Genomic DNA, 115,343 nt, shown 5'->3' with positions numbered 1-115,343 from the left:
GTTGCGGCGGTGGCCTGGCGAATGCACCCAGATATCAAACAGCTTCTGCTGGTCGAAGCGGCCTTCGGCGATGTTTTCGGCGGCAGCGCCGGCAATGCCATTGTCTTTGACGCGCGAGGCAAAGTCCTTGCCCCAGCCGGTGGTGTGGTTCATTCGGCCGCCGCGCGCCATATAGCCGGCCTGCTGGAGCGCCGCCTGCTCGAGCGGCGCATCGGGGACAAGCGGCCCGAGACCCGCCGAAGCGCGGATGCCGGCCAGCGTGCCGGCGGCGGAAGCAGAGACACCGGCGCTTTCGCCGGTAGGCAGCACGGCGGTTGCGCATCCGGTGAGCCCGGCAAGGGCGCCAAGGCCGGCAGCTTTGAGCAGCACGCGCCTGCTTAGGCTTGGTTGGGCCTCATAATTTTCGATTTTCGTAACGGTCATGCCCGCCTGACATAACCGCGATCATGGCTTTTGCCGGGCAGGGCGGTGAAAATGCGTGATGATGGTTTCGACGTGATGGCACTGTGTCAGATTGATTTCACTGCTCAATCGAAACAGGCTTGCTCGGATGGCGGCATTCGCCCAGGCGGCTGTTCGGGCTCGATACGCCCAGGGGCTCGATACCCAGTCAGGCATTCACGGACCGAGAGTTTCTTTTGCCCCATCTTTGCGGCTTGACGAGCGCTGGCGAGGTATCCTCGGTTGCAAATTTTCTCTGGGGGATATCGCTTGCAGTGACGACCGGAGCGATTCGTACGCCTGAGCACCAAGCAGCCTCCGGTATTGGTCTTCGAGACGCTGATTGAAATCGTGGACGGTCCGGATCACCGCAAGCGCCGCGTTAGTTGCAACGATTAATTTGGCCCGTCGGTCGTTCGGATCATGCGAGCGCCGAACATAACCGAGGCGCTCCAGTTCATCGATCAACTCACCCATCGATGCTTTGCCAATGCCCGCACGCTCTGCGAGGACGCTGGGTCGGGTTCCCTCCGCGTCGATGTTGGCGAATACAGCGCCGTGTTTGGGCTTGATTGCCGAATGGCCGCTCTCCCGGAGAACCTGGACCAAAGCGCTCGCCGACGATTGATAAGCATAGAGAAGCAGAGACTGCGTGTATGGCTGATTATCCATCTTTCCAAACTTATATGGTGCCCATATAGTATGGCAACCGAACTATATGACAGGAGATCAGCATGGCTACCGGTAACATCCGAACTGAAGGGGTGGAAAGTGTCGCGCACAGGCTGATCGAAGCTTGGAATCGTCACGATGCTCGCGCCTTTGCCGCCGTATTCGCGGCAGATGCCGAGTTTACAAACGTCTTCGGTATGCAGGCGACTGGACGTGACAAGATCGAGCAGTTCCATGCCCCAATTTTTGAGAAGATGTTCAAGCACAGCCATCTATCCGCCGAAAGCGTGCGGAACAAGCTTGTTCGCCCTGATGTTGCCACGCTCGACCTGCGGTGGTCCATGACTGGCGCGCTCGATCCGATGGGAAACGAATGGCCGCGTCGGCGCGGATTAATCAGCGTAGTGGCGACGCGGGATCATGATGAATGGTTGATTGCAACGATGCACAATATGGAACTTGGGGACGATCAAATGGCAAAGTCTCAGGAGAAACTTCAAGAGGATAAGTAGGCTCTTCATTCATGTCAGAATCGAAAGCGACAGCCATCCAGCATAGTCAAGCCGATCTGATCGGGCAATGAGATCGAACGGCGGGTCAGGTGATCGGGATTGGCGAGCTATGCTACAGGAGTTGGTGCTGGATGGCCCGTGCCTTGTCCGGTTTGGCCGACCACAATGGCGCGCCTCATAGCCGGTCGCCTTGGTCTTGCGGGATCTAATGTATGAACGGCTTGGAGCGCTGGGCTCTCGCCGGCAGTTCTTGGCGGCGCGGTGATCGCCGGTCGGCTATTCCGCCGCCACGAGTTTGGTTTCCGGCGTCGATGTAGCCCGGCTGGCCCGATCGTCCTCGGTATCTTCCCACCAATCGCCCAGGGCGTCGATGAGCGGCACAAGCTTGAGACCGGGCTCCGTCAGGTCGTAATCCACGTGTAGCGGATAGCCGGCATGCGCTGTTCGCCGCACAATCCCGGCTTCCTCCAGCTTGCGTAGTTCGAGCGCCAGGATGCGGTGCGACACTGTCGGATTGTCACGCCTCAGGTCGCTGAAGCGCTTGGTACCGTCCTTGAGGTAGTAGAGCAGCAAGGTGGGCCAGCGACCGCTGAGCACACGCATGGTCTCCTCGATCGGGCAGCGTGAGACGACATCTTTCATGGCGGGGACCTGGTTACAGAATAGTGCGTAATTTACATGGGGCGACCAGCGTTTAGGGTCAAGTTTCGCTGCGCAGCGTGATCCCTAAATCATGGAAGAGACAAAGAAATGGAACCTATTCTCCTTTACGGCTTCCCGCTGGGAAGTTCGATGGGGCTTGTCGCTGCTTTTGAACGCCTCGAACAACGCTACCGCCTGTGTCGTGTCGACATGCTCTCTGAGATGAAGAACGATGCCTATGCCAGCATCAACGGCCGTCAGGAAACGCCGGTGTTGATCACGGACGAGGGCAGGGTGCTCACCGAGACCATGGCGATTGCCGCCTGGCTCGAAGCCCGCGACACGCAACGCCGTATCAGCTTCGATCCTCGCTCGCCGGAGGGCGACCGGATGCATCAGCTGATGGCTTTCGTGAACACCGGTTTCACCGCCGCCTTCACCCCTCTCTGGGCTGCATATGAAATGGAATCGGCGGAACCGGTGCTGCTGACAACCTTGCGTGGCTTTGGCCGCAAGATCGTTACAAACCGCCATGACCAGCTCGAGGCGATGATCGCCGACACGGACTTTCTGGTCGGCGATCGGCTGACGCTTGCCGATACCACGCTGATTGGCGTGGCGCGCTGGGCGGAGTTCCACCAGGCGGTCGACAGCGCGACCTACCCCAAGCTGGCCGCGTTGCGCGGCAGGATCGAAGCCGATCCGGCCGTGCGTTACGCACAGGCCATCGAGGGTGGCGAAAAGCCGGCGGGTTCGGGTGCCTGTCTTGGCCATGTCCCGCTGGCCGAAGTGATCGATCGTTTCGCTGCCTAGCTTTTGTCACGCATCTCAGCCGCGCGGCGCCAAAGTGTGGTGCCGCGCGGTGACCGCCCGTGGCTTTAGCCGGGCAGGGCAAACAATCCGTGCACGATTAGTCAGGTGATCAGGTGGGATGCGTTGACACGCATCCAGTCGGCCAGCGAATCCAGCGTGCCACGCAAGGTTCCACCCAGCGGCGTTATCTCATACTCCACGCGCGGCGGCATCTCGGCATAAACCCTCCGATAGACCAGACCGCGATGTTCGAACAGGCGCAACTGCCGCGTGAGCTCCTTTTGCGTAATCGGTGCGACGGCCCTCTGGAGCTCGCCGAAGCGGATCGGACAACCGGTGACGATCAGGCGATAAAGAATGGGAATGGCCCATTTTCCCGAAACCAGATTGACGAAATCGATCATCGGGCAACGATCGGTCGTGCCATTTCCGCCTTCGACTGGCGTTACCTCGATGGCTTTTGCCTGCGCCATGAAATTATTTCCTTTAGTACCCGTTCGGTGCCTACTATACAAAGCATACTATCGTGTCGACAATGCCATTCTCATCGTCTTTGGGAAGGCAAATCATGGGTCGCTTGAAAGGCAAATATGCCCTCATTACCGGGGCAACCAGTGGCATCGGTCTCGAAACCGCGCGCCAGTTCCTGGCCGAGGGTGCGACGGTGGCAATCACTGGCAGGAGCCCGTCCGGGCTGGAAGCTGCGCAGCGCGAGCTGGGCGGATCGGCGCAGGTGATCAGGAATGATGCCGGCAACCTCGCCGATCAGCGTGCGCTTGCCGCCGAACTCGCGCAGTGCTGGCCTCGGCTCGACATACTGAACATCAACGCCGGCGATGTGATGCATCAGCCCCTGCAGGATTGGGACGAGGTGGTCTATGACCGTCTGATGCAGACCAATCTCAAGGGGCCGTTCTTTTTGATCCAAGCCCTGTTGCCGATGTTCTCCAACCCGTCATCGATCATCCTGTGCGGTTCGGTCAGTGCCCATATCGGCCTGCCCCAGAGTAGCGCCTACGCCGCCAGCAAGGCTGGCCTCCTGTCGTTGGCGCGCACCCTCTCGGGTGAGATGATCGAGCGCGGTATTCGCGTCAATGGCCTCAGCCCCGGGCCGACCGAGACGCCGGCCTTGGGCAAGCTGGGTCTGCCCGAAGCGGACGAGAAGGCGCTTGGCGATCAGATACGCGCGCTAGTGCCGATCGGCCGGATGGGCAAACCCTGGGAACTCGCCAAGGCGGCGGTGTTTCTAGCATCGGATGAGTCGAGCTTCGTCGTTGGCACGGAACTGCTCGTCGATGGTGGCGTCGGAAATCTATAACCGGGATTTACCATCGTGACCATCGACTTGGCGACAATCACCCCTAAATCGACTATCATAGTGCTTATACGAGAAGTGGCAGCTACGGGCGGCCATCCTGGCGGCGGCCGTCCCGACCCACGGGAGAAAGGTTATGGCCGGCTTTCATGTCATGGCGGACGCACGTGGAATGCATGTACAGCCCACGGTGCGCCGCATCAGCACCGAGGATCTGCTCGATGCGCTCCGTCTCGGCGTAGAGGATTTTTGGGCCAAGCCGTCGCATTATGTGTTCCTGTGCCTGATCTATCCGGTGGTCGGCCTGATCCTGACGCAGTGGACCTCGGGCTCGAACGCCATCCAACTCATCTATCCGCTGATGTCCGGGTTCGCTTTGGTCGGTCCGTTCGCCGCTATCGGCCTTTACGAAATCAGCCGCCGGCGCGAGTTCGGCATGGATACATCCTGGTGGCATGCGCTCGACGTGCGCCACTCGCCGGCGCTGCCCGCGATTGCAGTCATCGGTATCATGCTGGTGGTACTGTTCCTGCTCTGGCTGTTCACCGCGCAATCGATCTACACCAGCCTGTACGGCAATCAGCCTCCGGCCTCTATCGTCGGCTTTATTCGCGAAGTGCTGACGACCAGCAAGGGCTGGACGCTGATCCTGCTCGGCAACCTAGCCGGGTTCGCCTTCGCCGCGATCGTGCTGGCGACGACTGTCGTCGCCTTTCCGCTGTTGCTCGATCGCGACGTCGGCGCGGTCTCGGCAGTCGAGACGTCGGCGCGTGCAGTTATGACAAACCCGCTGCAGATGGCGCTGTGGGGCCTGATGGTCGCCGTGCTCCTGGTCATCGGCTCGATCCCGCTATTTGCCGGGCTTGCCGTCGTCATGCCCATCCTTGGCCACGCGACCTGGCATCTCTACCGCAGGGTGGTCGAACCGGAGCGGGCACAGCAGGTCAGGCGGCCGATGTAGGACCGATCAGCGTTGCGCGTCGGTTGCCATCTTGACGGCCAGCGCGGTCAGCACCGTGCCCATCATCCAGCGCTGGATCACCAGCCATAGCGGCCGCCCGGCGAGGAAGATGGCGATCGAGCCGGCCGTCACCGCGATGATGGCGTTGACGGTCAGGCTGATCGCGACCTGCGTGGCACCGAGCACCAGAAGCTGCGACAGCACGTGGCCCTTGCCGGGGCTGATGAATTGCGGCAGCAGCGACAGATAGAGCACTGCCACCTTCGGGTTGAGCAGGTTGGTCATCAGGCCCATGGCGAACAGCTTGCGCGGCCTGTCTTTCGGCAGTTCGCGGATCTGGAAGGGCGAGCGCCCGCCGGGCTTCACCGCTTGCCAGGCGAGCCACAGCAAATAAAGCGCGCCGGCAAGGCGCAGCACATCATAGGCAAAGGGCACGGCGAGCAGCAGCGCGGTGATGCCGAACGCCGCCGACAGCACGTAGAACAAAAAACCGAGCGCCACACCGCCCAGCGAGATCAGCCCGGCCTTCGGCCCTTGCGACAGCGAGCGCGAGATTAGATAGATCATGTTCGGGCCGGGCGTCAGCACCATGCCGAGGCAGACCAGCGCAAAGGCAAGGTGGTTGGCGGGTTCAGGCAAGAGCGCATCTCCGGATGAGGACACTCACCACATGCTTCCATCACCCGCAAGGGCATGAGGGCAGGAGCCTTTGCGCCAGTGCGCCGGGGCCCCTGCCTTAGTCGCCAATCCCATCGCCTTCAGCCGACGATGCGCAGGTTCGACAATTCGTTGGCGATTTCCTTGAAATTGTCCGACAGAGTCGCGCCCGTCGCATTCCAGAACAGCTTGGCCGGCTTGCTCGGGTCGGCCGAATCCTTGCGGAAGCGCGAATCCGACGAACACGCCTTCAGCGCATCGATTGCCTTCTTGTCGCTGGCATCTGTGGGCGACAGGTCGAGCGCCACCGTCATCACCAGAATGTTCGAATTCTTTGCATTGGCGCAGAGCGTTTTCATCTGCTCGTCGAGTGCTGCCGTGTAGTTGGCACCGGTATAGGTGGTCTTGCCGATATCGGTGCTGGTATTCATGAACAGGCGGGTTACGCTTCCAGATCCCGGATAGGTCAGCCCAGTGTAGCCGTAGGCGGCGTAGGTCGACCTGTTGTTGGCGTAGCTGCCGTCGCTGACGGCACTATAAGTATTGGCTCCGTCGGTCAGCACCACGACCACCTTGTCGTTGCCCCTCTCGCTGTTCGGCCGACCATCGGTGAACGGTGGGTTGCTCGATACAGTTCGCCAGCCCCAGGCAAGGCCCTCCGGCACGTTGGTGTTGCCGTTCGGCGCCATGGCGTCGATGGCGTCCTTGATCTCCTGCTTCTCTGCGTCCTGGCTGACGTCCTTCAACGGCGTGATGGGGTTGGTGGTGCAGGAGGAATTCGGCCCATCGCCCGCGGCTGCGGATTGCGAACCGTATGGTTTTACCAGGAAATATTTGCGCATGTCAGACTGGCGCTGGGAAGCCGTAGGACCGGCGACATAGGGCCAATCGGCCCACCAGTTGTTACCGTAATTGTAGGACGTGCCGATGACGTCGTTGATGCCGTCACGGTTGAAATCGAGCCACAGAGTGCCAGCCTCATCCGGGGCGAACATCGGCACGAAAAGCGTGGCCGGCGCGGCTGTATCGGGCGTGGTGTCGTCGACATTGTAGGGATATGGCCGTGCTTCGACGCAACCTTGCCAGCTCGCATAGCGGCTTGTGGTGTAGATATATTCCGGTGCGCTCCAGTGGCCGTACTGGCAGGTGCCGTTCTTCTTGTATGTGTCGCAGACATATTGCTTCGAATTGGGTACCTCTTCGCGGCCCGATTCGACCGTCATGTCGGCGTAGAGGCTGAAACGCGTCAGCGGCTGGTCCTTGGTCTCGGCCCAGCCGGTGCCGCGCTTGTACCAGACGCCGTTGAGCTTCTCGGCATATTTGTCCGGATTGTTGGCGGCACTCATCGTCGTCCAGTCGAAATCCTCGTGCTGGATCGGGGAGATGCCGTCCTGATCCATCCAGCCGTCCTGGTCGTGGGTAGGGCCGACATTGACCGAAGCCGCAAACGGCACGAGAGAAAACTGCACCGGTTTGGTGATCTGCTTCATCTGCTGCGCCTGAAGCGCCAGCGTATCGACAAGCTGCTTGGCGGCCGACTTCAGCAGGTCTATTCGCTTCTCGCCGGTGCCGGAGCCGAGATCGCTCATCGAGCCGGAATTATCCAGCACAAGCGCGACTTCGAGGGTGTTCTTGAGGCGGAGTTCCGAACATTCGGTGAAGGTCGTGTCGCTTGCCGTGCCGCCGATCAGCACGCTGGCGGCCGGTAGAAAATAGGGGTGGAAGGTGAGGCCGGCGCAGAGCTTCAAGGTGCCGCCGCCGGCATTGTTGTTGGGCAGCGTGACGGTCAGCGCTGTGTTCGCCGGGTCGATACGTGCGAGATTGGTTTCGAAAAATGTCTTGGCGTAGGCCTTGACGTCGTCGTCGCTGGCGCCGGCAACGATCTGCTGGGCGGCGGCGATGCCGGCCGCGTCAAGGGCATTCAGCGTTTCGTGCTTCTGGCGCAACAACTCCCCGTAATCGACGCTGAGCGCCAACCCGCCCATCAGCGGTACAATGGTGATTGCGGTCATTAAGGAGTAGTTGCCACGTCTGTCGCGTCGGAAATTTCCGATCATTGCCTTCAGCATTCCCGCCCGCCCCGTTTTTTTTCCGGACGATGCCACGCATTTTTAAATTTCCGATTGCTAAAATACGTTCAAGGTCGGCACGGTTTTTCAATGCCTGTTAACCACACGTCCGCAATCGGCAATGCTGCTCCGCGGCAAAGCCCCATAAGGCTCTGAAAAAGAAGGCTTTCGCCATCACGTCCTCGCCGGCGTCGCCGGGCGGCAATCTTGCGGGCACAACGAAAGCTGGTGACAGAGCGAAGCGCTTCGGTTAATCCGGGCCGGCCGCTACGGACCGTCGGTCGCGGCGCTTGCAAGCATCATGGTACAGGGACAACGGCATGGCGGATTCGCCCGACATCATCGGTTCGCTCGCAGACTTGTCGGGAGCCTATTCAGCCATCCTGTGCGACGTCTGGGGCGTGGTGCACAATGGCGAATGGCATTTCCCGGCGGCGGCTGCCGCGCTGATCGCTGCTCGCGCGGCGAAAATACCTGTCGTGCTGATCACCAATTCGCCGCGTCGCAGCGCCGACGTGGTGGCACAGATGAGCGCCATCGGCGTTCCGCCCGCCGCCTACGACCGTGTCGTGACGTCCGGCGACGTTACCCGCGACCTGATCGCCGAAGGGCCGCGAAAGATCTTCCATATAGGCGCCGATCGGGATTTCACGCTCTATGAGGGCCTCGACGTCGAACTCGTCGAGGAGTTCGAAGCATCCGGCGTGGTCTGCACCGGCCTGTTCGATGACGAGGTGGAGAAGCCGGAAGATTATGCCGATCTTCTGCAGAGGCTGCGTGCCAGGAACCTGCCCTTCATTTGCGCCAATCCCGACATCGTCGTCGAGCGCGGCGAACGCATGATCTGGTGCGCAGGCGCTTTGGCCCGCGAATACGCACAGCTTGGCGGACGCACGCTGATCGCCGGCAAACCCTACGCGCCGGTCTATGACGTCGCCATGAAGGAGATCGCCGTCATTCTCGGCCGCCCGGTCGAGCGTTCGCAAGTTCTGGCCATCGGCGACGGCATAATGACCGACATCAAGGGCGCGGCCGACAATGGCTTCGACGTGCTCTACGTATCGGGCGGCATCCATGCCCGCGATTACGGTGAGACGCTGCAGCCGGATCCGGCCAGGCTCGCGGCCTTCCTGGAAAAATATGGCTACAGGCCGGTCGCGGTGATTCCCAGGCTGCAATAGGTTCAAGCCATGACGGCCATGTTCGAACGCATTTCCGCAACCGCACCGCTGCCGGCCCATCTGCGCGGCGGCGTGGTGGCTATCGGCAATTTCGACGGCGTCCACCGCGGCCACCAGGCGGTGCTCGAACGCGCGCGCGCCGAAGCGGAGCGTCGCGGCGTACCCGCCCTGGTGCTGACCTTCGTACCGCATCCGCGAAAGGTGTTTAGGCCGGACATGCCGTTGTTCGTGCTGACGCCGCCGCCGATGAAGGCGCGGCTGTTGTCGCATCTGGGCTTTGCGGCGCTGGTCGAACAGCCGTTCACACGCGAGTTCGCCTCCTTGTCGGCGGAGGCTTTCGTCACCGGCGTGCTCGAGCGCAACCTCGGCATAAGCCACGCCGTCACCGGCTTCGATTTCCATTTCGGCAAGGACCGCCAGGGCGGCCCGGCCTATCTGATGGCTGCCGGCGAGCGCCACGGCTTCGGCGTCACGCTGGTCGATGCGTTTCGCGACGAAAGCGCCGAGGTGGTGTCGTCGAGCCGCATACGCACGCTGCTGTGCGAGGGCAATGTGGCCGAGGCCGCCGGCTTGCTCGGTTACCGTTTCACCGTCGAGGCGGAGGTGATCGGCGGCCAGCAGCTCGGCCGGACGCTCGGCTTTCCGACCGCAAACATGAGGCTTTCGCCGGAAGCGACCCTCAAGGAAGGGATCTATGCCGTCCGCTTCCGCCGCGCCGACGGTTCGCTTCACGATGGCGTCGCCAGCTTCGGCCGCCGGCCGACGGTCGACGGCAATGGCGCGCCATTGCTGGAGACCTTCGTCTTCGACTTTTCCGGCGACCTCTACGGCGAGATTTGTGCCGTGTCCTTCTTCGGCTACCTGCGCTCGGAGGTGAAGTTCGACGGGCTTGACGCGCTGGTCGCCCAGATGAAGCGCGACGAGGCCGAGGCGAAGGCACTGCTCGCCGGCGTCAGGCCGCTTTCCGGGCTGGACGCGGCCATAGCTTTTTAGAGCATGGTCCCGAACCGAAGGTCAGCGAAGCAAAAAGTGGGAACCGGTTTTCCGATTAAGATCATGCTCAACCAGAATTTATCTCTTCAGCGCCACGCCAAGGGCGATGAAGCTCCAGCCCTGGAAGATCAGGTCGACGGCCAGGAACAGGCCCAGCACCCACACGCTGTTGACCGGCCAGCCCATGGCGATGACCAGTCCCGCCAGCGCGCTGATGATGCCGGCCGCGACCACCCAGCCCCAGCCCGGCTGCGGCCGGTGGCTGTAGCCTACCCAGGCCCTGAGCACGCCTGAGGCAAGCAGCGCGACCGCCAGGAGGAAGGTCAGCACCGTCGAGGCGAGGACCGGATTGTCGAAGGCGAAGAAGCCGGCGACGGCGTAGAGGAGGCCGCTGAGCAGCCAATAGAAGAAACGGCCCCATGTCTTCACGCCGAAGGCATGGATGATCTCGACAATGCCGGCCATCAGCATCAGCCAGCCCACGACAAAGACCGAGGCGACGGTTGCGATGAACAGATTGCCGAAGGCAATGCCGCCGAAGACAAGCAGCAGCACCCCGAGCGCGACGAACCATCCCCATTTCGCCCGCGTCTGGCTGATCGCATCTTTCAAGGCATCGCCGTGCAGTGTCATCGCCCTCTCCCTCAAGACTACTTGGCCTTTTTGTCGGCTTTGAAGGTAACGCCGATAGGCCTTCTCGTAAAGCGAGCAGGCTGTGAGGGTCACACCCATGCTCGGGCGGTACGCCTGCGAGACGTCTGCTTTTGGCAAGAGCAGCCGCTGCGAGTTCATTTCCGTGAAACGTGGGCTTGCGCCCTCAGGCCAAACCGTGGTCATGCCGAGGTCTAGTTGGAGAATAGCTCCTGTCCGCAAAGCGGCCGCAACGTCGAGCTTTGATACAGAGCCAGACCTCCAAACGCCGCGCAACGCCGGTCGCATCCGCATTCACAACCTTGCGTCGAGGTCTCAGTAATCGCCGCCCTCGCGATGCAGCGTCGCGAGGATTAGCCCGAGCGCGTTGGGCAAGAAGTAGATTGTTCCGCCGAGCTGGTTCGAGAGCGGCATGGTCTTGGCTTCCCATGACAGGAAATAGTCGCCGGCGATCACCGTGAAGCCGATGCCCCACACCAGGATTGCGCACAGGCAGCCCAACATCATCCATGCCTTGCCATGAGCGAAATCGGCGCTGCTGCCAACCACCTTGCGCAGCATAAGCACAACCCCGATCAGTCCGAATATCCCCGCCATGGTCTCGACGGCCATGATGCCGACGAGTGCCACAGGGGCAGCCCATGGCATGGTGATGGCACGCCATTGCTGCCATGGGTTGCCGTAGGTGTTGGTCATTTCGATCATCGGCTTCACGGCATTCACCAGAGTGTCTTTGAAGTCGGTTGCATCGTTCAACAGACCGAGAAAACCCCACAGGGTGGGGAACAGCGCCATCACGATCAGCCCCAATCGTCCTACGCTGCGCGGATTGACAAGCCGCTCGGCAGTGGTTCCGGCATACGAATTGTCCGGCATCGGAATTCCCCCTCTTTTGAACCTTGCACCGTCGAGCAATCGAAAATTGGCTCACACGGCAGCACCGCCAATATGCACGGACCTCGGACGATTTCTCGCTGATGTTGATCGGGCTGATCGCAAGATGATCGTGGCGCTGGTTCGTCGCTATATTTGCAGGCAGGCAATCGTTATCTTGTCGATGACATTTGGCTGTTCGCCTTTCTCGGCGCTTGGCAAGACTGGGGAAGCAAAATGAGCGATGTGGACGAACACTTCGATCTGATGGAGATCAACGCCGTCCGCAGGCTGTTGACGTCAAAACCACGAACGGTCCGCTGGGACGAACGCCGGGCGCGGCTCGACGAAGTCGGTTCGGTCTGGCCGGTCGCGGAGGACATCCGATGCGAGCGCGTGGTTTTCGATGGCCTCGCGGGCGAGTGGTCCCTGGCGCCTGGGAGTGACAGGGATAAGGTTCTGCTCTTTTTCCACGGTGGTGGCTACTGCTCCGGCTCCCTTAAAAGTCATCGTCGAATGGTTACCGAGGCAGGTCGGGCAATGGGAATACGCACCCTCGCGATCGACTATCGCCGCGCACCGGAACATCCTTTCCCTGCGCAACATGAAGACGCACTCACCGCATGGCGCTTTCTGAGCCGGCAAGGCATCGCGTCGGATCGCATCGTGGTTGGCGGAGACAGTGCGGGCGGCAACCTCACTCTGTGCCTGGTCAGTATATTGCGCACGGCAGGCGAGCCGTTGCCGCGATGTCTTTGGCTGGTTTCGCCTTGGACGGACCTTTCGATGTCCGGCGCGACACTATCAACCAAGGACGCAATCGACCCTATCATCCACCGGGCGTATTTGGAGGAACTGGCAACGGCCTATGTTCCCAATGGCGTTGGTCGGCGCGATCCGCTGATCTCGCCTTTGTTCGCCGATCTGAGCGGATTTCCCCCAATGCTGATACAAGCCGGTTCGGCCGAGACGCTGTTGTCGGACGCAACTCGGCTCGCCGAAGCCGCTGGCGCGGCTGACGTTAAAGTAGGTCTCGAAATTTGGCCTCATATGATTCACGCTTGGCCGGTTTGGAATGCGGGGTTGAGCGCCGGTCGCCGCGCTCTTCACAGCGCAGGCATGTTTGTCCGCGAATGTTTGTAACCCCTGCCGAGGCAACTGCTATCGTATTCCAAACACTTGATCTGGAATCTTGGTGCGCCAAACAATCGACTGCAACGCGGAACAGGCCGGCCAACGCTGCCAATGTTGCGGATATTAAGTCAAATTTTACCGAACTGGCGCCATGGCTTCAGTCAAGGCTGGTTGTATCGGCCAATGCGTTCGACGTATGGAGTAACGATGCGGTCTGTCCCGACGATCTTGGCCGCATTCATGCTCGGCACCTGCGGCGTTGCCAAGGCCGGCGAGGGAACCTTCGGCTGGCTGTCCGGAGACTGGTACCTGACGGTCGGCGCCACCGGCATGGTTGCCCCGAATTTCGAGGGCGGCAAGAAGTACCTGCTCAGTGCCTCGCCGATCATCTCGCTCGGCAAGGCTGGTCCCGCGGCGCGCTTCACCTCGCGCAACGACAATATCTCATTGGCATTGATCGACGATGGCGGCGTCCGCGCCGGCCTGACAGGCAAGTTCCTGTTTTCTCGCGACGGCGGTGACGCCGACGAATTGAAGGGTCTCGACCCGGTGCGCTGGGGCGGCGAGGCTGGCGGCTTCTTCGAATTCTATCCTTTGGATTGGCTGCGTGCCCGCGCCGAATTGCGGCACGGCATTCGCGCCCATAACGGCTTTGTCGCCGACATCGCCGCCGACGCCTTTTACGATGTGACGTCCGACGTCAGGATTTCGGCCGGACCGCGCGTTTCGTTCGCCTCATCGGACTATTTCGACGCCTATTACCGCGTTGATGCCAAGGAGTCCCTGGCCTCGGGACTTAGCGAATATCATCCCGGCGGCGGGGTGAAGTCGGCGGGCCTGGGCGGCGCGGTGACCTGGAAGGTGACCGAGCCGATGACGGCCAGTCTGTTCGGCGAATATTCCCGCCTGATGGGCCCGGCCGCCGATTCCAGCCTGGTCAAGGAGCGCGGCTCCAGGGATCAGTTCATGATCGGCGTGTCGACGACCTATCGCTTCGATTTTTCGATGTGATGTCTACCCCAGCAATCGGGTATCGATAGGATGCGTTGTGACCTCAACGATGTGGATGCCGTCGCGCGCCAGCAAATCTGGGTTGAAGAGATAGTTCCTTGTAAACGGGACGATCACACAGGGGACTTCCATAACGGCGTGCTTGGCTGTGGCGATAAAATCCGTGCCGAGCCGCTGCGTCGTGGCTGTATCGTGCTTCCAGTCATCAGATAATTCCAGAGATGCAACGGTAACGCCGTCCGGCACTTCGATTTCCAGAAGCTGATAGGTCTGGGGCAGGTCTTCCGCGTCCACATGCACCAGAATTTCGAGAAGCGCTGTAGCTGGATGATCGGCGCAGTAGACGATCGGTGTCCCCATGACATGCCAACGGCCGGCGCTGACCATGCCACCGGCGCCGGAGAGATCGGCGTAGCTGGAAATGCGCCACAGCCGCATATGTGTTAGGCGAGAATGCCGTAATCGATGCGATGGAGCTCTTCTTCCACCAGGACGGCACCCGTCTCGGACTGCAAGAGGTTGATCGGTATCTCGTTGAGCACTCTGCTGCGCTTGCGCAACCAACGCTGCGCCTTTTCATGACTGCCGAAAACCCGGTCCGCCATCGCTGAAACCCGCTCAAGTCGCTGGACGCGGTCGGATTCGGTGATCGTCAGAGTCTCGTTTCGCTCTTTACGACGCGCCAGGGTCCGTCGCGGGCCGACGATCTTGTAGATTTCATCACTACTGAAGCCCCGTTGACGGAGCCCTTCGACCCTGGTGACATGAACGAGAAACCGTTCCGTCGCGGTATCGGGAATTGCGGCGTCGGCGGGATCGGCTTCTGGGCGAATCTTGGTATGCAGACTAGACATGAGCTGGCTCCGCTGCCACTTGCCCCTAGATATAGGCGCAAGTGGCACATCATGCAAGGAAAACCACGACAACAAACTAACGACATGATGCCCCGACAGGAAACCGCCGAGAGTTCGGGCTTTTCAACATCGCCTGTGTCGGTTAAAAGCCCAGCCATGACGAGCTTTTCGCGCCTTCTCGCGACTGCGATACGAATTACAGGCCCGGTGTTCCGGGCGGCCTGACCGCCGCCGGAGCCGCCGGGAATCTTGCGCGCGCCTCTCGCGCTTTTTCCAGATCATGATAGTTCAACGCCCGGGCTCTTTTGCCGCCGGGCAACGCATATGGCAGACGAATGACTGATACCGAGACCGCCGAGACGATCGACTATTCCAAAACGCTCTACCTGCCGCAGACGGATTTCCCGATGCGCGCCGGTTTGCCGGAAAAGGAGCCGCTGCTGGTCAAACGCTGGCAGGACATGGACCTTTACCGCAAGTTGCGCGAAGACGCAGCCGGCCGCGAAAAATACGTGCTGCACGACGGCCCGCCCTATGCGAATGGCAACATCCATATCGGCCATGCGCTGAACAAGATCCTCAAGGACGTCATCACCCGCTCGTTCCAGATGCGCGGCTATGACTCGAACTATGTACCCGGCTGGGATTGCCACGGCCTGCCGATCGAATGGAAGATCGAGGAGCAGTACCGCGCCAAGGGCAAGAACAAGGACGAGGTGCCGGTCAACGAGTTCCGGCAGGAATGCCGCGAGTTTGCGGCGCACTGGATCAAGGTGCAGGGTTCCGAATTCCAGCGGCTCGGCGTCGTCGGCGACTTCGACAATCCCTATACGACAATGGCTTTCCATGCCGAGGCGCGGATCGCCGGCGAACTGCTGAAATTCGCCATGTCCGGCCAGCTCTATCGCGGCTCCAAGCCGGTGATGTGGAGCGTGGTCGAGCGCACCGCGCTGGCCGAGGCGGAGGTCGAATACCAGGACTATGAGTCGGACACGATCTGGGCGAAGTTTCCGGTCGTCAGCCTCGCTCGCCAGGTCATCAACATCGAGGATGGCCAGCCAGCCTTGGATCCCAAGCTGACGCAGACGTCGCTCGATCTGCTTGATGCCAACGTCGTCATCTGGACGACGACGCCGTGGACAATCCCCGGCAATCGCGCCGTCAATTACTCGCCGCGCATCAACTATGGTCTCTACGAGGTTACCGCGGCCGAGAACGCCTTTGGTCCTCAGCCCGGCGAAAAGCTGATCTTTGCCGAGAAGCTTGCGGACGACGCTGCCGCGAAGGCCAAGGTCACTCTGAATCGGCTTCGCAGCGTTGGCGCCGAAGAGCTTGAAAACCTTACGCTTTCGCATCCCCTCAAAGCTCTGGGCGGCGGCTACGATTTTCCCGTGCCGATGCTCGCCGGCGATCACGTCACCGACGATGCCGGCACCGGTTTCGTCCACACCGCGCCGGGACATGGCCGCGAAGACTTCGACGCCTGGATGGATGCTGCCTCTGATCTTCGCCAGCGTGGCATCGACACCGCGATCCCCTTCACCGTCGACGATGCCGGCTTCTTCACCAAGGACGCGCCGGGCTTCGGCCCGGACCGCGAGGGTGGAGCGGCGCGCGTCATCGACGACAATGGCAAGAAGGGCAACGCCAACCAGGCTGTCATCGACGAGCTGATCAAGCGCAACGCGCTGTTCGCGCGCGGCCGCCTGAAGCACTCCTATCCGCATTCCTGGCGCTCGAAGAAGCCGATCATCTTCCGCAACACGCCGCAATGGTTCGTCTATATGGACAAGGAGCTTGGCGACGGCACGACGCTGCGCAGCCGCGCCCTAAAAGCCATCGACGATACCCGCTTCGTGCCCGCCGCCGGCCAGAACCGCATCCGCGCCATGATCGAGGAGCGCCCCGACTGGGTGCTGTCGCGCCAGCGCGCCTGGGGCGTGCCGATCGCCGTCTTTGCCGATGCCGACGGCAATGTGCTGCGCGACGAGGCAGTCAACCAGCGCATCATGGACGCCTTCGAGAAAGAAGGCGCCGACGCCTGGTTCGCCGCCGGCGCCAAGGAGCGGTTCCTCGGCAATCACGATGCCTCGAAATGGCAGCAGGTCATGGACATCCTCGATGTCTGGTTCGATTCAGGCTCGACGCATGCCTTCACGCTTGAGGACCGGCCCGACCTGAAATGGCCGGCCGACGTCTATCTCGAAGGCTCCGACCAGCATCGCGGCTGGTTCCACTCCTCGCTGCTCGAAAGCTGCGGCACCAGGGGCAGGGCACCCTACGACACCGTCGTCACCCATGGCTTCACCATGGATGAGGAGGGGCGGAAAATGTCGAAGTCGCTCGGCAACACCGTCGTGCCGCAGGACGTCATCAGGCAGTCCGGCGCCGACATCTTGCGGCTGTGGGTGGTGACGACCGATTATTGGGAAGACCAGCGGCTCGGCAAGAACGTGCTGCAGACCAATATCGACGCCTACCGCAAGCTGCGCAACACCATCCGCTGGATGCTGGGCACGCTCGCCCATGACGACGGTGAGGAGGTGCCGCTGGACAAGATGCCGGAGCTGGAGCGGCTGATGCTGCACCGGCTCGCTGAACTCGATGAAGTCGTACGCTCGGGCTACGACGCGTTCGAATTCAAGCGCATCACCCGCGCGCTGCTCGACTTCATGGTGGTCGAGCTGTCGGCCTTCTATTTCGACATCCGCAAGGACGCGCTTTACTGCGAAGCGCCTTCCAGCGTGAAGCGCAAGGCTTCCGTGCAGGTGGTGCGCCATCTCTTCGACTGCCTGGTGAAATGGCTGGCGCCGATGCTGCCCTTCACCATGGAAGAGGCTTGGCTCGACCGTCATCCGGATGCGGTCTCCCTGCATCTCGACCAGTTCCCGGAGATCCCGGCGGACTGGAAGAACGAGGCGCTGGCGGAGAAGTGGCGCAAGGTGCGGCAGGTCCGCCGTGTCGTCACCGGGGCGTTGGAAATCGCCCGTGCGCAGAAGGTCATCGGCTCTTCGCTGGAAGCGGTGCCGGTCGTCACCCTCGACGATGCCGTGCTCGAAGCGGCGATCGCCGATGTCGACATGGCCGAGACGGCGATCACCAGCGATCTGGTTATCATGCACGGCAATGCGCCGGCGGGCAGCTTTACCCTCGACGACGTCAAGGGCGTCGCCGTGGTCGTCGAGAAGGCGGAGGACCGTGGCCTGGTGAAGTGCGCGCGCTCCTGGCGCTACACCGCCGATGTCGGCTCAGATCCGGAATTCCCGGATGTTTCGGCCCGTGACGCCGCTGTTCTGCATGAGCTGAAGGCTTTGAGCCGTCTTTGAGGCGGTGCACAAATGCCACGGCGGGGGCCGATCGGCCCTCGCGCGTTGCCCTTAACGAGTGGTTGAGGTAAACACGCGAAACTCCGGACGACAAATTGTCGCCGGAATTCCGTCGGAAGAGCATAGGCGATGGGGACCGGACCTTTCTTTGGCCGGCGGCAATCGAGAGGCTGTCTACAGTGGGACTTTTTGGCATGACCGAGAGAACTTACGCGCGCGTTGCGCTGCTGGCGCCGCTTGTCGTATCGGGCCTCGCTTTGTCCGGCTGCATGGGCTCGCCCACTTACGGGACCGACAAGACCGCGGGCGCGCAGCTTGCCGGCGACCTCACCGGGGCTTTTTCCTTCGCACCCAAGCGCAAGGATAGTATCGACTACAAGCCGCGCCCCACGCTGGTGAAGCCAGGGCCGGGGCAGAAGGAAGTCTTGCCGCCGCCGCAGGAAAGCATCGAGACGGCAAGCGCCGAATGGCCCGAATCGCCGGAGCAGCGCCGTGCCCGCCTGCGCGCCGATGCCACCCTGCATCAGGACGACCCGGCCTACCAGGCGCAGGTCATCGATGACGTGCAGACGGATCCGGCGTCGGTCAAGGCCGCGCTGAAGCAGTCGGGCTCGAGCCACCCGCCAGCCTGGACTCCGGCCGATTCGGACAAGAGCCGCGCCGCGGAAATCATGCGCCGCCGGGCTGAAGGCAAACAGGGCGACCCGACCACCCGCAGATATCTGAGCGAGCCGCCGGTGCAATACCGCGCTGCCGCCGCCACCGCGCCGCAGGGTGACCTCGGCGAGGACGAGTACAAGAAGGAACGCCGCCTCAAGAGGGAGGCGGCCGCCAAGAGTAAGAGCGGCGGCATGTTCGACTGGCTGCCCTGGTAGGCTGACGGCGCCAGAGACGTTCTTGCCCTGGATTGGCTGGCTGGATTGGCTGACTTGGATTTGGACCGTCTGCCGGACCAGAAATCAGGGTCCGCGTCGCTCGCGAAAAAAGTCCTTCAGCAATGCTGCTGCTGCGTTCTCGGCCATGCCCGGATAGATATCGGGCACATGGTGGCAGGTCGGTGACGTGAAGAAGCGAACGCCGTTGACCACTGCGCCGCCCTTCTCGTCGGCAGCGCCGAAATAAAGCCGGCGCAGCCTGGCGAAGGAGATGGCGCCGGCGCACATGGCGCACGGCTCCAGCGTCACATAGAGATCGTGGCCGCTGAGCCGCTCGCTGGAAAGCTTGCGGCAGGCCTCGCGGATCGCCAGCATCTCGGCATGGGCGGTGGGATCGGCAAACTCGCGGGTGCGGTTGCCGGCACTCGCAACGACCGTATCGCCGCCGGCGACGACCGCGCCAACCGGCACTTCGCCACGCAGGGCGGCGGCTTCGGCTTCTTTAAGCGCCAGCGCCATGAAATCCCGCCGCTTCACGCGGTTTCCATTCCGATTATCTCCTCGCCACTAGAGCGCGATCCTGTTACTACCCGCGCAAACGAGCAAAGGCCACATGGACGACAAAAACAAGAAATTCCCGCGCAAGGCCGGCCCGAAGCCGGCGGGGCCGCGTGGTCGCGATGGCGCTCCCGGCAAGGGTGGCAAGCCGTCCTTCGGCGCCAAAAAACCTTACGCTCCGCGCGGCGACCGGCCGGCGGCAGCCGAAGGCGAGCGGCCGAAGCGCGACTTCAAAGGCGGCGACAGGCCGTTCAGCAAAGGGCCGCGTCCGGAGGGCACGCCTTATGAAAAGCGCGAAGGTCCGCGCAAGCCTTACGCACCGCGCGGCGACCGGCCAGCAGCTGCCGAAAGCGAGCGCGGCGAGAGGCGCTTCGACCGTCCCAAGCGTGATTTTGGCGATCGTCCCAAGCGTGATTTTGGCGGCGATCGACCGCAAGGGGCACAAAGGGCACAGGCGGCATCGGAAGGCGGCTTCAAGCCGCGCCCGCGTCGTGTCGAGGCAACGGAAGAAGCCGGCGAACGCATTGCCAAGCGGCTGGCGCGTGCCGGCCTGGCCTCGCGCCGCGACGCCGAGGAATTGATTGCGGCCGGCCGCGTCAAGGTCAATGGCAAGGTGTTGTCCTCGCCGGCCTTCAACGTCATGCCCGGCGACATCATCCATCTCGATGGCATGGAGATCCCGCCGATCGAGCGCACCAGGCTGTTCCTGTTCCACAAGCCGGCCGGCGTGGTCACGACAAACCGCGATCCCGAAGGCCGCAAGACCGTCTTCGACGTGCTGCCGCCCGGGCTGCCGCGGCTGATGACCATCGGCCGGCTCGACATCAACACCGAAGGCCTGCTGCTGCTCACCAATGATGGCGGCCTGTCGCGCGTGCTCGAACTGCCGGCGACCGGCTGGTTGCGACGCTACCGCGTGCGCGTCCACGGCAAGGTCGAGGAAAGCGCGCTTGCCGGCCTGCGCGAAGGCATTGCCGTCGACGGCGTCTTTTACGGCGCCATCGAAGCGACGCTCGACCGCGAGCAGGGCTCGAACGCCTGGCTGACACTCGGCCTGCGCGAAGGCAAGAACCGCGAGGTCAGGAACATCCTGGGCGCGCTCGGTCTCGACGTGACGCGGCTGATCCGCATTTCCTACGGGCCGTTCCAGCTCGACGATTTGCCGGAAGGCCATGTGCTGGAGATCAAGGGCCGCGTGCTGCGCGACCAGCTCGGCGAGCGCCTGGTCGAAGAGTCCGGCGCCAATTTCGATGCCGATATCGCCAAGCCGTTTTCCAACAAGCCGGTCAGGCGTGAGCGCGAGGAGGAGCCCGAGCGGCCGAAATTCACCCGCGACGGCGAACGCCGGCCGATCGGCGAAGGCGGCCTGATCAAGAACCGCAAGCGGCGCGAGGGCAGCCGCGACGAAGCGCTCGGCAAGCTGTCGACAAGCCCTGACAGGAGCTTTGGGCCAAAAAAGAGCTTTGGCGAGCGTGGCCCCAGACCTGAACGCAGCGACTTCGGGGACAAACCCCGTGGCGACAAGCCTCGTGGCGGCTTCGGTGGGAAAAAATCCGAACGCGAGCAGCGGCCGATCGAGCCGCCGGGCCAGCGCAAGGCCAATGTCTGGATGGCGCCGGGCGCACGGCCGATCGGCAAGGGCAGAGCGGAGGCAGACGCCGCCAAGGCGGCAGAAAACAAGGCGCGCAAGGCATCGTTCAAGCCGTCTTACGGCAAGCCCGGCGGCAAGCCGCAAGGCGGCGGTGCAAAGCCGTTCGGCAAACCGCGCGGCGAGCGCCCGGATGGCGGTGGCGACCGGCCGCGCGGCGGCCCGAAAGGAAGCAATGCGGATCGTCGGCGGTGAGTTTCGCGGGCGTCCGCTGGCGACGCCCCGCACCTTTGCCATCCGCCCGACCACCGACCGCACGCGTGAGGCGGTCTTCAACGTGCTGGCGCATCGCTTTCCCGAAAGACTGGACGGCGCGCGCGTGCTCGACCTGTTCGCCGGCACCGGCGCGCTCGGCCTCGAAGCGCTGTCGCGCGGCGCCTCCTACGCTGTCTTCATCGAGGAATCCGCCGAAGGGCGCGGCCTGATCCGCACCAATGTCGAGGCCTTCGGCCTCACCGGCCGCACCAAGATTTTCCGCCGCGACGCGACGGGCTTGGGCGAGGCGGGCACCATCGCCGCATTCGGCCTGGTCTTTGCCGATCCGCCCTATGGCAAAGGCCTTGGCGAACGCGCCTTGCGCTCGGCCAAGGCCGGTGGCTGGCTCGCCCCCGGCGCGCTCTGCGTCGTCGAGGAAGCGGCGGTGGCGCCGTTCGAGGCAGGGCCGGGCTTTTCGGTTGTCGACGAGCGCAACTATGGCGAGACGGTCATCCGGTTCATCGAGGCCGCCTGAGTTCGGCTTCCACGATGGCGCCTTCAAAATGACGAACAATTCGCTTTGCCTCGACCAGCAACCCCGCCTATCGTCCCACTACAAACCGGAGCCATCTATGACATTTCAGGCTGAATGGCTGCGCGGAACGCTCTTGGGACTGGCTCTGGTGATGGCCGCGCCGGCTCTGGCGGATAACAATCCTGACGATGGCGTCGTCACCGATTTCCTGCTCGACAACGGCATGGAGATCGTCGTCATCCCCGATCACCGCGCCCCCATCGTCACCCATATGGTCTGGTACAAGATCGGCAGCGCCGACGAGCCGCCGGGCAAGTCCGGCATTGCCCATTTCTTCGAGCATCTGATGTTCAAGGCGACCAGCAACCATGCGGCGGGCGAGCTCGACCGTGCCGTCGCCGCCATCGGCGGCTCGGACAACGCCTTCACCTCCTACGACTACACCGCCTTTCACGAGACGGTGGTGCCTCAGGCGCTCGGTGAGATGATGGGCTTCGAGGCCGACCGCATGCGCAATCTCATCCTCAACGACGACGTCATCAAAACCGAGCGCGACGTCATCCTCGAGGAGCGCCGCTCGCGCATCGATAGCAATCCGCAGGCGGTGCTCGACGAGGAGATCGACGCCACGCTGTGGCAGAACCAGCCGTACCGCATTCCGGTCATCGGCTGGATGCAGGAGATGGAGAAGCTGAACCGCACCGACGCGATGGCCTTCTACAACAAATATTATACACCCAATAACGCCGTGCTGGTGGTGGCCGGCGATGTCGAGCCGGAAACGGTCAAGGCGCTGGCCGAAAAGACCTATGGCAAGGTCGCGCGCGGCCCGGATCTGCCGCCGCGCATCCGCCCGGTCGAGCCGGAGCAGAACACCAGGCGCACGGTGACGCTGACCGACGGGCGCGTCAGCGTGCCGAGCTTTACCACGCAATGGGTGGTTCCGTCCTATCACACGGCAAAGCCCGGCGAAGCCGAAGCGCTCGACGTGCTGTCCGAAATCCTCGGCGGCGGCAACCGCAGCCGGCTCTACCAGGAGCTTGTCGTCAGGCAAGGCATCGCCGCCGAGGCCGGCGCCTTCTTCCAGGGCACCATGCTCGACGACACCAATTTCACCGTCTACGGCGCGCCGCGCGGCGATGCCAAGCTTGCCGACATCGAGGCCGCGGTCGACGCCGAGATCGCCCGCATCGCGAAAGACGGCGTCACCAGCGACGAGCTGGAAAAATCCAAGGACCGTTTCGTACGCTCGATGATCTTTGCCCGCGACAAGCAGGAGGACATGGCCAACATCTACGGCTCGACGCTCGCCACAGGCGGTAACGTCCAGAACGTCCAGCAATGGCCGGACCGCATCCGCAAGGTCACCGCCGACCAGGTCAAGGAAGTCGCTGCCCGCTATCTCAATCTCGACCACGCAACGACCGGCTATCTTCTGCCGCAAACCCAAGCTGGGAATTGATTTGATGATGAGCCAGCATGGTCCCGCTCTGCCTTCCCCCCTCGTGGGCTCCTCACCTTCTCCCACAAGGGGAGAAGGGAAGCGCCAGCACGCCGGCCCTCTTCTAGCAACCCTGTTCCTCTCCCTTCTCTTTGTCATCCTGCCGGCGCTTTCCGCTCGCGCCGCCGTGAACATCCAGGAGGTGACCTCGTCGAAGGGCATCACCGCCTGGCTGGTGGAGGATTATTCGGTGCCGATCGTCGCTATCCGCTTCGTTTTCGATGGCGGCGCGACGCAGGATCCGCCCGGCAAGGAAGGGCTTGCCAATCTGATGAGCGGCCTGTTCGACGAAGGTGCCGGCAACCTCGACAGCGAGGCCTTCCAGATCAAGCTTGACGATGTCGGCGCCGAGATGAGCTTCGATGCGCAGCGCGACGGCATCTACGGCTCGATGCGCATGCTGGCCGAGCAGCGCGACGGCGCCTTCGACCTGTTGCGGGTGGCGGTCAACCAGCCGCGCTTCGACCAGGTGCCGATCGACCGCATCCGCGCGCAGATCCTGTCCGGCATCATCGCCAACGAGCGCGATCCCGATACGCTCGCCCAACGCAAATGGCTGGACGCGATCTACGGCACGCATCCCTATGCGCGGCCCGACCAGGGCACCAGGCAAAGCATCGCGATGATTACGCCGGCCGATCTCAGCGCCTTCCACAAGGCAAGTTTCGCCCGTGACGGCCTGCATGTCGCGGTGGTCGGCGCCATCGACGCCGAGACGCTGAAGCAGAAGCTCGACCTGGTGTTCGGCAGCCTGCCGGAAAAGCAGGCGCTTACGCCCGTTCCCGACATCGACCTGAAGCTCGGCCAGCAGCTCGAGGTCGTTTACGACCAGCCGCAGGCCTCGCTGCAACTCGCCTATCCCGGCGTGAAGCGGAATGCGCCGGATTTCTTCGCCGCCGTGCTGATGAACGAGATCCTCGGCGGCGGCACCTTCACCTCGCGGCTGTTCGACGAGGTGCGCGAGAAGCGCGGCCTGGCCTACAGCGTCAGCTCCGACCTCGTCGACCACCAGCATTCCGAGGCGCTGTCCATCACCACCTCGACCCGCGCCGATAGGGCGGCCGAGACGCTGGCCGTGGTGCGCGACGTGGTCAAGCGCATGGCCGAGGAGGGGCCGACCGAAGCCGAGCTGGCGGCGACCAAGAAATACATGATCGGCGCCTATGCCATCAACAATCTGAATTCCTCCGGCGCGATCGCCTCAACGCTGCTCGAGATTCAGCTCGGCAAGCTCGGCATCGACTACATGCAGCGCCGCGCCGCCCTGATAAACGCGGTGACGTTGGACCAGGTGAAAGCGGTGGCGAAAAAGCTGCTCTCCGCCGAGCCGGCCGTCATGGTGGTCGGGCCGAAGCTCGGCGCGGCCAACAAGGGATGAGCCCTAGCTTCGGCATCGCCTTTGGCGGCGGCGGGGCGCGTGGGCTGGCGCATATCCATGTCATCGAGGCGCTGGACGAGCTGGGCATAAGGCCGGCAGCAATCGCCGGCTCGTCGATCGGCGCCATCATGGGCGCCGGCATGGCCTCGGGCATGACCGGCAAGGACATCCACGACTATACGCGCTCGATCCTCGGCCGCCGCGCCGAAGTGGCGACGCGCATGTGGCGGGCGCGGCCCGGCACTTTTGCCGAAGCGTTGCAGGGCGGCTTGCGGGTCAGCCAGTTCAATGTCGAGCGCATCCTCAAGGCGTTCCTGCCCGACGCCATTCCCGAAACCTTCGCCGAATTGAAGATACCGCTGAAGGTGACGGCAACGGACTTTTATGGCCACCAGCTCGCCGTGTTCGACGAAGGCGAGCTGCATTCGGCGCTGGCCGCTTCGGCGGCGATCCCGGCGGTGTTCCGCCCGGTGATGCGCGACGGCAGGCTGCTGATCGACGGCGGCATCTACAATCCCGTGCCGTTCGACCTGATCGAGCTCGACGCCGACATCATCATCGCCGTCGACGTGGTCGGCGCGCCGACCGAGGCGGGCCGCAAATTCCCGACCTCCGTCGACCTGATGTTCGGCGCCACGCAGCTGATGATGCAGTCGATCATCGCCAGCAAGCTGAACCAGAGCCGGCCCGACATATTGATCAGGCCGGCGGTGTCGAAATACCGGGTGCTCGATTTCATGAAGGTCGAGGCGCTGATGGCCGAGACGGTGGCGATCAAGGACGAGCTGAAGCGCGAGATCGAGAAGGCGGTCGAGGCCCGCGCCAAGGCCGAAGCCAGCAAGCGCACGAACCGTCTCGGCGGATAACCGTAATCAAGCGTCCGGCGTCAGCGCCCGCTGGACCATGAGCGTATCCTTCGTAAGGGGCGCGGATCAGCTCGCGATTGGCGGCCATCTCAGCCCCACTTCATCTCGCCGGTGGCAACCTTGGAGCCGATGTCGAGCGCGACGCCCATGCCGAGGCCGGGGAAGCGGGCGTCCATGGCGCTCTTCAGTGCGGCAGCGTCCTTGGCCTTGGCCAGTTCTTCCTCGAAGGCGACGAGATAGGTTTTGGTGTGCTCGACGCCTGAAAGGTCCGTAGCGGCCTCAGGCGTCATGTGCCCGGGCACGACGATTGCCGGCTTGCGCGCCGCGATCTTTTCGAGATTGGCGAGCCAGGCGGCGCGCAGTTCCCTGGTCGGCGTGTCGGCGGTCCAGACATGCACGCCGGCAAAGATCATCACCCCGCCGAACACCGCATTCAGCGACGGCACGAAGAGATAGCGCCGGTTGGCGAGGCCTTCCGCGGCGACGATCTCGATGGTCTCGCCATCGACGCTGAGCGTCTTGCCGTCGAACGTTTCGGGGATGACGACGTCGGCCAGCGCCTGCGGGCCATTCTCCTTCAGCTGCGGCCCCCAGACGGCGAGCTTCTTTTCGACATTGCCGTTGATGGCGGCCACCGTCTCGGCTGCGGCGATCACCCGTACCTGCGGGAACGCCTCCTTGATCGGCTTGAGGCCGAAATAATAGTCCGGGTCGGACTGGCTGACATAGATGGTGGTGAGCGTCTTGCCCGTCGCCTTGATCGCCTCGGCCACGGCCCGGCCGTCGGGGTAAGTGAAACCGCCATCGATCAGCACGGCTTCGGTGGCGCCGGAGACCAGCACCGGGGCGCGGAAGAAGCCGTTTTGCCCGGCGGGGAAATGTTTCCAGGAAAGCCCGCCGGCCGCATGGCCAAGCCCGGCGGGAGCAAAGACCGCGGCAGCGCCGGCGGCGAGGGTGGTTTTCATGATGCTTCTCCGTGTGAACATGGATGTCTCCTGGGATCCGGAATTCGGCGGCCTCGATGCCCGCAAGATGGCAAAAGCGGAATGCGTATTGAAGGCCGACAAAATAGACGTAATGTATGCCATTGCCTGACAATGAGACTGCCTCTGCCATGAGCGAAGCATGAACCTGAACCGGCTGGCCTATTTCGCGGCGGTGGTCGATGCCGGCTCGTTCACGCGGGCCGCCGAGCGGCTGGGCATCACCAAGGCGGTGGTCAGCCAGCAGGTGGCGCGGCTGGAGCGCGATGTCGGAACGACGCTGCTGATCCGCACGACGCGGCGCGTCCATCCGACCGAGGCCGGCCGAACGTTCCATGCCCGCTGCCTGCAGGTCCTGCAGCAGGCCGAGGATGCATTCGACGAGCTCGCGCAGGCCGCCGCCGAGCCGACTGGCACGCTGCGCATCGCCGCGTCCAACGACTACGGCACATCGGCGGTGGTGCCGGTGGTCGCCGCCTTCAGCGCGCGCTATCCCGCCTGCCGGGTGGAGCTGACGCTGGGCGACGAGACGATCGACCTGGTTTCCGGCCACATCGACGTGGCCATCCGCGTCGGCTGGCTGGCCGATTCCAGCCTGCAGGCCCGGCGCATCGGCACCTTCCAACAATTCATGGTATGCGGCGCCGGCTTTGCAGGCCGGTTCACCGCCGGCGAACCGCAAGACCTCGCCGGGCTGCCCTTCGTCGCCAACATGGCGCTGCGCGAACCGCTGCTATGGCAATTTTCGCGCGGCGATGACGAGCAGGCCGTGCGCATGCAGGCAACGATTTCGATCGACGCAACGCCGGCAGTGCTGGCAGCGGTCCGCGCCGGCGCCGGCCTGTCGGTGCTGCCGGACTTTTTGGTGCGGGACGAACTGGCCGCCGGGCGGCTGGTGCAGATCCTGCCCGAGTGGCGGCTGCCCTCCGGCGGCATCTACACAGTCTACCCCGCCGCCCGCTTCCGCCCGCCCAAGGTGACGAGGTTTGTCGAGATGCTGATCGCGGCCGAGCAGAAGCTGGAGGCAGGCGGGCGGGGGCGGTAGCTTGGGTGAGGCGCTGATGGCCGAAGCTGCGATCTCCCCCCTTGAGGGGGAGATGGCCGGCAGGCCAGAGGGGGTCGGTTCGACCGGGCGCGGCCTGCCTCTTGCGTCGGTGGGGGTTGGCGCATTACGCGAGACGCCCCCCTCTGCCCTGCCGGGCATCTCCCCCTCAAGGGGGGAGATTAGCCTTCATCACCCCATCCCAGCCGCATACTCCAGCGCCACCACGCCGTTGCCGAATTGCGTGGCCGAGATCAGCTCGAGCGGCAATTGCGCGCCGGGCGGGAACAGCAGCTTGCCCTGGCCGACGGCACCGGGATAGCTGAGCAGCCTGATGCGGTCGACCAGGCCATGGCGCAGCAATTCCTGCGCGACGCTGAGGCTGCCATGCACATAGATGTTGCCGCCGCTGCCTTGCTTCAGCCCTCTGACCGCTTCCGGCAACGCGCCCTGCAGCAGCTCGGCCGGCTGCCAGTCGAGCGCCTGCAAGCTGGACGAGGCGACATATTTCGGCAGCGCGTTGAACCGGTCGGCGAAGTCTCCGGTCTCCTTGGGCCACGAGCCGGCAAAAATCTCATAGGTCGTGCGCCCCAACAGCATGGCGCCACTGTCGGCAAGCTCGTCGTCCTTGAATTTCTGCATCTCATCGTTCCAGGCCACGCTCGGCAGCTTCTCGACCTCGGCAATGCCATCGACGCTGATGAATTCGGTGATGATGAGTTTTCTCATGGCGGGTTCCTTTCTGGCAGGGCCGAATGGCGCGGGCCTTATGCGACATGCGCCGTCAACTAGCGCGGCGCTTTTTCAGGGGGAGGGTTTTCCCTGTTCGCTTCCAAAGACCGATACCGTGGGAAAAGCTTCTCCGACCTGCCCTTCGTTCGGTCATGCCACAAGGTCCGCATCGGAGGCCGGTCTTTTTTGCCGATTGGATCTGGGTCGTAGTCACCGGCTGGCTACAGGTTGGCGATACCGGCTTTCAGCAGTCCTTCGCGGACGTGCTGCACATCAGACTCCTGGGCAAAGTGCAGGGTGGCGATGAATGAATCGATGTCGAATTGGGGATCGAGCGTTCTGATCTTGCCTAGATGCGCCGCGGCCGCGATTTCGTCGCCGAGCCAGCCGTAGCAGGCAGCGGCGAAAGCGTGCTGAGCCGAGTCCATGGTTGACAGATGCATGAACGCTTCGATCGCCTCGCCATACTGGCGCGCGGCGAAATGCGCCTTTCCCAGATGGCTCCAGAACCTCTCCGGGTGGTGCGGGTTCAACTGCATTGCCTTGCGGATCCATTCAATTCCCTCTTCCGGCCTCCCGAGCCACGTCAATAACTCGCCTTGCTGCACCACCACGAGGTCGTAATTGGGATTGAGGGCCAGCGCGCGCTCTTGATGGTAGCGCGCAGTGGTCAGCTCATTGTTGTTCACGTTCACGGCCGCGAGAATGCGATGGACATCGGCATCGTTGTTGTCCAGCGCCAGCGCCCTGTCCAGCGCTGCCATGATGTTGTTCCAGACGGCATCCCTGTCTTCGCACCAGTTATGGACCCAGGCCTGGCCAAGAATGCAGGCCCGCCAGGCATGGGCATGGGCATAATCGGGGTCGAGTGTGACGGCCCTTTCTATCAAGGTTTGCGCGCGTTCATTATCCGCAATCGTGCTTCGGTGATGCAGCACCTTGGCAGCAAGCACACATTCATACGCGGCCATGTTTGCAGGTTTCGCCCGCGCGAGCTGGTCCCGCTGAGCCGCCTCGACACGACCGGGCAGCGTGGCTGCGATCGCCGCCGTCACCTCATCCTGAATCGCGAATATGTCGTCCAGCTTCCGGTCATATTTGTCTGCCCAAATATGAGCGTCATTCGCCGTGTCGATGAGCTGAACCGTCACGCGCACCCTGTCGCCGATCTTGCGGACGCTTCCCTCCACCAGGTATTGGACGGTGAGTTTCTCGGCCACCTCGCGCACATTCACGGCGCGGTTCTTGTAGACGAAGCTGGAATTGCGCGAGATGACGAACAGCTCATGGTGGCGGGACAGTTCGGTGATGATGTCCTCGGTCAGTCCGTCCGCGAAAAATTCCTGCTCGGGGTCGCCGCTCATGTTGGTGAATGGCAGCACCACTATCGACGGTTTCGAGATGGATCGCTTTGCCTCGACTTCTGGCAGGACAGAACTATCAAACCCAACGCGATAGAGGCGAACCGGGCGGCTGATGTTCTTCAACGTCTTCTCGCCCAGGTCCTCCATGGCAATTTCGAGACGGTCGGCAATTTGGGTCGCCACCGCTGCGGTCACGCAGATACCGCCGACGTCGGCGAGTTGCTCGATGCGCGAGGCAATATTGACGCCGTCGCCGAAAATATCCTCATCGTCGAAAATGATGTCGCCGAGATTTATGCCGATCCTGAATTCGATACGCCGTTCTTGCGGCACATCCGAATTGCGCCGTTTCATGCGCTGTTGGATTTCCACGGCGCATTTCACGGCATCGGTCACGCTCTGGAACTCAACGAGCATGCCGTCTCCGGTGGTCTTGATGATCCGGCCCTTGTTCTTCGCGATGGCGGGATCGACCAGTTCTATGCGATGGGTCCGAAGGCGTGCGAGCGTGCCGGATTCGTCGGCCTCCATTAGCCGACTGTAGCCCGCCATATCGGCAGCCAGAATTGCGGCTAGTCTCTGTTCCATCGCTGAACCACAAACCAAGCCTATCCTTCCTGGGCTGCCAAATCCAGCAATTTGGGCTTGTACGCAGCAGCTGGGGCAGCTTGGGGGTGGTCTCGGTGCCTCGAAGGTGGCAGGCCGACCCAACTAGGCTTTTCATCAGAACTTCAGCGAAAGGTTCCTCTCCGTGTACTTTTCGCCCACGCTAATGCCGCTGTCATCGAGCCCTTCGTCCGGCATCGAAGTCGTAAAAATGATCTGATGCTCGTAGTCGAGGCTCTGACTTAAAGCGACCATCAGACGCTGAAAATTTTTGCTCCGATCAGGCGTCATTCCTTTGTCCTCGACGTTATCCAAAAGCAGGAATCGGGGATAATTAAACTGTTTGTCACGGCATGACGCTACCAGCAAAGCCAAGTGAAATGCGTTTCTGATCAGGGTTAAAGTGCTGGCGGAATACCCAGACTTTCCGTTTATCTCAACGCGATCCTCAGTGAAATTATAGTAGACACCGTCCGGATGCACCAGGCCAATGTCGTTGGCGGTGTCTTTGTTCAGAATCTCGGCCGTGGCTCGGGAGATCGATTGATAGGCGGATGTCTCACGGCGCTGTTTTAGCTTTATCCATTCATTTATGTTTTCGCGCAACGCAGTGATTTCAGAGTTCAGCTTTTCCTTGTCTGAGCTCAGTTGGGCAACCTCAGCAGCAACCTTGCGCTCGCGCTCAATATCAATCAACTCTCTGTCCAGAAAACCAATGCGCCTTGTGAGTAGCTCAATTCGCGCTTCAGATTCGGTGGAATAATGTTTCGCCGTCGATCGATACTCATCTGACATGATGGTTCGCATCCGATGGAGTTTGTGAAGACGGTCGCCTATCTCCTCAGCATCCTTCTGACGTTGCATTTGCAGGGCATTCGATTCTTTAAGCTGCACCTCGAGTTCGTTTTGCATCCTGGCGTATCTCGATCGCTCTTGATCTGGATCGATATGCGTCTTGCATAAATGGCAAGTGTGAGCGTCAGACGATTCTGCGACCGGCGTGAAGCAACTGGGACAGAATGAGAAATGAATCGGTCCGAACGCCTGTCCTGTTCTTTGGGACTGCCTTAGTTGGGTGATGGACCGTTCTATCTCAACTAGTAGAAGCCTACCGTCCTCGATTGCAAACTTGAGGCGATCGAGCTCGCTTTGCCTCAAATTTATCTCATCGCTGATGCGGTCCAAGTCGCGCTTTAGGGTCGCAATGACGGCCGACTTCTCGCTCGACGAAGCAGAGTCAGAGTGTTTTTCTGTTCGGAGCCTCTCGATTTCCTCAAGGGAGTTACCGCGCTCAGCTTCGACCGATTGGGCCCTGCTCAAAAGATCGGAGAAGTCCATGCTTTCATCGACGCTTCTAAGTACCTTTAGCAAACCGCTTAGCTGCAACGAAGACGCTGCATACTCTCTGTCCAACTGACGCAGTCTAATCTGACCAGGGTAAATTCGTTCGTCGAATACTCCGCAAAGTAAGTCGCCCACAGCCTGCCGTCGCTGTGGTGAATCGTTCTGATCTAGCCGAAATATTCTGTTAACCGGCGTCATCTGATCGACGTACATGAGGCGGAGAACCTGATGGGCCGTTATATTCGACTCTTCTGAAGGAACTTCGGGCAACCCAAGGGTGCGAAACAACACCTGGGTGAAACTCTCCCGTTCACCGGCCCGGCGGTATCCAAATTTCTGCCATCCTTCGGTTGCTGAATTGCGGGCCTGCTCAAGGGGACCAAAAAAAATCCACATCGGTTGTTGTGTGGTAGATAGAGCAATCTCGCGTTTCAGCGTTAGAGGCGATCCGTTGATTTGCACCTCGGCCAACGTCCGATCGCATTTGCCGGCTTCGTCCTTCCAAGAAGTGAGATCGCCCCCTAGCGCGAAGAAAATCAGATCGGCAATTGTCGACTTTCCCCGGCTATTTCCTTCGCTGCGGATCATATTGATCCCAAGCTTGAACTTCTCGTCATATGCTGCGGCTTGGCCTTTCTCTACGACCAGCCGATTGAGCGTGAGGATAGGATCAAACCGGATCATATCGGTACTCCAACAAGTGAGACCGAGCTTTCAGGCCTTTTGGCCCGTATAGAGGGATCGTGCCGAGCTTCGTCGCCAAATATGAGGCCAACTCGATGTCTCGTTCCTGAGCCGCGTCGAAGATGGTCTCCGGAAGAGCGACATCAGTTCTCCTTGCCACCCCTAACTCCAAGTCCGCTGGAGCCAGGATATTCTTACTCGCTAGGGCGGTTAGCGTAAGATGGTTCAGGCCCCGTAGATGGTTCAAGAGTGTCTCAGGCGACGCAGTCATGTTGTACTTTGATCTAGGCCCTGCCAAAAGTCTCCCCTGTTTCCCTGCGCCTTGGGTAAAATCAAATGAAGAAAGCAGGTAAGGAAAAAGAAAGTAGAAATCCAAGATTCTCAAAGCGTCAATATGAATCTCTTTTGAAGGGTGGTGATCTAATATGAAGCAAAGACGAAATAAGCCATGATGTATATCGAATATTGGGTGATATACCAGCATTCTAGTGCCAGCTAACGTGACAGTTTCCGGTTAAAAAGTATAACATGCCCCGTACCAGAGGAATTGGTGCTTCATCAAAATCGGGGCATTCCTCGAGTTCTGCTACAATTGGCCCAATAACTCTAAGATTCACCGCTTGGTCAATATCAGACCGGGGTGCGGAGCCCCTGATCAAGGGCTTTATCTCTGTATGAAAAGCCTCATGAATCTTCCCCATCAAGGTGGCGGCGATTCGCTGATATGTAGGCGAGAACAAATTCTCACGGATGCCGGCGAAAACAGCTTCCTTCATGGCCATAGCCATATGCAGATCATCGGATCGGCCTGCGGCCACGAGCTTTCCTTCAAGGCCAATGACCTTTTCGTTTTCGACTTGCCGAGTGAAGATTTCCAGTTGGCTGATATACGCAGTGAGGGTTTTGTCTCCCTCGGCCTCGGCGGCAAGGCGACTGTAGAGTCTGCTCAACTGAGACTTTGGCTTTTCTGGCGGTAAATGGATGTGAACTTCATTCACATCACGGCCCGCCATATTACCTTGAACATTATTTTCAGTCTGTCTTGCAGATGACAGCGAATTGAATTGGTCCAGTGGAATTAAGGTCCCACTGCCCTTGAGATCAGCAAGCGCATTCTTCGTCAAATCTTTGCCGTCGTCGTTCGTCAAGATTATTTCACGTTCACGTCACGGCCTGCCAAGTTGCCGCCAACCCGATTATTCTGTTGGTCGACTGTGCCTTGGCTATTCGCAGATCTGGTGATGTCAGTGCGTTTGCGGCGACTGAAATCGACGACAAATTTCAGGGAATAGCCAGCCACCAACCCTACGATGAACGTGATAACATAAGAAAGATAATTCATAATAACTCCCCCGCTTACCGGTTCTTATCATAAGGTTGTGGAGCTCTCAACTGCGAGTGCAGCTCATTCCGATAGGAAAGCACCTTATCGGACGCGGTCTTAGACATCCTCGCAGGTCACCGACCATATTTTCCGTTACCCTGCACCGATCGTGGGTTTCCGGCTCATGAAAGCCTTCGCCGTTGGGTAGAGGAAGGTGTGCTCACGCTAAGTCCAATACCCACTTGTGTTGCCGGCAATTAATCCTAATCTCCCTTGAGAAAACCTTTTCCCAAACTGTCCGGCGCCAATCGACCACCCCAATCACCACCACCGCTCTGTAAGAGAAAAGCTTTTCCCAACTAAGGAATCCACCGCGCACCATGGCCTCCGACACCTCGCCAACGCCTGTCAAGCAGCCCGTCACTCTCCGTGAGGTGGCGGCCATCGCCGGCGTCAGCGTGGCCACGGCCTCAAAAGCACTGAACGGGCAGGGGCGGATGACTGCCGAGACGCGGACGCGCATTCGCGAGACGGCGCAGCGGCTTGGCTTTCGTCCGAACAGCCTGGCGCAGAGCCTGTTGCGGCGGCTCCTTTACCGTCGGGCCCGCCGACCAACCGCTTATCGCCGCGCCTTCGGCGCGCATTTGTGACGGTCGCCGCCTTCATGAAGCAACTCTGATCCCAAATATCATCGTGCGATGCCAAGCCGTTGCGGGAGGGGATGCGGGTAACGTCAGCAAAGTGGAACAATCCGGCAGCCGGCCGGTTTGTACGATGAAGGGCGATCTGTTTCGGAGGAAGATTACGATGAAACGCGTCCTTGCCCAACATGCGGTGCGACTGATGCTCGGCGGCGTAACCGCCTGCCTGCTCACGGTCGTCGAGATTCCCAACCCGATTGTGCCATTGTCGCTTTTGTCCGAGGCAAGGGCTGCCACCACCGTTTCGATCAGCACGTTCTACGAAGAACTGTCTTCCTATGGTGATTGGGTCTCGTATCACGGAGCGACCGTTTTCGTGCCGGTTGATGTGCCTGACGATTGGCGTCCGTATACGCTTGGACACTGGGTCTATACCGAGCAGTATGGCTGGCTCTGGGTGTCCGACGAGCCGTTCGGCTGGGCGACGTACCATTACGGCCGGTGGGGCTATGCCGACGATATCGGCTGGTACTGGGTTCCGGGCACTCGCTGGGCGCCAGCATGGGTGAGTTGGCGTCGTGACAGAGAGCACATCATTTGGGCGCCGCTGCCGCCCCGCCGCGATCCGGATTTGATTTCAATCGAGGTGATCTTCGACACGACGCCGGATTATTACTGGGTTGTGGTCCCCACCCGCGAATTCCTTGCCGCGGACATTTCTGTGGTCGTTATTCGTGATGAGCCGGAGTTTGTGCGCATTGTCGAGGCGGCCGAACCGGCCGGCGACGTGACGATCCAGAACAATTTGGTGATCAACAAAGTCATTGATGTCGATGTGATCGAAAAGGAGACGAACCAGAAGGTGACTGCCGTCAAGGTTAGCAAGACCGACGCGCCCGAGCAGTCCGGCAAACTGGAAAACGATACGGTCGCTGTCTTTGAGGGCGAGGTGAAAGCCGACCCTAAGGCCAAACCAGCTAAGCTCAAGGACATCGAAGAGGTGAAGCAGGTTCAGGCTGGCCGGAAATCGAAGCCGACCGAAGGCGCTGCAACGACCGAGCAGGCCAAGCCCGAAGAAACCGCCAAGCCTGAGAAGCCGAAGGCCAAGGAGCAGCCGGCCACCGAGCAGCAGCAGGCCGAGCCCGGCAAGGCGGCCAAGCCTGAGAAGTCGAAGGCCAAGGAGCAACCCGCCGCCGAGCAGCAGCAGGCTGAGCCCGAACAGACGGCCAAGCCTGAGAAGCCGAAGACCAAGAAGCAGCCCGCCGCCGAGCAGCAGCAGGCCGAGCCCGAACAGACGGCCAAGCCTAAGAAACCGAAGATCAAGAAGCAGCCCGCCGCCGAGCAGCAGCAGGCCGAGCCCGAACAGACGGCCAAGCCTGAGAAGCGGAAGGCCAAGAAGCAGCCCGCTGCCGAGCAGCAGCAGGCTGAGCCGGAGCAGGCTGCCAAGCCTGAGAAGCGGAAGGCCAAGGAGCAGCCAGCGGCCGAGCAGCAGCAGGCCGAGCCCGAGCAGGCGGTCAAGCCCAAGCCACAGAAACAGAAAAACAAGGCGTGCGATCCACAGACTGAGAACTGCTAGCTCTGCGGGTAGACTGCGGCACCGCGATTATTCCATCGCGGTGCCCGCTGAACGGCAATGCACGCCAAAGGTGCTCGCCCTCTTTCCTTCGGGCCGCCATGGCAGATCCTGGACCCAGGGCAGCGAGTCGTAGTTGACTGCCGAACATGCCTGTAACCAGGCCATTCCCTCTTGCCATCCTTGCATCCTTCCCCTAATCTTCCTTTTGAGAAAACCTTTTCCCAACTCTGCCGGCACCCGCTGATCTCACCATTCAGCACCCGCCGGGCCATAAGAGAAAAGCTTTTCTCACCTGGGAGGATCGATATCCAAATCATGGCGTCCGATGCGCAGCCAACGCCTGTCAAGCAGCCCGTCACCCTCCGTGAGGTGGCCGCGCTTGCCGGCGTCAGTGTCGCCACGGCCTCAAAAGCGCTGAACGGGCAGGGGCGGATGACGGCCGAGACGCGGACCCGTATTCGCGAGACGGCGCAGCGGCTTGGCTTTCGCCCGAACAGCCTGGCGCAGAGCCTGTTGCGGCGGCGCTCCTTTACCGTCGGGCTGTTGACCAACGACACCTATGGCCGGTTTTCGCTGCCGCTGATGGCCGGCGTTTCCGACGCGCTGGTCGATGCCGGCGTCTCGGTGTTTTTGTGCAATGTCGAGGACGACCCGCGCCTTGCCCAGCTGCATGTCGATGCCATGCTCGACAAGCGCGTCGATGGCATCATCGCCACCGGCAAGCGCATCGACCGCCATCTGCCGGTCGATCTCGCCAATCTCGGCATTCCGGCGATCTATGCCTTTACCGAGCCCGATCCCGGCTCCATCGCCTTCGTCTCCGACGATGCCGGCGGGGCGCGGCTGGCTGTCGAGCATTTTTGCCGGCTCGGGCGGCGGCGCATCGCCCATGTCAGCGGTCCCGCGAGCTTTGCCGTGGTGCATGCGCGGGCCGAGGCCTATCGCGCAGTGCTGGCCGAGAACGGCCTGCCGGTCATGGAGCCGCTGCTCGGCCCGTGGTCAGAAGCCTGGGGGCATGAGGCCGTGAGAAAGCTGTTCGACGGCGAGGGGTTCGACGGCACGCGGGAGCGGCCCGATGCCGTCTTCTGCGGCAACGACCAGATCGCGCGCGGCGTCATCGACGCCTTGCGCGAGCGCGGTATCGGCGTGCCGGACGAGGTCGGCGTCATCGGTTTCGACAATTGGCAGATCGTCGCCGAAGCGACTCGGCCGCCGCTGACCTCGGTCGACATGAACCTTTCAGCACTTGGCCGCGAGGCCGGCCTTGCCTTGCTTTCGCTCGTCGGCGGCGAACCCGCTCTGCCGGGCATCAGAAAACTGCCGTGCCGGCTGGTGGTGCGTCAGTCATGCGGCCGTCCGCCGGACGGCTGAACGAAACGGGCCGTGTCGATAGTCACCGCTTGGGGCGCGGCTAAATTAAGACGCTAAATTAAAACCATGTGGAGGAGAAGCATGAGAACCACCATTACCGGGCTCGCCATTGCCGCGAGCATTTTTGGCACGCTGGCGACAGCCGGCTCGGCCGCCGCCGACACCGCCAACATCTGGGTGCGCGCCGACGGCTCGAACTTCATGCCGCGCGTCGTCGATGCCTTCAACAAGGGCCATCAGAACCAGATCAAGCTGGACATCATCCCCAATGCCGAAATCATTCCGAAATACGGCGCTGCGGCTGCCGGCGGCACGGCGCCCGATGCGCTGTCGCTCGACCTGATCTACACGCCGTCCTTCGCCGCCGCCGGCCAGCTCGAAGACATCACCGACTGGGCGAAATCGCTGCCTTATTTCGCCAGCCTGTCGCCGGCGCATGTCAAGACCGGCACCTATAAGGGCCGCATCTACGGGCTGCCGTTCTCGGCCGATTCCTCGGTGCTGATCTGGAACAAGAAGCTGTTCAAGCAGGCCGGCCTCGATCCGGAAAAGGGCCCGACCAACTGGGCCGAGATCGAAGCCGACGCCGAAAAGGTCAACGCGCTCGGCGGCGACATCAAGGGCTTCTACTTCTCCGGCAATTGCGGCGGCTGCAACATCTTCACCTTCACGCCGCTGATCTGGGCCTCGGGCGGCGACATCCTGACCGAGGACGGCTCCAAGGCGACGCTGGACACGCCGCAGATGCGCGGTGCCATCGACCTCTACCGTTCGATGGTCAAGAAGGACCTGGTGCCTTCAGGCGCGCAGACCGACACCGGCTCCAACTTCTTTGCCGCCTTCGCCACCGGCAATATCGGCATCTCGCCGTCCGGCGCCTTCGCCATCGGCGCGCTTAACACGCAATATCCCGACATCGACTACGGCATCACCTTCCTGCCCGGCAAGGACGGCGGCTGGTCGTCGTTTGCCGGCGGCGACAATTTCGTCGTCACCAAGGGCACCACCAAGGTCGCGGTGGTGAAGGAGTTCCTCGACTTCGCCTATTCGCTCGAGGGCCAGACCATCCTGGCGAAATACGGCAGCCTGCCGGTGCGCGGCGACATCGCCAAGGATGCGCTCAAGGACCTCGACCCGCGCTACCAGACCGCCGCCGAAGCCATGGCCAAGGGCCGCACACCCTATTCGGTGGTGTTCAACGACCTGATCAACTCGGCCAACGGTCCGTGGAACCAGATGATGAACGAGGTCTTCTTCGGCGAAGACGTCGACGGCGCCATCGCCAATGCGCAGGAAACGATGCAGTCGATCATCGATTCGGCGCCGCAGAAGTAAGGCGCCGGCGCCCACCTCCCCCTCGAGGGGAGGTCGGACCGAAGGTCCGGGTGGGGTCGTTGCGGCAGTGCTCGACGTTTCTGTCGGCGCACTTCGCAGGCGACCCCACCCCCGCAGCCCCTTAACCTCCCCCTTGAGGGGAGGTCGGACCGCAGGTCCGGGTGGGGTCATCGCGGCAGTGCTCGACGCTCTTTTGATGTCGGCGCACTTCGCAGGCGACCCCACCCCCGGCCTTCGGCCGGACCCTCCCCTCAAGGGGGAGGGGGACGTAGCGCTAACGGAAGACCACGGCATGACCACCATCACAGCAACCACCGCCGCGCCAGCGCGCGCATACAAACTAGTCGGCGCCGGCCGCCGGCAGTGGATCGGCCTGCTCTATGTCGCGCCGGCCGTTGCCCTTGTCGTCGTCTTCTTCATCGTGCCGCTTTGCATGACCGCCTGGATGTCGCTGCACAACTGGCCGCTGATGGGCGCGCATAGCTTTATCGGCCTCGACAATTACTGGGCGATCCTGCGCGACACCCGCTTCTGGAACGCGCTGAAGTTCACCGGCTACTACACGGTGGTGGTGACGATCGCGATCTTCGCCGTCGCCTTTCCGCTGGCGCTGTTCATCGAAAGGCCGCGGCAGCTGACCGGCTTCTACCGGACGTCCTTCTTCATGCCGGCGGTCATCGGTTTCGCCTCGGCCAGCCTTTTGTGGTCATGGCTGCTCAATGTCGATTCCGGCCTGTTCAGCCCGGCCGCTTTCGAGCTCGGCCTGACCGAGAAGAAATTCAACCTGCTGGCGACCTTCCAGCCGGCCTTCTGGTCGATCATCGCCATGGTGGTGTGGAAGGTGGCGGGCTTCACCATGATCATCCTGATGACCGGCCTGCAGTCGATCCCGCCGGACCTGCAGGAGGCGGCGATGATCGACGGGGCAGGGCCATTCGCGCGGTTCCGGGCGATTACCTTGCCCTTGATGCGCCGCACGCTGGCGTTGGCGCTGATCCTGTCGGTTGCCGGCTCGATCCTCGCCTTCGACCAGTTCTACATCATCCTGCGCGGCGGCCCGCGCAACCAGACGCTGACCGCCGTCTACTGGATCTTCAACCAGTCCTTCGTGTCGTTCAAGCTCGGCTATGGCGCAGCACTTTCGATGGTCCTGCTGGTCATCCTGGTGGCGCTCAGCCTGATCCAGCTGCGGCTGCTGCGCAATCCGGAAGGGGTCGACTGATGGCGCAGGCAAGGAGCCGCAAACGCCGCATCGGCATGCAGATTGCCGAGCACTCGACCGGCATCATCGCGTCGATACTGTTCCTGGCGCCGATCGCCTGGACGGTGCTTTCGGCCTTCAAGCCGGCGCAGGAAGCGCGCCAGCCGCCGCTGCCGCCGTGGCCGACCAGCGGCATCTCGCTCGAGAACTACGCCACGCTCAACACCTTCGGCGACGGCCTGTGGCTGCCGGCGCAAAACAGCATCTACGTCTCGGTGATGACGGTGGTGCTGTCGGTGATCGTCAGCGTGCTCGCCGGCTACGGTTTCTCGCGCTTCCGCTTTCCGCTGAAGAACCTGCTGTTCGTCGTCATCCTGTCGACGATCATGATCCCGTTCCAGTCGATCCTAACGCCGATCTTCCTGGTGCTGACCAAGATCGGCCTGCACAACACGCTGACCGGGCTGGTCTGCGTCTACGTCACGCTGCAGCTGCCGTTCTCGATCTTCATGATGCGCAACGCCTTCGACGCGGTGCCGCGCGAGATCGAGGAGGCCGCGCGCATGGACGGCGCCAACAATGTCACCATGCTCTTGAGGGTGATGCTGCCGCTGGTCTGGCCGGGCATCGTCACCATCGCGCTGTTTGCCTTCCTCGGCGCCTGGAACGAGTTTTTGGCGGCGCTGGTGCTGATGACGGACCAGTCGAAATTCACGCTGCCGATCATGATGACCGCACTGCAGTCCGGCCGCTTCGGCGCCATCGACTGGGGCGCCGTGCAGGCCGGCGTCACCGTGATGATGGTGCCGTGCCTGGTGCTCTTCCTTTTGCTGCAGCGCTTCTACATCCGCGGCCTGATGGCAGGGGCCGTGAAGTGACCAACCGAACCGAACCGGAGTAAATTGATGACCGCATCGCAATCCGCCAGTCAGGGCGCCAAGCCGAAACTCGCCTTTCGCCCGCTGCCGGTGCCGCAGGTCGATGTGCGCGGCTTCTGGGGCGACCGCGTCGATGCCGTCGCCGCAAAGACCGCCGGCATCCTCTACGACCGCTGTGTCGAAGCGCGCATGCTCGAGCAGATCGACCCGGACCGGCCGTCGCCCGGCGTCGTCATTCCGTTCCACTCACCCTCGCCGGACGAGGCAGCCACCGCCGGCAACGAGTTCACCGGCTCGACGGTGACGACGCAGATGTTCTGGGACTCGGATTGGGGCAAGACCATCGAGACCGCCGCCTATTCGCTCTACCGCCGCCGCAACGACGAGCTGGAGAAGAAGATCGATGCCGTCATCGACATGTATGGCAAGCTGCAGCAGCCCGACGGCTATCTGTCGAGCTGGTACCAGCGCATCCAGCCGGGCCTGCGCTGGACCAATCTGCGCGACTGCCACGAGCTCTATTGCGCCGGCCACCTGATCGAAGGCGCGGTCGCCTATTACCAGGCCACGGGAAAACGCAAGCTGCTCGACATCATGTGCCGCTATGTCGATCATATTGCCGAGACGTTCAGTCCCGAGCCCGGCAAGAAGAAGGGCTATTGCGGCCATGAGGAGATCGAGCTGGCGCTGGTCAAGCTGGCACGGGTGACGGGCGAGCGCAAATACATGGAGCTTGCCAAATATTTCATCGATCAGCGCGGCCAGCAGCCGCATTATTTCGACGAGGAGGCGCGAGCACGCGGCGCCGACCCCAAGGCCTACCATTTCAAGACTTACGAATACAACCAGTCGCACAAGCCCGTACGCGAGCAGGACAAGGTCGTCGGCCATGCGGTGCGGGCGATGTATCTCTATTCGGGCATGGCCGACATCGCCACCGAATATGGCGACGACACGCTGCGGGTGGCGCTCGACCGGCTGTGGGACGACCTCATGACCAAGAATCTCTACGTCACCGGCGGCCTCGGGCCGTCATCGCACAATGAGGGTTTCACCGCCGATTACGACCTGCCCAACGACACCGCCTATGCCGAAACCTGTGCTTCGGTCGGCCTGGTGTTCTGGGCAAGCCGCATGCTCGGCATGGGTCCCAATGCGCGCTACGCCGATATCATGGAGCGGGCGCTCTACAACGGCTCGATCTCCGGCCTGTCGCTCGACGGCTCGCTGTTCTTCTATGAAAATCCGCTGGAGAGCCGCGGTGCCCACCACCGCTGGAAATGGCATCGCTGCCCGTGCTGCCCGCCCAATGTCGGGCGCATGGTCGCCTCGATCGGCAGCTATTTCTATGGCCTGTCGGACACAGCACTTGCCGTCCACCTCTATGGAAACGGCACGGCTCGTTTCGATATTTCTGGGACGCAGATAGAGCTCACCCAAACGAGCAATTATCCCTGGGACGGCGCGGTCTCGATCTCTGTCGAACCGGAAGCTCCGACCGAGTTCACCTTGCACCTGCGCCTGCCGGCCTGGTGCCGCAAGGCAGCGCTCAAGGTCAACGGCGCCGATGTCGATCTGGCTGCCATCACCAGCGACGGCTATGCCGCGATCCGCCGCGAATGGCGCAAGGGCGACCGCGTCGAGCTCGACCTCGAAATGGCCGTCGACCGCCTCTACGCCAATCCCCAGGTGCGGCAGGATATCGGCCGTGTCGCACTGACGCGCGGCCCGCTGATCTATTGCGTCGAGGAGACCGACAATTCCAGCCAGCTGCACCGCATCGCTCTGCCGCGAACGGCCGACATCGCGGCGCATCAGCAGCCGAACCTTCTGGGCGGCGTCGTGACACTTTCGGCGATTGCCAAAAAGGAGGCTTTCGAAAACTGGGAAGAGGGGCTCTACCGCACCGAACGGCCGGCGGTCGAGGACGCGAAAATCACCGCCGTGCCGTATTTCGCCTGGGACAACCGCGACCCCGGCGAGATGCTGGTCTGGCTCAGGGACGAATGAAGCCCGACCGCAGCGCCCGACCGATCTCCTCGGCCACAAGTTCCTGCAACTGCCAGAGATTGCGGTCGCGGATGCCGCAGGCGTCGAGATGGCGAATGGTCTCGAACAGATATTCGGCGCCCGAACCCCAATGGCCGACGGCCGTGGCCAGGGTCGCCGCTATCGCTCGCTTTTCGAGCTTGCCGGCATAGCGCGGATTGGCGGGATCGACAACGAAACCAAGCGCTTGGCCCGTGCCGTCGCCCGTCCTGACCTGCAGCCAGCGCGGCACGTTGACGGCCGGCAGGATGGTCATCTCACGTCGCAGCAGCGTTTCGAGATTGGCCCCCACTGGCTCGGCGATCTCGAATACCATGCCCTGACACTGGCCGCCGCGGTCGAGGGCCATCATCAGGCCGGGCTGCTCGATGGTGCCCCTGAAGCGCTGCACCGTAAAACAGAACGAACGATGCCAGCCCGTCGCCACGGCCCGTTCGCCACCCCTGACCTCGCCGGCCGGCTTCCACAGCAGCGAGCCATAGGCGAACAGCATCACCGGCCCGCCCGGCGCGCCGGCCAGCACCTCGTCGCGAATGCGCGCGTAATCGGCATCGGTCATGTAGACCATGCCCGGCGTCGGCCCGGCATCCTCGACCGCACGCAAGGTGCGGGCGACCAGCGCCTCGGTCAGCGCCATCGGTGTCTTGCGCGGCGAACGCCGTGATGCGGCGGAAATGACCTTCCTCATCCTCATGCTCTCAGCCTTGCCGCCATGTTGCCGAAGGCTGAAGGATTCTCAAGGGCCGAGTACACCAGCGCGGATCAGCATCCGAACTGTCATGTACAACAGCTTGACTGGATTCGACGAAATACCCAGCGGGCTTAAGCGCGTCGACTGAACCCATTTCAGCGCGACGCGCTTCAGTGCGGAGGCTGATCTGGCCGGCCGCCACCGCCGTCAAGCAGCCGGTCGAATGTTCTGGTTCACCCGGAAGAGGTTGTTTGGGTCGTATTTCTTCTTCAGCGTAGCCAGGCGCTCATAGTTGTCGCCATAAGCCGCCTTGAGCCTTGCATCGCCCTCGTCATCCATCATGAAGTTCAGGTAGGCGCCGCCCAGATCGAACGGATGCACGGCCTCCCAGTAGGCCTTGGTCCAGCGCGTCACCGGCCCCGCTTTCTGTGGGTCCGGATCGATCCCGGCGATGACCATCGACCAGGTCGCATCACGGTAATTCCAGGGTGTCTCGTCTTTGCCGACGCGATGGACCGCACCATCGATCGGGTAGAGGTGCATGAGCGATAGCTCGCTCGGCGTCTTCGCCGCCTGCGCGAGATGGGCGTCGATCGCCTCGTCGGACAGCGTCTTGACGAAATCGCCCCGCCAGTACCACTGCATTCCCTTCGGGTAGAGCCCATCGAACATGCTCTGCACCGCGGGATAGGGCATCGTTCCCATCCAGTTGAACCAGGGCGCGGGCAGCGCATCGAGCAGCGGGGCCAGCGCCTCTCTGCCCTTTTCCTCCGGGCCGTTGTAGCAGCACATCAGCAGACACATCCGCTTTCCCCAAAACTCTTCCGGGAAGGGTGCGCTCGAGAGGACGGTCTTGAGCCCGAGAAAGATCCCGAGTTCTTCGGGCGCGTTCGGCAGGAACTCGCGATAATGCTGCATGATGGTGCGGGCGTGGCGCTGATCCCATGCGATCGGCCCCGCAAAGACCATGCTGACCTGGTGGAGCTTGAACACAAAGCTGGTGACGATGCCGAAATTGCCGCCGCCGCCGCGAAGCGCCCAGAACAGGTTGGGGTTCCGCTCCTTGCTGGCGGTGACGAAGCTTCCATCGGCAAGCACGACATCGGCCTCGATCAGATTATCGATGGTCAGGCCATATTTGCGCGTCAGATAGCCATGGCCGCCGCTCAGCGTCAGTCCGGCGACCCCGGTGGTCGAGATGATGCCCGCCGGTACGGCCAGGCCAAAGGCATGGGTGGCATGGTCGAGGTCGCCCTGAGTACAGCCCGGGCCTACCCGCGCCGTGCGGGCATCCGGATCGACGCGCACGCCGTTCATCGCCGACAGGTCGATCACCAGACCGTCGTCGCAGCTCCCCAATCCTGGTCCGTTATGGCCGCCGCCACGTACCGCAACCAGCAAATTGTTGTCGCGGCCGAAATTCACCGCTGTGATTACGTCGGCGACGTCGACACAGCGGGCGATGATCAGCGGCCGCTTGTCGATCATGCCGTTGTAGAGCTTGCGGGCCTCGTCATAGCGGGCGTCGCCGGCGTGGATGACTTCGCCTCGCAGGCTTGCTGCGAATTTGGTGATGTCTTCATCGTTCATGACATTCCTCCCTATTATTGGACCTGTCGGCCGGTCGATGAAACGCTAGTCTCGTCCGCTGTTCCCGCAAATGTCACATCGTCCATTTCTGTTGCCCGATCGTTCAGAGTAGGATTAGACCAGATGGATGGTTGCCCGGGCGGCCATATTGCCGGATAGTTCGATGCCTGACCGAAAAACTCGTTGTCAAAGGGAGTAGCCGATCGTTTCCGGAGGTGCAGTGCATGGATGTCCTTTCCGATGTGCTCCGAGCCGTTCGCCTCACCGGTGCGATCTATTTCGACGTCGACGCCAGCTCTCCCTGGGTTGGCGAGTCGCCGGGCACGGCCGACATTGCCGCCGCCGTCATGCCGGAGGCAGAGCACATCATTTCTTTTCATGCCGTGATGTCGGGCTCGTGCTGGGCCGCGCTGGGAGACGATTCGGTGCCGCCGGTGCTCGTGAACGCCGGTGATGTCGTTGTCTTCCCCGGTGGTGTTCCGAACGTGTTGAGCTCCTCGCCGGGGGCGCGGGGCGAACCCAATATGGCGATGTATTATCGGCCGATAGACGAGAGCCTGCCGTTCGCGGTGATCCATGGTGGCGGCGGAGACGAGCGGACCCGATTCATTTGCGGGTATCTTGGCTGCGATGCGCGTCCCTTCAATCCTCTCCTGGCCGCATTGCCGGCCATCCTGTGTGCCCGCAAGCCCGCCGATGGAAGCAGTTGGGTTATCGACCTTTTTCGGCTGGCGCTGGCCGAAGGCGGCAGTGGGCGGGCGGGCTGTGAAACGATACTCGCCAAGCTGAGCGAGCTGATGTTTGTCGAGATCATCCGCCGCCATCTCGAGACCCTCCCCGACGATTCGCGCGGCTGGCTGTCAGGCCTACGGGATCCACACGTCGGCGAGGCGCTCCGGCTCATCCACGCTCGCCCAAGGGAGGAATGGACATTGGACCGGCTCGCCCGCGAAGTAGGGCTCTCGCGCACGGCGTTTGCGAGCCGCTTTACCCACTATGTCGAGGTCTCCCCCATGCATTATCTTGCTCGCTGGCGTCTGCAACTGGCAGGACGCTTGCTCGAACGGCCCGAAATGAGCATCGCGCAAGCGGGTGCCGAGGTCGGCTACGAGTCGGAAGCCGCCTTCAATCGCGCCTTCAAAAAGTTCGTCGGCATTCCACCTGGCACCTGGCGAAAGGGACGGTCGGCGTTGCTCGAGGCTCAGAGATTGCCCGCTGGCGTCGTACAATAGGAAAGAACTGGCAGGGCGTTGACGCTTCGGTCTGCGTGCAGCGTCCCAATGCTCGAAAGCCCCTGGCACAAAGCGGTAGACGATGACCGGCCGCCGCGACGCTTTCGGCGAGGCGTGTCAGACTTCGCGCCTCAATCCTTCGCGCGCTCGACATAGGCGCCATCGGCCGTCATCACCACCACGCGGGTGCCGGCGCTGATGTGTGGCGGCACCAGGGTACGCACGCCGTTGGACAGCGTTGCCGGCTTGTAGGACGAGGACGCCGTCTGGCCCTTGGTCACCGGCTCGGTCTCGACCACCTCGAAAGTGGCGCGCTGCGGCAGTACCAGCGAGATGGCGATGTTGTTGTATTGCGAGATCTGCACCGGCATGCCTTCCACCAGATAGGGCGCCATGTCGCCGATCACGCTTTCCGGCACCGCGACCTGGTCGTAGCTCTCCGGATTCATGAAGTGAAAGCCTTCGCCGTCACGGTAGAGGAACGTGTGCTCGCGCTCCTCGACATAGGCGCGCTCGACCTGCTCGGTGGTGCGGTAACGCTCGGAAACCTTTACCCCGTCGGAGATACGCCGCATGTCGAGCTGGGTGACCGGCGTACCCTTGCCAGGATGAATGTTTTCGGCAAAGAGGATCACATAAAGCTTGCCGTCCTTTTCGACGACGTTGCCTTTGCGTAAGGAGCTGGCGATGACCTTCACGGGTTTCCATCCTGATAAAATTTGTTGGCGCAAATCGGCTGGAGAGGCCGTTGCGTGCGGCCTAGCGCATCTTGGCCGCAATCGCCAGCCCTCTGTGCAATTCCCCTGAAGCCGATGACCGCCGCCTCGCCGTGGTGGACGCCGCATGTCCACGCCGACCGCCGGCCGCGGCTGATCCTGCGCAATGCCATTGCCGCCGGGATGCGCGATTGGTTCGGCCGCCGCGACTTCGTCGAGGTGGAGACATCGGCCCTGCAGGTCTCGCCCGGCAATGAAGCGCACCTGTCGGCCTTTGCCACCGAGGCGATCGGGCCGGACGGGCAGCGCCAGCCGCTCTACCTCCACACGTCGCCGGAATTCGCCTGCAAGAAGCTGCTTGCCGCCGGCGAGGAGCGCATCTTCAGCCTCGGGGCTGTCTGGCGCAACCGCGAGCGCGGCCCCTTGCACCATCCTGAGTTCACCATGCTCGAATGGTACCGCGTCGGCGAGACCTATGAGAGCCTGATGCGCGATTGCGCCGAGCTCGTAGCGCTGGCGGCCGAACGGGCCGGAGCGAAGCGTTTTAGCTTCCGCGGCCGTGAAGCCGATCCGTTCGCCGAGCCGGAACGGTTGAGCGTCGCCGAAGCTTTCATGCGCCATGCCGGCATCGATCTGCTGGCGACGGTTGCAGCCGATGGCAGCACCGACCGCGCGGGGTTGCATGCCGCCCTGGTCCAGGCCGGATTGCGGACCGCGCCCGACGACAATTGGGCCGACCTGTTCAGCCGGGTGATGGTCGAAAAAATCGAGCCGGCGCTTGGGCAGGGGCGCAACACCATTCTTTTCGGATATCCGATCTCGGAGGCGGCATTGGCCCGGCCGAGCGCCGACGATCCGCGCACCGCCGAGCGCTTCGAGCTCTATTGCTGCGGCGTCGAACTCGCCAACGCCTTTGGCGAGTTGACCGATCCGGCCGAGCAGCGCCTGCGCTTTGCCGCCGAAATGGATGAGAAGCAGCGCGTCTATGGCGAACGCTACCCGATCGACGAGGACTTCCTCGCCGCGCTCGCCATCATGCCGCAGGCGAGCGGCGCCGCGCTCGGCTTCGACCGGCTGGTGATGCTTGCCACCGGCGCGCTCAGGATCGACGACGTGATCTGGACGCCGGTGGCCGCTTCCTGAGGGATTGTCGATCTCGCTCGCCGTTCATCCGCCTGCGGCCTGCGGTCCTGTTTCGGCGCTTGATGCACCCGGTTTGCCCGCTTCGCCATTGCAGAAGGCGCATCGGGACAATAGATGGTGCAGCAGCGGCTGCCCTTCAGCCGGCCGGAAATAACAGGATCATGCGCATGACCGATACGCTCGACGCAGCGAAACTGACCGATCGCGTCGCGGCCCTGGTCGAGGCTGCCAAACGGGCCGGCGCCGATGCCGCCGATGCCGTTGCGGTACGCGGCCGCTCGACCGGCGTGTCGGTGCGGCTTGGCAAGGTCGAAGGCACAGAGGCGTCCGAGAGCGAGGACGTCTCGCTGCGCGTCTTCGTCGGCAAGCGGGTAGCGAGCGTTTCGGCAACGGCGGCATCCGACCCCAATATGCTGGCCGAGCGCGCCGTCGCCATGGCCAAGGTGTCCCCCGAAGATCCCTATCAGGGCCTCGCCGACCCGGCCTTGCTGGTCAAGAAACCGCGCGACCTCGATCTGTTCGACGCCACCGAGGTGTCGGCGGACCAGTTGAAGGAAGCAGCGCTTGCCGCCGAAGCGGCGGCGCTTGCCGTCAAGGGCGTCACCAATTCGGCCGGCAGTGGCGCCAGTGCCGGGCTCGGCGGCCTGGTGCTCGCCACCTCTCACGGCTTCGTCGGCCATTACGTCGCCTCGCGTTTTTCACGCTCGACCAGCGTGATCGCCGGCGAGGGCACCGGCATGGAGCGCGACTACGAATTCTCCTCGCGCCAGCATTTTTCCGATCTCGACGCGCCGGAAGACATCGGCCGCAAGGCCGGTGAGCGCGCCGTACGCCGCATTGGCGCGCGCAAGGCGGCGACCGGGCCTGTCGACGTGGTGTTCGATCCGCGTGTGGCGCGCGGCATTGCCGGCCACCTTGCCGGTGCCATCAATGGCGCCGCGGTCGCGCGCAAGACCAGCTTTCTCCGCGACATGATGGGCAAGAAGGTGGCTTCGGCCGCAATCACCGTCACCGACGAGCCGCTCCGGCGCCGTGGACAGGCCTCGCGCCCGTTCGACGGCGAAGGCGTCGAGGGCGAAAAACTGTTCATGGTCGACAAGGGCGTGCTCAACCACTGGTTCCTGTCGACTTCGGCGGCTCGGGAACTCGGCCTCGTCACCAATGGGCGCGGCTCGCGCAGCGGCTCGTCGGTCTCGCCGTCGTCGACCAATCTCGCCATCGAGCCCGGGGAAAATACGCCGGAAGAGCTGATCAAGTCGCTCAAGACCGGCTTCTACGTCACCGAAGTATTCGGCCAGGGCGTCGACATGGTGACGGGCGAATATAGCCGCGGCGCTTCCGGCTTCTGGATCGAAAATGGCGAGCTGGCCTATCCCGTCGCCGAGGTGACCATCGCCTCCAATCTGAAGACGATGTTCCTCAACATGGTTCCGGCGAGCGATCTCGACCGCAATTTCGGCACTGCCGCGCCCACGCTTTTGATCGAAGGAATGACCCTTGCCGGAGCTTGACCCGGCCGTCTCGGCCGGCGCTACTGAAGACCTGCAGCTGTTGCGCGATGCCGCCCGCGAGGCGGGACTCATCGCCATGCAGTACTTCAACAACAATCCGCAGGTGTGGATGAAGGGCGGCACCTCGCCGGTCAGCGAAGCCGATCACGCCGCCGACAAATATCTGCGCGAGACCTTGCTGGCGGCCCGGCCGGATTATGGCTGGCTGTCGGAGGAAACCGTCGACGACCCGGTAAGGCTCGTCGCGCGCCGCACCTTTGTCGTCGATCCGATCGACGGCACGCGCGGCTTCCTCGAAGGGCTGCCCACATGGTGCGTCAGCGTCGCTGTGGTCGAGAACGGCCGAACGCTTGCCGGCGTGCTCGACTGCCCGGCGAAGGGCGAAATCTATTGGGCGCTGCCGGGCGAGGGCGCGTTCCTGAATGGCAGGCGCATCAGCGTGCGTCCGCCGTCGGAAACGGCCGAAATCGCCGGACCGAAGGCGATGATCGACCTGATGCCGGCGAAATGGCACAAACGGCTGAAGCGCGTGCTCTATATTCCTTCGCTCGCCTACCGGCTGGCGATGATCGCCGGCGGCCAGCTCGATGCCACCTTCGTCAAGGCCAACGCGCATGACTGGGACATCGCCGCGGCCGATCTCATCCTGCGCGAGGCAGGCGGCGCCTTGCTCGATCGGCATGGCCGCGCGCCGCTCTATGCCGGCGAAGTGATCCGTCACGGACCGCTCGCCGCCGGCAGCGGCGAACTCCTCGCCGTGCTCGCCGGCGTCATCGCCGGGCTGGACAATTGACCACTATCAATAGTTCCAAAGTCGGCGGCTTTGGTCTAGACCTGTCCCAAACTCACGATATGTGAAGGATCGACATGGCCGCTGAAGACGGAAAGAAACAGCTTTTGCACCTGGTGTTCGGCGGCGAACTCAAGAAGCTGGGCGGCACCGAATTCCGCGATCTCGACGCGCTCGATATTGTCGGCATCTATCCGGACTATCAATCGGCGCACGCCGTCTGGAAGGCCAAGGCGCAAGCTAGCGTCGACAATGCCCATATGCGCTATTTCGTCGTTCACCTGCACCGCCTGCTCGACCCCGAAAACAAGGCTGTCGGTTGACATCGATGAACCATGAAGCGGTCAAGCGATCAGCCCCGCGGTCGGCGGTCAGACGTCGCAAGCCGAAGACGTTCTGGCGCAAGATCCGCGAACCGCTGGCGCAGTCGCGATTCGTCAAGAATGCGCTTGCCGCGCTGTTTGCGTATTTCGTCCGCCTTGTCCGCTTGACCAACCGCATGGTCGACGGATCGGCCAAGTTTTCCGGCGGCGCCTATGCGCAGCTCGAGCCTGGCATCATCGCGCTCTGGCACGGCCAGCACCTGCTGACCCCGGCCTACTATCCCAAGGGACGGCCGCTGGTTGCCATGGTATCGCGCAGCGCCGATGCCGAGCTCAACGCGCTGATGGTCGAGAAATTCGGCATCGAGGCGGTGCGCGGCTCTGGCGGGCGCGAAAGCGCAAGGCATCTCGACAAGGGCGGGGCCAAGGCGCTCATCGCCCTCAAAAAGTCGCTCGCCACCGGCAAGAATGTCGCCATGATTGCTGATATTCCCCACGGCACGCCGCGCGATGCGGGGCTCGGCGTCGTCCTTCTGGCGCGGCTGTCCGGCCGGCCGATCCTGCCTGCCGCGATAGCCACCAGCCGCCGCAAGGTGATCGAGGGCAGCTGGGACAAGACGACGATCAACTTGCCCTTCGGCCGCTCCTCGATTGTCGTCGGCACGCCTGTCTTCGTGCCGGCCAACGCCGACGCCGCCGAAATGGAACGCAAGCGCCAGGAGGTCACGGCCTCGCTTAATGCCGCGACCGCCGAGGCCTATCGCCTTGTGGACGGTTCGAAATGAGTGTGCGCTGGGCGCGCGCCTTCCTGACCGCATACCGTTTCGCGGGGGCGGCCGCCTACCCGTTGGCCGGGCCTTATGTCGCCTGGCGCACTTCCAGAGGCAAGGAGGATCGCATTCGCCGGCGCGAACGCTACGGCGTCGCCGGACGCGAGCGCCCCGAAGGCCCGGTGATCTGGATCCATGCAGCCAGCGTCGGCGAGACCATCGCCGTCGTGCCGCTGGTCGAGAGCATTCTCGATTACGGCGTCAACATCGTGCTGACGACGGGCACGGTCACCTCGGCGCAGGTCGCCGAAGAACGGCTGGGCGACCGCATCATCCACCAATATGTGCCGCTCGACCTCAAGCCGGCGGTCAGCCGCTTCCTCGACCATTGGCAGCCGGACCTGGCGATCATCGCCGAATCGGAGATCTGGCCGATGACCATCCTGGAACTCGGCGCCCGCCGCGTGCCGCAGGTTCTGGTGAACGGCAGGCTGTCCGACCGCTCTTTCAAGTCCTGGAAGAAGCGCGCCAACATTGCCGAAGCATTGTTCGAAAATCTCGCCCATGTCGTCGCCCAGTCGGATCTCGATGGCGAGCGCTTCCTTTCGCTCGGCGCCCGGCCGGTCACTGTATCCGGCAATCTCAAGGTCGACACCGCGCCGCCGCCGGCCGACGAGCGGGCACTGGCGGCGCTGAAACGCCAGATCGGCGGCCGCCCGACCTGGGCGGCGATCTCGACCCATGACGGCGAAGAGGCGGTCGCCGCCGAAGTTCACGCCATGCTGCACAAGCGCCACCACGGGCTTTTAACGATCATCGTGCCGCGCCATCCCGATCGCGCCGGGCAGCTGGCCGCCCAGATTTCCGGCATGGGCCTGAAGCTGGCGCAGCGCAGCAAGGGCGACAGGATCACCGCCGACACCGATATTCTGCTCGGCGACACGATCGGCGAGATGGGGCTTTATCTGAGGCTGACGGAAATTGCCTTTGTCGGCCGTTCGCTGACTTCCGAGGGCGGCCAGAACCCGCTGGAACCAGCCATGCTGGAGACCGCGGTGCTTGCCGGCCGCAACGTCCAGAATTTTCGCGAGGCCTATCAGCGCCTGCTCGATAGCGGCGGCGCCAAGCTGGTGCGCGACCGCGATATGCTGGCCGGCGCCGTTAATTTCCTTTTGACCAACGAGGCGGCCCGCCATGAGATGATGGCGGCGGGTGCGGCGACGGTCGACGAGATGCGCGGTGCGCTGGCGCATACGCTCAGGTCGCTCGAGCCCTATATCCAGCCGCTGGTCGTCAAGTCGCGCCTGAAGGGCGCGAACGGGCGCTGACGTGACCTCGGAAGCGCCACCCTTCTGGTGGGAAGAGCCGGACTGGCGGGTCACGGCGCTGTCGCCGCTCTCCGCCGTCTATGCGCTTGTCGCCGGTCGCCGCATGCGGCACGCGCCGCGTGAAAAGGTCGAGGCGCCGGTGCTCTGCGTCGGCAACTTCACCGTCGGCGGCACCGGCAAGACGCCGGTGGCGATCGCGCTGGCCGAGCAGGCCAGGCGCATGCAGCTTAATCCGGGTTTCCTGTCGCGCGGCCATGGCGGCTCCTTCGCGCAGCCGCATATCGTCGATCCGCACCACGATGCCGCCAAGCATGTCGGCGACGAGCCGCTGCTTCTGGCCGAACACGCCCCGGTCGCGGTGACGCCGAACCGGGCCGCCGGCGCCAGGCTTCTGCTGGAGAAGCTCGGCTGCGATTTCCTGATCATGGATGACGGTTTTCAGAGCGCGCGTATCCACATCGACTATGCGCTGGTCGTTGTCGATGCGCGCCATGGCATCGGCAATGGCCGCGTCATCCCCGGCGGGCCGCTGCGGGCAAAGATCGTCGACCAACTGGTCTTCACCAGCGCCTTGCTGAAGATGGGCGAGGGCACCGCGGCCGATACGGTCGTGCGCCAGGCAGCGCGTGCCGGCAGGCCGATCTTCGAGGCGCACACTGCCCCGAGCAGCAAGGTGACGCTGGCCGGCAGGCGGTTCCTGGCGTTCGCCGGCATTGGCCATCCCGACAGGTTTTTCGACACCGTAGCCGAGGCCGGCGGCGAGCTTGCGCTGACCCGACCGTTTCCTGACCATCATTTCTACAGTGCGGACGAGCTTGCCGAATTGGCGGCGACAGCACGTAAAGCCGGGCTTGGTCTCATTACCACCGCCAAGGACGCTGCCCGCCTGCGTCACGGCGCGGCACCGCCGGAATTCCTCGACGGGCTCGATGTGCTGGAGATCGACACCGTCTTCGAGCTCGACCATGTGCCGCAACGCATCATCGACGAGACGCTGGATGCCTGGCGGCAGCGCCGGCTTAAAGGCTGACCAGAAGCGTGAGCACCGAGGCAATGCGGGACTGGAATTTGCGGCTTTCCGCCGGTCGAACGTATTTTGTTCTTGCTTTGTGCCGGCAGCTATGCTAGTAATTTGGGTATAGTGATGATTCGCCGGTGGCCCGCCCTCGAACTTGAGGCGGGTTTTTTATTTCATGGCCTCTAAGGTTTCGGTGTTGCCGGCCTGACACCGCGGCAGAGGGCGCAGGATCGCAACGGGGCGGCTTTCATTGCGCTGGACTAGCGTCGGCGGCGCAGTTCCGGATGCGCTTCGATCTCGCGGCGCAGCGAGGCGGCGGCATTCACATAGGGTTCCTGCCTGGCGACACTCCAGTATTTGAGCTCGTCGAGCGGGATGCTCTCGCCGGTCACCGCGCAGCGCACGAAGGCGCCGGGGCTGGTCACCTGGAAGTCGCCGTCGAGATAGCGGATGCGGGCTTCCTTGCCGCCGGGTCCTTCGAAACGGTTCATCATGGGGTGGTGCCGAAATTCATGACGATGTCATCGCCACAAATTGCGGCGAGGTCAAGCTCGGTTGGCCTCGCGTGGTTCTGTTTCTGGTGACACTTGCTCGAACAAGCCGGCAAAGCGGATGCCAATGCATGTCGCGCAAAAGTGTGCAGCGGTTTTGCGCGACATGCATAAACACAAGAACCTGAAGCGCGTCGCATGAGGCCGGTCGAACGCGACGCGCTTCTCATTCCTCGGCGGTGATAAACTGCTCGATCTTCTTCGCTGGCAGCCCGGCCTGGACGGCGATGCGCCGGGCGAGTTCGGCGGCGGCGGCGCGCGGGCGCCCCAGCGGCCGGTCGAGCCAGTAGGATATCGGGCTCAGCGCACTGCGTTCGTCGACGGCGACGATGCGGCCCGATTTCAATTGGTCCACCGTCAACGGCGGACGTGCCAGCGCAATACCGAGCCCGTGCGCGGCGGCGTCGAGCACCAGATTGTAGTCCTCGAAACGGCGGTCGTGCGGCCGCGGCCGATAGTCCATCTCCTGCGCCGCAAACCAGGCGCGCCACGCCGAAGCGTCGGAATCGTTGATCAGCGGAAATTCGAGCAGCCGGGCAGGATCTCCGCGGCCGATCTCCCTGGCCAATTCCGGCGAGGCGACCGGGAACACATATTCTTCGAAAAGCTGCACCGAGATCCGGCCCGGAATGCGACCGCGCCCGCAGCGGATCGACAGGTCGATGCCCTCGTCGGCAAGATCGCCTTGGCGGATGTCGACGTCGAGCACTATACGCAGCTTCGACGGGTGGTTCTCCAGCGCCGCCATACGCGGCATCAGCCACAGCCCGCTGACCGAAGGGATCGAGGTCAGCCGCACCACCGCCGTGCCGCGCGGCTCGACCCAGCGATCCGAATTGCTGGCGATCAGGGCAAAGGCTTCGGTGGTGCGCAGATGCAGCCGGTTGCCCTCGATGGTCAGCGAGACGCCGCGCGCGCCGCGATCGAAGACTTTCAGCCCGAGCCAACCCTCGAGCTTGGCGATCTGCCGGCTGACGGCGCCGTGAGTGATGTTGAGCTTCTCGGCCGCCGCCGAAAAGCTGCCGGTCCGAGCCGCGGCGTCGAAGGCGCGCAGCGTTTCGAGCGGCAGCATCGGGTCTAAGCTGTGATCCATAGTCACAGGTGATGCTCGATTTGTTCGTTTGTCAACCGACCCGCAATAGCGTTTCTCTACTTCATGGCATTGGATCGCGAGGACACCCAGATGAGCGCTTACACCGGCACGTTGAATACGACACAGCGCATGGATGCCACGGCTGCCATCGCGGTGGCGCTGACGGTGGTCGGCTGGGCCTCCGCCTTTCCGGCGATCCGCGCCGGCCTTGCCGCTTTCGGGCCGCTGGAACTTGGCGCGCTGCGCTTTGCCATCGCCGCGGTTCCGGCGGCGATCTTCCTCGCGGTCAAGCGGCCGGCGCTGCCCAGGCTCGATGAACTCTGGCGCTTTGTCTTCGGTGGTGCCGTCTTCGTCGCGCTCTACACGGTGATGCTCAATTTCGGCGAGCTGACCGTTTCGGCCGGTGCGGCCGGCTTCATCATCAATGTCAGCCCGATCTTCACCGCCATCATGGCCATGGCGCTGCTCGGCGAACGCTTCTCGGGCCTCGCCTGGGCCGGCACATTCCTGTCCTTCGCCGGTATCGGGATCATCGCCATGGGCGAGGGGCAAGGGCTGCATTTCAACAATGGTGCGCTGCTTGTCCTCGGCTCGGCGCTGTGCTCGGCCGTCAACACCATCGTCCAGAAGCCGCTGTTTGCCCACCATCACCCGCTGACGATCTCGGCCTCGAACATGGTGCTTGGCGCGCTCTGCCTGTCGCCGTTCCTGCCGAGCGGTCTGGCGCAGGCGGCGGTCGCCGACACCGCCGGGCTCGGCGCCGTCATCTTTCTCGGCATCGTACCCAGCCTGATCGCCTACGCTGCCTGGGCAACAGCGCTTTCCCGCCTGCCCGCGGCGCGTGCCTCGAACTTCCTCTATCTGGTGTCGCCGATGGCGACGCTGATCGGCTTCTTCTGGCTGGGCGAGGTGCCGACGCTGCTTGGCATCTTCGGCGGCGCGCTGGCGCTGGGCGGCGTCATCGTGGTGAATTTGAAGAGGTGAGCAAAGGGTTTGGGGCTGTGCCTGACTCGAAAAGAGCCGCTGTACAGCGGCTCTTTTCGTACCCCCCACCCCGCTGCTTCGCAGCGACTCTCCCCACAAGGGGGAGGGTAAGCTCCTCGCGAGGCGTCGGCGGGTAGGGCTCCCTACCTCCCGCTTGTGGGGAGGTCGGACCGAAGGTCCGGGTGGGGGCTGCGCCCTGCGAGTTCCTTATCGCCGCCCGAACAGTCGCTCGATATCCGCCAGCTTGAGCTCGATATAGGTCGGGCGGCCGTGGTTGCAGGTGCCGGAGCCGGGCGTCGCCTCCATCTGGCGCAGCAGCGCGTTCATCTCTTCCGGTTTGAGCAGGCGGCCGGAACGCACCGAGCCGTGGCAGGCCATGGTCGCGGCTATTCTGTCCAGCCGCTCCTTCAGCGTGTCGACCGTGTCGTTGTCGGCGATCTCGTCGGCGAGGTCGCGCACCAGTTGCTGGACGTTGGTCTCGCCGAGCATCGACGGCGTCTCGCGCACCGCGACGGCACCGGGGCCGAAGCGCTCGATGCCGAGGCCGAAGCGGGCCAGCGTCTCGGAATGCCTGGCAAGCCGCTCGGCATCCTCTTCCGACAGATCGACAATCTCGGGCAACAGCAGCATCTGCGACGGCACCGCGCGTGAGTGGAGGGCGTTCTTCAAGGCCTCGTAGACCAGCCGCTCATGCGCCGCATGCTGGTCGACGATGACAAGCGAATCCCTGGTCTGGGCGACGATATAATTCTCGTGCACTTGCGCGCGCGCCGCGCCCAGCGCCGTGCCGAGCAGCGTTTCCGCCGCTTCGTTTTGCCCGGCGCGCGCATCGGCGCTGTGCAGCGGCCCGGCGTCGAAGGCCGCCTGCTCGTCCTCGCCGAACCCGTCGCCCATATTGAGCGGCCGCTGCGGCGAACGGGCAGGATCGAACCCGGAAAAGCCCGATGCCCGATAGGCGGCCTCGTAGCTGCGGTGACCGTTGGCCGGGCCGCCATGCGCATAGGATGCGGCGCCTGGCCGGAACGCGGTCATCATGCCGGCGGCCCCGGTGGTGGCGGCGCGGATGCCGGCATTGGCCAGCGCTTCGCGGATGGCGCCGACGATCAGCCCGCGCACCAGCCCCGGGTCGCGGAAGCGCACGTCTGCCTTGGCCGGATGGACGTTGACGTCGACGATCGCCGGATCGAGCCTCAGGAACAGCACGGTGACGGCATGGCGGTCGCGCGGCAGCACGTCGGCGAAGGCGCCACGAATGGCGCCGGCGATCAGTTTGTCACGCACCGGACGGCCGTTGACATAGGCGTATTGCTGCAGCGCGTTGGCGCGGGTGAAGGAGGGGACCGAGACATGGCCGGCGAGATGCACGCCGTCCCGCATCGCGTCGATGGCGATCGCATTGTCCGGAAAGTCGGCGCCCATCACCTGCGCCACCCGGCGCAGCCGGCCTTCCGGGCTGTCGTCGGTCGCCGGCAGTTCCAGCGTCGAGCGGTCCGGGCCGGCCAGGGTGAAGCGCACGGCGGGAAAGGCGATGGCGATGCGCTTGACCACGTCGCCGATGGCCGTGCTTTCGGCGCGCTCGCCCTTCATGAATTTGAGCCTTGCGGGCGTGGCGAAGAACAGGTCGCGCACCTCGACCGTGGTTCCGCGATTGGCCGCCGCCGGCCTGACCGCGGAGACGCGGCCGCCGTCGATACCAATCTCGGCGGCGTTTTCACTGGACGCGGTGCGCGAGCGGATCGACAGCCGCGCCACCGAGCCGATTGACGGCAAGGCCTCGCCGCGAAAGCCGAGCGAACGGATGTCGTGAATGTTGTCGGCGAGCTTGGAGGTGCAATGGCGCGCGATCGCCAGCGCCAGTTCTTTTTCCGGAATGCCCGAGCCGTCGTCGCTGACGCGGATCAGGTTCAGCCCGCCGCCGGCGGTGACGATCTCGACTCTGGTAGCGCCTGCATCCAGCGCGTTCTCGACCAGTTCCTTGACCACGCTTGCCGGACGCTCGATGACTTCACCGGCGGCGATCTGGTTGATCATCGTTTCGGAAAGCTGGCGGATCGGCATGGGGCACTATAGGCGGATTCGTGGTCGATGCGGGAGGGCGGAATTGAGGAAATCCACGCAGCTGATCGCGACTGGCCGCTCGTGCACTTCAAGTCATGAGCTTGGGCAGCGCTGCCGCCAGTGCATCGACGGCAAGACGGACTTTCATCGGCAGGTGAGGCGTCTGCAACCACAGCGCATGGGCGTCATAGAGAAACCGTGGCTGTTCCGGCAGCAGCGGGACAAGTACGCCCGCCTGAATGCGCTCGCGAACCATCCAGTATGGCAGCCAGGCGAGCCCCATGCCGGCGGCCGCGGCATCGGCGATGGCATCGAGATCGTCGAGCCCCAATCTGCTGACGGGCCTGACCTCAATCGCGGGGTGGCCGTTGCGCGGAAACAGCCACGGCTGAACGGCACGCCCGGAACGGCGGTAGATGATCGCGTGATGGCTGCCGAGGTCATCTATTTGCTGCGGCCGGCCGTGCCGGTCGAGATAGGACGGCGATGCGCAGACGAGCATGTGCTGGCGCGCGATGCGACGTGCCATTACCCCGGCCTGGTCCTCCAGGTCGCCCGTTCTAATGGCAAGATCGCAGCCGTCCTCGGCGAGGTCGGCGAGGGCGTCGCTGAACGACAGGTCAAGTTCCAGCGCCGGATATTGCTGCGCAAGCCCGAACAGGATCGGGGCAACGCAGCGCCGGCCGAAATGCACCGGCATGAGGACACGCAGTTTTCCGCGCGGTTCGGCAAGCTGGTCGGCGGCGAGTGCATCCGCGGCCTCCGCTTCGGCAAGCACCAGCCGGCAGCGTTCATAATAGGCGCGCCCGAAATCGGTCAGGCTTTGGCGACGCGTGGTCCGATTGATGAGGCGCACGCTCAGGCGCTCCTCGAGAAACCGGACATGCTTGCCGACCATCGGCCCGGACAGATCGAGAGCCGCCGCCGCGGCTGCGAACGAGCCCAGGTCGACGGCTTTGACGAACACGGCCATGCTCGTAAGGCGATCCATATTCAAAACCTATAGTTTCTGCTGATCTACTCAAGCGACTATTTATCCGCCTGATGAGCGCTGGCATAGCTGATTCAGTTCAAATATTTTGGAGTTGTGACCGATGGCACGTGTCGTTCGCTTTCATGAGCTCGGTGGTCCCGAGGTCCTGCGCATCGAGAATGTTGACACGCCTGCGCCCGCGAGCGGTGAGATTCAGATACGCGTCAAGGCGTTGGGCATAAACCGCGCCGAGGCGCTGCTGCGTTCGGGGACCTACATCCAGACCGCGCCGTTGCCTTCCGGTCTTGGGCTCGAGGCGGCGGGTATCGTCGAGATGGTCGGCGAAGGCGTGGACGGGTTTGCGCCGGGCGATGCCGTCAGCATCGTGCCGCCATTGTCGATGGTCCGCTGGCCTGCCTATGGTGAGATTGCCACATATCCCGCCGAGCTCGTCGTCAAGCACCCGCCATCGCTGAGCTGGGAAGAGGCCGCCGCCGCGTGGATGCAATATCTCACGGCCTACGGTGCGCTGATCGACATTGCCAACCTCCAAAGCGAGGACTTTGTTGTCATTACCGCGGCCTCGAGCAGCGTCGGACTTGCCGCGATCCAGATCGCCAACATGATTGGCGCGACCCCGATCGCGGTCACACGGACATCTGCCAAGAAGCGGGCTTTGCTTGAGTTCGGCGCGGCCCACGTCATCGCCTCGGCAGAGGAGGACCTGGAAGCCAGGCTGAAGCGAATCGCCGGCCCGGACGGCGTGCGCGTGGTGTTCGACGCGGTCGGCGGGCCGATCTTCGAGCCTCTGACGGCAGCGATGGCACGGGATGGCATTCTCATCGAATATGGCGGCTTGAGCCCCGACCCGACCCCCTTTCCGCTACCTGCAGTGCTGGCCAAGACGCTGACGCTGCGCGGCTATCTCGTCCATGAGATCGTGCGCGATCGGGTCCGGCTGCAGGCCGCCAAGGCGTTCATCCTTGACGGACTGAGCTCGGGTTCGCTGAAGCCGGCAATCGCCCGAACCTTTCCGTTCGACCAGATCGTCGAGGCGCACCGTTATCTCGAATCGAACGAACAGTTCGGCAAGATCGTCGTGACCGTTTGACCGGGCATTTATCGGCCTCACGCCTGCGCCGCCAGCCAGTCCCGCACCTTGCGGGCGTTGTCGCTGAGTTCGCGGTTCTTCGACCAGATGACATGAAAGCCCTTGCCGGTCGTCATCGTGTGGCCGGTGACGCGCACCAGCAGCCCTGATGCCAGCAGCCGCTCGGCGAGGTGACCCCAGCCGAGCGCGATGCCTTGCCCTTCCATGACTGCCTGGATCACCAGCGCATAGTCGTTGATGCGCAAGCCGCGTCCGGCATCGGCGATGTCGACACCGGCCGAGGCGAACCATTCGTCCCAGCTCGCGGCCTCGCGAAACGGCTCTTCAAGATGGATGAGGCGGTGCGATTGAAGGTCCGCGACACGCTCCGGCAGCCCGAACCGTGCCACGTAACTAACGCCGGCAACGGGGAATATCACCTCATCGGCCAGCGGCAGCGAATGATAATCCGGCCATTCCCTGGGCTCGCCGCCGCGGACGCCGAGCGGGATGTCTTCGGCGATGATGTCGAGATCGCGGTCGGCGGTCTGGATGCGCAGGTCGATGCCCGGCAATTCGTCGCGAAACTGCTGCAGGCGCGGCATCATCCAGAACGAGGCGAAGGCGGTCGAGGCCGCGAGCGTCACATGCGCGCCGACGGCGATCTGGCGCAGATCCTCCGCCGACTTGCGAATGTGCGACAGGCCGAGCGAGACGTCGGCATGGAAGCGGTCGCCGGCCTCGGTCAGGCTGACTTGCCGGTGGCGGCGCTGGAAGAGTTTCGCGCCGAGCTGCTCTTCGAGCCCACGGATCGCATAGGAGACGGCAGCCTGCGTCATGCCGAGCTCGCGCCCGGCGGCGGTAAAGCTCGACAGCCGCCCGGCGGCCTCGAAAACGATCAGGCTGCCGGCCGACGGCAGCAGGTGGCGCAAGCTTCGCATAAGCTGAGCTTATACAAGAGATCAGGATTTTCCAGCGTCACAGCTGCATTTTGTCTGGCTAGATTGGTCACCAACAGGAATATGGAGCCTTCATGAACGCACCGGCCGTTGAAGTGAGCGAACACACCAACCGCCGCAGCGGTGGCCGCCTGGGGCGCAAGGCGCTGCGGGGCGCACCCATAGCGTCGTTTCCAACCCTGGTCCGCCAGATTCCCGTCTATCAGATGGTTCCGGACGAGGCGGTTGAGCTGATCCACCAGGAGTCGCTCTCCATCCTCGAAGAAGTCGGATGCGAGTTCCGCGACGACGAAGCGATCGCAATGTGGAAGGCGGCGGGCGCCGATGTCTCGGAGACAAGGGTCCGGATCGACCGCGCCCTGCTGGTGGAGCTCATCTCGAAGGTCCCGTCGGAGTTCACGCTCAATGCGAGGAATCCTCAGCGTTCCGTACGTGTGGGTGGAAACAACTCCATCTTCGTGCCGATGTACGGGGCGCCTTACGTACGCGACCTCGACAACAACAGGCGCTACGGCACACTCGCCGACCTCAACAATTTCCACAAGCTCGCCTACATGGCGCCGGCGCTGCATTCGTCGAGCTCGATCATCTGCGAGCCGATGGAAATCGCGGTGCCGAAACGTCACCTCCACATCATCCATTCGGCGCTGAAGCACTCCGACAAGCCGTTCATGGGCATCGTGACCTCCAGGGATCGAGCCGAAGACACGATGGCGATGGCAGGCATCGTGTTCGGCGAGGACTATGTCCGCGACAACCCGGTCCTGGTGTCGATCACCAACTGCAATTCGCCGCTGGTGTGGGACGCCACCATGCTGGACGCGATGAAAGTCTATGCGCGCCACAACCAGCCGCTGATCCTCGCCCCCTTCGCCCTTTGCGGCGCCTCGACTTCGGCCTCTGCCGTCGGTGCGGTCGCGCAGGTCAATGCCGAAGCGCTGGCGGGCGTCGCGTTCACACAGCTCCTGCGTCCGGGTTCGCCGCAGATCTACGGACAGTTCATGGTGACGGTCGACATGAAGACCGGCGCTCCCATGGGCGGCACGCCGGAGGCGGCCCAGATGATGTATCTCATGGGCGCGCTGGCGCGGAAGTATCGTCTGCCGTGGCGCACGTCCGGTTTCCATGTCGGCTCGAAGCTGAACGACGCCCAGGCGGGCTACGAGGCGAACATGCTGATGCATGCCGCCATCCTTGCCGGCGCCAACTACATCTGGCACTCTGCCGGTTGGCTCGAGGCCGGCCTGACCTGCGGCTATTCGAAATTTGCCACCGACTGCGAGCAGCTTGTCGGCTGGTACAAATATGCTGGCGGGCTGCCATTCGACGATTTCAAGGAGGCTATGGCGGCTATCCGCGAGGTCGGACCGCAGGGCCATTTCCTCGGCACCCAGCACACGCTTGAACATTTCGAGTCCGCCTTCTTCATACCGAGCATCATGGACTTCAATTCGTTCGAACAGTGGAAGGCGGAAGGAGCAAAGGACCACGACACCCGCGGCCGCGAGAAAGCGCGCAACATGCTCGCCGATTATGAGGAGCCGAAGCTCGATGAGGGCATCGCCGATGGTCTCAAAGATTTGATTGCGCGGCGCGAGGAGAAACTGCCGGACAGCGTTAGTTGATCAGGGGCGAAGACCCGATGCGAACCATAAGGGAGGAAAAAATGACACTCTTCAGAAGCAACGGCGATCGCGTACCGAGCGCCATCGAAGCAATGGCCAGCGAGGCGCGCGCCGGTCGCGTCGACCGGCGGGAGTTTCTGGCCCTGGCAAGCGCTTTCGGCGCATCGACGGCCCTTGCCTACGGCATGATTGGACTTGCCGTGCCGGAGCGGGCTTTGGCTGAAGAGCCGAAGAAAGGCGGAACGCTGCACGTTTCGATGTCGGTGAAGGCGCAAAAGGACCCGCGCACCTACGACTGGGTGGAACTTGCGAACATTTCACGCTGCTGGCTCGAGCCGCTTGTCCGCTACACCCGCCAGTTCACATTCGAGCCGGTTCTGCTCGAAAGCTGGGAGGTCAACGACGACGCCACCGAATACGTGCTGCATGTGCGCAAGGGCATTACCTGGAACAACGGCGATGCTTTCAACGCCGATGACGTGGCCTACAATCTGACGCGCTGGTGCGAGAAGGCTGCCGCCGGCAATTCGATGGCCGCGCGCGTCGGTGCGCTGATCGATGCAAAGACCGGCAAGGCCAGGAAAGGGGCGATCACCAAGGTCGACGACAACACGGTGAAGCTGAAGCTGAACGAACCGGACATCTCGCTGATCCCGAACTTCACCGACTATCCGGCGCTGGTGGTCCATCGCAACTTCGACGCCGACGGCGCCAATCCGATCGAGAAGCCAATTGGCACCGGGCCGTTCGAAATGGTGTCTTATGCGGTCGGCCAGAAAGCGGTCGTCAAGCGTCGTGAGAATGGCAAATGGTGGGGCGGTGAAGCGCTTCTCGACGGCGTCGAATTCATCGACTACGGAACCGATTTCAACGCCTCGATAAATGCGTTCGACTCCGGCGAAATCGATCTCAACTTCGAGACGCCTGCCGACTTCATAGACATTCTCGACAAGATGGGGCTGGTAAAATCGGAGGTCGCGACAGCGACCACGCTCGTCGCCCGGACCAACATCATGAACAAGCCCTATGACGACAAGCGGGTTCGCAACGCCCTCCAGATGGCCGTCGACAACAAAGCGGTGCTCGAACTTGGCTACGCCGGGCGAGGCACCGTTGGTGAAAACCACCACGTCAGCCCGATTCATCCGGAATACTACGCGCTGCCCAAGAAGACACGCGACGCCGCGGGCGCCAAGAAGCTTATGGCCGATGCCGGGCAGGACGACTTCGAGCATGAACTGATCACCGTCGAGGACGATTGGCAAAAGAACACCGGCGACGCTATTGCCGGCCAGTTGCGCGATGCCGGGATCAAGGTGAAGCGCACCGTGCTGCCGGGTTCGACCTTCTGGAACGACTGGACGAAATACCCCTATTCGATGACCATCTGGTACATGCGCCCGCTTGGCGTCCAGGTGTTGGCGCTCGGCTATCGCACCGGCGAGGCCTGGAACGAAACCGGCTACTCGAACCCTGATTTCGACGCCAAGCTCAAGCAGGCTCTTTCGCTCATCGACGTGGAAAAGCGCCGCGAGGTCATGAAGGACATCGAGCAGATCCTGCAGGATTCGGGCGTCATCATTCAGCCGTTTTGGCAGAAGCTGTTCAGCCACATGAACGAGAAGGTGAAGAACTACGGTGTCCACCAAACCTTCGAGATGGATCTCCAGAATGTCTGGCTGAACGCCTGAGTTGCCAGCAGAGGACGCGTTGCAGGATTTCATGGACCGCAAGAAAGCCGACGGGCAAGATGCGTGGTACTGATAGCTTCCGTCAGTGAACAATCGGGGAAACGCATGAAACTGCCACTTTTTGTTGCCGCGCTTTCGATGGCCTTGCCGGCGGCCGCGTTTGCCGGCCCTGCTGCCAACGCCGTGAAGTTCTTTTATGTCCCGTCGGTCAAATTCGAGGCCGATGCGCAATATCGCGACCGCTTCACCGCACCGGTGACGAAACTGTTCGAACTGAACGACAATGCGGCAAAGAACCATCCGGATGAAGTTCCCTGCATCGACTTCGCCCCTGGTCTCGATGCGCAGGACTATGACGAGAAGACCGTGGCCAAGACGCTGACGCTGGCCGAAACGCTGGATGACGACAGCGCCGAGGTGACGGCGACGTTCAACCTTTTTCCAGAAGGCGATGATTCCAAACGCGAAATGGTCTGGTCGTTGAAGAAGATCGACGGCCAGTGGAAGGTCGCCGACATTACCTCGAAGACCAGCGGCTGGACGCTGAGTGCGCTCGAATGCCTGGCCGGGCAGCCTCCGGAGTGACGCCGTGCTTCGCTGCCGTCCCTGGGTTTTGGCGACCGCGTGCCTGCTGGCCGGATTGAGCAGCGCCGCCGCTCAGGGCCTGTTCGGCGCGCCGCCCGCAAACGCGCCGGCCGACAGTGCGGCACCTCCGCCGGCAGTGTTGCCGCCGGCAGAAAACGCGCCGGCCGCACCGGTGCAGCCGGGCTCGCCGACCGCGGTAGTGAAGCCGTTCTACGAGCATGCCGGGCTCGAGGTCGATCCGACTCAGCGGGGCCATTTCACCGACCCGGCAAAGTCGGTGCTCGACAAGAGCGACGCGCTGCGGAAGTCGGGGCAGGGCGAGTGCCTCGATCCCAACATGGCACTTGACAATTCCGAATACGACAAGGCGGAGATCGACAACAGCCTGAAGACCATCGAAGCGATCAAAGGCGATTCGGCCAAGGTCGTCGTCGCCTTCATCGTCGCCGACAATCCGCACCGGCTGGAATGGAAGCTCAAAAAGGTCGACGGCGAATGGAAGATATCGGACCTGCTCTCGGTGACCGGCGAATGGGCGCTAAGTCAATACCAGTGTGAGTGAGAACGGAACCGATGAAGATCACGAACATCCGCGTCACCCACGTCAACGTCCCGCTCGATGCTCCGTTTTGGTGGACGGCTGGTCTCTACGGCGGCGCCTCGAAATCGATCATCGAGGTCGAGACGGACGAAGGCGTGGTCGGACTGGGCGAGGCGCCATGGTGGCATTTCGGCGAGGTGATCAAGGCCGAGATCGCGCCGGCGCTGATTGGCGCCGATCCGCTCGACATCGCCGACTGCGAGGCGCGCTGCGTGCCGCCCTGGCAGATTACCGCCAACACCGGCGAGAATGCAGCCACGGTGGCGTTCGGCGCCGTCGAACTGGCGCTGTGGGATATAAGAGGCAAGGTCTTCGGCATGCCGCTCTACAAGCTGCTCGGCGGCGCGGTGCGCAAGGACATTCCGTTTTCGGAATATTTCGCCTTTCGCCCCGCTCAAGGCGGAGCCGGCGGCGAGATGACCGCCGAAGCGATCGTCGACTACTGTCTCGGCATGCGAGAACAGCACGGCTCGACGATCTTCGAGGGCAAGCTGATCATGGGCGATCCCGAGCTCGAGATCAGGACAGTGCGCATGCTGCGCGAGGCGCTTGGCGATAAAGCGCAGATCAAACTCGATTCCAACATGCAGTGGTCGCTGACCACAGCGCGCTGGGTGCTGGGCGAGATCGAGCCGTTCAACATCCGCAATTACGAGGATCCGGTCGCGACCTTCGAGGAGATGGCAGCGCTGCGCCAGCATTCGCGCATTCCGTTCTCCACGCACATCCCGGATCTCAGACGGGCAGTCGCGCTCGGTGCGCCGGATTACTTCGTCTGCAATTTCGCAGCACTCGGCGGATTATCGAAAACTCTGAAATTCATCGCCGCCTGTGAGGCGATGGGCAAGGGGTTCTGGTGCTATTCGAACGATCTCGGCATCATGACATCGGCTTATCTGCACGTCGTGGCGGCAACGCCATGGATCACCGAGGCGTCGCAATCCCTGTTTCGCTGGCAGATCGGCGACGTGATCAAGGACGGCCCGTTCAAACAGATCGCCAACACGGTGCGCGTGCCGGAAGGTGACGGGCTGGGTGTCGAACTCGCCCCGGCGGCAATGAAACGCTGGTCAGCGCACTTTGCCGAACACGGGCCGATGCACCATTTCAGCGATCCGAACAGTCCCGGCCGTTACCGGCGGCTGCCGCTCAACTGATGCGAAGTGCACGTGACCGATCGATGAGAAGAGGTCCTGTCGTGGTTGCTTTATTCGCGGCGGTTTGCGTCCTGGCCTGCGCTGTCACCTGGGAGGCAGGAAGCCGCGCGGTGGCCCGCGTGCCTCAGCAAAGCTTCACGCTGCCTGTGGGGTTACCGGTGGAGCGCATCGTTCTGAAGCAGGAGGGCGCGCCCGATCTTGCCGGTTGGGTGGCGGATCGGCAGGACAGTTGCGGAACAATCGTGCTGTTACACGGACGCGGTTCAAACAAGCTGGCCATGGTTCCAAGAGCGAAGCTGCTTTTCGAAAGCGGCTACTCGATCGTGCTGTTCGATCTGTCGGGACATGGCGAAAGCGGCGGCGATATCAGAGGCTTTGGTTACATCGAACGGCAGGACGCCAGCCGCATCCTCGCCTTTGCGCGGCAACGCTTCGCCGGTCGCAAGGTGGCGGCCATCGGCTCGTCGCTCGGTGCGGCTGCTTTTGTATTTGGCGCTCAGCAGGAGCATGCCGATGCCTATGTCCTGGAGCAGCTCTACGCGACTTTGCTGGAAACCACGGCGTTGCGAGCGCCCTTGCCTATGTTGCGCGACGTACAGGCGACCATCCTCTTGGCGCAGATGCAGCTCCGCCTTGGCTTCGGGGTAGATGATGTCAGGCCGGTCGATCGCATCGGCGCGATTGATCGGCCGATATTGCTGCTAGCAGGCAATTCGGATCCGTTTGTCGCTCGCAGCCAGACACTGGCGTTGAAAGATGCGGCAGGCGCTGACGCAAAGCTGGTCTGGTTCGACGGCGCGCGGCATGTTGATCTCTATCGCTATGACCAACAGCGGTACCGCGACGCGGTGATGCCTTTCCTGGAGACCAACCTGTGCCGGACCGGGATCAGGTGAGCCGCTCCGTCCGATTAGCCGCGCCCGCGATAGGGGGCGACGCCGGTGTCGGGCAGCCACACACCTTCCGGCGGCGCGCCGGTTTGCCAGAACACGTCGATCGGAATGCCGCCGCGCGGATACCAATAGCCGCCGATGCGCAACCACAATGGCTTGGTCGCGGCGATGATGCGGCGGCCGATCATGACGGTGCATTCTTCGTGGAAGGCGCCATGGTTGCGAAACGAGGTCATGAACAGCTTGAGCGACTTCGATTCCACCAGCAGCGCATCGGGTGCGTAGTCGATGACGATATGGGCGAAGTCCGGCTGGCCGGTGACCGGGCAGAGCGAAGTGAATTCCGGGCAGGTGAAGCGAACGATGGCCGGCGGGCCGTCGCCGCGCGAAAACGGCACGGTTTCCAGGACTGCCGCTTCAGGGCTCTGTGGCGCCTCGACGTTGGTGCCGAGCTGGGTGAGGTTTTTCGTATCGGTCATGAGCAGGTTCCTTGCTGCATGTCGCCCAAAACTGCGCAGCGATTTTGGGACAGCGACATGCGTAAAAACAAAAATTTGCCGCTCATTAGCACAATTTGAAACAGCAGGAAGACGATGACTAGCAACGACCCGCTCCTCCAGCCCTATCGGCTCAAGCATCTGACGCTGAAGAACCGGGTGATGTCGACCAGCCATGAGCCGGCCTATTCCGAGGACGGCATGCCGAAGGAACGCTACCGGCTCTACCATGCCGAAAAGGCCAAGGGCGGCATGGCGCTGACCATGACCGCCGGTTCGGCGATCGTCTCGCGCGACAGCCCGGCCGCTTTTGGCAATCTGCATGTCTATGACGACCGCATCGTGCCATGGCTCGCCGAGCTTACCGATGCCTGCCACGAGCACGATTGCATGGTGATGATACAGATCACCCATCTCGGCCGCCGCACCGGTTGGAACAAGGCCGACTGGCTGCCCGTCCTGTCGGCTTCGCCGGTGCGCGAACCGGCCCATCGCGCCTTTCCCAAGACTATCGAGGACTGGGATATCGAGCGCATCGTCGCCGACTATGCGGCGGCCGCGCAGCGCTGCCAGGCTGCCGGCCTCGACGGCATCGAGTTCGAAGCCTACGGCCATCTGATGGACGGTTTCTGGTCGCCGGCCACCAACCAGCGCGACGACGATTTCGGCGGCTCGCTCGACAACCGGCTGCGCTTCACCGGAATGGTGCTCGACGCAGTGCGTGCCGCGGTCGGCGAAAAGTTCGTCGTCGGCATCCGCATGGTCGCCGACGAGGATTTCGAGAAAGGCCTGTCGAAACAGGAGGGCGTCGAAATCGCCAGGCGGCTGGCCGGCTCCGGCAAGGTCGATTTCCTCAACATCATCCGTGGCTCGATCGAGACCGATGCGGCGCTGACCAAGGTCATCCCGGTGACCGGCATGCGCTCGTCACCGCATCTCGACTTCGCAGGGGAGGTGAGAGCGGCGACGAAATTCCCGACCTTCCATGCGGCGCGGATTTCCGACGTCGCCACCGCGCGTCACGCCATCGCCACCGGCAAGCTCGACATGGTCGGCATGACGCGCGCCCACATTGCCGACCCGCATATCGTCAAAAAAGTGATGGAAGGCCGCGAGCACGAGATCCGCCCTTGCGTCGGCGCCACCTATTGCCTCGACCGCATTTATGAGGGCGGCGAGGCGCTGTGTATCCACAATGCGGCGACGGGCCGCGAGGCTGATATCCCGCATATTATTCCGAAAACCGAGGGACCGAAGCGGAAGGTGGTCGTCGTCGGCGCCGGCGCCGGCGGGCTGGAGGCAGCGCGCGTCGCCGCCGAGCGCGGGCACCAGGTGACGGTGCTGGAAGCATCGAGCCAGGCCGGCGGCCAGGTGCGGCTGGCAACGCAAAACCCGCGCCGCAAGGAATTGATCGGCATCATCGACTGGCGCCTGGCCGAACTCGACCGGCTGGGCGTCGAGATCCGCTACGACAAATGGGCGGAGACGGACGACGTGCTGGCGCTGTCGCCGGACGTGGTGGTGGTCGCCACTGGCGGCCTGCCGCAGAACCCGCCTCTGACGGCGGGCGACGATCTCGTCACCTCGAGCTGGGACATCATGGCCGGCAGCGTCAAGCCGGCCGAGAACGTGCTGCTCTATGACGACAACGGCGGCCACCAGGGCATGGGTGCCGCCGAACTGATCGCCAATAGCGGCGCCAGGCTGGAGCTGGTTTCACCAGAGCGCTTCTTCGCCCCGGAAATGGGCGGCATGAATCATGTGCCCTACATGCGCGCCTTCCAGGAAAAGGGGGTCACGGTGACCATCAACACACGGCTACGTTCTGTGCGGCGCGAAGGCAACCAGCTGATCGCCGAGCTCGCCTCCGACTTCGCCGATGGCTGGCGCGGCGAGCGGCGCGTCGACCAGGTGGTGGTCGAGCACGGCACGCTGCCGCTCGACGATCTCTACCTGGCGCTGAAGCCGCTGTCGAAGAACGCCGGCGCGATCGATTACGAAAAACTGGTCAATGGCGGCGACATCTTTCCGGTGCGCAATCCGCAGAGTGGTTTCGTGCTCTTCCGCATCGGCGATGCAGTAGCCTCGCGCAACATCCACGCCGCAATCTATGACGGCATCAGGTTCGGCTTGCGGATCTGAGGAATATTTTGGATTGATTGGTGGCGCGCAGCCGAACCTCCGTACGGAGAGCCACCAGGCACGTCGGTCCGGTCTGCGCGCCGCGCACGCCGCCGGCTATCGCCGGGCACCGTACGATCTTGCGATTGCGGCAGGACGCTCAAAACATCCTGGCGGTGGCCATGCAGAACACGGTGATGACCAACAGGCCGCCAGCGATGCGTTCGCCTTTTGTCATCTTGGCGCGCAATTGGGTTTGCTTCGCCGCATCGGCCCCGGCCAACTGCCTGCTGGCGGAACCCACCAGCGCGCCCTGAACCCCGGCGGCGATTAACGCCGTCAAGATGCCCAGCGCCAAGACCTTCTCCATCGAGCCGAAAGAGCCGTTGTGGAAGAAATACCACAGCAGCAAGCCAGTGAGGAAAACCACGCCGGCTGCGCCCATTTGCGGCCGGAAGAAACGTTCCGCCCTGATCTCCGGTTCGCGGGCGACCGCGATGGTGGTGCCGGCCCAGAACACGCCCGCCATGACGTGAAGGCCGAGGACGATGATGTAGACATATTGCATGACCGCATATCCTCTCTTGCCCACCGCCAGGCATATTGATAGATATCAAATGATTAGATGTCAACGCATAAGCTCGAGCCGGTTCCTTAGGCTTTGCCCTTGTTCTAGTGTCGGATCATGACGCCCTTTGACCGCCCGCCGATCGGGATGAATCTCGCGCGCACCGCCAAGCTGGTTGCGCAGGCTTTCGACGCTGCCTTGGTCGAGGCAGGCGGCACGCTGCCGGTCTGGGTCACGTTGCTGTCGGTCAAGTCGCGGGAGCTGGCCAACCAACGCGAGCTCGCCGGCATGATCGGCATCCGGGGCGCAACGCTGACCCACCACCTCAACGCCATGGAGACGCAAGGCCTGCTGATGCGCCGCCGCGATCCCGAGAACCGCCGGGTTCACCAGGTGGAGCTGACCCAAGCCGGAGAAGCGCTGTTCCTGAAATTGCGCACCGCCGCGTTAGCCTTCGACAAGCGGCTGCGGAAAGGACTGTCCGACGACAGGCTGGCGGAGTTTGCACAGGTGCTGGCCGCGTTGCGGGCCAATGTCGAGGGTTAGAAATTAGGCTAGGAAACGGATCTACGCCCGGCAGCCCTGCAGCACTGTCAGCCTGGCCTTCTTGGGCGTTCGCGCCACCAGCCATTCGCGCACGCTGTCCGGCGGCATCGGGAAAGCGATGGAATAGCCTTGCACCTGGTCGCAGCCGATCGCCATCAGCGAGTCGAGCTCGGCTTCGGTTTCGGCGCCCTCGGCGACGATCGAGATGCCGAGACCGCGGGCGAGCTCGGTGAGGGCACGCACGATCTTGGTGTTGCCGCTGTTCTCGTTGATGTTCTGGACGAAACGGCGGTCGATCTTGAGCCGATCGATCTCGTTTGGATTGACATGGCTGAGCGATGCGTAGCCGGTGCCGAAATCATCGAGCTCAAGATGGATGCCGGCGGCGCGGATGTGCCGCAGCTTTGCCGCGATACCGGTCTTCTCGTCGTCGAGAATGACGGATTCGACGATCTCCAGCGATAGTTTGTGCGCTGGCAGGCCAGCCCTCTCCAGCATGTCTAACAGGAAGACTTCGAAATCTGTCTCGCGCAGCTCCGAGCCGGATACATTGACGGCGATCCGTCCGAAGGCGATGCCTGCGCGGTTCCATTCGGCTGCTTCGTTGATCGCCTTGGCAATGACGATGCGGCCGATCTCGGACATCAAGCCGCATTTTTCCGCGATCGGAATGAACTCGCCCGGCGCGATCATGCCGCGCTCGGCGTGTCTCCAGCGAACCAGAGCCTCGATGCCGCTGATGGCGCCGTTCGACAGCGACACCTGCGGCTGGAAATAGACTTCGAACGCCTTCTCGGAGATGGCGGTCCTGATGTCGAGCTCGAGCTGCTTGCGATAATCGAGTTCGCGTCTCAGCTCCTCGGAGAAGAACGACAAGCTGCCGCCGCCCTGCTTCTTGGCGGAATACAGCGCCAGATCGGCATGGACGAGCAGGTCCTGAGCATTGTCGGCATCGATCGGGTAGACCGCAATCCCGGCACTTACGCCCGGATGGATCGTCGTGCCTCGAAAGACGATCGGCTTGTTGAGCTTGGTCAGGATGCGCCAGGCGACGGTATCTATGTCCTCGGTGCTGCCGGCACCGTTGAGAATCATGACGAATTCATCGCCGCCGAGCCGCACGTTGAGATCCGACGTACGGCACGAATCACGCATGCGCTGCGCAGCCGCCACCAGCACATAATCGCCGGCGGCGTGGCCGAACGTGTCGTTGATCTGCTTGAACCGGTCGAGATCGAACTGCACCACGGCAACCCGTTCACGCCGTCGCTGCGCGGCATTGATCAGCGTATCGAAATGCTCGGTCAGGAAGGTGCGGTTGTGCAGGCCGGTCAGCCCGTCATGCACGGCGATAAAGGCCATGGAATTGCGCGCATCGACCAGCTCGCGCGTCCTGCGCAGGATGGCATTCGACATTGGCCTGAAAATGAAAAGCGCCACCAGCACGATGACGCCGATGGTCGAGTAGAACAATGTGCGGTTAAGATCGAGAAGTGTTTCGGATCGCTGGTCTGCAAAGGCGCTGATGCGCTGGCCAAGTGCGGCATAGCCCGACAATGTTGCGTTGGCAACGGAAGCGTTCAGGTTGACGCGCTCCTCTCCGCCTTTGTAGCCACCATTGCCGGCCATGTTGAGCCGCGATTCGAATGACGAGATCAGGCGTTCGCCGTTGGCGATAAGCCCGACCGAGAAATAGTCGAGATGGTACGGCTTGGCGAAAAGCACGCTCTCGATCGATTTCGGATCGAACCTTGCCGGCGACGCCGGATCGGCGGCGGTCCGTTCGAGCAGCAGATCGTAGTTCTTCTCGAACTCCACCGTCGCTTGCTTGAGCGCGCTAACCAGGGCCGGCTGCTGGTCGCGTGAAGCGCTGCCTGTCGCGCCGGCGAGGAAGACGATGCGCTGCGACAGGGCTTTCTGTGTGCTGACGATATCGAGCAGCGCCTGATTGTGCCGTTGGGTAGACATCACCTGTTGCAGCAGGATGAAGGAGGCCACGACCATGGCGGCTATGATCAACAGAGCCAGCCAGTAGCCGGATTTGATCAGGAGTATGAGCCTGCCTGAAACGGCGTGCACCGGCTGCTGCGACATTTTCTGAGGCGGCCCTCTCGCCAACGAATTCTTGTGCGACAACCTTTGGCTTCAAAGTGTTAACAGGTTTGGGACGGCAGCAGGCCGGCGGCGGCGACCGCGGCGGGAAACCCGCAAAGTGGTTATTGCAATCTTTCGCGGCGCCTCCGCATTTGAACATCGTGGCCTCTGCCGTGCCATTGCCGCCACCGAAGCGGTCGCTTTTGCGATGGATTTTTCGTCCGCGCGGCGCGACAGTCCTCGTCGATCTCAACAGGGCCTGATCATGACCGAAGCATTCCTTTCCCACATCGACAGCGAGCTTGAAGGACTGAAATCGGCCGGCCTTTACAAATCCGAACGGGTGATAACCTCGACCCAATCGGCCGACATCGAGGTCGGCGGCGAGAAGGTGCTGAATTTCTGCGCCAATAATTATCTCGGCCTCGCCGACAGCGCCGAACTGCGGAAAGCGGCCAAGCAGGCGCTTGACCGCTACGGCTACGGTATGGCGTCGGTGCGCTTTATCTGCGGCACGCAGGAAGAACACAAGCAGCTCGAGGCGACGATTTCTGGCTTTCTCGGCATGGAGGATACGATCCTCTACGGCTCCTGCTTCGACGCCAATGGCGGCCTGTTCGAGACGCTGCTCGGCGAGGAGGATGCGGTCATCTCCGATGCGCTGAACCACGCTTCGATCATCGACGGCGTGCGGCTGTCGAAGGCAAAGCGCTTCCGCTACGCCAACAACGACATGGCCGATCTGGAGGCGCGGTTGAAAGAGGCGCGCGACTGCCGGTTCCGGCTGATCGCCACCGATGGCGTGTTCTCTATGGATGGCATCATCGCCAATCTGAAGGGCGTCTGCGACCTCGCCGACAAATACGATGCGATGGTGATGGTCGACGACAGCCATGCAGTTGGTTTCGTCGGCAGGAATGGCCGCGGCTCGGCCGAACATTGCGGCGTCGAGGGCAGGGTGGACATCATCACCGGCACGCTTGGCAAGGCGTTGGGTGGCGCGTCGGGCGGCTACACTTCGGGCAGGAAGCAGGTAGTCGACTGGCTGCGCCAGCGCTCGCGCCCCTATCTGTTCTCCAACACGCTGATGCCGGCGATCGCCGGCGCCTCGATTCGGGTGTTCGAACTGGTCCGCAATGGCGATGCGTTGCGTCAGCGCCTATATGCCAACGCAGCGCGGTTTCGCTCCGAGATGGGCAGGCTCGGCTTTACACTGGCCGGCGCCGACCATCCGATCATCCCGGTGATGCTGGGCGACGCGACGCTGGCGCAGGAAATGGCGGCGCGGATGCTGAAGCGCGGTATCTATGTCATCGGCTTCTCTTTCCCGGTGGTGCCGAAGGGCCAGGCGCGCATCCGCACGCAGATGTCGGCCGCCCATTCCGGCGCTGACATCGATCGTGCGGTTGAGGCGTTCGCCGCAGTCGGTCGCGAACTCGGCGTGATTTCCTGAGCGGCCGGGACCGAAAAGCGATTCCGGATCAAGAGATTCAAGCGACTAAGGTTCTGGGGACAAAAGAATGTCAAACATGATGAAGGCGCTGGTCAAGGCCAAGGCCGAGCCGGGCATCTGGATGGAAAAAGTGCCGGTGCCGGAAATCGGCCCAAACGATGTTCTGATCAAGATCAGGAAGACCGCGATCTGCGGCACCGACGTCCACATTTATAATTGGGACCAGTGGGCGCAAAAGACGGTGCCGGTGCCGATGGTAACCGGCCACGAATTCGTCGGAACCGTCGCCGATTTCGGCACCGCGGTGACCGAGTACAAACTCGGCCAGCGCGTTTCCGGCGAGGGCCATATCGTCTGCGGCCATTGCCGCAACTGCCGGGCGGGCAGGGGGCATCTGTGCCGCAACACGCTCGGCGTCGGCGTCAACCGGCCGGGCGCCTTTGGCGAATACCTTGCGATTCCACAGCACAACGTCGTGCCGATCCCCGACGACGTGCCGGACGAGATCGCGGCAATCTTCGATCCCTTGGGCAATGCCGTTCACACGGCATTGTCCTTTGACTTGGTTGGCGAGGACGTGCTGGTCACCGGCGCTGGGCCGATCGGCATCATGGGCGCACTGGTGGCGCAGTGCGTCGGCGCGCGAAAAGTAGTCATCACCGACATCAACCCGGTGCGCCTGGCACTGGCAAAAAAGCTCGGCGTCCAGCATGTCGTCGATGCGTCGAAGGAAAAGCTGCGCGATGTCATGCCGGCGCTCGGCATGACCGAGGGTTTTGATGTCGGCTTGGAAATGTCAGGCGCGGCGCCCGCCTTCCGCGACATGATCGACACCATGAACAATGGCGGCAAGATTGCCATCCTCGGCATTGCGCCGACCGGCTTCGAGATCGACTGGAATAAGGTCATCTTCAAGATGCTGCATCTGAAGGGCATCTACGGCCGCGAGATGTTCGAGACCTGGTACAAGATGATCGCGCTGGTGCAAGGCCCGCTCGATGTCAGCGGCCTGATCACGCATCGCATCGGCATCGACGACTATATTTCCGGCTTCGAGGCGATGAAGAGCGGCAATTCCGGCAAGGTGGTGATGGATTGGTAGGCGATTAGAAACGCCGGCGGGACAGCACCCCCCCTCTGGCCTGCCGGCCATCTCCCCCTCAAGGGGGGAGATTGGCAGCTTCGCCGACATCGCTCTTCTTTGGAGATTGGCGAAAGCCGAAGCGACGTCCAATCTCCCCCCTCGAGGGGGGAGATGGCCGGCAGGCCAGAGGGGGGTGCTGTCCCGCCTGCATCAAAAGTTGCTGAGGACCTAATCCCCGTACAAAGCCGTCTCAAGCGCGGCCACCCCTTCCGCGACTGCTGTACGTTCATCTGCGCTCAATCTCGCCAGCAATTCCCGTTCGAACACCTTCGCCAGCGGCACCATCTCGCGATAGGCGGCAATGCCCACCTTGGTCAGCGCCAAATGCTCGACACGGCGGTCTTTTTCGTCAGGCGTCCGGCTGAGCCAGCGGCGTCGTTCGAGCTCGGCGACCGCGCGCGAAACCTTGGTCTTGTGCATGGCCGATTGCTCGCCGAGCGCCGTCGCCGTCATCGTGCCGTGCTGTCCAAGCCCGGCCAGTGTGCGCCATTCGGGCCGGGTCAGGCCGTGGCGGTCCTTGTAGATCCTTGAGAACTCGCGGCTGACCGCATCGGCAAGCCGGTAGAGCCGGTAAGGCAGGAAGGATTCGAGTTCGAGGATTTCCATGATTGGCCTTGACTGAGCAGGCTTGCGGCTCCTGCGAGACATCACTGTTGATGGTTACATTTTCAATGGTTACAAATGAAACCAGTCTGGTCAACTCAGAGCTTCCCTTCGGACGCTCCGGGACTATGAATTCGGGAGGATTCCATGACCTATTCCTACATGCCGGGTTTCGGCAATGACTTCGAGACCGAGACTCTGCCGGGCTCGCTGCCACAAGGGCGAAACTCGCCGCAGCGGCCGGCCTACGGCCTCTATGCCGAGCAGCTTTCGGGCTCTCCATTCACCGCGCCGCGCGGCACCAATGAGCGCTCCTGGCTTTATCGGATAAGGCCGAGCGTACGGCATACCGGCCGCTTCAAAGCGGCGAATTATCCGCTGTGGAAGAGCGCGCCGAATGTCGGCGACCACCAGCTCGCACTCGGCCAGTATCGCTGGAGCCCCGTGCCGATGCCGAAGGAGCCGACCGATTTCATTGCCGGCATGCGCTCGATCACCACCGCCGGCGACGTGCTCGGCCAGACCGGCATGGCGGCACATGTCTATGTCGCCAATCGCTCGATGGTCGACGATCATTTCTTCAACGCCGACGGCGAGTTGCTGGTCGTGCCCCAGATTGGAGCCTTGCGCTTCGTCACCGAGATGGGTGCTATTGAACTCAGGCCGGGCGAGATCGCCGTGCTGCCGCGCGGCCTGGTGTTCAAGGTCGAACTGGTGGATGCCGAAGTGCGCGGCTATGTCTGCGAGAATTACGGCGCCAAGCTGACGCTGCCGGATCGCGGCCCGATCGGCGCCAACTGCCTGGCCAATCCGCGCGATTTCAAGACGCCCTGCGCCTGGTTCGAGGACAAGGACACGCCCTGTCGGCTGATCGCGAAATGGTGTGGCCAGTTCCATGTCACCGAGATCGATCATTCGCCGCTGGATGTGGTGGCGTGGCACGGCAATTATTCGCCCTACAAATATGATCTTGCGACCTTTTCGCCGGTCGGTGCGATCCTGTTCGACCACCCCGATCCGTCGATCTTCACCGTGCTGACCGCGCCGAGCGGCGAGGAAGGCACCGCCAATATCGATTTCGTCATCTTCCCGCCGCGCTGGCTTGTGGCGGAAAACACTTTCCGGCCGCCCTGGTATCACCGCAACATCATGAGCGAGTTCATGGGCCTCATACATGGTCAGTACGATGCCAAGGAAGAGGGCTTCGTGCCCGGTGGCATCAGCCTGCACAACATGATGCTGGCTCACGGACCCGATGCGTCTGGCTTCGAAAAAGCCTCGCGCGCGGAGCTGAAACCGGTCAAGCTCGACAACACCATGGCCTTCATGTTCGAGACACGCTTTCCGCAGATGGTGACCCGCTATGGCGCCGAGCTCGAAACCCGACAGGACAATTACATCGACTGCTGGGCCGACCTGAAGAAACGCTTCAACGGCACGCCAGAGGGCGACTGGTCTTGAGCGCCGTCGCATGACGGATCGTCTGGTGCTTCTGGGTTCGAAGGGTGGCCCGGCGCTGCGGCCGGGCGGGCCGTGGCCGAGTTCGTCACTGCTGGAGATTGGCGGCCGCACCCTCGTCGTCGATTGCGGGCTCGGCGTGACGCGCGGGCTGACCGATGCCCGTGTCAGCCTTAAGGCGCTCGACCTGATCTTCATCACGCATTTGCATTCCGACCATATGCTGGAACTCGGACCGTTGATCCACACCGCATGGACGGCCGGCCTGGCAACAAAGGTCACCGTATTCGGCCCGCCCGGCACCGGCTATTATTGGCAGCGCTTTTGCCAGGCGATGGAGTTCGACATCGAGATCCGCATCGCCGATGAAGGGCGGCCGGATCTCCGCGACCTGGTTTCGATCGTCGAGTTTGGTGAAGGCCAGGTGACGGAAGAGCGCGGTCTCAAAATATCGGCGCTGCGTGTCGACCACCCGCCGGTGACGGATTGCTTTGCGCTGCGCTTCGATCATGCGGGGCAAAGCATCGTCTTCTCGTCTGATACGGCGTTCTATCCGCCATTGGCGGGTTTCGCCGAAGGCGCCGACATCCTGGTCCACGAGGCCATGCTGGAAGAGGGTGTCGAGCGGCTGGTCGAGAAGACCGGCAACGGCGCAAGACTGAGAGAGCACCTGCTTGCCAGCCACAGCTTTGCCGAGGAGGCCGGGCGTATCGCCAGCGACGCAGGCGTCAAAAGGCTAGTCCTCAACCACCTCATTCCGGCCGACGATCCGGAGATCGGCGAGGCCGACTGGATCGCCGCCGTCAGGAAAACATGGGCCGGCGACTTGACGATCGCCCGCGACGGCCTTGTTGTGGGGCTGGAGCATGATCCCGAAAAGTGGGAACCGGTTTTCGGAAGAGATCATGCGTAGAACAAAAAATCAAAGCAGCGCCAAAGCTGCGCCAGGAGAGGAAACCGCATGAAGCTTGCCACATTAAAGGACGCGACGCGCGACGGAAAGCTCGTCGTCGTCTCGCGCGACCTGACGCGGTTTACCGATGCTTCGTTCCTGGTGCCGACCCTGCAGGCCGCACTCGATGACTGGCATCGGATCGCGCCGCATCTCGCTGCGATGGCCGAATCACTTGAGAATAATGCGGTGCCGTCTGCCCGCTTTCACGAGCATGACGCTCATTCGCCGCTGCCGCGCGCCTATCAATGGGCCGACGGCTCGGCCTATGTGAACCACGTCGAGCTGGTGCGGAAGGCGCGCGGCGCCGAGATGCCGGCAAGCTTCTGGACCGATCCGCTGATCTACCAGGGCGGCTCGGACGCTTTCCTCGCACCGCGCGACCCAATCCGCATGACCGACGAGACCCTTGGCATCGACATGGAAGGAGAGGTCGCCGTCATCGTCGACGACGTGCCGATGGGTGCAGGCCTCGACCAGGCGCGGGCGGCGATCCGGCTGGTCATGCTGGTCAACGATGTAACGCTGCGCGGCCTGACCGGACCCGAGCTCGCCAAGGGGTTCGGCTTCTACCAGTCGAAACCGTCATCGGCCTTTTCGCCGGTTGCGGTGACGCCGGACGAGCTGGGCGATGCCTGGGACGGCGGCAAGGTCAGCCTGCCGCTGCTGGTCGATCTCAACGGCAAACCGTTCGGCCGGGCGAACGCCGGCATCGACATGACCTTCGATTTTCCGGCGCTGATTGTCCATGCCGCAAAAACGCGGCCGCTGGCCGCCGGCACCATTATCGGTTCGGGCACCGTCTCCAACAAGCTCGACGGCGGGCCGGGCAAGCCTGTCTCGGCGGGCGGCGCCGGCTATTCCTGCATCGCCGAGCTGCGTATGATCGAGACCATCGAAACCGGCGAACCGAAAACGCCGTTCCTGCGCTTTGGCGATAGCGTGCGTATCGAGATGAAGGACCGGGGTGGGCATTCGATCTTCGGCGCCATCGAGCAGAAGGTCGAGAAATACGAGGGGGCAAGAGAATGACGGGCGAGACATTCTACCTGCTGTGCGGTGTCTGGGCCGTTGTCTTGCTGGCGATCTTCATCCTGGCGATCCGCCTGAGCTATCGCATCGAGACGCGCTCGCCCGAACTGACCAACCGCAGCGGCCTGCCGCGCAAGGCAATGATGTTCCACACCGTCACCAACACGAATGTCGCGCTGGACCAGGAAACGCAAGGCATGCGGCGGCGCATGATCGGGCTGCTGCTGATTGTTTTGGCTGGGTTTGCGCTTCTATGGGCGGGTGTGTCGCTATTCCGGGTCGCGTCGTGAAGTCATGGACCTGCTGAACCATTTCCACCGCATGGCAGCCAACAATCTGTGGTCGAACGACCGGCTCTACGGCGCCGTACTGCAGCTTGAGCCCGGCGAATTCGAAGCCGAACGGACGAGCTTCTTTCCGTCGATCAAGGCAACGCTCAATCACATTCTGGCGGTCGATCACCTCTATCTCGATTTTCTCGAAGAGGGCGGCGTCGGCGCCGCGGTCTACGATGAGTTCTTGCTCTTCGACGAAGCGGACGCGCTCTTTGGCAAGCGGACGGAGGCCGACCGGCGGCTGATCGCCTTTTGCGACCGCCTGTCGGCGGACGATCTCGGGCGCCGCGTCCTCACCGACCGGCGCGAGGACGGTATGATACCGGAACGGACCGGCGATCTGCTCGCCCATCTCTTCATCCACGACATCCATCATCGCGGCCAGGTGCACGCGATGCTGTCCGGCACCTCGGTGAAACCGCCGCAACTCGACGAGTTTTTCCTCGATTACGATGTGAAGTTGAGGAAAGCCGAAGTCGAGCGGCTGGAGCTGGATGATCAGGCCAACGCGACGTCGTAGGCTGAGAAATGTCGATCCGCAGTGACCACCGTCAGACCTTCAATTTGAGCCTGTGCGATGAGCAGACGGTCGAAGGGATAGCGATGATGGAACGGCAGATGCTCAAGCCTCGCTGCGTGTAGTTCATTCACACTGAGGATCGGAATGCCGTTCGATCGCAGGATTTCCACGATGTTGCCTGTGAGCGTGACTTTGCCGAGCGATTTCTTAATGGCGATCTCTGCTACCGAGACGGCGCTGACGACCACATCCTCGCCCGCAAGAAAGATGTCGCGATGGTGATCCGAAAGGCGTGAATCCGCGTTGAGTACCCAAAGCAGAATATGAGTATCCACCAGATATTGGCGGCTCATTTAATGTACTCGTCCCATTCGGGACCGAGTTCATCAAAATCATCCGGTATCCGAATTTGGCCTTTCAGGGCCCCAAAAAGGCCTTTGCTCCCGCCGGCCCGGGTGGGCGCGCTTAAGGTCGCCACCACCTCTCCATGCCGCGTCAGATGGATCTCTTCGCCGGCCTGGGCACGTTTCACCAACTCAGAGAGTTGGGCCTTCGCTTTTGCTATCGGAACATTCATGGTCAGACCTCTTATGACCAGAATTTAGGTCATAATTGATCAAACCACAAGGCACCTCGGCCGAGTTGGCTACGCTGCCTTGCCGTCCACCTTCAGCACGCCGCGCTTGATCTGGTCCTGCTCGATCGATTCGAACAAAGCGCGGAAATTGCCCTCGCCAAAGCCTTCGTCGCCCTTCCTCTGGATGAATTCGAAGAAGATCGGCCCGATCACGGTTTTCGAAAAGATCTGCAGCAGGATCTTGGTCGTGCCGCCGTCGACGACGCCTTCGCCGTCGATCAGGATGCCGTGCTTTTTCATACGTTCGATCGGCTCTTCATGGCCGTTCACGCGGGCATAAGACATGTCGTAATAGGTCTCCGGCGGTCCCGGCATGAACTTCAGGCCGTTGGCGGCCAACCTGTCGGTGGCGCCGTAGATGTCGTCGGTGCCGACGGCGATGTGCTGGATGCCCTCGCCATTATACTTCTTCAGATATTCGGCGATCTGGCTGGTCTCGTCCTTGGACTCGTTCAGCGGGATGCGGATCTTGCCGCAGGGCGAGGTGATGGCGCGGCTGACCAGGCCGGTGATCTTGCCGTCGATGTCGAAGAAATGAATCTGCTTGAAGCCGAACAGGTCTCGGTAGAAATCCCACCATTTGTCCATCTGGCCGCGATAGACATTGTGGGTCAGGTGGTCGAGATAATAGAAGCCGACGCCTTCCGGCCTGGGGTCGCGCTCGCCCAGCCAGTCGAACTCGGCGTCGTAAGCCGAGCCCTTCTCGCCGTAAGTTTCGATGAAATAGAGCAGCGATCCGCCGATACCGACGATCGCCGGCACATCGAGCGTCTTGTCGTTGCCTTCATAGGGCGTCGCGCCCTTGGCCACCGCGTGATCGAAGGCATGCCTTGCATCGACCACCCGCCACGCCATCGAGGCGGCGCAAGGGCCGTGCTTGTCGACGAATTTCATGGCATGCGAGCCGGGTTCGGCATTGACGACATAGTTGATGTCGCCCTGCCGCCAGACGGTGATGTCCTTGCTGCGGTGCTTGGCCACCGGCACATAGCCCATGCGGGTGAACAGTTCGGCGAGCTTTTCCGGCTCGGCATGCGCGAATTCGACGAACTCGAAGCCGTCGGTGCCGGCGGGATTGGTTTTGCTGATCTTGGCGGGCGGTGCGTCGTGCGGGAAGGGACCCATGGCATTGCTCCGAAATCTGGAACTGGCCGCGTCGGCCATCTAAACCCAATTATAGCGCGGAGCGAGTGCAAATTGCTTGCATTCAAACGCTTGAAATGGTCAGATCATGCGCGAGTTGTGCACTGCGGACCCGAAATTCATGGATGAGGCGCGCATCGACCAGTTTGACCGCAAGATAATGGCTCTGTTGCAGGGCGATGCACGGCTGACCAACAACGATCTGTCGGAACGGGTGAACCTTTCCGCGTCGCAGTGCTCGCGTCGTCGCCAGCGGCTGGAGGAGGACGGCTATATCAAGGGTTACCGGGCGGTGCTCGACCGCGACAAGCTCGGTTTTTCTCTGGTCAACGTCATCTCGGTGACGCTCGCCACCCACAACCGCGACAATGCGCGGCGTTTCGGCGAATTGGTGGCGCGGCTGCCGCAAGTGCAGGAAGCGCACGCGCTGACCGGCGAGATGGATTATATATTGAAAGTCGTGACGCCCGACCTGAAGTCGCTGTCGGAATTCGTCAACGGCGTGCTGCTGCCGCACGAATCGGTGCAGCATGTGAAGACGGCGATCGTGCTTGAGACGTTAAAGGAGACCGGCGCGCTGCCGATTTGAGTGTAAATCATGTCGAACTTTCAGATCGCCGGCATCGTGCTGTTTCTAGTGGGGATTGTGCCGTTCACGATTGGTAGTCTGATCCACGCCGCGCATGAACCGAAGGCTTGGGAGTTGCGCATCATCAATCCCTGGCCTTCGTGGCCGTATGGCTGGGTCGAACTCACCCACCCGAAGGCGCGCTGGTGGTGCGGTGTCGGCTTTCCGATATGTCTTGCGGGCTTCATCGTACTTTTGGTCGCTACGATTCCGCTCGTCGATCTTGCGCTATATGTCGCTTTGCTTGTCGCTTTCTTCTGGCTGCGGCGGGTCATAGCCAGACGGCGGCATCACTAATCATCGGAACGCCTCTCACCCCTTCGACTGCTTGATCAGCCCGTAGAGATTGGTGCAGCGGGCGCCGGAACGGCAATAGGCGAAGACCGGGCCATCAAGCTCATCCAGTGCCTCGGCCTGGTCCTCGACATTCTCGGCCGTGATCTGGCCGCTGATGACAGGGATGTAGCGGAAGGCGAGCCCGGCGCCCTCGACCGCCGCCTTGACGGTGTCGGCCGATGGCTGGCCGGGCTGCTCATCGTCCGGCCGGTTGCAGATCACGCTTTTGAAGCCGGCGGCCTTAATGGTCGCGACATCCTCGGGCTGGATCTGGCCGGAGACCGAATAGTCCTCGCTGATCTGACGGTATTCCATGGCTGGGGTCCTCACAATCTGGCTAGCGGCAGTCTTGCCACTCCCTGACCCGGTCGGCAACCGCCATTAGACAGAAATCCGGCCGGGCAATTTCAGCCCGACCGGATGGAGTGACTAGACAGCTCAGCTGCCGAGGATCGCGCCTTTGATCTGGGCGATGTTGTTGTGCATCAGATCGATGTAGGTCGCGGCCGGGCCGTCGGGCTGCGACAACGCATCGGAATAGAGCGTGCCGCCCACCTTGATGCCGGTCTCGCTGGCGATCTGCTCGATCAGCCGCGGGTTGGTGATGTTCTCGACGAAGATCGCCGCCGCCTTGTCCTGTTTCACCTGGCTGACCAGCTTGGCGACGTCGGCAGCGGAGGGCTCCGACTCGGTCGACACGCCTTCCGGGGCCAGGAACGTCAAGCCGTAGGCCTGCTCGAAATAGCCGAAGGCGTCATGCGAGGTGATGACGACGCGCTTCTCCTGCGGGATCGACTGGATCGCCGCCTGCACTTCGCCCTCAACCGCCTCGAGCTTTTGCGTATAGGCGGCTGCATTGGCCTTGTAGCTGTCGCAACCCGCAGCGTCGGCCGTGCAAAAGGCGTCGGCGATGTTCTTCACATAGATCTTGGCATTGGCGATCGACTGGAAGGCATGCGGATCGGTGGCCGTCTTGCCGCCATCGGTTTCCGCGCCTTCGGCGGCATCGGCCTCGGCGAATTCGGGTTTGAAATTGATCGGCGTGACCCCCTTGGTCAGCACGGCAATCGAAGCCTTGGTGGCGCTGGCGTCGACCAGGCGCTGCAGAAAACCTTCGAAATGCAGGCCGTTGACCAGCACGATGTCGGCCTTGGCCATCGTCACAGCATCGGCGGGGCTCGGCTCGTAGACGTGGGCGTCGCCGTCCGGCCCGACGATGGTGGTCAGATCGATGCGGTCGCCGCCGACATTCTTGGCGAAATCGGCGATGATCGTGAAGCTGGCGACCACCTTCAACGGCTCAGCAAAGGCCGAAGATGCGCCAAAGGCGGTTAATGTTATAACGCTCACGGCCAAGGCGGCGCGGATCGATTTCAGCATGGACAGTTTCTCCTTGTTGGGATCAGGCAGTTCTGTGGCGGTGATGGACGATGCGGGCGCGCAGGATACCGCGCGTGCCGAACAGGATCGAGGCGAAATAGACGACGCCGGCGGACAGGATGATGGCCGGGCCGGATGGCAATGACGCATGGTAGGACAACAGCAGCCCGGCAATGCAGGAGACAAAGCCGATTACTGTGGCCAGCACGCACATCGGCTCGACGCGCGAGGTCCAGAAGCGGGCCGCCGCTGCCGGCAGCATCATCAGCCCGACCGACAGCAAGGTGCCGAGCGCCTGGAAGCCGCCGACGAGGTTGAGCACGACGAGGCCGAGAAAGATGAAATGCACCGGGCTGCCCATCCGGCTGACCGAGCGCAGGAACAAAGGGTCGAGGCATTCGGCGACCAGCGCCCGCCAGAAGATGGCGAGGCTGACCAGCGTCACCACGACGATGCCGCCGATCAGCGTCAGCGCCTCGTTGTTGAGCGCCAATACGGTGCCGAACAGCACATGCATGAGATCGACGCTGGAGCCGCGGATCGACACCATGAGCACGCCGATGGCCAGCGAAATCAGATAGAAGGCCGCCATAGAGGCGTCCTCGCGCTGAATGGTGAAGCGCGAGACGGCGCCGGCGCCGAGCGCCACGATGATGCCGGCGATCAGTCCGCCGATGGTCATCGGCAGGATCTCCAGGCCATAGAACAGGAAGCCGGCGGCAGCACCCGGCAGGATGGCATGCGCCATGGCATCGCCGGACAGGCTCATGCGCCGCAGCATCAGGAACACGCCGACAGGGCAGGCGCCGAGCGACAGCATCATCGAACCGGCAAGCGCCCGCTGCATGAAGGCGTAGTCGGCGAAAGGAGCGACGAAAAGACCGTAAAGCACGTCCATCATGCCACCCTCGGCCCGGAGCCGTGATGATGGTCGTGGTCATGGCTGTGCTCGTGGCCACCGTGCTCGTGATCATGCTCGCCGGGCTCACACCACGGCGCGTTGTCTTCCCAGGCTTCGTGGAAGCGGCGCGCGCGCAACAGATTCTCCGGCTGCAGCGTCTCCCTGGTCTCGCCCCAGGCGATCGGCTGGCGCGCCAGGAGCAGTGTTTCGGGGAAATTCTGCCGCACCAGATCGAGATCGTGGACCACAACCATGATCGTGCGTTCCTCGCCATGCCAGCGCTTGATCAGCGCGATCAGGTCGCCGACCGTCTTGGCATCGACGGCGTTGAACGGCTCGTCGAGCAGGATGAGCTCGGCATCCTGCAACAGCACGCGGGCAAACAGCGTGCGCTGCAGCTGGCCGCCCGACAGTGTGTCGATCGGCCGCTTCTCGAAGCCGCCGAGGCCGACGGCCATCAGCGCCTTGCTGACCGAGTCGCGATCTTCCCTCGTATAACGGCCGAGCATGCCGCGCCGCGGCCACAGGCCAAGCGAAACCAGGTCGACGACCCGGGCCGGAAAGGAGCGGTCGAGTTCCGATTGCTGCGGCAGATAGGCGGCGCGTACGCCGGGCGCCCGGATCACCGCGCCGGCCATCGGCTTCAAGACGCCGACAATGCCCTTCATCAGCGTCGACTTGCCGGAGCCGTTGGCGCCGACGACCGCCGTCAGCGACCCCTTGCGGATCGTACCATTGAGGTGGTGGACCGCAGGATGGCTATTGTAGCCCAGCGTCAGGTCGCGGAAGGTCAGGCAGGTTTGGCTCATGTGACGATCCATTGGGGCGATAATCGGCGCTGCAGGGGCAGATTCGATATGTGATGTTATTACATTAGTCAACAAGCCAATCGGGCGGAATTGCGGCCGGGCCGTCTTGTTGTGTGCTTTGGCTTGGCTCAAGAAGTTCCGCTCGAGCGGCCTTGCCCCCGGCGAACCCGGCCCCTAAACAGGCGCACCGACAAGAGGAGAAGGAATATCCAATGAGCATTCGTCGTATCGATGTAGGCCCGCGCATGAGCCAGATCGTCATCCACGGCAACACCGTCTATCTGGCCGGTCAGGTCGGCAAGCCGGGCGGAAACGTCGGTGCCCAGACCAGGGACATTCTGGCGGCGATCGACGAATTGCTGGCCAAGGCCGGCACCGACAAAACCAAGATCCTGCAGGCGATCATCTGGCTGGCCGACATGAGCACCTTTGCCGAGATGAACGCGGAGTGGGACAAATGGGTACCGCAAGGCAACACGCCGGCCCGCGCCACCGGCGAAGCCAAGCTTGCCGGACCGGAATATCTGGTCGAGATTATTGTTACCGCGGCGATTTGAGGGTCTTTACCCTCCCCTCGAGGGGAGGGTCGGCGAGTAGTCGGAGCGAAGCGGAGACTGCGAGACGGGGTGGGGTCGGCGAGGTTGCACCGACCCCACCCCGCGTCACAAAATGCCGCCATGCGGCAATTTGCTCCGCGACCCTCCCCTCGAGGGGGAGGGTTACCCCCTTGACGGCGTGAACCGCGCCACCAGCGTGTGGTTCTCTGCCGCATAGGTGAAGCGGACATGGGTGACGGGGTGCTCGGCGCTCCATGTCCGCCGCTCGATCACCAGGCACGGCGCACCGGTCGCGATGTCGAGCGCCGCCGCGATGTGCTTTTCGGCGGCAACGGCGCGAATCCGATGCTCGGCGGCACTCCACGGCACGCGCCCGATCAGCCACGGACCGGGCGCCGTGTCGAAAAACGCCTCTTCGGCAGCCTCGGGCACGGCGGCCAGGTTGATCAGCCGCTGCTCGTGGGCGAACGGCCGCTTGCCGGCGAAATGCCGGCATTCCAGCACCAGCACCGGCCCGGCGACGTCGAGTTCCAGCAGGGCGCGGTCGTCGGCGCTGCTGCGCCTTCTGTTTCGCGCCATGCGCTCGTAGCGGTAGGGCAGGCCAAGTGCCTCGACCTCGATCCGGATGTCGTGGATTTCGAGAACGGCTGCCTGCGACTGCGGCTGGCGGACAAAACTGCCGGAGCGACGCCGGCGCTCGATCAGCCCGGCCTTGGCCAGTTGCGACAGCGCCTTGTTCACTGTCATGCGCGAACAATTGTATTCGGCCGTCAGTTCATGCTCGAACGGAATGCGGTGGCCGGGCGCCCAGGCACCCGACAGGATCCGTTCGCTGATGTCCGACAGGATGCGCTGGTGCAGCGAAAGAACCTCGCCGCCGTCCGCGCTTCCAGAATCCGCGCTTATTGTCCCGATCATGCTCATGCCGAAAGCGCTGTCATCACCTTGCGGAACCGCTCGGCGATGGCATCGCGCTTGGCATGCATGCCGCCGCTGACCAGTTTCTTGCCATGCATCCAGACGCAATCGACCTTGGTGCCGTTGGCAAAAATCCAGGCGTCAAGGATTGCATCGCCCGTCTTGCCGGCCAGCGATGGATGCTTGCCGTCGAGCGAAACGAAATCGGCCGAGGCACCTGCTGCGATCTGCGAGGGGCCGGCGCCCAGCGCGGCACTGCCACCATCGAGCGCTGCATCGAATAGCGCACGTCCGGTCGAGCCGCCGGCCACCGCCAGCACGTTGCGGGCGCGGCGGGCGAGGCGCTGCGAATATTCGAGCTGCCGCAACTCGTCCGGCAGGCCGATCAGTACGTTTGAATCCGAGCCGATGCCGAAGCGGCCGCCATGCTGCATGAACAAGGACGCGGCAAAGGTGCCGTCGCCGAGATTGGCCTCGGTGATCGGGCAGAGACCGGCAACGGCGCCGCTTTTCGCCAAATCGGTCGTCTCGCTGTCGGTCATGTGGGTGGCGTGGATGAGGCACCAGCGCTGGTCGACCTTGGCGTTGGCAAGCAGCCATTCGACCGGCCGCGCGCCGGACCAGGCAAGGCAGTCCTCGACCTCCTTCATCTGCTCGGCGATGTGGATGTGGATCGGCCCCTCTGGTGCGATCATCATGATGTTTTCCAGTTCCTCCGGTGTCACGGCGCGCAGGCTGTGCGGGGCGACGCCGACGACGCCTTGATTCAGCGCGCGAATGGATTCGCGGCATTTCTCAACAAGCCGCGAGAACTGGTTCACATCGTTGATGAACCGGCGCTGGCCTTCATTTGGCGCAGCGCCGCCGAAAGAGGAATGCGCGTAGAACACCGGCAGCAAAGTCAGCCCGATGCCTGTCTCGGACGCTGCGGCAACGATGCGCTGCGCCATCTCGGCGATATTGGCATAGGGCCGGCCGTCGCGGTCGTGGTGGAGATAGTGAAACTCGCCGACGCGCGAGAACCCGGCCTCCAGCATCTCGACATAGAGCTGGGCTGCAACCGCCTCGACCTGGTCCGGCGTCATCGACAGCGCAAATCGGTACATCACCTCGCGCCAGCTCCAGAAACTGTCGGCGGAAGGGCCGCGCAATTCGGCAAGGCCGGCCATGCCGCGCTGGAAGGCATGGCTGTGCAGGTTCGGCATCCCTGATAGCAGGATGGCACGGCGCTCGTCTCCAGGCAGGAGCGAGGTATTCGCCTTGACCGTGGCGATCCTGCCGTCGGAGATGACGATCCGCACATTGCTGTGCCAGCCGTCGGGCAGAAGCGCCTGTTCCGCAAAGATTGCTGTCACGTTTTTCTCCAAATCCCGGTCTGCCGTGCGATGATAGCGCTTGCAGTGCCTTTTCATATGTATATACATAATCGTCACCTATTGAAACGGAAAAGATGATGGCTGCAGAGAGCAAAAGCCGGGCAGGGGAGGTTCGCCTCTGGCGCAATGCGCGCCTCGCGACCATGGCCGAAAGCAGCCCCGGGTCAGGCGTTGTCGAGCACGGTGCAATCGCCGTGCGCAACGGCCGGATCGTCTATGCTGGGCCGGAAGCCGACATGCCGGCAGCACTTAGCAAAGGCGCCGAGGCGATCGACTGCGAAGGCCGCTGGATCACGCCCGGCCTGATCGACTGCCACACTCATCTGGTCCACGCCGGCAACCGTGCCAATGAATTCGAGATGCGGCTGGCCGGCGCCAGCTATGAGGAGGTTGCCAAGGCCGGCGGCGGCATCGTCTCCTCGGTCAAGGCATTGCGCGCGGCGAGCGAGGACGAACTGGTCGGCCAGTCGCTGCCGCGCCTCGATGCGCTGCTTGCCGAAGGCGTAACCACCGTCGAGATTAAATCCGGCTACGGTCTCGACCTCGAAAACGAGAAGAAGTCGCTGCGCGCCGCACGACGGCTGGGCGGTGAGCGGCCGGTGACGGTCAGGACCACTTTCCTCGGCGCTCATGCGCTGCCGCCCGAAGCAAAAGGTGACAAGGACGCCTTTATCGATCTTGTTGCAAAGCAGATTTTGCCGGCCGTCGCTGCCGAGGGCCTGGCCGATGCCGTCGACGGTTTTTGCGAAGGCATTGCCTTTTGGCCGGAGCAGATCGCCCGCGTGTTCGATGCCGCGAAGGCGGCGGGCCTGCCGGTCAAGCTCCATGCGGACCAGCTGTCCAATCTGCACGGCGCCGAACTTGCGGCGCGCTATGGTGCGCTATCGGCCGACCACCTCGAATACACCGACGAGGCCGGTGCGGCGGCGATGGCGAAGGCCGGAACCTTGGCGACCATCCTGCCCGGCGCCTACTACTTCATTCGCGAGACCAAGAAGCCGCCGATCGCCTTGTTTCGCCAGCATGGCGTCAGGATGGCCGTTGCCACCGATAACAATCCCGGCACGTCGCCGCTGACCTCGCTGCTGCTGACCATGAACATGGCCGCGACATTGTTTGGCCTGACCGTCGATGAATGCATTGCCGGCGTTACCCGCGAGGCTGCCCGCGCGCTCGGGCTGCTTGGACAGACCGGCACGCTGGAGGCCGGAAAATCGGCCGATCTGGCGATCTGGAACGTCGAGCGCCCGGCCGAACTCGTCTACCGCATGGGCTTCAACCCGCTGCATGCCCGCATCTGGAGGGGACAATGACCGAACTCAAGCTAAGGCCGGGCAATGCCACGCTGGCCGATTGGCGCGCCATCTATCGCGGCGCCGCACTGAGGCTCGACGATGCCTGCCGGCCGAAGATCAAGGCCAGCGCCGAGGCCGTCGCCAGGATCGTTGCCAAGGGCGAGCCGGTCTATGGCATCAATACCGGCTTCGGCAAGCTGGCCAGCGTCCGCATCCCCGCCGCCGATCTGGAAACGTTGCAGCGAAACATCGTGCTGTCTCATGCCGCCGGCGTCGGCGAGCCGATGCCCGTCGCAATCTGCCGGCTGATGATGGCGCTGAAGCTGGCCAGCCTGGCACAGGGCGCCTCCGGCGTGCGGCCGCGGACGATCGAACTGATCGAGGCGATGCTGGCCAACGACGTTATCCCCGTGGTGCCGGCGCAAGGCTCGGTCGGCGCTTCCGGCGACCTTGCGCCGCTGTCGCACATGACCGCCGTGATGATCGGCGTCGGCGAGTGCTTTACCCCGCATGGCCGCTTTCCCGCCAAGGTCGCCTTCGTTTCGCATGGCCTGGAGCCGGTGACACTGGGCGCCAAGGAAGGCCTGGCGCTGCTCAACGGTACCCAGTTTTCGACCGCCTATGCGCTTGCCGCTTTGTTCGAGGCGGAAGTGCTCTACCAGTCGGCACTGGTCGCCGGCGCGCTGTCGACCGATGCCGCCAAGGGCTCCGACGCTCCGTTCGATCCACGCATCCATCTGCTCAGGAAACATCGCGGCCAGATCGAGACGGCCGAGGCGTTGCGCAATTTGATGGCCGGCAGCGCCATCCGTGAATCGCACCGCGTCGGCGACGAGCGCGTGCAGGATCCGTATTGCCTGCGCTGCCAGCCGCAGGTGATGGGCGCTGCACTCGACGTGCTCCGCAAGGCCGCCGAGACGCTCGGCACCGAGGCCAACGGCGTCACCGACAATCCGCTGATCTTTGCCGAGGACGACTCCGCACTTTCGGGCGGCAATTTCCATGCCGAGCCGGTCGCCTTCGCCGCCGACATGATCGCACTCGCCGTCTGCGAGATCGGCTCGCTGTCGGAGCGGCGCATCGCCATGCTGGTCGATCCGGCGCTGTCGGGCATGCCGGCCTTTCTCACGCCCAAGCCGGGTCTGAATTCCGGTTTCATGATCCCTCAGGTCACGGCGGCAGCACTGGTTTCTGAAAACAAGCAAAAGGCCTATCCGGCCAGCGTCGATTCGATCCCGACCTCGGCCAACCAGGAAGACCACGTCTCGATGGCGGCGCATGGCGCGCGCCGCCTCATCGGCATGGTCGAGAATGCGACGGCCGTCATCGGCATCGAATTGCTGGCCGCGGCGCAAGGCTGCGATTTCCACGCACCGCTGGCCTCGAGCGCGGCACTGGAGGCGGTGCGCCGGCTGGTCAGGGCAGAGGTGCCGCATCTCGACAACGACCGGCACTTCCACCCCGACATGGAGAAGGCCATCGCCATGATACGCAGCGGCGCGGCGGTGAAGGCCGCGGGTGCGGTGAAACTGCCGGGCGTTGCGTCATGAGGCGGTGTGCCGTGACAGGTCGCGTTCTGTCGCGCCCCCCTCTGTCCTGCCAACCTCAGCCCGGCAACAAAAAACCCGCCTCGAGGGCGGGTCGTCGGGCCGAATCAGCACCATACCGAACTTAGTAGCATAGCTGCCGGCACAAAGCAAGAACAAAATGCGTTGCGAGCGATAAAAACCGAGGTCGGTGTTCACGGACGATTGCAAGGTCGCGTTCTGTCGCGCGGAGACTTCCGATGACCTCACCCTCCTGGCTCACCGTCACCCAAGGCACAGCACCCCTGCTGGTTTCGATCCCGCATACCGGCATCGATCTCGCCGGCCTCGACAGCCGGCTGGTCTCGCCCTGGCTCGGCCGCCGTGACGCCGACTGGTGGATCGACAAGCTTTATGACTTCGCCGAGAGCCTCGGCGCGACGGTCGTGCATACGGCGATTTCGCGCACCGTTATCGACGTCAACCGCGATCCGTCCGGCGTTTCGCTCTATCCCGGCCAGACGACGACTGGGCTCTGCCCGACAGAGACCTTTGACGGCGATCAGCTCTACCGCAAGGGTGAAGAGCCGGGACCGTCGGAGATCGACGAACGCCGCGAGAAGTTCTTCGTACCCTATCATGCCGCTCTGCAGGCCGAGATCGACAGGCTGCGCGCTTTGCATGGGAAGGTCGTCGTCTATGACTGCCATTCGATCCGCTCGGTGCTGCCGCGCCTTTTCGAAGGCAAATTGCCGGTCTTCAATCTCGGCACCAATGACGGCAAGAGCGCCGATCCGACGCTGCAAGCGACGGTTGGCCGGATCCTCGCCGAAACCGGCGAGAGCTACGTCGTCAACGGCCGCTTCAAGGGCGGCTGGATCACGCGCCATTTCGGCCAGCCGCTAGCCGGCGTCCACGCGCTGCAGATGGAACTCTCCAACCGCGGCTATATGCGCGAGCCCGAAGGCAAGGGCGAACCGGCTAACTGGCCGGTGCCTTACGAGGCCGAATTCGCGGCGCCGATCCGCGTCACGCTGAAGAAGATCCTGGAAACCGCGATCGCCTGGGCCGAACGCTGACGCGCGGTGCACCTCACTCGAAAGGGACAATCATGACCGATCCTCGCCACAACATCCGTGAAGTGCGCAGCCCGCGCGGCAGCGAGCTCAACGCCCGCACCTGGCTGACGGAAGCGCCGTTGCGCATGCTGATGAACAATCTCGACCCAGACGTCGCCGAAAACCCCAACGAGTTGGTCGTCTATGGCGGCATCGGCCGGGCGGCGCGCACCTGGAACGATTTCGACCGCATCGTTGCCTCGCTGAAGACGCTTGGCGACGACGAGACGCTGTTGGTGCAATCGGGCAAGCCGGTCGGCGTGTTCCGCACTCATCCTGACGCCCCGCGCGTGCTGATCGCCAATTCCAACCTGGTGCCGCACTGGGCGACATGGGAGAAATTCAACGAGCTCGATAGAAAGGGCCTGATGATGTACGGCCAGATGACGGCCGGCTCGTGGATCTACATCGGCACGCAAGGCATCGTGCAGGGCACCTACGAGACCTTCGTCGAGGCCGGCCGCCAGCACTATGGCGGCAATCTCAGGGGGAAGTGGATCCTGACCGGCGGTCTCGGCGGCATGGGCGGTGCCCAGCCGCTCGCCGCGGTCATGGCCGGCGCCTGCTGCCTGGCCGTCGAATGCGATCCCGACCGCATCGATTTCCGGCTGCGCACCCGCTATGTCGATGAGCGCGCCGACACGCTCGACGAGGCTCTGGAAAAGATCGAGCGCTGGACCAAAGCCGGTGAGGCGAAATCGGTTGGCCTGGTCGGCAACGCCGCCGACATCTTGCCGGAACTGGTGCGGCGCGGCGTGCGCCCTGACATCGTCACCGACCAGACCTCGGCGCATGACCCGCTCAATGGCTATCTGCCCAAGGGCTGGTCGCTGGCCGAGTGGCGCGAGAAGCGCACCAGCGACCCGAAGGCCGTTGAAAGAGCTGCCCGCGCGTCGATGCGCGAGCATGTCGAGGCGATGGTGGCGTTCTGGAATGCCGGCGTGCCGACGCTCGACTACGGCAACAACATCCGCCAGGTGGCGAAGGAGGAGGGGTTCGAGAATGCTTTTGCCTTCCCGGGTTTCGTGCCGGCTTATATCCGTCCGCTGTTTTGCCGCGGCATCGGGCCGTTCCGCTGGGCAGCGCTTTCCGGCGATCCCGAGGATATCTACAAGACCGACGCCAAGGTGCGCGAGCTGACCCCCGGCAACACCCATCTGCACAACTGGCTCGACATGGCGCGTGAGCGCATCGCCTTCCAGGGCCTGCCGGCGCGCATCTGCTGGGTTGGGCTTGGCGATCGCCACCGGCTCGGCCTCGCCTTCAACGAGATGGTCGCCAGGGGCGAACTGAAGGCGCCGGTGGTCATCGGCCGCGATCACCTCGATTCCGGCTCGGTCGCCTCGCCGAACCGCGAGACGGAGGCGATGAAGGACGGCTCCGATGCCGTCTCCGACTGGCCGTTGCTCAATGCCTTGCTCAACACGGCGTCCGGCGCCACCTGGGTGTCGCTGCACCATGGCGGCGGCGTCGGCATGGGCTTTTCGCAGCATGCCGGCATGGTCATCGTCGCCGACGGCACGCCCGAGGCGGCCAAGCGCCTGGAGCGGGTTCTGTGGAACGATCCGGCGACCGGCGTCATGCGCCACGCCGATGCCGGCTATGACATCGCGATCGAGTGCGCCCGGGAGAACCAGCTCAACCTGCCCGGCATTTTGGGCTGAGCCGCGCCTTGCGCATCCTTCGGGCAGCCGAATACCGGTCGATGCCGTGGAAGAACGGCGGCGGGGTGACGACGGAGATTGCCGTCTCGCCGCCAGGTGCCGGGCTCGACGATTTCGACTGGCGCGTCTCGATGGCGCTGGTCGAGAGCGGCGGCCCATTTTCCGGATTTGCCGGCGTCGACCGGACCTTGGCGTTGCTGGAAGGCGAGGGCATGATCCTCGACATCGCCGGCCGGCTACCGGTCGAAATCATCAAGACTTCCGCACCGCTTGCCTTTCCGGCCGACGTGCCGACGCAAGCCACGCTGATCGCCGGTCCGATCACCGACCTCAACGTCATGACCCGCCGCGACCGGGCGATCCACACGGTCGAGCGCCTGCTGATTTCGGCTCCGACGGAGATCCAGGCCGAAGCCGATGAAACACTCATCCTGTGCGTCGACGCCGAACTCAGCGTGGCCGGCGCGGCGCCCATGCAACTTGGGCCGCTCGACGCGCTGTTGCTTGGGGCGCAAGCGCCGGAACTGCGCCTGGATCCGGTCCGGCCGGCCATGCTGTTCGTGATCCGCATCGACCGCATTGCCGGCAACGATTAACGTCTGTTTCCAAACATGATCGTGACGCCGGCCAAATATCGCGTAAGCTGGTCGCTGCATCACGAAAAAGCCTGAATCTTCCGCCGATCAGAAGCCGAAACGATGCTCATAGTGCCCGCCTGGAAGTTGTCGAAAGACGGCATCTTGTCGTGGTGCGGAAACAAAACTTTCGGCCAAGTGTTGCGATGCAACCAATTGCATTTGGACCGGTTTTAGGGACATTGCCGTGGCGGTGACGCCGCACTGCGTCCCCAACACGGAACCTTAGATGAATATCCAGACCAATCTCGCACAGATCGAAAAGACGAGCGCCAGCTTCCCGGCTGTCACCGACGTGCCGATACGCTCCAATTTCCTGCCGGAAGATCGGCTGCGCGCTTTGGGCGCAGCCCTTGCCAATGGCGACGCCAAGGACTTGTTCGGTCTGACGCCTTTCGATTTTCAGGCGCGCATCCGCGACAGCGCCAGGAAAATTCTCGATGTCTACCGTTCCACCAACGCTGCCCAGGCGAGGGGCGAAACGATCACGCCCGCGGCGCAGTGGCTGCTCGACAACAACTACCTGGTCGAGGAGACCATTTTTCAGGTCAAGCGCGACCTGCCGCGCCGCTTCTACCGCCAGTTGCCGACGCTGAAACTGTCGGATGGATCCAGCGTGCCGCGCGCACTGGCGGTCGCGTGGACCTATGTCGCGCATTCCGACAGTTCCGTCTCGTCGGCCATGTTCAAGGCGATCGTCGAAGGCTTCCAGTCCATCGAGCCGCTGAAGATTGGCGAATTATGGGCGCTGCCGTCGCTGCTGCGCTTCGTCCTAATCGAGAACCTTCGCCGGATCGCGGTCCGCGTCAATCGCACGCGGGAACTGCGCCAGATCGCCAACGAGGTCGCCGACCGTGTGCTGGCGACGGACGACAGCGCCGACCGGCAGGCGATACTTTCCCACTACAGCGCCCATGCGCAGGACACCACCTTCGCCACCCAGTTGCTCTACCGGCTGCGTGACGGCTCGCAAAATGCCGGCAGGGCGCTGGAATGGCTGGAGGGCGAGCTGGAAAGGACCGGCTCCGACGCCGAGGAGATCATCCTCAGCGAGCACCACACGCTGTCCAGCGGCAACGTGACCACCGGCAACATCATCCGCGGCCTGCGCCTGATCAACGACATCGACTGGACGGTGTGGTTCGAGGGCGTCAGCCGCATCGACACCTTGCTGCGCGAACGCACCGATTTCGCCGCGCTCGATTTCTTTTCGCGCGACCAATACCGGACTGCGATCGAGGAGCTGGCGCGCCGTTCCGATCTCTCCGAATTTCGCGTTGCCGAAAGGGCGATCGAGCTCGCCGGCCATGCTGCCGATGCACCGGGCTCCGAAAGCGGTCCGATCGCTCACACCGACGTCGGCTTCTTTCTGGTCGGCCCGCGCCGGCAGGAGCTCGAGCGGTCGATCGGCTACCGGCCGACCATCGGCAAGACGCTCAACCGGACCTTCCGCAAGACCGGATGGCTGGGCATCGTCGTGCCGGTGTTTGCGCTGACGGTCCTGCTTCTGGTCGTTTCCGGCAATGCGCTTGCCAATCTCGGCCTGTCGGTGCCGTCGATCGTCCTGATGCTGGCCCTGTTCGCGGTGCCGGCCAGCGAAGGCGCGCTTGCATTCTTCAACACCGTCGTCTCGCTGTTTTTGAAGCCGACGCGTCTCATCGGCTATGATTTCAGGCACGGTGTGCCGCCCGAGGCGCGCACGCTGGTGGTGGTGCCGTCGCTGATCGGCTCGCGCGACGATGTCGAGGAGAACATCCGCAACATCGAGGTGCATCACCTCGCCAACACGGCGGGCGAAGTCTATTTCGCGCTGCTTTCCGACTGGCCGGACTCGAAGACCGAGATCGATACGGCGGATGTCGAAATCCTCGAATTCGCCCGCGCCGAAATCGCCAGGCTGAACGCCCGCTATCCCTCGGAAGGGGCGCCGCGCTTTTATCTGCTGCATCGGCGCCGGCTCTACAACGCATCGCAAGGCGTCTGGATGGGCTGGGAGCGCAAGCGCGGCAAGCTGCACGAATTGAACCTTCTGCTGCGCGGGGACAGCGACACCACCTTCCTGCCGTTGGAAGTGCCATTGCCGGAGAGCGTCGTCCACGTGATGACGCTGGACGCCGACACCCGCACCACCCGCGACGCCGTCGCTGCGCTGGCCGGCAAGCTTTGCCACCCGCTCAACCGTCCGCATTTCGATGTCGCACGGCGCGAGGTTACGGCAGGTTATTCCATCCTGCAGCCGCGTATCACCGCGTCGCTGACCAGTGGCGACGAGGCATCGTTCTTTCAGCGTGTCTTTTCCGCCAATCGCGGGCTCGATCCGTACGTCTTTGCCGTGTCGGATCTCTACCAGGACATCTTCGGCGACGGTTCCTTCACCGGCAAGGGTCTCTACCATGTCGACGCCTTCGAGGCGGCGCTGAAGGGCCGCATCGAGGAAAACACCATCCTCAGCCATGATCTGCTCGAAGGCGCCCTGGCGCGCTCGGCCTTGGTCACCGACGTCGAACTGGTCGAGGACTATCCGACCCGCTATTCGGTCGACGCGTCGCGCCACCATCGCTGGGCACGCGGCGACTGGCAGCTTCTGGGCTTCATTCTTGGCCCGCGCTCAAACGTGCCGGCGCTGTCGCGCTGGAAGATGGTGGACAATCTGCGCCGCTCGGTGACGCCGATCTTCTGGGTGATGGCCGCGATCGCCGGCTGGACGCTGCTGCCCTTCACGCAGGCCGCCCAATGGCAGGCGCTGCTGATCCTCACGCTGTTCATGGCGCCCACTTTCGACATCGTCGACGCCATCCTGCCGAAGAGCGGCGACCAGACGCCGCGCGGCCATTTCTCGGCACTGGCGCGCGACGTTGCCTTCGGCACCGCCCTGGTGGCGCTGAAGATCGTGCTGATGGCGCACCTTGCCTGGATGATGGGCGACGCGATCATCCGCACGCTCTACCGCCTGTTCGTCAGCCGCCAGAACCTGCTCGAATGGCGCACCGCCTCGCAGGCACACAAGGGCGGCGACAACGATCTCGGCTCCTACTACAGCATCATGTACGGCGCCGTGATCATCGGCGTTGTCGGCCTCGCCGTCCCGGTGCTGGCCGATTCCACCGGCGCCTTCGTCGCCTTCTTCTTTGCCTTGTTCTGGATCGGCTCGCCCGCCATCGCCTGCTGGATCAGCCGTTCGGCCGAAACCGAGGACCGCCTGCGCATATCGGCCGCCGACATCCACGCGCTGCGCACCGTGGCGCGGCGTACATGGCACTATTTCGAGACCTTCGTGACGGCCGAGCATCACCATCTGCCGCCGGATAATTTCCAGGAAAGCCCGGCCCCCGTGGTGGCGCCCCGCACCTCGCCGACCAATATCGGCGTCTACCTGCTGTCGGTGATTTCGGCACGCGATTTCGGCTGGATCAGCCTCTCCGACGCCGTCAACCGCATCGACGCGACCATGTCGACCATCGAGAGCATGCCGCGCGATCGCGGCCATCTCTTCAACTGGTATGACACGACGACCCTGAAGCCGCTCTACCCGCTGTACATTTCGGCGGTCGACAGCGGCAATCTCGCCGGCCATCTGGTGGCCGTGGCCGCTGCCTGCGCCGAATGGGCCGAAGCGCCGTCGGTGCATGTGCAGGGCGACTTCGAAGGCATCCTCGACACCGTCACCATCCTCGACGAAAGCCTTGAGGAACTGCCCGACGACCGGCGTCAATTGCGGCCATTGCGCCAGCGGCTCGCCGACCGTCTCGACGGCATGCGGCGGGCGGTCGAATTGATCAAGGCGCAGCCGGAGATGGCGTCGATCCGTACCATCAACCTGGCCGTCCTGGCCGGCGAGATACGCAAGCTCGCGACAGCCATCCACACCGAGGCCGCGTCGACCCAGAGCGACACCATCGCCGATTGGGCGGCCAGGCTCGAAGCCACCTGCGAGGCGCATGTGCACGACGCGCACAGCGACGAAAACGCCGTCGCGGCATTGCGGGCCAAGCTTCTGACGTTGCGCGAGCGCACGCGCCGTTTCGCCTTCGAGATGGATTTCTCGTTCCTGATGCGGCCCGAACGCAAGCTCTTGTCGATCGGTTACCGGGTCGAGGAGCATCAGCTCGACGAAAGCTGCTACGATCTTTTGGCCTCCGAGGCGCGGCTGACCAGCCTGTTCGCCATCGCCAAGGGCGATTTGCCGACCGAGCACTGGTTTCGGCTCGGCCGGCCGATCGTCGAGATCGGCTTCCAGGGCGCACTGATGTCCTGGTCCGGCTCGATGTTCGAATATCTGATGCCGCCGTTAGTGATGAAGGAGCCGCAAGGCAGCATTCTCAACCAGACCAGCAAGCTCATCATCAAGCGCCAGATCCAGTATGGCCGTTCGAAGAACGTTCCCTGGGGGATTTCGGAAGCGGCCTACAACGCCCGCGACCGCGAGCTAACCTATCAGTACACCAATTTCGGCGTGCCCGGGCTCGGCCTGAAGCGCGGCCTTGGCCAAAACACGGTGATCGCGCCTTACGCGACCGTGCTGGCAGCGCAGTTCACGCCGCATGAATCCGTCCAGAACCTGGCCAAGCTCAGGCGGCTGGGCGCACTGGGCCGGCACGGTTTTTACGATGCGGTGGATTTCACGCCGCAACGCGTTCCCGAGGGCACCGACCACGCCGTCGTGCTCAACTACATGGCCCACCACTCCGGCATGTCGATTGCCGCAGTTGCCGATGCGATCTTCGAAGGGCGCCTGCGCGACCGCTTCCACAGCGATCCGGTGATCGAGTCGGCCGAATTGCTGCTGCAGGAAAGGGCGCCGCGCGACATCCCGACTGCGACCGTCAGGACCGAGGCCGACGAGCGCTCGAAGGACGAGACCGAGCTGGAAAGCCCGGATACCCGCATCGTGCTCGATCCGCTCAGGGCGCTCCGCTCGACCAGTGTCATGTCCAATGGCCGCTATTCGGTCATGGTGACCGCCACCGGCTCCGGGTACAGCCGCTGGGGCGAACTTGCGGTCACGCGCTGGCAGCCGGATCCGACCGAGGACCGCCTTGGTTCCTATATTTTCCTGCGCGACGCCAGCAACGGCGACTGGTGGTCGGCCACCGCCGAGCCGAAGCGCGCCGCCGGCGAGCGTGCGCAGACGCTGTTCTCCGACGACAAGGCGAGCTTCGTCAAATCGATTGGATCGCTGCGTTCGGAAGTCGAGTGCATCGTCATCTCGGAAGGCAATGGTGAGGGCCGACGGGTGACGCTCCACAATGATGGCCCCGCCGACCGGCATATCGAAGTAACCTCGTTTGCCGAACTGGTGCTGGGCTCCGAGCCCTCGGATAATGCCCATCCGGCTTTTTCGAAGATGTTCGTGGAAACCGAGATCGCGCCGAACAACGGCGCGATCTTCGCCACCAGGGGCAAGCGCGAAAAGGACGAACCCGACGTCACCATGGTGCATTTCGTCACCGACCCGTCTGGATCGGCGCGAGACGCCGAGGCGGAAACCGACAGGCGCGCCTTCATCGGCCGCGGCCGCACCATCACCGAAGCGGCTGCCTTTGATCCCGGCGCCACGCTTGGCGGCCATTCCGGCTTCACCCTGGATCCGATCGCATCGCTTCGCCGGCAGGTGCGCGTGCCGGCCAACAAGAAGATTTCGCTGACGTTCTGGACCGTCGTCGGTACCCATCGCGCCGAATTGGATGCCGCCATCGCACGGCTCGACCATCCCGAAAGCTTCGCCCGCCAGGCGATGCTCGCCTGGACGCGCTCGCAGGTGCAGACCCGGCACCTTGGCCTCAGCCTGTCCGACGCCGCCAATGTGCAGAAGCTGGCGCGCTATCTGATCTATCCCGATCCGTTCCTGCGCCTTCCGGGCGAATCCATCGTCTCCGGGCTCGGCAGGCAGTCCAGCCTGTGGCCGACCAGCATATCCGGCGATTTTCCGATTTTCCTGGTCAGGATCGCCGATGTCGCCGATCTGGAGATCGTCGCCCAGGCGCTTCGCTTCCAGGAATACATGCGCGCCCGCGGCATGATGATCGATTTTGTCGTCGTCAACGAGCAGGCGTCATCCTACGTGCAGGACCTGCAGCGCGCGGTGGAGACGCTGTGCGAAAACAGCCGGTTGCGCGGCAAGGAACTCGGACCCCGCCAGCACATCTTCGCAGTGCGCCGCGATCTGATGGAGGAAACGACCTACAGGACCTTGCTCGCCGTCGCTCGGGTGGTGCTGCATACGCGCAACGGCACCATCTTCGACCAGATCGAGCGCGCCGAGGCCGCAGCACTGCAGGCGCGGGACGCCGCCCTCCAGCCGGCAGACCTTGCAGCGCTTCGCGAGCCGTCCTTGCCGGTGCCGACGTCGCAAGCATCTGCGGCCCAGGCACTGATCGAGGGCCGCGTCGACGGCAGCGGGCTCGACCAATGGAACGGTTTCGGCGGCTTCGACGGCGACGGACGCCACTACGTCGTGCGTCTTGCCGGCCGGCGCACGACGCCGCAGCCGTGGATCAACGTCATCTCCAACCCATCGTTCGGGTTCCACATATCGGCTGAAGGCGCTGCCTTCACCTGGAGCCGCAACAGCCGCGACTATCAGTTGACGCCATGGTCGAACGATCCGGTCACCAACCGGCCGGGCGAGGGCATCTATATCTACGATCATGCCAGTGGCAGGGCGTTCTCGCCAATGGCTGCCGTGGTGCGTGATCCGACAATGACCTACGAAACCTGGCACGGGCAGGGTTTTTCGACGTTCCGCTCAAAACGCGGGCCGCTGTCGATGGACCTGACCCATGTTGTCGATCCCGTCGATCCGGTGAAGATATCGCGGCTGCGCATCCAGAATTCGGGTTCGGTGCCGATGCGGCTGCGCGTCTACGCCTATGCGGAATGGGTTCTTGGCGGCCATCGCTCGCGCACCGCTGCAAGCATCGTTCCGTCGAGGGATGCCGCAACCGGCGCATTGCTGGCGCAAAATCCCTATGGGCTCGATTTCGGCGAGCGGATCGCCTTTCTGGCCGCCGACGGTGCTGTGCATTCGGTCACCGCCGATCGCGGCGAGTTCATCGGCAGGCAAGGCACGAGCGAGTTTCCGCATGCCGTGCTGAGCGGCGCCGGCCTGTCCGGCCGTGTCGAGGCCGGCGACGATCCCTGCGCGGCCATCGCACGCGACATCGACATCGCTGCCGGCGGCGACGTCACGCTGCTCTGGCTGCTCGGCGACGCGGCCTCGCCCGAGGCGGCCAGCGCGCTGGTGCAGACCCATCGCTCAAGGGATTTCGATCAGCGGCTGGCCGACAACGAGCGCACATGGCGCGGTTTTCTCGACACAATCCAGGTCGAGACGCCGGACAAGGCACTCGACGCTATGATCAATCACTGGCTGCCCTATCAGAGCCTGGCCTGCCGCATCCGTGCCCGCTCTGCGTTCTATCAGGCGAGCGGTGCCTTCGGCTTCCGCGATCAGTTGCAGGATACCTTGGCTTTGCTGGCGCATGACCCCAAGCTGGCGCGTGATCAGATCCTCAATGCGGCGCGGCGGCAATTCCCCGAAGGCGACGTACAGCATTGGTGGCTGCCGCGTACCGAGGCCGGCGTCCGCACCATGATCTCGGACGACGTGGTCTGGCTGGCCCACGCCACGGCCCGTTACCTGCTGGTGACCGGCGACACCGCGATCCTGAAGGAGCAACTGCCCTTCATCGAAGGGCAGGCGCTGGGCGAAGGCGAGCACGATGCTTTCTTCATCCCGGAAATCTCGAAGAAGACGGCCTCGCTCTATGACCATTGCGCGCGGGCGCTCGATCTTGCCGTCAAGCGCAGCAGCCCAGCCGGGCTGCCGCTGATCCTCGGCGGCGACTGGAACGACGGCATGAACCGCGTCGGCGAGCACGGCAAGGGCGAGAGCGTGTGGCTGGGCTGGTTCCTGCTGAAGACGCTGGGCGACTTTGCCGCCGTCGCCAAGGCGGAGCGCGATGCCAAGCGCGTGCAGGCCTGGACGAAGCACGCCGAGGTGCTGAAACGGGCGCTGGAAAGCACCGCCTGGGATGGCGAGTGGTATCGGCGCGGCAGCTTCGACGACGGCACGCCGCTCGGCTCGCGCAAGTCGGACGAGTGCAAGATCGACTCGATCGCCCAGTCCTGGAGCGTGCTTTCGGGCGAGGGCGACCCGGCGCGGTCGACCACGGCAATGGCGCAGGCGATGAAAGCGCTCGTCGACGACGACCTCAAGATCGCCAAACTGTTCACCCCGCCCTTCTCGAAGACGGAAAAGGACCCGGGCTACATCAAGAGCTATCCGCCGGGGGTCCGTGAAAACGGCGGCCAATACACGCACGCGGCAACATGGTTCGTCATTGCGCTAGCCGAGATGGGTCGCACCGACGATGCCTACCGTTGCCTTTCAATGCTCAATCCGGTCAACCATGCGCTCGACGAAGCCGCGGCAGAGCGCTACCGGGTGGAACCTTATGTCGTCGCGGCCGACGTTTATTCCGGGCAAGACAAGGGCGGCCGCGGCGGCTGGACCTGGTATACCGGGTCGGCGGGCTGGCTTTATCGCGCCGCGGTCGAGAGCATTCTCGGCATAGAGCGCCGCGGACAGCGCCTCCAGTTCACGCCGAGACTTCCTAGCCATTGGGACGGCTATTCGGCAACTCTGAAGATGCTGGGCGCCGAGATCAAGGTACGCGTCGTCCGCGACAAAAAGGCCCGGGCCATCTCACTTGAAGTGAATGGCACGAAGACCAAATCTTCGTCCTTCGAGCCAAAAGCCGGAGATAGTGCCGAGGTGGTCGTCAGAATACCGGCCTAGATTCAAGGGCTTGGAGCGTCGCTTAGCGTTCCCAGGGCACGCACGGGCGCTCCAAGTGCCTCTACCGGTTATATTTGCGTTTGACCTTGCTGAATGCCTGCACACGACTTTAGACGTCGTGCCCAGGGTCTTGCTGATTAAAATTGTGGCAGTGCTTTCCAGCTGCCATGATTTTGCCGCAACGCTGACATTTCACCTTTTATCTCAAACTGTTAGACGATCACGGCAAATTTCGAAGCGTCGTCATCTTTTGTTCGCGGAATGGGAACGGAAGAGCTAGACGAGCATTGTTTTGCGACGCGTCAACCGATACGAGTCAAAAAATGACGCACTGCACCATAAATAATTGGCGGAGTAGCTGAAGTGTCACTTCTGCAAATCTACTGGCGAGCCCTTGGTTATCTCGCTGCCGACAGGAAACGCGTTGCGTTTATCTGCGGGGCGAATGTCGCGCTTGCCATTATCGCCATTCTCGAGCCGATCATGTTCGGCCGGGTGATCGATGCCATTTCGGACCGCGGCTCGGTGTTCTCGACGCTCGCAATGTGGGCCGGCATCGGCGCTTTCAATATCGTCGCCTTCGTTCTGGTGGCGCGCGGCGCTGATCGCTTTGCCCACCAGCGGCGCAGCGAGGTTCTTTGCCAGTCGTTCGAGCGCGTCATCACCATGCCGCTTGCCTGGCATCATCAGCGCGGCACCTCCAATTCCCTGCACACGCTTCTGCGGGCGGTCGAGACCCTGTTCAGCCTCTGGCTCGAATTCATGCGGCAGCACCTGTCGACAGCGGTCGCGTTGGTTCTGCTGGTGCCCACGGCGCTCAGCATGGATATCCGCATGTCGATGGTGCTGCTGGCGCTTGGCGCGCTCTATGTCGGCATCGGACGGCTGGTGATGCGGCGCACCAAGGAAGGCCAGGCGGCCGTGGAGCGTCACTACCACAAGGTGTTTGCGCATGTGACCGACTCGGTCAGCAACGTCGCCGTCCTCCAGAGCTACAACCGCATCGGCCACGAGACCGAGGCGCTGAAGCGCTACGTCAAGAATCTGCTCGATGTGCAGAACCCCGTGCTCGACTGGTGGGCAATGGCCAACGCGCTGCATCGCCTGTCGTCGACGATTTCGATGATGGTGGTGCTTCTGATTGGCGCCTACCTGGTGACGCACGGCCAGTTGCGCATCGGCGACGTCATAGCCTTTACCGGCTTTGCCACGCTGCTGATTGCCCGGCTCGACCAGATGTCGGCCTTCGCCAACCAGATTTCCGAGGCACGCGCCAAGCTCGAGGAATTCTATCATCTCGAGGACTCCGCTTCCGATGCCGCCGAGCCCGACGGGCTGCGCGACCTCGTCAACGTCACGGGTCACGTGCGTTTCGAGAACGTCTGCTTCGAGTTCGGCAATTCCGGGCAGGGCGTCGACGACGCGTCGTTCGAGGTCCAGGCCGGCCAGACCGTCGCCATCGTCGGCCCCACGGGCGCCGGCAAGACGACGCTCATCAACCTTCTGCAGCGCGTCTTCACCCCGTCCAGCGGCCGTATCCTGATCGACGGCATCGACACCCGCACGGTGACCCGCAAGTCGCTGCGCCATTCGATCGCCACCGTCTTCCAGGACGCTGGCCTGCTCAACCGCTCGATCGAGGACAACATCCGCGTCGGCCGCGCGGAGGCGACCTATGACGAGGTCCATGCCGCGGCCAATGCCGCCGCCGCGCAGGATTTCATCCTGTCAAAGTGCGAGGGCTACGACACGGTCGTCGGCGAACGCGGCGGACAGCTGTCCGGTGGCGAGCGCCAGCGCATCGCGATCGCCCGCGCCGTGCTGAAGGACGCGCCCATCCTGGTTCTCGACGAGGCGACCAGCGCGCTCGACGTCGAGACGGAAGACCGCGTCAAGGACGCCATCGACGAATTGCGGCGCGGCCGCACCACCTTCATCATCGCCCACCGCCTGACCACCGTTCGCGACGCCGATCTGGTCGTGTTCATGGACAAGGGCCGGGTGGTCGAGATGGGCGGGTTCACCGAACTGTCGCTGCGCAACGGTCGCTTCGCCAGCCTGCTGCGCGCCGGCGGCCTGCTCAACGACGAGGAGGTCCGCCGCCTCAGCCGTCCGGTGAACGAAGCCGCCTGAGCAGCGCGGCTTGCCTTCTCCCCTTGCGGGAGAAGGTGGCCTCGCGAAGCGAGGTCGGATGAGGGGTGCTCCGGCTTGGTGCAAATCTTCATCCAAAATCCAGACTTCGGCGCACGCCGATCATTGGCGCCTCACTCCGTCCAGCCGGCTCGACGCTACGCGCCGATCCACCTTCTCCCGCAAGGGGAGAAGGGAAGACGTACCGCCGCCGCGGTTGCCGCAACTCCGCCGGCGGTCTATGTAAGGCGGCATGAGCGACACGACTTCACGCCTCTCCGGCTGGATGGACCTTGCCAACCCGACGCGGTTCGTCGGGCTGGCCGACAAGGTCGTGCCGTGGCTGGCGAGCGTGGCCGCCATCGTCCTCGGCGTGGGTCTCTATATGAGCTTCACGGCGCCTGAGGACTTCCAGCAGGGCATCACCGTTCGCATCATGTATATCCACGTGCCTTTCGCCTGGCTTGCCATGATGTGCTACACGCTGATGGCGGTCTCGGCACTGGGCACGCTGGTCTGGCGCCATCCGCTGGCTGACGTGGCGCTAAAATCGGCGGCACCCATCGGCGCCGTCTTCACCGCCCTTGCACTGATCACCGGTTCGATCTGGGGCAAGCCGATGTGGGGCACCTGGTGGGTGTGGGACGCGCGGCTGACCTCGGTCTTCATACTGTTCCTGATGTATCTCGGCATCATCGCGCTGACCCGCGCGCTCGACGATGCCGGGCGCGCCGCCTGGGCCGCCGCCATCATCACCCTGGTCGGCTTCATCAACATTCCGATCATCAAATTTTCGGTCGACTGGTGGAACACGCTGCATCAGCCGGCGTCGGTGTTCCGGCTTGGCGGGCCGACCATCGATCCAAGCCTGTTGTGGCCGTTGCTGGTGATGGCACTCGGCTTCACAGTGCTGTTCTTCGCGCTGCATCTGATGGCGATGCGCACCGAGATCCGGCGCCGCCGCGTCATTTCGATGCGCCGGGTTGCCGCGAGGCAGGCTAGCTGATCTTCGTCGAGTTCCTTCGCGCCCCCCTCTGGCCTGCCGGCCATCTCCCCCTCCAGGGGGGAGATTGAATGTCACCTATCGTTTCGCCAATCGCGAATGTTGAAAGAGAGGCGCTACCGGCGAAGCTACCGATCTCCCCCCTTGAGGGGGAGATGGCCGGCAGGCCAGAGGGGGGCGCTGTCCGGGCGCTGTCCCTCCAGCGTTTGAAGGATTTTGTACCTGAAGCGCACGCGCTCCAGCTGGACTCACCCCATCCGTCCTCGCGCCTTGACCGGGAGCGTCTCGATCACCTTGTCGCCTTCGATCAGATGCACCTCGTCGAACAGGTTGGTGACGACGCAGCAATGGTCGGGCACGACGCGCACGCGCTCGCCGATGCGAAGCTCGGCGCCGCCTGACAGCGTGACGTTGCCGTGCTCTTCGCTGAGGCTGGTCACCCTTGCGCCTGAAATGCCCAGCAGCTCGCCGAAATCGGCGAGCCCCAGCGTATCGCTGGACAGGGCCTTGCTGCCGGCGTCGAGGATGGCGCGTATCGGCGTTGGGTGGCTGACCACCGTCGACAGCACCGTCAGTGCGCAATCGTCGAGGCTGCCGACGCCTTTGGCGACCTGGTAGCGGTCGAGATAGATGTAGGTGCCGGGCCGGTATTCGGTAACGACGCTATGCTCGCCGGAACGCCACATATCGGGTGTGCCGCCGCTGGAGATGCGCTCGCAAGCAAGGCCGGCTGCGGCAAGTGCTTGCTGCGCATCGGCGAGCCACGCCTCGGTCTCGGCGGCGCGGCCAGCCCCCGGGTAGGTCATCAAGCCGCCGAAGACGAGCCCCCGGACCTTGTCGATCTCGCTCGCCAGCGCGACTGCCTCGCCGGCCGACTGCACACCGCAGCGGCCCATGCCGGTGTCGCATTCGACCAGCACCGGCAGGCGGTGGCCGGGATCGGTAAAGGTGGCGGCAAGTCCCATCAGCGTGTCCATGCTGTCCGTTGTCACCGACAGGGTTACGCGGCCGTGCAGCGCCTTGAGGCGCTCCAGCTTGGCCCGCCCGAGGATATTGTAGGGCAGAAAGATGTCGGTCAGTCCGGCGTCGGCCATGACCTCGGCCTCGCCGATCTTCTGGCAGGTGATGCCGACGGCGCCGGCCGCGATCTGCTTCTTTGCCCAGTAGGGCAGTTTGTGGGTCTTGATGTGCGGCCTGAGCTTCAGCCCGTGCCGGTCGGCATGGGCCTGCGCCCGCGCGATATTGGCTTCGGCGCGGCCGGCATCGATCAGGATCGCCGGCGTATCGAGGTCGTCTATGCTGCGCATGGTCTCACCATCCGAAAATTGGTTGACCTTATGGCCCTGATCGGACCGCATGTCATGGGGCCAGCGACAGCAGTTTGCATCGACACCGGATGGACGTTCGGCTATGCGGTTAGCGCTTGGAACGCGACGGGAAGGAACCACGATCATGAAACGCTCCGCCATCAACGATATCATCCGCGACGCCGACGCCTTCATCCGCTCGTTCGGCTACATCATGCCGCCCTTCGCCTACTGGTCGCCGGAAGAGATGAAGGCGCGCCGGCAGGATTCGTCGGCAATCTTCTCGTCGCGGCTTGGCTGGGACATCACCGACTACGGCCAGGAGAAATTCGACGAGCTCGGCCTGTTCCTGTTCACCGTCCGCAACGGCCGCTACGAGGACATGAAGAAGGGCATGGGCATGCTCTATGCCGAAAAGATCATGATCTCGCGCAAGGACCAGTTGTCGCCGATGCATCGCCACAACATCAAGGCCGAGGACATCATCAACCGCGGCGGCGGCAAACTGGTGCTGGAGCTGTTCATGCATGATCGCGATGGCGGCATCGATCCGAAGGCCGAAGTATCGGTGCCTGTCGACGGAACCATCCACAGACTACCTGCGGGTGGGCTCCTGAAGCTCGACCCAGGCCAGAGCGTCACTTTGCTGCCGGGTGTCTGGCATGCCTTCTGGGCCGAGGGCAAGGACGTGCTGATCGGCGAGGTTTCGACCGTCAACGACGATCTCACCGACAATGTCTTTCGCGAACCAATCGGCCGCTTCGCGGACATCGACGAGGACACAGCACCGCTGCATCTGCTGGTGTCCGACTACGAGAAGTGGGTGGGATAGGGAAGGAGGTGGCGCTGGTTGGAAATGCCGGAACCGATAGCTAGGAGTCCCAATTCAGCTGCTGCAAAAATGTCCGAATACCGATTGTGCTGTCACTGAATTCGCTCGTGCTGTGCAGTGAAAAAACGATATCCACCGTGGGCGGCGCTTCTATTCTCGCTATTATTAGGCGCACTCCGTCATCTAGGATCTCAATGCCCGTTTCTCGTTTCCAATTTCCTCCCACTTGCTGAAGTCGGGGGGAGGAATCGTCGAATTGCTCTCGCATCGATTCGTCGTTTGGAAAGGGAGTGTCGGTGAGGCTGCTGAATTCTTCCCAGGACCCAGAGACCGCCGCCTGAATTGCGCGATCTATCCTGGATTCCTCAGTCGCGCTAATTTTGACCTGCATCCCGTCCCCCCTCCGGTCTACCGCGCATGCTTGTCGGCCCTGCGGTTGCCCAGCAGCAGCTTGCGTTCGAGATGCGCCCGTAGCTCGCCGTAGTAAGCCGTCAGGAACGCGCGTGCGTCATGGGCTTGGGGTGCCGCGCCGATCTTGCGTCCGATCGTTTCTGCCACCGTCCGCAGGGCGAAATAGTCATCGCGGCGCAGCACCTCCTCCAGCTTGTGGAGTTCGGCAATCCCGTAGGCATCGAGCTGGGCGTGGCTGAACCGGAAGGCGCCGGCCGCCGGATCCTGCCGTGCCGACAGGTCTTCAAGCAAGGCGCGCTTCGGCGCCTCGACCACCCAGGTCCCCGCCAACAGGTCGCCGATCCGCATGCGGTCTCGATTGAACAGCGGGAACAAGGCAAACAGTAGCGTCCACACCAGTCCGAACACCGTCGTCAGCGTATCGGCGAGGTCGGTCCCGCTGCGTCCAACGATGATCGACAGCGGCAGGAACACCTCGATCTCGCGCATCAGGTTGCGGGCGATGACCTGGTCGATCGACAGGCCGTCTCCGCTGCGCGACGCGACCCGGATGCCGACGATCCGCTTGCCGGGCGTAGCCGCGCGCCGGCCCGCTTCGAAAACGATGAAGTAGGTGTTGCGCAGAAAGAAGATCAGGATGATCCAGACTACGAAGAGCGGCTGAAATCCCTCGCTGCCAAGGCCTCCCACCCCGAATAGCGCGACGATCGTGATCACGATTGCAGCCACGGCGATGAACACGATGTCGAGCAGGAAGGCGGAGGCCCGCGTGCCGGCGTCGGCCAACTTTATCCGGAGATCGACGCCTTCGGGCGTGATCAGCGGCCGTATAGCCGCGAAGGCGGCGCGTTTAACGATCGCCATGCCGCACCGCCCGGAACAGGTAGAAATAACCGATCCACAGCACCAGCATGCCACCGCCAATGCCGTAGCGCGTGACGTCGCTGGTGATGGTCTGCCTGCCAATGCCCTCGAGCAGCCCGGCAAACAGCAGCATGACCGAGACCCCGACCATAGCGTTCGCGGCAATGCGTCCGGCACGAGCCGCTGCCGCCATGCGTGTCAATTCGCCGGGAAAGGCGATGCTGGTGCCGATGCGCATGCCGGCCGCGCCGGCCAAAGCGATCGCGAACAATTCGGTGGTGCCGTGGATGGCCAGCCAGCCGCCGAGCTCCATGCCAAGCCCCTTGGACCAGTAGACTTGGAACAACGCCCCGATCATGCAGCCGTTGAACAGCATCAGCAGCACCGTCGGCACTGCGAAGGCGAAGCCAAGGGCGAAGGCCAGGATTGCGACCTGGACGTTGTGCGTGAACAGATAGGCGGCAAAGCCTGAGAGAAAGCCATTGTCGCCATCATAAAGCATGCCTCGCAGCAGTTCGGCCGAGGTGTCGGGTCCGCGGCCTCCTGCCAGGCCGGGCGGGATGATCGCGTCGAACCAGCTCTTGTCGGATGCCACCAGCCAGGCGCCTGCACCAATGCCGATCACCATCAGCGCGACCGACGCCAATGTCTCGCGCCACAGGTCGCGAATGGCTTCGGGCCAGTCATGCAGGAAGAAATCGGCGAGGCGCTGCCGCAGCCCGCGGCGTGCGCCGTAGAGATAGAAATAACCGCGCAGCGACAGCGCTTCGAGATAGCCGACCAGCGCATTATCGAGCGATGTCGCGCGCGCCACCGACAGGGAAGACAGCGCCGATCGATAGAGCAGCGGCAGCGACAGCAGCTCCTCTTCGGAAAGCGTCCGCGGCGCACGCTTCTCGACACGCGCCAGCAGCGCCTCGAATGCCTTCCAGTCGGCCTCGCGCTCGCGGCGGAAGCTGGCCAGCGACTGGCGTACCGCGTCGCCGCGCACCGCATTGCCGCGTACCGGCGCCGTCACAGCAAATCCTCCTGCTTGAACTGCAGATAGCGCTCGACCAGCGCCGGACCGAGCCGGTTGTGGTCGGCTTCGATCACATGCGCCCCGAGCAGGCGCAGCCGGCCGATGACGACCTGCCTTTCGCGCAAGAGCCCTCCGGCAACGACCGCGCGGGCAACATCCTCGCCGGAGCGTGGCGGCAGGTCGGCCAGGCCCTCCAGTTCGGTGTCCTTCATCATCATGAACAGCACGAGATGCCGTTCGGTGAGCCGGCCCACGGTGCGCAGCATCAATTCCGCACTGATCGGATCGACGAAATCGGTGAAGATGATGACCAGCGAGCGGCGGTCGAGCCGCGCCGCCAGCGTCGTCAATGCCAGTGTGAAATTGGTCTCCTCGCTGGAGTAGTCGATCTCGGCGGCCCGTTTCTGGATCATCGCAAAGCTGGCGGGGCCGCGCACCGCGCCGCTCGAAACGCGCGGCCTTGCATCGAAGCCGAACAGGCTGACCATGTCACCGCCCTTCAGCGCGATGAATGCCGACAGCAGGGCGGCCGTCACCGCCCGGTCCACCTTCGGCACACCGTCGACCGGCTCGCACATCAGGCGTCCGCTATCGATGGCCAGCACGATGTTGTTGTTCTCCTCGATGCGGAACTCGCGCGCCAACAGCTTGCCGTGGCGGGCGCTGCGCTTCCAGTCGATCATCCGCCGGCCCATGCCCGGCTGGTAATCCTTGAGCGCGTCGAACTCGCGGCCTTGACCGGCGCGGCGCTGCGCATGGCCTTCGGCAAGCGCCGCATGTTGCAGCAGCGTGATCGCCTCGCCGCGAGCGCTGCTGACGTCGGGCAGCACCGCAACCTTGCTTTCCACCGGCAGGACGACCTGGTTCCAGACCAGCCCGAATGGCCCGCGCCAGCGCACCCAGAGACGGTCGAAGCTGGCGACGCCGCGCCGCAGCGCCTGGAAGCGGAGGAAGAGCGACCCGCCTCCGGCGGTTGGCAGCAAGGCGCCGCCGCTGCTGTCCACCGGCGCCAGACGCCCATCGTGGCCGACGCGAGCCTCCGCGGCGCGCGGCCCCGAGTGACGGGCGGTGATTTGCACGCCGAATTCCCCACCAACACCGACCTGCTGCGGCGCATCGATGCTGGCACTCAGCGATGCCCGTCCGCGTCCGGCCGCGGCATCCACCGCCAGGAAGGCAAGCAGCAGGCAACTCCACAGCAATCCCAGATACCAGAACGACGGCAATGCCAGCGCGACCAGGAAGGCCGGGACCGCGCCGGCCGCAGCTGCCCATACCGCTCGGCCGCTGGGATAGATCAACGTGGTGCTTCCGTCTGGTCGACCAGGTCGGAGACGATCTGCTCGACCAGCCGGCCATCGATCTGTGCCGCAGGCGAAAGGATGACGCGATGACGCAGCGCCGGCACCGCCAGCGCCTTGACGTCGTCGGGGATCACATAGGCGCGTCCGTCCAGCGCCGCCCGGGCACGCGCCGCCCGCGCCAGCATGGCGCCGGCGCGCGGACTGGCGCCGACTTCCAGATCGGCATTTTCACGCGTAGCCCGTACCAGCGCCGCTATATAGCCGACGACATCGTCGACAAGGGTGACGGAGCCGACCGTAGCGAGTGCCTCCTGCAGCGTCTCGCGGTCCGTCTGCGCCTCGATGCCATATTGCGCGATGTCGTGCGAGGCGGAGCCGCCGCCGTGATGGACGATGATGGCTCGTTCTTCCTCCGGGCCGGGATAGCTGACGCGGTGCTTGAACAGGAAGCGGTCGAGCTGCGCCTCCGGCAGCGGATAGACGCCCTGGTGCTCGATCGGATTCTGGGTCGCGACGACCATGAAATTGCGGCCGAGCGAATGCGTGGTGCCGTCGAAGGTGACCGCATGTTCCTGCATCGCCTCGAGCAGTGCGGCCTGCGTCTTGGGCGGCGTGCGGTTGATTTCGTCGGCAAGCAGGAGATCGCAGAAGATCGGGCCGCGCGTCAGCGTGAACTGCCCGGTCTGGAAGTTGTAGATGTTCGACCCGACGATATCGCCGGGCATCAGGTCCGGCGTGAACTGGATCCGCCCGTAGGCGATCCCAAGCGCCTGGGCGAAGCAGCGCGCCGTCATTGTCTTGGCCGTGCCCGGAGGACCTTCCAGCAGGATATGCCCGCCCGCAAACAAGGCGGTCAGCATCAGGTCGACCGTATCGTGCTGCCCGGTGATCGCCTTGGCCACTTCTTCCCTGATCCGTGTCGCCAGGGCCTTCACATCATCGACGTTCACCGAGCCTCCTTGCCGTCCAGTCATGCAGCCGTTCTGCTGCCTGTTGCATCTGCGTCAGATTCTTCGCCTCGCCGGCCGCTTGCGAGCGCGTCGTGAAGCCGCCAGCTTGCTCCTTATCGCGAGAGTCGAGCCAGTGGTCGAGCGCTTTGCCTTGCAACCCTTGCGGTGCCCCGAGCAGCGCGCCGGCGCGCACCCGCATCAAGGCCGCATAGCGGCCTCCCAGCTCGTCCAGCCGGCCGGCACGCCGCATGAGCATCGCCGTCGTATCGACCAGCGCACGCTTGCCTAAGGCGATCGCGCGCTGGTCGATAC

At 63.1% G+C, this 115,343-nt stretch carries 104 protein-coding genes and 2 pseudogenes (1 of these 106 running past the window's edge); 61 read left to right on the top strand and 45 right to left on the bottom strand.

The features are described from left to right. Positions 1–423: the 5' portion of a CAP domain-containing protein gene (locus tag NKI52_RS19405; protein WP_352569762.1), read on the bottom strand. 96 nt of this gene lie to the left of the window's left edge; only the first 423 of its 519 coding nucleotides appear in the window; the start codon lies at positions 421–423; the stop codon falls past the left edge of the window. 195 nt (positions 424–618) lie between these two features. Continuing rightward, entirely contained in the window at positions 619–1,113 is a 495-nt protein-coding gene (locus NKI52_RS19400) for a MarR family winged helix-turn-helix transcriptional regulator (protein WP_051406070.1), read from the bottom strand. Between the two features lie 62 nt (positions 1,114–1,175). On the opposite strand from NKI52_RS19400, the gene NKI52_RS19395 reads away from it, so the two are divergent. Further along, entirely contained in the window at positions 1,176–1,625 is a 450-nt protein-coding gene (locus tag NKI52_RS19395; protein WP_352569763.1) for an SgcJ/EcaC family oxidoreductase, read from the top strand. Between the two features lie 276 nt (positions 1,626–1,901). Here the strand turns inward: NKI52_RS19395 and NKI52_RS19390 are convergent, their stop codons facing one another. Continuing rightward, positions 1,902–2,267, bottom strand: a complete 366-nt coding sequence (locus NKI52_RS19390; RefSeq protein WP_023674333.1) for a winged helix-turn-helix transcriptional regulator — start codon at positions 2,265–2,267, stop codon at positions 1,902–1,904. Between the two features lie 108 nt (positions 2,268–2,375). On the opposite strand from NKI52_RS19390, the gene NKI52_RS19385 reads away from it, so the two are divergent. Continuing rightward, positions 2,376–3,080 (top strand): glutathione S-transferase family protein, encoded by a 705-nt coding sequence (locus tag NKI52_RS19385; RefSeq protein ID WP_352569764.1) that lies wholly within the window; start codon positions 2,376–2,378, stop codon positions 3,078–3,080. Positions 3,081–3,181: 101 nt separating this feature from the next. Here the strand turns inward: NKI52_RS19385 and NKI52_RS19380 are convergent, their stop codons facing one another. After that, positions 3,182–3,553, bottom strand: coding sequence for a winged helix-turn-helix transcriptional regulator (locus NKI52_RS19380; protein ID WP_352569765.1), 372 nt, complete (start codon positions 3,551–3,553; stop codon positions 3,182–3,184). Between the two features lie 95 nt (positions 3,554–3,648). On the opposite strand from NKI52_RS19380, the gene NKI52_RS19375 reads away from it, so the two are divergent. Beyond that, complete coding sequence (locus NKI52_RS19375; RefSeq protein WP_352569766.1) at positions 3,649–4,398, top strand: SDR family oxidoreductase; 750 nt, start codon at positions 3,649–3,651, stop codon at positions 4,396–4,398. A gap of 133 nt (positions 4,399–4,531) precedes the next feature. After that, a complete protein-coding gene (locus NKI52_RS19370; RefSeq protein ID WP_352569767.1) occupies positions 4,532–5,356 on the top strand; it encodes a DUF2189 domain-containing protein in 825 nt (274 codons plus the stop codon). 6 nt (positions 5,357–5,362) lie between these two features. On the opposite strand, the gene NKI52_RS19365 is transcribed toward NKI52_RS19370, so the two are convergent. Then, positions 5,363–5,995, bottom strand: coding sequence for a LysE family translocator (locus tag NKI52_RS19365; RefSeq protein WP_023674336.1), 633 nt, complete (start codon positions 5,993–5,995; stop codon positions 5,363–5,365). A gap of 119 nt (positions 5,996–6,114) precedes the next feature. Next, a complete protein-coding gene (locus NKI52_RS19360; RefSeq protein ID WP_352699211.1) occupies positions 6,115–8,070 on the bottom strand; it encodes a pilus assembly protein TadG-related protein in 1,956 nt (651 codons plus the stop codon). 332 nt (positions 8,071–8,402) lie between these two features. Here NKI52_RS19360 and NKI52_RS19355 point away from each other — a divergent pair, with 332 nt between their 5' ends. Next, the gene (locus NKI52_RS19355; RefSeq protein ID WP_352593008.1) at positions 8,403–9,263 is read left to right on the top strand and encodes a TIGR01459 family HAD-type hydrolase; all 861 of its coding nucleotides are present in this window, start codon (positions 8,403–8,405) and stop codon (positions 9,261–9,263) included. A 9-nt stretch (positions 9,264–9,272) separates the two neighbouring features. Next, positions 9,273–10,256 carry a bifunctional riboflavin kinase/FAD synthetase gene (locus NKI52_RS19350; RefSeq protein ID WP_352699136.1) on the top strand — a complete coding sequence of 328 codons (984 nt, stop codon included), beginning with the start codon at positions 9,273–9,275 and terminating at the stop codon, positions 10,254–10,256. A 78-nt stretch (positions 10,257–10,334) separates the two neighbouring features. Here the strand turns inward: NKI52_RS19350 and NKI52_RS19345 are convergent, their stop codons facing one another. Together NKI52_RS19345 and NKI52_RS19340 are read right to left on the bottom strand one after the other, a co-directional pair. After that, positions 10,335–10,889 carry an HdeD family acid-resistance protein gene (locus NKI52_RS19345; protein WP_352699134.1) on the bottom strand — a complete coding sequence of 185 codons (555 nt, stop codon included), beginning with the start codon at positions 10,887–10,889 and terminating at the stop codon, positions 10,335–10,337. A gap of 333 nt (positions 10,890–11,222) precedes the next feature. After that, complete coding sequence (locus NKI52_RS19340; protein WP_352699132.1) at positions 11,223–11,783, bottom strand: DUF2165 family protein; 561 nt, start codon at positions 11,781–11,783, stop codon at positions 11,223–11,225. A 234-nt stretch (positions 11,784–12,017) separates the two neighbouring features. Between NKI52_RS19340 and NKI52_RS19335 the strand changes: the two genes are divergently transcribed. Continuing rightward, positions 12,018–12,923, top strand: a complete 906-nt coding sequence (locus NKI52_RS19335; protein ID WP_352699130.1) for an alpha/beta hydrolase — start codon at positions 12,018–12,020, stop codon at positions 12,921–12,923. 198 nt (positions 12,924–13,121) lie between these two features. Beyond that, positions 13,122–13,925, top strand: a complete 804-nt coding sequence (locus NKI52_RS19330) for a MipA/OmpV family protein (RefSeq protein ID WP_352699128.1) — start codon at positions 13,122–13,124, stop codon at positions 13,923–13,925. Positions 13,926–13,928: 3 nt separating this feature from the next. Here NKI52_RS19330 and NKI52_RS19325 read toward each other — a convergent pair whose 3' ends face one another. Beyond that, positions 13,929–14,363, bottom strand: coding sequence for an RES family NAD+ phosphorylase (locus NKI52_RS19325; protein ID WP_023674343.1), 435 nt, complete (start codon positions 14,361–14,363; stop codon positions 13,929–13,931). A 5-nt stretch (positions 14,364–14,368) separates the two neighbouring features. Beyond that, positions 14,369–14,779 (bottom strand): Xre family toxin-antitoxin system antitoxin, encoded by a 411-nt coding sequence (locus NKI52_RS19320; protein ID WP_352699126.1) that lies wholly within the window; start codon positions 14,777–14,779, stop codon positions 14,369–14,371. A gap of 335 nt (positions 14,780–15,114) precedes the next feature. On the opposite strand from NKI52_RS19320, the gene ileS reads away from it, so the two are divergent. Next, on the top strand, positions 15,115–18,105 hold the full coding sequence (gene ileS, locus NKI52_RS19315) for an isoleucine--tRNA ligase (protein ID WP_352699124.1): 2,991 nt from the start codon (positions 15,115–15,117) through the stop codon (positions 18,103–18,105). A 194-nt stretch (positions 18,106–18,299) separates the two neighbouring features. Next, a complete protein-coding gene (locus tag NKI52_RS19310) occupies positions 18,300–18,980 on the top strand; it encodes a hypothetical protein (protein ID WP_352458053.1) in 681 nt (226 codons plus the stop codon). An 84-nt stretch (positions 18,981–19,064) separates the two neighbouring features. Here NKI52_RS19310 and NKI52_RS19305 read toward each other — a convergent pair whose 3' ends face one another. Beyond that, entirely contained in the window at positions 19,065–19,517 is a 453-nt protein-coding gene (locus tag NKI52_RS19305) for a nucleoside deaminase (RefSeq protein WP_352699122.1), read from the bottom strand. A 76-nt stretch (positions 19,518–19,593) separates the two neighbouring features. On the opposite strand from NKI52_RS19305, the gene NKI52_RS19300 reads away from it, so the two are divergent. The 5 genes from NKI52_RS19300 to NKI52_RS19280 all read left to right on the top strand — a co-directional run bounded on the left by NKI52_RS19300 (position 19,594) and on the right by NKI52_RS19280 (position 25,661). Beyond that, a complete protein-coding gene (locus NKI52_RS19300) occupies positions 19,594–21,381 on the top strand; it encodes a pseudouridine synthase (RefSeq protein WP_352699120.1) in 1,788 nt (595 codons plus the stop codon). Continuing rightward, the gene (gene rsmD, locus NKI52_RS19295) at positions 21,362–21,916 is read left to right on the top strand and encodes a 16S rRNA (guanine(966)-N(2))-methyltransferase RsmD (RefSeq protein WP_352616872.1); all 555 of its coding nucleotides are present in this window, start codon (positions 21,362–21,364) and stop codon (positions 21,914–21,916) included. Before NKI52_RS19300 ends, rsmD begins: the two co-directional genes overlap by 20 nt. Before the next feature lie 97 nt (positions 21,917–22,013). Then, the gene (locus NKI52_RS19290; protein ID WP_352624310.1) at positions 22,014–23,378 is read left to right on the top strand and encodes a M16 family metallopeptidase; all 1,365 of its coding nucleotides are present in this window, start codon (positions 22,014–22,016) and stop codon (positions 23,376–23,378) included. A gap of 166 nt (positions 23,379–23,544) precedes the next feature. After that, positions 23,545–24,795 (top strand): M16 family metallopeptidase, encoded by a 1,251-nt coding sequence (locus tag NKI52_RS19285; RefSeq protein WP_502897770.1) that lies wholly within the window; start codon positions 23,545–23,547, stop codon positions 24,793–24,795. After that, the gene (locus tag NKI52_RS19280; protein WP_352569779.1) at positions 24,792–25,661 is read left to right on the top strand and encodes a patatin-like phospholipase family protein; all 870 of its coding nucleotides are present in this window, start codon (positions 24,792–24,794) and stop codon (positions 25,659–25,661) included. Before NKI52_RS19285 ends, NKI52_RS19280 begins: the two co-directional genes overlap by 4 nt. Before the next feature lie 89 nt (positions 25,662–25,750). Here the strand turns inward: NKI52_RS19280 and NKI52_RS19275 are convergent, their stop codons facing one another. After that, positions 25,751–26,647 carry an MBL fold metallo-hydrolase gene (locus NKI52_RS19275; protein WP_352699115.1) on the bottom strand — a complete coding sequence of 299 codons (897 nt, stop codon included), beginning with the start codon at positions 26,645–26,647 and terminating at the stop codon, positions 25,751–25,753. Here NKI52_RS19275 and NKI52_RS19270 point away from each other — a divergent pair. Together NKI52_RS19270 and NKI52_RS19265 are read left to right on the top strand one after the other, a co-directional pair. Next, entirely contained in the window at positions 26,625–26,756 is a 132-nt protein-coding gene (locus NKI52_RS19270; protein ID WP_023674354.1) for a hypothetical protein, read from the top strand. The two genes, NKI52_RS19275 and NKI52_RS19270, sit on opposite strands and share 23 nt — an antisense overlap. A gap of 30 nt (positions 26,757–26,786) precedes the next feature. Then, a complete protein-coding gene (locus NKI52_RS19265; RefSeq protein WP_352699113.1) occupies positions 26,787–27,689 on the top strand; it encodes a LysR family transcriptional regulator in 903 nt (300 codons plus the stop codon). Between the two features lie 189 nt (positions 27,690–27,878). Here the strand turns inward: NKI52_RS19265 and NKI52_RS19260 are convergent, their stop codons facing one another. The 5 genes from NKI52_RS19260 to NKI52_RS19240 form a co-directional block, all read right to left on the bottom strand. Further along, the gene (locus NKI52_RS19260; protein ID WP_352699111.1) at positions 27,879–28,415 is read right to left on the bottom strand and encodes a dihydrofolate reductase family protein; all 537 of its coding nucleotides are present in this window, start codon (positions 28,413–28,415) and stop codon (positions 27,879–27,881) included. Between the two features lie 224 nt (positions 28,416–28,639). After that, complete coding sequence (locus tag NKI52_RS19255; RefSeq protein ID WP_352699109.1) at positions 28,640–30,370, bottom strand: adenylate/guanylate cyclase domain-containing protein; 1,731 nt, start codon at positions 30,368–30,370, stop codon at positions 28,640–28,642. 135 nt (positions 30,371–30,505) lie between these two features. Continuing rightward, positions 30,506–32,416, bottom strand: a complete 1,911-nt coding sequence (locus tag NKI52_RS19250; protein ID WP_352699107.1) for a hypothetical protein — start codon at positions 32,414–32,416, stop codon at positions 30,506–30,508. Beyond that, positions 32,403–32,900: an ABC-three component system middle component 5 gene (locus tag NKI52_RS19245; protein WP_352699105.1), complete on the bottom strand. Its 498-nt coding sequence runs from the start codon at positions 32,898–32,900 to the stop codon at positions 32,403–32,405. Before NKI52_RS19245 ends, NKI52_RS19250 begins: the two co-directional genes overlap by 14 nt. Before the next feature lies 1 nt (position 32,901). Continuing rightward, positions 32,902–33,564 carry an ABC-three component system protein gene (locus tag NKI52_RS19240; protein WP_352699103.1) on the bottom strand — a complete coding sequence of 221 codons (663 nt, stop codon included), beginning with the start codon at positions 33,562–33,564 and terminating at the stop codon, positions 32,902–32,904. A gap of 556 nt (positions 33,565–34,120) precedes the next feature. Here NKI52_RS19240 and NKI52_RS19235 point away from each other — a divergent pair. The 7 genes and pseudogenes from NKI52_RS19235 to NKI52_RS19205 all read left to right on the top strand — a co-directional run. Beyond that, a pseudogene (locus tag NKI52_RS19235) lies at positions 34,121–34,343 on the top strand (LacI family DNA-binding transcriptional regulator); the annotation flags it as partial. 204 nt (positions 34,344–34,547) lie between these two features. After that, positions 34,548–35,957, top strand: coding sequence for a DUF6600 domain-containing protein (locus tag NKI52_RS19230; RefSeq protein WP_352699209.1), 1,410 nt, complete (start codon positions 34,548–34,550; stop codon positions 35,955–35,957). Between the two features lie 315 nt (positions 35,958–36,272). Then, on the top strand, positions 36,273–37,328 hold the full coding sequence (locus tag NKI52_RS19225; RefSeq protein WP_352699101.1) for a LacI family DNA-binding transcriptional regulator: 1,056 nt from the start codon (positions 36,273–36,275) through the stop codon (positions 37,326–37,328). Between the two features lie 81 nt (positions 37,329–37,409). Then, positions 37,410–38,663, top strand: coding sequence for an ABC transporter substrate-binding protein (locus NKI52_RS19220; RefSeq protein WP_352458703.1), 1,254 nt, complete (start codon positions 37,410–37,412; stop codon positions 38,661–38,663). 292 nt (positions 38,664–38,955) lie between these two features. Beyond that, positions 38,956–39,885 (top strand): carbohydrate ABC transporter permease, encoded by a 930-nt coding sequence (locus NKI52_RS19215; protein ID WP_352452309.1) that lies wholly within the window; start codon positions 38,956–38,958, stop codon positions 39,883–39,885. Next, on the top strand, positions 39,885–40,742 hold the full coding sequence (locus NKI52_RS19210) for a carbohydrate ABC transporter permease (protein ID WP_254817449.1): 858 nt from the start codon (positions 39,885–39,887) through the stop codon (positions 40,740–40,742). Before NKI52_RS19215 ends, NKI52_RS19210 begins: the two co-directional genes overlap by 1 nt. Before the next feature lie 27 nt (positions 40,743–40,769). After that, entirely contained in the window at positions 40,770–42,752 is a 1,983-nt protein-coding gene (locus NKI52_RS19205) for a glycoside hydrolase family 127 protein (RefSeq protein WP_352699098.1), read from the top strand. Here the strand turns inward: NKI52_RS19205 and NKI52_RS19200 are convergent. Both NKI52_RS19200 and NKI52_RS19195 read right to left on the bottom strand, forming a co-directional pair. Then, positions 42,739–43,479, bottom strand: coding sequence for a gamma-glutamylcyclotransferase (locus NKI52_RS19200; RefSeq protein ID WP_352699207.1), 741 nt, complete (start codon positions 43,477–43,479; stop codon positions 42,739–42,741). The two genes, NKI52_RS19205 and NKI52_RS19200, sit on opposite strands and share 14 nt — an antisense overlap. Before the next feature lie 210 nt (positions 43,480–43,689). Then, positions 43,690–45,072, bottom strand: coding sequence for an FAD-binding oxidoreductase (locus NKI52_RS19195; protein WP_352569790.1), 1,383 nt, complete (start codon positions 45,070–45,072; stop codon positions 43,690–43,692). A gap of 224 nt (positions 45,073–45,296) precedes the next feature. Here NKI52_RS19195 and NKI52_RS19190 point away from each other — a divergent pair, with 224 nt between their 5' ends. Next, positions 45,297–46,304 (top strand): AraC family transcriptional regulator, encoded by a 1,008-nt coding sequence (locus tag NKI52_RS19190; protein ID WP_023674373.1) that lies wholly within the window; start codon positions 45,297–45,299, stop codon positions 46,302–46,304. A gap of 131 nt (positions 46,305–46,435) precedes the next feature. On the opposite strand, the gene efp is transcribed toward NKI52_RS19190, so the two are convergent. Beyond that, a complete protein-coding gene (gene efp, locus NKI52_RS19185) occupies positions 46,436–47,002 on the bottom strand; it encodes an elongation factor P (RefSeq protein ID WP_352569791.1) in 567 nt (188 codons plus the stop codon). A 114-nt stretch (positions 47,003–47,116) separates the two neighbouring features. On the opposite strand from efp, the gene epmA reads away from it, so the two are divergent. From epmA to lpxK, 7 genes are all read left to right on the top strand, one after another. Beyond that, positions 47,117–48,163 (top strand): EF-P lysine aminoacylase EpmA, encoded by a 1,047-nt coding sequence (epmA, locus tag NKI52_RS19180; protein WP_023674375.1) that lies wholly within the window; start codon positions 47,117–47,119, stop codon positions 48,161–48,163. A 167-nt stretch (positions 48,164–48,330) separates the two neighbouring features. Then, positions 48,331–49,674, top strand: a complete 1,344-nt coding sequence (locus NKI52_RS19175) for a TldD/PmbA family protein (RefSeq protein ID WP_352457105.1) — start codon at positions 48,331–48,333, stop codon at positions 49,672–49,674. Further along, on the top strand, positions 49,661–50,467 hold the full coding sequence (locus NKI52_RS19170) for a 3'(2'),5'-bisphosphate nucleotidase CysQ (RefSeq protein ID WP_352569792.1): 807 nt from the start codon (positions 49,661–49,663) through the stop codon (positions 50,465–50,467). The genes NKI52_RS19175 and NKI52_RS19170 overlap by 14 nt, the downstream gene beginning before the upstream one ends. Before the next feature lie 74 nt (positions 50,468–50,541). Then, a complete protein-coding gene (locus NKI52_RS19165) occupies positions 50,542–50,787 on the top strand; it encodes a DUF4170 domain-containing protein (RefSeq protein WP_023674378.1) in 246 nt (81 codons plus the stop codon). 5 nt (positions 50,788–50,792) lie between these two features. Continuing rightward, on the top strand, positions 50,793–51,572 hold the full coding sequence (locus NKI52_RS19160; RefSeq protein WP_023717166.1) for a lysophospholipid acyltransferase family protein: 780 nt from the start codon (positions 50,793–50,795) through the stop codon (positions 51,570–51,572). After that, positions 51,569–52,885 carry a lipid IV(A) 3-deoxy-D-manno-octulosonic acid transferase gene (gene waaA, locus NKI52_RS19155; RefSeq protein ID WP_352474386.1) on the top strand — a complete coding sequence of 439 codons (1,317 nt, stop codon included), beginning with the start codon at positions 51,569–51,571 and terminating at the stop codon, positions 52,883–52,885. Before NKI52_RS19160 ends, waaA begins: the two co-directional genes overlap by 4 nt. Before the next feature lies 1 nt (position 52,886). Further along, a complete protein-coding gene (lpxK, locus tag NKI52_RS19150) occupies positions 52,887–53,915 on the top strand; it encodes a tetraacyldisaccharide 4'-kinase (RefSeq protein ID WP_352474385.1) in 1,029 nt (342 codons plus the stop codon). Positions 53,916–54,163: 248 nt separating this feature from the next. Here lpxK and NKI52_RS19145 read toward each other — a convergent pair whose 3' ends face one another. Next, entirely contained in the window at positions 54,164–54,397 is a 234-nt protein-coding gene (locus NKI52_RS19145) for a DUF2093 domain-containing protein (protein ID WP_031211156.1), read from the bottom strand. A 223-nt stretch (positions 54,398–54,620) separates the two neighbouring features. Next, a complete protein-coding gene (locus NKI52_RS19140; protein ID WP_352699095.1) occupies positions 54,621–55,547 on the bottom strand; it encodes a LysR substrate-binding domain-containing protein in 927 nt (308 codons plus the stop codon). A 90-nt stretch (positions 55,548–55,637) separates the two neighbouring features. On the opposite strand from NKI52_RS19140, the gene NKI52_RS19135 reads away from it, so the two are divergent. Continuing rightward, positions 55,638–56,531 carry a DMT family transporter gene (locus tag NKI52_RS19135; protein ID WP_352474383.1) on the top strand — a complete coding sequence of 298 codons (894 nt, stop codon included), beginning with the start codon at positions 55,638–55,640 and terminating at the stop codon, positions 56,529–56,531. Positions 56,532–56,738: 207 nt separating this feature from the next. Here NKI52_RS19135 and mutL read toward each other — a convergent pair whose 3' ends face one another. Together mutL and NKI52_RS19125 are read right to left on the bottom strand one after the other, a co-directional pair. Then, the gene (mutL, locus tag NKI52_RS19130; RefSeq protein ID WP_352569794.1) at positions 56,739–58,589 is read right to left on the bottom strand and encodes a DNA mismatch repair endonuclease MutL; all 1,851 of its coding nucleotides are present in this window, start codon (positions 58,587–58,589) and stop codon (positions 56,739–56,741) included. An 88-nt stretch (positions 58,590–58,677) separates the two neighbouring features. Further along, positions 58,678–59,580 carry a LysR family transcriptional regulator gene (locus NKI52_RS19125; RefSeq protein ID WP_352569795.1) on the bottom strand — a complete coding sequence of 301 codons (903 nt, stop codon included), beginning with the start codon at positions 59,578–59,580 and terminating at the stop codon, positions 58,678–58,680. A 103-nt stretch (positions 59,581–59,683) separates the two neighbouring features. Between NKI52_RS19125 and NKI52_RS19120 the strand changes: the two genes are divergently transcribed. Continuing rightward, positions 59,684–60,673, top strand: coding sequence for a zinc-dependent alcohol dehydrogenase family protein (locus tag NKI52_RS19120; protein ID WP_352569796.1), 990 nt, complete (start codon positions 59,684–59,686; stop codon positions 60,671–60,673). A 17-nt stretch (positions 60,674–60,690) separates the two neighbouring features. Here NKI52_RS19120 and NKI52_RS19115 read toward each other — a convergent pair whose 3' ends face one another. Next, positions 60,691–61,593: a LysR substrate-binding domain-containing protein gene (locus NKI52_RS19115; protein WP_352569797.1), complete on the bottom strand. Its 903-nt coding sequence runs from the start codon at positions 61,591–61,593 to the stop codon at positions 60,691–60,693. A 92-nt stretch (positions 61,594–61,685) separates the two neighbouring features. Here NKI52_RS19115 and NKI52_RS19110 point away from each other — a divergent pair, with 92 nt between their 5' ends. The 6 genes from NKI52_RS19110 (at position 61,686) to NKI52_RS19085 (ending at position 68,166) form a co-directional block, all read left to right on the top strand. Continuing rightward, complete coding sequence (locus NKI52_RS19110; protein ID WP_352699092.1) at positions 61,686–63,236, top strand: trimethylamine methyltransferase family protein; 1,551 nt, start codon at positions 61,686–61,688, stop codon at positions 63,234–63,236. A 41-nt stretch (positions 63,237–63,277) separates the two neighbouring features. Continuing rightward, a complete protein-coding gene (locus NKI52_RS19105; protein ID WP_352699090.1) occupies positions 63,278–64,927 on the top strand; it encodes an ABC transporter substrate-binding protein in 1,650 nt (549 codons plus the stop codon). Between the two features lie 105 nt (positions 64,928–65,032). Continuing rightward, positions 65,033–65,512, top strand: coding sequence for a DUF3828 domain-containing protein (locus tag NKI52_RS19100; protein WP_352699088.1), 480 nt, complete (start codon positions 65,033–65,035; stop codon positions 65,510–65,512). A gap of 4 nt (positions 65,513–65,516) precedes the next feature. Beyond that, positions 65,517–66,074 carry a YqhG/Tai3 family protein gene (locus tag NKI52_RS19095; RefSeq protein ID WP_352699086.1) on the top strand — a complete coding sequence of 186 codons (558 nt, stop codon included), beginning with the start codon at positions 65,517–65,519 and terminating at the stop codon, positions 66,072–66,074. 11 nt (positions 66,075–66,085) lie between these two features. Beyond that, complete coding sequence (locus NKI52_RS19090; protein ID WP_352452277.1) at positions 66,086–67,270, top strand: mandelate racemase/muconate lactonizing enzyme family protein; 1,185 nt, start codon at positions 66,086–66,088, stop codon at positions 67,268–67,270. A 110-nt stretch (positions 67,271–67,380) separates the two neighbouring features. Further along, entirely contained in the window at positions 67,381–68,166 is a 786-nt protein-coding gene (locus NKI52_RS19085; protein WP_352569803.1) for an alpha/beta hydrolase, read from the top strand. Between the two features lie 14 nt (positions 68,167–68,180). On the opposite strand, the gene queF is transcribed toward NKI52_RS19085, so the two are convergent. Continuing rightward, positions 68,181–68,642, bottom strand: coding sequence for a preQ(1) synthase (queF, locus tag NKI52_RS19080; RefSeq protein WP_023674394.1), 462 nt, complete (start codon positions 68,640–68,642; stop codon positions 68,181–68,183). Between the two features lie 114 nt (positions 68,643–68,756). Between queF and NKI52_RS19075 the strand changes: the two genes are divergently transcribed. Continuing rightward, the gene (locus NKI52_RS19075) at positions 68,757–70,802 is read left to right on the top strand and encodes an oxidoreductase (RefSeq protein WP_352699083.1); all 2,046 of its coding nucleotides are present in this window, start codon (positions 68,757–68,759) and stop codon (positions 70,800–70,802) included. 139 nt (positions 70,803–70,941) lie between these two features. Here the strand turns inward: NKI52_RS19075 and NKI52_RS19070 are convergent, their stop codons facing one another. Continuing rightward, a complete protein-coding gene (locus tag NKI52_RS19070; RefSeq protein ID WP_023674396.1) occupies positions 70,942–71,349 on the bottom strand; it encodes a hypothetical protein in 408 nt (135 codons plus the stop codon). Between the two features lie 117 nt (positions 71,350–71,466). Here NKI52_RS19070 and NKI52_RS19065 point away from each other — a divergent pair, with 117 nt between their 5' ends. Next, complete coding sequence (locus NKI52_RS19065) at positions 71,467–71,895, top strand: MarR family winged helix-turn-helix transcriptional regulator (RefSeq protein ID WP_023674397.1); 429 nt, start codon at positions 71,467–71,469, stop codon at positions 71,893–71,895. A 21-nt stretch (positions 71,896–71,916) separates the two neighbouring features. Here the strand turns inward: NKI52_RS19065 and NKI52_RS19060 are convergent, their stop codons facing one another. Then, the gene (locus NKI52_RS19060) at positions 71,917–73,989 is read right to left on the bottom strand and encodes a putative bifunctional diguanylate cyclase/phosphodiesterase (protein WP_352699081.1); all 2,073 of its coding nucleotides are present in this window, start codon (positions 73,987–73,989) and stop codon (positions 71,917–71,919) included. A gap of 265 nt (positions 73,990–74,254) precedes the next feature. Here NKI52_RS19060 and NKI52_RS19055 point away from each other — a divergent pair, with 265 nt between their 5' ends. Further along, complete coding sequence (locus NKI52_RS19055; protein ID WP_352699079.1) at positions 74,255–75,442, top strand: glycine C-acetyltransferase; 1,188 nt, start codon at positions 74,255–74,257, stop codon at positions 75,440–75,442. 67 nt (positions 75,443–75,509) lie between these two features. Continuing rightward, on the top strand, positions 75,510–76,544 hold the full coding sequence (gene tdh / locus NKI52_RS19050; protein ID WP_352699077.1) for an L-threonine 3-dehydrogenase: 1,035 nt from the start codon (positions 75,510–75,512) through the stop codon (positions 76,542–76,544). 210 nt (positions 76,545–76,754) lie between these two features. Here the strand turns inward: tdh and NKI52_RS19045 are convergent, their stop codons facing one another. Then, on the bottom strand, positions 76,755–77,192 hold the full coding sequence (locus tag NKI52_RS19045) for a MarR family winged helix-turn-helix transcriptional regulator (protein WP_352699075.1): 438 nt from the start codon (positions 77,190–77,192) through the stop codon (positions 76,755–76,757). Between the two features lie 144 nt (positions 77,193–77,336). Between NKI52_RS19045 and hmgA the strand changes: the two genes are divergently transcribed. The 5 genes from hmgA to NKI52_RS19020 are packed head-to-tail and all read left to right on the top strand — an operon-like array spanning position 77,337 to position 81,486. Then, positions 77,337–78,650, top strand: coding sequence for a homogentisate 1,2-dioxygenase (hmgA, locus tag NKI52_RS19040; protein ID WP_352699073.1), 1,314 nt, complete (start codon positions 77,337–77,339; stop codon positions 78,648–78,650). A 10-nt stretch (positions 78,651–78,660) separates the two neighbouring features. Beyond that, positions 78,661–79,560, top strand: a complete 900-nt coding sequence (locus NKI52_RS19035; RefSeq protein WP_352699071.1) for an MBL fold metallo-hydrolase — start codon at positions 78,661–78,663, stop codon at positions 79,558–79,560. A gap of 48 nt (positions 79,561–79,608) precedes the next feature. After that, positions 79,609–80,631 carry a fumarylacetoacetate hydrolase family protein gene (locus NKI52_RS19030; RefSeq protein WP_352699070.1) on the top strand — a complete coding sequence of 341 codons (1,023 nt, stop codon included), beginning with the start codon at positions 79,609–79,611 and terminating at the stop codon, positions 80,629–80,631. Next, the gene (locus NKI52_RS19025) at positions 80,628–80,921 is read left to right on the top strand and encodes a hypothetical protein (RefSeq protein ID WP_352699068.1); all 294 of its coding nucleotides are present in this window, start codon (positions 80,628–80,630) and stop codon (positions 80,919–80,921) included. The genes NKI52_RS19030 and NKI52_RS19025 overlap by 4 nt, the downstream gene beginning before the upstream one ends. Positions 80,922–80,925: 4 nt before the next feature. Beyond that, positions 80,926–81,486 (top strand): DinB family protein, encoded by a 561-nt coding sequence (locus NKI52_RS19020; protein ID WP_352699066.1) that lies wholly within the window; start codon positions 80,926–80,928, stop codon positions 81,484–81,486. On the opposite strand, the gene NKI52_RS19015 is transcribed toward NKI52_RS19020, so the two are convergent. From NKI52_RS19015 to hppD, 3 genes are all read right to left on the bottom strand, one after another. Next, complete coding sequence (locus NKI52_RS19015) at positions 81,465–81,839, bottom strand: type II toxin-antitoxin system VapC family toxin (protein ID WP_352699064.1); 375 nt, start codon at positions 81,837–81,839, stop codon at positions 81,465–81,467. The two genes, NKI52_RS19020 and NKI52_RS19015, sit on opposite strands and share 22 nt — an antisense overlap. Next, the gene (locus NKI52_RS19010) at positions 81,836–82,063 is read right to left on the bottom strand and encodes a type II toxin-antitoxin system Phd/YefM family antitoxin (RefSeq protein ID WP_352624210.1); all 228 of its coding nucleotides are present in this window, start codon (positions 82,061–82,063) and stop codon (positions 81,836–81,838) included. The genes NKI52_RS19015 and NKI52_RS19010 overlap by 4 nt, the downstream gene beginning before the upstream one ends. A 69-nt stretch (positions 82,064–82,132) precedes the next feature. Beyond that, positions 82,133–83,248 (bottom strand): 4-hydroxyphenylpyruvate dioxygenase, encoded by a 1,116-nt coding sequence (hppD, locus tag NKI52_RS19005; protein ID WP_352699062.1) that lies wholly within the window; start codon positions 83,246–83,248, stop codon positions 82,133–82,135. 139 nt (positions 83,249–83,387) lie between these two features. On the opposite strand from hppD, the gene NKI52_RS19000 reads away from it, so the two are divergent. Further along, positions 83,388–83,855 (top strand): Lrp/AsnC family transcriptional regulator, encoded by a 468-nt coding sequence (locus tag NKI52_RS19000; RefSeq protein ID WP_023674409.1) that lies wholly within the window; start codon positions 83,388–83,390, stop codon positions 83,853–83,855. A 9-nt stretch (positions 83,856–83,864) separates the two neighbouring features. After that, positions 83,865–84,191: a hypothetical protein gene (locus NKI52_RS18995; RefSeq protein ID WP_352699060.1), complete on the top strand. Its 327-nt coding sequence runs from the start codon at positions 83,865–83,867 to the stop codon at positions 84,189–84,191. 15 nt (positions 84,192–84,206) lie between these two features. Here NKI52_RS18995 and NKI52_RS18990 read toward each other — a convergent pair whose 3' ends face one another. The 4 genes from NKI52_RS18990 to aztA all read right to left on the bottom strand — a co-directional run bounded on the left by NKI52_RS18990 (position 84,207) and on the right by aztA (position 87,320). After that, a complete protein-coding gene (locus tag NKI52_RS18990; RefSeq protein ID WP_352699058.1) occupies positions 84,207–84,545 on the bottom strand; it encodes a protein tyrosine phosphatase family protein in 339 nt (112 codons plus the stop codon). A gap of 123 nt (positions 84,546–84,668) precedes the next feature. Beyond that, entirely contained in the window at positions 84,669–85,610 is a 942-nt protein-coding gene (gene aztC, locus NKI52_RS18985) for a zinc ABC transporter substrate-binding protein AztC (RefSeq protein ID WP_352699056.1), read from the bottom strand. A 22-nt stretch (positions 85,611–85,632) separates the two neighbouring features. Then, entirely contained in the window at positions 85,633–86,508 is an 876-nt protein-coding gene (aztB, locus tag NKI52_RS18980) for a zinc ABC transporter permease AztB (RefSeq protein WP_352699205.1), read from the bottom strand. Further along, positions 86,508–87,320, bottom strand: a complete 813-nt coding sequence (gene aztA / locus NKI52_RS18975) for a zinc ABC transporter ATP-binding protein AztA (protein ID WP_352699054.1) — start codon at positions 87,318–87,320, stop codon at positions 86,508–86,510. Before aztA ends, aztB begins: the two co-directional genes overlap by 1 nt. Before the next feature lie 212 nt (positions 87,321–87,532). On the opposite strand from aztA, the gene NKI52_RS18970 reads away from it, so the two are divergent. After that, positions 87,533–87,877 (top strand): RidA family protein, encoded by a 345-nt coding sequence (locus tag NKI52_RS18970; RefSeq protein WP_023674415.1) that lies wholly within the window; start codon positions 87,533–87,535, stop codon positions 87,875–87,877. 162 nt (positions 87,878–88,039) lie between these two features. Here NKI52_RS18970 and hutC read toward each other — a convergent pair whose 3' ends face one another. Further along, a complete protein-coding gene (gene hutC / locus NKI52_RS18965) occupies positions 88,040–88,801 on the bottom strand; it encodes a histidine utilization transcriptional repressor HutC (protein WP_352699052.1) in 762 nt (253 codons plus the stop codon). After that, positions 88,798–90,150: a formimidoylglutamate deiminase gene (locus NKI52_RS18960; RefSeq protein ID WP_352699050.1), complete on the bottom strand. Its 1,353-nt coding sequence runs from the start codon at positions 90,148–90,150 to the stop codon at positions 88,798–88,800. The genes hutC and NKI52_RS18960 overlap by 4 nt, the downstream gene beginning before the upstream one ends. Positions 90,151–90,248: 98 nt before the next feature. Between NKI52_RS18960 and hutI the strand changes: the two genes are divergently transcribed. The 8 genes from hutI (at position 90,249) to NKI52_RS18920 (ending at position 108,345) form a co-directional block, all read left to right on the top strand. Then, positions 90,249–91,484, top strand: coding sequence for an imidazolonepropionase (hutI, locus tag NKI52_RS18955; RefSeq protein WP_023674418.1), 1,236 nt, complete (start codon positions 90,249–90,251; stop codon positions 91,482–91,484). Next, positions 91,481–93,016, top strand: coding sequence for a histidine ammonia-lyase (gene hutH / locus NKI52_RS18950; RefSeq protein ID WP_352571517.1), 1,536 nt, complete (start codon positions 91,481–91,483; stop codon positions 93,014–93,016). The genes hutI and hutH overlap by 4 nt, the downstream gene beginning before the upstream one ends. A gap of 236 nt (positions 93,017–93,252) precedes the next feature. Continuing rightward, positions 93,253–94,071, top strand: coding sequence for an N-formylglutamate deformylase (gene hutG / locus NKI52_RS18945; protein WP_023674420.1), 819 nt, complete (start codon positions 93,253–93,255; stop codon positions 94,069–94,071). Positions 94,072–94,103: 32 nt separating this feature from the next. Further along, positions 94,104–95,774, top strand: a complete 1,671-nt coding sequence (gene hutU / locus NKI52_RS18940; RefSeq protein ID WP_352457143.1) for a urocanate hydratase — start codon at positions 94,104–94,106, stop codon at positions 95,772–95,774. A gap of 8 nt (positions 95,775–95,782) precedes the next feature. Next, entirely contained in the window at positions 95,783–96,370 is a 588-nt protein-coding gene (locus NKI52_RS18935; RefSeq protein WP_352699048.1) for a HutD/Ves family protein, read from the top strand. Positions 96,371–96,638: 268 nt separating this feature from the next. After that, positions 96,639–105,209 (top strand): glycoside hydrolase family 94 protein, encoded by an 8,571-nt coding sequence (locus NKI52_RS18930; protein ID WP_352699047.1) that lies wholly within the window; start codon positions 96,639–96,641, stop codon positions 105,207–105,209. Between the two features lie 363 nt (positions 105,210–105,572). Beyond that, positions 105,573–107,342, top strand: a complete 1,770-nt coding sequence (locus NKI52_RS18925; protein ID WP_023674425.1) for a glucan ABC transporter ATP-binding protein/ permease — start codon at positions 105,573–105,575, stop codon at positions 107,340–107,342. A gap of 250 nt (positions 107,343–107,592) precedes the next feature. Next, entirely contained in the window at positions 107,593–108,345 is a 753-nt protein-coding gene (locus tag NKI52_RS18920; protein WP_352699045.1) for a heme ABC transporter permease, read from the top strand. Positions 108,346–108,590: 245 nt separating this feature from the next. Here the strand turns inward: NKI52_RS18920 and NKI52_RS18915 are convergent, their stop codons facing one another. Next, a complete protein-coding gene (locus tag NKI52_RS18915) occupies positions 108,591–109,649 on the bottom strand; it encodes a D-TA family PLP-dependent enzyme (RefSeq protein WP_352699043.1) in 1,059 nt (352 codons plus the stop codon). A gap of 145 nt (positions 109,650–109,794) precedes the next feature. Here NKI52_RS18915 and NKI52_RS18910 point away from each other — a divergent pair, with 145 nt between their 5' ends. Further along, complete coding sequence (locus NKI52_RS18910; protein ID WP_023674428.1) at positions 109,795–110,481, top strand: D-lyxose/D-mannose family sugar isomerase; 687 nt, start codon at positions 109,795–109,797, stop codon at positions 110,479–110,481. 40 nt (positions 110,482–110,521) lie between these two features. On the opposite strand, the gene NKI52_RS18905 is transcribed toward NKI52_RS18910, so the two are convergent. The 6 genes and pseudogenes from NKI52_RS18905 to NKI52_RS18880 form a co-directional block, all read right to left on the bottom strand. After that, on the bottom strand, positions 110,522–110,872 hold the full coding sequence (locus tag NKI52_RS18905) for a hypothetical protein (protein WP_352699041.1): 351 nt from the start codon (positions 110,870–110,872) through the stop codon (positions 110,522–110,524). Positions 110,873–110,889: 17 nt separating this feature from the next. Further along, the gene (locus NKI52_RS18900; protein WP_352699039.1) at positions 110,890–111,678 is read right to left on the bottom strand and encodes an RDD family protein; all 789 of its coding nucleotides are present in this window, start codon (positions 111,676–111,678) and stop codon (positions 110,890–110,892) included. Between the two features lie 64 nt (positions 111,679–111,742). Next, complete coding sequence (locus NKI52_RS18895) at positions 111,743–112,774, bottom strand: stage II sporulation protein M (RefSeq protein ID WP_352699037.1); 1,032 nt, start codon at positions 112,772–112,774, stop codon at positions 111,743–111,745. Then, positions 112,771–114,078 (bottom strand): DUF58 domain-containing protein, encoded by a 1,308-nt coding sequence (locus NKI52_RS18890; protein WP_352621001.1) that lies wholly within the window; start codon positions 114,076–114,078, stop codon positions 112,771–112,773. The genes NKI52_RS18895 and NKI52_RS18890 overlap by 4 nt, the downstream gene beginning before the upstream one ends. Continuing rightward, positions 114,075–115,031, bottom strand: a complete 957-nt coding sequence (locus NKI52_RS18885; RefSeq protein ID WP_292661489.1) for an AAA family ATPase — start codon at positions 115,029–115,031, stop codon at positions 114,075–114,077. Before NKI52_RS18885 ends, NKI52_RS18890 begins: the two co-directional genes overlap by 4 nt. After that, positions 115,018–115,343: pseudogene (locus NKI52_RS18880) on the bottom strand (DUF4350 domain-containing protein); the annotation flags it as partial. The pseudogene NKI52_RS18880 and the gene NKI52_RS18885, both read right to left, overlap by 14 nt.

This window comes from Mesorhizobium sp. M0590, assembly GCF_040320905.1.
In the GTDB taxonomy this organism is placed as follows: Bacteria; Pseudomonadota; Alphaproteobacteria; order Rhizobiales; family Rhizobiaceae; genus Mesorhizobium.
Note: the sequence above shows the minus strand (reverse complement) of the source record. Positions and strands in the feature narration are given on the sequence as shown.

Bases quoted from the DNA above. Each gene is read 5' to 3' on its own strand.
- NKI52_RS19250 (WP_352699107.1), bottom strand. From the start codon at position 32,416: ATGATCCGGTTTGATCCTATCCTCACGCTCAATCGGCTGGTCGTAGAG.
- NKI52_RS19060 (WP_352699081.1), bottom strand. From the start codon at position 73,989: ATGTCGCAGCAGCCGGTGCACGCCGTTTCAGGCAGGCTCATACTCCTG.
- NKI52_RS19260 (WP_352699111.1), bottom strand. From the start codon at position 28,415: ATGAGAAAACTCATCATCACCGAATTCATCAGCGTCGATGGCATTGCC.
- NKI52_RS18915 (WP_352699043.1), bottom strand. From the start codon at position 109,649: ATGCGCAGCATAGACGACCTCGATACGCCGGCGATCCTGATCGATGCC.
- NKI52_RS19275 (WP_352699115.1), bottom strand. From the start codon at position 26,647: ATGTTCACACGGAGAAGCATCATGAAAACCACCCTCGCCGCCGGCGCT.
- NKI52_RS18995 (WP_352699060.1), top strand. From the start codon at position 83,865: ATGTCGAACTTTCAGATCGCCGGCATCGTGCTGTTTCTAGTGGGGATT.
- hutI (WP_023674418.1), top strand. From the start codon at position 90,249: ATGGCTGCAGAGAGCAAAAGCCGGGCAGGGGAGGTTCGCCTCTGGCGC.
- NKI52_RS19390 (WP_023674333.1), bottom strand. From the start codon at position 2,267: ATGAAAGATGTCGTCTCACGCTGCCCGATCGAGGAGACCATGCGTGTG.
- NKI52_RS19025 (WP_352699068.1), top strand. From the start codon at position 80,628: ATGACGGGCGAGACATTCTACCTGCTGTGCGGTGTCTGGGCCGTTGTC.
- NKI52_RS19220 (WP_352458703.1), top strand. From the start codon at position 37,410: ATGAGAACCACCATTACCGGGCTCGCCATTGCCGCGAGCATTTTTGGC.
- hutC (WP_352699052.1), bottom strand. From the start codon at position 88,801: ATGAGCATGATCGGGACAATAAGCGCGGATTCTGGAAGCGCGGACGGC.
- NKI52_RS19225 (WP_352699101.1), top strand. From the start codon at position 36,273: ATGGCGTCCGATGCGCAGCCAACGCCTGTCAAGCAGCCCGTCACCCTC.
- NKI52_RS19030 (WP_352699070.1), top strand. From the start codon at position 79,609: ATGAAGCTTGCCACATTAAAGGACGCGACGCGCGACGGAAAGCTCGTC.
- mutL (WP_352569794.1), bottom strand. From the start codon at position 58,589: ATGCCGATCCGCCAGCTTTCCGAAACGATGATCAACCAGATCGCCGCC.
- NKI52_RS19190 (WP_023674373.1), top strand. From the start codon at position 45,297: ATGGATGTCCTTTCCGATGTGCTCCGAGCCGTTCGCCTCACCGGTGCG.
- NKI52_RS18905 (WP_352699041.1), bottom strand. From the start codon at position 110,872: ATGCAGGTCAAAATTAGCGCGACTGAGGAATCCAGGATAGATCGCGCA.
- NKI52_RS19355 (WP_352593008.1), top strand. From the start codon at position 8,403: ATGGCGGATTCGCCCGACATCATCGGTTCGCTCGCAGACTTGTCGGGA.
- queF (WP_023674394.1), bottom strand. From the start codon at position 68,642: ATGACCGATACGAAAAACCTCACCCAGCTCGGCACCAACGTCGAGGCG.
- NKI52_RS19375 (WP_352569766.1), top strand. From the start codon at position 3,649: ATGGGTCGCTTGAAAGGCAAATATGCCCTCATTACCGGGGCAACCAGT.
- aztA (WP_352699054.1), bottom strand. From the start codon at position 87,320: ATGAGCCAAACCTGCCTGACCTTCCGCGACCTGACGCTGGGCTACAAT.
- NKI52_RS19165 (WP_023674378.1), top strand. From the start codon at position 50,542: ATGGCCGCTGAAGACGGAAAGAAACAGCTTTTGCACCTGGTGTTCGGC.
- NKI52_RS19110 (WP_352699092.1), top strand. From the start codon at position 61,686: ATGAACGCACCGGCCGTTGAAGTGAGCGAACACACCAACCGCCGCAGC.
- NKI52_RS19345 (WP_352699134.1), bottom strand. From the start codon at position 10,889: ATGACACTGCACGGCGATGCCTTGAAAGATGCGATCAGCCAGACGCGG.
- NKI52_RS19210 (WP_254817449.1), top strand. From the start codon at position 39,885: ATGGCGCAGGCAAGGAGCCGCAAACGCCGCATCGGCATGCAGATTGCC.
- NKI52_RS19255 (WP_352699109.1), bottom strand. From the start codon at position 30,370: ATGGAACAGAGACTAGCCGCAATTCTGGCTGCCGATATGGCGGGCTAC.
- NKI52_RS18990 (WP_352699058.1), bottom strand. From the start codon at position 84,545: ATGGAATACCGTCAGATCAGCGAGGACTATTCGGTCTCCGGCCAGATC.
- hutU (WP_352457143.1), top strand. From the start codon at position 94,104: ATGACCGATCCTCGCCACAACATCCGTGAAGTGCGCAGCCCGCGCGGC.
- NKI52_RS19105 (WP_352699090.1), top strand. From the start codon at position 63,278: ATGACACTCTTCAGAAGCAACGGCGATCGCGTACCGAGCGCCATCGAA.
- NKI52_RS19400 (WP_051406070.1), bottom strand. From the start codon at position 1,113: ATGGATAATCAGCCATACACGCAGTCTCTGCTTCTCTATGCTTATCAA.
- NKI52_RS19290 (WP_352624310.1), top strand. From the start codon at position 22,014: ATGACATTTCAGGCTGAATGGCTGCGCGGAACGCTCTTGGGACTGGCT.
- NKI52_RS19360 (WP_352699211.1), bottom strand. From the start codon at position 8,070: ATGATCGGAAATTTCCGACGCGACAGACGTGGCAACTACTCCTTAATG.
- NKI52_RS19015 (WP_352699064.1), bottom strand. From the start codon at position 81,839: ATGAGCCGCCAATATCTGGTGGATACTCATATTCTGCTTTGGGTACTC.
- NKI52_RS19395 (WP_352569763.1), top strand. From the start codon at position 1,176: ATGGCTACCGGTAACATCCGAACTGAAGGGGTGGAAAGTGTCGCGCAC.
- NKI52_RS19200 (WP_352699207.1), bottom strand. From the start codon at position 43,479: ATGAGGAAGGTCATTTCCGCCGCATCACGGCGTTCGCCGCGCAAGACA.
- NKI52_RS19385 (WP_352569764.1), top strand. From the start codon at position 2,376: ATGGAACCTATTCTCCTTTACGGCTTCCCGCTGGGAAGTTCGATGGGG.
- epmA (WP_023674375.1), top strand. From the start codon at position 47,117: ATGACCGCCGCCTCGCCGTGGTGGACGCCGCATGTCCACGCCGACCGC.
- NKI52_RS19055 (WP_352699079.1), top strand. From the start codon at position 74,255: ATGACCGAAGCATTCCTTTCCCACATCGACAGCGAGCTTGAAGGACTG.
- aztB (WP_352699205.1), bottom strand. From the start codon at position 86,508: ATGGACGTGCTTTACGGTCTTTTCGTCGCTCCTTTCGCCGACTACGCC.
- NKI52_RS19380 (WP_352569765.1), bottom strand. From the start codon at position 3,553: ATGGCGCAGGCAAAAGCCATCGAGGTAACGCCAGTCGAAGGCGGAAAT.
- NKI52_RS19045 (WP_352699075.1), bottom strand. From the start codon at position 77,192: ATGGAAATCCTCGAACTCGAATCCTTCCTGCCTTACCGGCTCTACCGG.
- aztC (WP_352699056.1), bottom strand. From the start codon at position 85,610: ATGCTGAAATCGATCCGCGCCGCCTTGGCCGTGAGCGTTATAACATTA.
- NKI52_RS19330 (WP_352699128.1), top strand. From the start codon at position 13,122: ATGCGGTCTGTCCCGACGATCTTGGCCGCATTCATGCTCGGCACCTGC.
- NKI52_RS19335 (WP_352699130.1), top strand. From the start codon at position 12,018: ATGAGCGATGTGGACGAACACTTCGATCTGATGGAGATCAACGCCGTC.
- NKI52_RS19325 (WP_023674343.1), bottom strand. From the start codon at position 14,363: ATGCGGCTGTGGCGCATTTCCAGCTACGCCGATCTCTCCGGCGCCGGT.
- NKI52_RS18910 (WP_023674428.1), top strand. From the start codon at position 109,795: ATGAAACGCTCCGCCATCAACGATATCATCCGCGACGCCGACGCCTTC.
- NKI52_RS19135 (WP_352474383.1), top strand. From the start codon at position 55,638: ATGAGCGCTTACACCGGCACGTTGAATACGACACAGCGCATGGATGCC.
- NKI52_RS19100 (WP_352699088.1), top strand. From the start codon at position 65,033: ATGAAACTGCCACTTTTTGTTGCCGCGCTTTCGATGGCCTTGCCGGCG.
- NKI52_RS19140 (WP_352699095.1), bottom strand. From the start codon at position 55,547: ATGGATCACAGCTTAGACCCGATGCTGCCGCTCGAAACGCTGCGCGCC.
- NKI52_RS19300 (WP_352699120.1), top strand. From the start codon at position 19,594: ATGGACGACAAAAACAAGAAATTCCCGCGCAAGGCCGGCCCGAAGCCG.
- NKI52_RS19340 (WP_352699132.1), bottom strand. From the start codon at position 11,783: ATGCCGGACAATTCGTATGCCGGAACCACTGCCGAGCGGCTTGTCAAT.
- waaA (WP_352474386.1), top strand. From the start codon at position 51,569: ATGAGTGTGCGCTGGGCGCGCGCCTTCCTGACCGCATACCGTTTCGCG.
- NKI52_RS18920 (WP_352699045.1), top strand. From the start codon at position 107,593: ATGAGCGACACGACTTCACGCCTCTCCGGCTGGATGGACCTTGCCAAC.
- NKI52_RS19310 (WP_352458053.1), top strand. From the start codon at position 18,300: ATGACCGAGAGAACTTACGCGCGCGTTGCGCTGCTGGCGCCGCTTGTC.
- NKI52_RS19215 (WP_352452309.1), top strand. From the start codon at position 38,956: ATGACCACCATCACAGCAACCACCGCCGCGCCAGCGCGCGCATACAAA.
- NKI52_RS19065 (WP_023674397.1), top strand. From the start codon at position 71,467: ATGACGCCCTTTGACCGCCCGCCGATCGGGATGAATCTCGCGCGCACC.
- hutG (WP_023674420.1), top strand. From the start codon at position 93,253: ATGACCTCACCCTCCTGGCTCACCGTCACCCAAGGCACAGCACCCCTG.
- NKI52_RS19000 (WP_023674409.1), top strand. From the start codon at position 83,388: ATGGATGAGGCGCGCATCGACCAGTTTGACCGCAAGATAATGGCTCTG.
- NKI52_RS19205 (WP_352699098.1), top strand. From the start codon at position 40,770: ATGACCGCATCGCAATCCGCCAGTCAGGGCGCCAAGCCGAAACTCGCC.
- NKI52_RS19245 (WP_352699105.1), bottom strand. From the start codon at position 32,900: ATGCTGGTATATCACCCAATATTCGATATACATCATGGCTTATTTCGT.
- NKI52_RS19035 (WP_352699071.1), top strand. From the start codon at position 78,661: ATGACGGATCGTCTGGTGCTTCTGGGTTCGAAGGGTGGCCCGGCGCTG.
- NKI52_RS19020 (WP_352699066.1), top strand. From the start codon at position 80,926: ATGGACCTGCTGAACCATTTCCACCGCATGGCAGCCAACAATCTGTGG.
- NKI52_RS19320 (WP_352699126.1), bottom strand. From the start codon at position 14,779: ATGTCTAGTCTGCATACCAAGATTCGCCCAGAAGCCGATCCCGCCGAC.
- NKI52_RS19145 (WP_031211156.1), bottom strand. From the start codon at position 54,397: ATGATGAACCGTTTCGAAGGACCCGGCGGCAAGGAAGCCCGCATCCGC.
- NKI52_RS19075 (WP_352699083.1), top strand. From the start codon at position 68,757: ATGACTAGCAACGACCCGCTCCTCCAGCCCTATCGGCTCAAGCATCTG.
- NKI52_RS19090 (WP_352452277.1), top strand. From the start codon at position 66,086: ATGAAGATCACGAACATCCGCGTCACCCACGTCAACGTCCCGCTCGAT.
- NKI52_RS18930 (WP_352699047.1), top strand. From the start codon at position 96,639: ATGAATATCCAGACCAATCTCGCACAGATCGAAAAGACGAGCGCCAGC.
- NKI52_RS19175 (WP_352457105.1), top strand. From the start codon at position 48,331: ATGACCGATACGCTCGACGCAGCGAAACTGACCGATCGCGTCGCGGCC.
- NKI52_RS19280 (WP_352569779.1), top strand. From the start codon at position 24,792: ATGAGCCCTAGCTTCGGCATCGCCTTTGGCGGCGGCGGGGCGCGTGGG.
- tdh (WP_352699077.1), top strand. From the start codon at position 75,510: ATGTCAAACATGATGAAGGCGCTGGTCAAGGCCAAGGCCGAGCCGGGC.
- NKI52_RS19195 (WP_352569790.1), bottom strand. From the start codon at position 45,072: ATGAACGATGAAGACATCACCAAATTCGCAGCAAGCCTGCGAGGCGAA.
- NKI52_RS19370 (WP_352569767.1), top strand. From the start codon at position 4,532: ATGGCCGGCTTTCATGTCATGGCGGACGCACGTGGAATGCATGTACAG.
- NKI52_RS19070 (WP_023674396.1), bottom strand. From the start codon at position 71,349: ATGCAATATGTCTACATCATCGTCCTCGGCCTTCACGTCATGGCGGGC.
- NKI52_RS19115 (WP_352569797.1), bottom strand. From the start codon at position 61,593: ATGCGAAGCTTGCGCCACCTGCTGCCGTCGGCCGGCAGCCTGATCGTT.
- NKI52_RS19010 (WP_352624210.1), bottom strand. From the start codon at position 82,063: ATGAATGTTCCGATAGCAAAAGCGAAGGCCCAACTCTCTGAGTTGGTG.
- NKI52_RS19230 (WP_352699209.1), top strand. From the start codon at position 34,548: ATGAAACGCGTCCTTGCCCAACATGCGGTGCGACTGATGCTCGGCGGC.
- hmgA (WP_352699073.1), top strand. From the start codon at position 77,337: ATGACCTATTCCTACATGCCGGGTTTCGGCAATGACTTCGAGACCGAG.
- NKI52_RS18970 (WP_023674415.1), top strand. From the start codon at position 87,533: ATGAGCATTCGTCGTATCGATGTAGGCCCGCGCATGAGCCAGATCGTC.
- ileS (WP_352699124.1), top strand. From the start codon at position 15,115: ATGACTGATACCGAGACCGCCGAGACGATCGACTATTCCAAAACGCTC.
- hutH (WP_352571517.1), top strand. From the start codon at position 91,481: ATGACCGAACTCAAGCTAAGGCCGGGCAATGCCACGCTGGCCGATTGG.
- NKI52_RS19125 (WP_352569795.1), bottom strand. From the start codon at position 59,580: ATGGATCGCCTTACGAGCATGGCCGTGTTCGTCAAAGCCGTCGACCTG.
- NKI52_RS19350 (WP_352699136.1), top strand. From the start codon at position 9,273: ATGACGGCCATGTTCGAACGCATTTCCGCAACCGCACCGCTGCCGGCC.
- rsmD (WP_352616872.1), top strand. From the start codon at position 21,362: ATGCGGATCGTCGGCGGTGAGTTTCGCGGGCGTCCGCTGGCGACGCCC.
- NKI52_RS19160 (WP_023717166.1), top strand. From the start codon at position 50,793: ATGAACCATGAAGCGGTCAAGCGATCAGCCCCGCGGTCGGCGGTCAGA.
- NKI52_RS19265 (WP_352699113.1), top strand. From the start codon at position 26,787: ATGAACCTGAACCGGCTGGCCTATTTCGCGGCGGTGGTCGATGCCGGC.
- NKI52_RS19270 (WP_023674354.1), top strand. From the start codon at position 26,625: ATGATGCTTCTCCGTGTGAACATGGATGTCTCCTGGGATCCGGAATTC.
- NKI52_RS19120 (WP_352569796.1), top strand. From the start codon at position 59,684: ATGGCACGTGTCGTTCGCTTTCATGAGCTCGGTGGTCCCGAGGTCCTG.
- hppD (WP_352699062.1), bottom strand. From the start codon at position 83,248: ATGGGTCCCTTCCCGCACGACGCACCGCCCGCCAAGATCAGCAAAACC.